102 protein-coding genes, 3 tRNA genes, 1 other RNA gene and 2 pseudogenes (1 of these 108 running past the window's edge) are annotated in these 115,343 nt (G+C 43.7%); 72 read left to right on the top strand and 36 right to left on the bottom strand.

The features are described from left to right. A protein-coding gene (locus JEZ96_RS16430; protein ID WP_011788025.1) for a hypothetical protein crosses the window boundary here: on the top strand, nt 1–116 show its end. Its footprint begins 226 nt before the window's first position; the window shows 116 of its 342 coding nt (coding positions 227–342); its start codon lies beyond the left edge, outside the window; it ends in the stop codon at nt 114–116. A gap of 103 nt (nt 117–219) precedes the next feature. Beyond that, nucleotides 220–876 carry a thiopurine S-methyltransferase gene (locus JEZ96_RS16425; RefSeq protein ID WP_011788026.1) on the top strand — a complete coding sequence of 219 codons (657 nt, stop codon included), beginning with the start codon at nt 220–222 and terminating at the stop codon, nt 874–876. A 254-nt stretch (nt 877–1,130) separates the two neighbouring features. Here JEZ96_RS16425 and JEZ96_RS16420 read toward each other — a convergent pair whose 3' ends face one another. Next, the gene (locus JEZ96_RS16420; RefSeq protein WP_011788027.1) at nt 1,131–1,322 is read right to left on the bottom strand and encodes a bacterioferritin-associated ferredoxin; all 192 of its coding nucleotides are present in this window, start codon (nt 1,320–1,322) and stop codon (nt 1,131–1,133) included. Between the two features lie 250 nt (nt 1,323–1,572). Between JEZ96_RS16420 and JEZ96_RS16415 the strand changes: the two genes are divergently transcribed. After that, nucleotides 1,573–3,147 (top strand): methyl-accepting chemotaxis protein, encoded by a 1,575-nt coding sequence (locus JEZ96_RS16415; RefSeq protein ID WP_025008627.1) that lies wholly within the window; start codon nt 1,573–1,575, stop codon nt 3,145–3,147. 396 nt (nt 3,148–3,543) lie between these two features. Continuing rightward, nucleotides 3,544–3,879 carry a DUF3392 domain-containing protein gene (locus JEZ96_RS16410; protein WP_011788029.1) on the top strand — a complete coding sequence of 112 codons (336 nt, stop codon included), beginning with the start codon at nt 3,544–3,546 and terminating at the stop codon, nt 3,877–3,879. A gap of 15 nt (nt 3,880–3,894) precedes the next feature. On the opposite strand, the gene JEZ96_RS16405 is transcribed toward JEZ96_RS16410, so the two are convergent. The 5 genes and pseudogenes from JEZ96_RS16405 to rsgA all read right to left on the bottom strand — a co-directional run bounded on the left by JEZ96_RS16405 (nt 3,895) and on the right by rsgA (nt 10,811). Beyond that, nucleotides 3,895–4,617, bottom strand: a complete 723-nt coding sequence (locus JEZ96_RS16405; RefSeq protein WP_115017073.1) for a glycerophosphodiester phosphodiesterase — start codon at nt 4,615–4,617, stop codon at nt 3,895–3,897. Nucleotides 4,618–4,631: 14 nt separating this feature from the next. Continuing rightward, nucleotides 4,632–7,839 (bottom strand): annotated as a pseudogene (locus JEZ96_RS16400) (mechanosensitive ion channel domain-containing protein). A 69-nt stretch (nt 7,840–7,908) separates the two neighbouring features. Further along, the gene (locus tag JEZ96_RS16395) at nt 7,909–8,793 is read right to left on the bottom strand and encodes a DMT family transporter (protein WP_014611362.1); all 885 of its coding nucleotides are present in this window, start codon (nt 8,791–8,793) and stop codon (nt 7,909–7,911) included. A gap of 15 nt (nt 8,794–8,808) precedes the next feature. Beyond that, nucleotides 8,809–9,678 carry an archaetidylserine decarboxylase gene (asd, locus tag JEZ96_RS16390; protein WP_011788033.1) on the bottom strand — a complete coding sequence of 290 codons (870 nt, stop codon included), beginning with the start codon at nt 9,676–9,678 and terminating at the stop codon, nt 8,809–8,811. A 68-nt stretch (nt 9,679–9,746) separates the two neighbouring features. Then, nucleotides 9,747–10,811 carry a small ribosomal subunit biogenesis GTPase RsgA gene (gene rsgA, locus JEZ96_RS16385; RefSeq protein WP_011788034.1) on the bottom strand — a complete coding sequence of 355 codons (1,065 nt, stop codon included), beginning with the start codon at nt 10,809–10,811 and terminating at the stop codon, nt 9,747–9,749. Nucleotides 10,812–10,923: 112 nt separating this feature from the next. Between rsgA and orn the strand changes: the two genes are divergently transcribed. From orn to JEZ96_RS16265, 24 genes are all read left to right on the top strand, one after another. Further along, a complete protein-coding gene (gene orn / locus JEZ96_RS16380; protein ID WP_011788035.1) occupies nt 10,924–11,469 on the top strand; it encodes an oligoribonuclease in 546 nt (181 codons plus the stop codon). Nucleotides 11,470–11,658: 189 nt separating this feature from the next. Continuing rightward, nucleotides 11,659–11,734: transfer RNA gene (locus tag JEZ96_RS16375), tRNA-Gly, on the top strand. A gap of 121 nt (nt 11,735–11,855) precedes the next feature. Then, nucleotides 11,856–11,931, top strand: a tRNA-Gly gene (locus tag JEZ96_RS16370). Between the two features lie 42 nt (nt 11,932–11,973). Next, nucleotides 11,974–12,049: transfer RNA gene (locus JEZ96_RS16365), tRNA-Gly, on the top strand. A 510-nt stretch (nt 12,050–12,559) separates the two neighbouring features. Further along, nucleotides 12,560–13,015: a ferritin family protein gene (locus JEZ96_RS16360; RefSeq protein ID WP_011788036.1), complete on the top strand. Its 456-nt coding sequence runs from the start codon at nt 12,560–12,562 to the stop codon at nt 13,013–13,015. Nucleotides 13,016–13,308: 293 nt separating this feature from the next. Next, nucleotides 13,309–14,808 carry an NAD(P)H-hydrate dehydratase gene (locus tag JEZ96_RS16355; RefSeq protein ID WP_198779820.1) on the top strand — a complete coding sequence of 500 codons (1,500 nt, stop codon included), beginning with the start codon at nt 13,309–13,311 and terminating at the stop codon, nt 14,806–14,808. Between the two features lie 88 nt (nt 14,809–14,896). Next, nucleotides 14,897–15,355: a tRNA (adenosine(37)-N6)-threonylcarbamoyltransferase complex ATPase subunit type 1 TsaE gene (gene tsaE, locus JEZ96_RS16350; RefSeq protein ID WP_025007508.1), complete on the top strand. Its 459-nt coding sequence runs from the start codon at nt 14,897–14,899 to the stop codon at nt 15,353–15,355. Between the two features lie 8 nt (nt 15,356–15,363). Next, nucleotides 15,364–16,794: an N-acetylmuramoyl-L-alanine amidase gene (locus JEZ96_RS16345; RefSeq protein WP_011788039.1), complete on the top strand. Its 1,431-nt coding sequence runs from the start codon at nt 15,364–15,366 to the stop codon at nt 16,792–16,794. Between the two features lies 1 nt (nt 16,795). After that, entirely contained in the window at nt 16,796–18,721 is a 1,926-nt protein-coding gene (gene mutL / locus JEZ96_RS16340; protein WP_375154830.1) for a DNA mismatch repair endonuclease MutL, read from the top strand. 3 nt (nt 18,722–18,724) lie between these two features. Then, the gene (gene miaA / locus JEZ96_RS16335) at nt 18,725–19,651 is read left to right on the top strand and encodes a tRNA (adenosine(37)-N6)-dimethylallyltransferase MiaA (protein ID WP_082785955.1); all 927 of its coding nucleotides are present in this window, start codon (nt 18,725–18,727) and stop codon (nt 19,649–19,651) included. Nucleotides 19,652–19,741: 90 nt separating this feature from the next. Continuing rightward, nucleotides 19,742–20,014, top strand: a complete 273-nt coding sequence (gene hfq, locus JEZ96_RS16330) for an RNA chaperone Hfq (RefSeq protein ID WP_011788042.1) — start codon at nt 19,742–19,744, stop codon at nt 20,012–20,014. A 23-nt stretch (nt 20,015–20,037) separates the two neighbouring features. Beyond that, complete coding sequence (gene hflX, locus JEZ96_RS16325) at nt 20,038–21,345, top strand: ribosome rescue GTPase HflX (RefSeq protein WP_128090238.1); 1,308 nt, start codon at nt 20,038–20,040, stop codon at nt 21,343–21,345. A gap of 36 nt (nt 21,346–21,381) precedes the next feature. After that, nucleotides 21,382–22,524 (top strand): FtsH protease activity modulator HflK, encoded by a 1,143-nt coding sequence (gene hflK / locus JEZ96_RS16320; RefSeq protein WP_014611356.1) that lies wholly within the window; start codon nt 21,382–21,384, stop codon nt 22,522–22,524. 3 nt (nt 22,525–22,527) lie between these two features. After that, a complete protein-coding gene (hflC, locus tag JEZ96_RS16315; RefSeq protein WP_011788045.1) occupies nt 22,528–23,421 on the top strand; it encodes a protease modulator HflC in 894 nt (297 codons plus the stop codon). Between the two features lie 363 nt (nt 23,422–23,784). Next, complete coding sequence (petA, locus tag JEZ96_RS16310) at nt 23,785–24,375, top strand: ubiquinol-cytochrome c reductase iron-sulfur subunit (RefSeq protein ID WP_011788046.1); 591 nt, start codon at nt 23,785–23,787, stop codon at nt 24,373–24,375. Beyond that, complete coding sequence (locus tag JEZ96_RS16305) at nt 24,375–25,589, top strand: cytochrome b (protein WP_011788047.1); 1,215 nt, start codon at nt 24,375–24,377, stop codon at nt 25,587–25,589. Before petA ends, JEZ96_RS16305 begins: the two co-directional genes overlap by 1 nt. Continuing rightward, nucleotides 25,589–26,287 carry a cytochrome c1 gene (locus JEZ96_RS16300; RefSeq protein ID WP_011788048.1) on the top strand — a complete coding sequence of 233 codons (699 nt, stop codon included), beginning with the start codon at nt 25,589–25,591 and terminating at the stop codon, nt 26,285–26,287. Before JEZ96_RS16305 ends, JEZ96_RS16300 begins: the two co-directional genes overlap by 1 nt. 96 nt (nt 26,288–26,383) lie before the next feature. Continuing rightward, nucleotides 26,384–27,013, top strand: a complete 630-nt coding sequence (sspA, locus tag JEZ96_RS16295; RefSeq protein ID WP_011788049.1) for a stringent starvation protein SspA — start codon at nt 26,384–26,386, stop codon at nt 27,011–27,013. Next, nucleotides 27,013–27,450, top strand: coding sequence for a ClpXP protease specificity-enhancing factor (locus JEZ96_RS16290; protein WP_011788050.1), 438 nt, complete (start codon nt 27,013–27,015; stop codon nt 27,448–27,450). The genes sspA and JEZ96_RS16290 overlap by 1 nt, the downstream gene beginning before the upstream one ends. 222 nt (nt 27,451–27,672) lie before the next feature. Then, nucleotides 27,673–28,209 (top strand): imm11 family protein, encoded by a 537-nt coding sequence (locus tag JEZ96_RS16285; RefSeq protein WP_025007511.1) that lies wholly within the window; start codon nt 27,673–27,675, stop codon nt 28,207–28,209. Nucleotides 28,210–28,581: 372 nt separating this feature from the next. Next, nucleotides 28,582–28,983, top strand: a complete 402-nt coding sequence (locus JEZ96_RS19565) for a hypothetical protein (RefSeq protein ID WP_229781387.1) — start codon at nt 28,582–28,584, stop codon at nt 28,981–28,983. A gap of 360 nt (nt 28,984–29,343) precedes the next feature. After that, nucleotides 29,344–32,178 (top strand): M16 family metallopeptidase, encoded by a 2,835-nt coding sequence (locus JEZ96_RS16275; RefSeq protein ID WP_128090239.1) that lies wholly within the window; start codon nt 29,344–29,346, stop codon nt 32,176–32,178. A 239-nt stretch (nt 32,179–32,417) separates the two neighbouring features. Continuing rightward, a complete protein-coding gene (locus JEZ96_RS16270) occupies nt 32,418–32,888 on the top strand; it encodes a LysR substrate-binding domain-containing protein (RefSeq protein WP_306303467.1) in 471 nt (156 codons plus the stop codon). A gap of 24 nt (nt 32,889–32,912) precedes the next feature. After that, nucleotides 32,913–33,611 (top strand): GNAT family N-acetyltransferase, encoded by a 699-nt coding sequence (locus JEZ96_RS16265; RefSeq protein ID WP_011788062.1) that lies wholly within the window; start codon nt 32,913–32,915, stop codon nt 33,609–33,611. A 126-nt stretch (nt 33,612–33,737) separates the two neighbouring features. Here JEZ96_RS16265 and JEZ96_RS16260 read toward each other — a convergent pair whose 3' ends face one another. Beyond that, nucleotides 33,738–36,440: a DEAD/DEAH box helicase gene (locus JEZ96_RS16260; RefSeq protein WP_061783130.1), complete on the bottom strand. Its 2,703-nt coding sequence runs from the start codon at nt 36,438–36,440 to the stop codon at nt 33,738–33,740. Nucleotides 36,441–36,812: 372 nt separating this feature from the next. On the opposite strand from JEZ96_RS16260, the gene JEZ96_RS16255 reads away from it, so the two are divergent. Then, nucleotides 36,813–38,183 carry a hypothetical protein gene (locus tag JEZ96_RS16255; RefSeq protein ID WP_025007515.1) on the top strand — a complete coding sequence of 457 codons (1,371 nt, stop codon included), beginning with the start codon at nt 36,813–36,815 and terminating at the stop codon, nt 38,181–38,183. An 82-nt stretch (nt 38,184–38,265) separates the two neighbouring features. On the opposite strand, the gene JEZ96_RS16250 is transcribed toward JEZ96_RS16255, so the two are convergent. After that, a complete protein-coding gene (locus JEZ96_RS16250; RefSeq protein ID WP_128090240.1) occupies nt 38,266–39,681 on the bottom strand; it encodes a LysM peptidoglycan-binding domain-containing protein in 1,416 nt (471 codons plus the stop codon). 186 nt (nt 39,682–39,867) lie between these two features. Here JEZ96_RS16250 and JEZ96_RS16245 point away from each other — a divergent pair, with 186 nt between their 5' ends. The 6 genes from JEZ96_RS16245 (at nt 39,868) to JEZ96_RS16220 (ending at nt 49,746) form a co-directional block, all read left to right on the top strand. After that, nucleotides 39,868–41,208: a leucine-rich repeat-containing protein kinase family protein gene (locus JEZ96_RS16245; protein WP_025007517.1), complete on the top strand. Its 1,341-nt coding sequence runs from the start codon at nt 39,868–39,870 to the stop codon at nt 41,206–41,208. Nucleotides 41,209–41,501: 293 nt separating this feature from the next. Beyond that, nucleotides 41,502–42,668 carry an efflux RND transporter periplasmic adaptor subunit gene (locus tag JEZ96_RS16240; RefSeq protein ID WP_011919973.1) on the top strand — a complete coding sequence of 389 codons (1,167 nt, stop codon included), beginning with the start codon at nt 41,502–41,504 and terminating at the stop codon, nt 42,666–42,668. Continuing rightward, a complete protein-coding gene (locus JEZ96_RS16235) occupies nt 42,668–45,766 on the top strand; it encodes an efflux RND transporter permease subunit (RefSeq protein WP_061783129.1) in 3,099 nt (1,032 codons plus the stop codon). The genes JEZ96_RS16240 and JEZ96_RS16235 overlap by 1 nt, the downstream gene beginning before the upstream one ends. A 213-nt stretch (nt 45,767–45,979) precedes the next feature. Beyond that, nucleotides 45,980–47,791, top strand: coding sequence for a sel1 repeat family protein (locus JEZ96_RS16230; RefSeq protein WP_198779819.1), 1,812 nt, complete (start codon nt 45,980–45,982; stop codon nt 47,789–47,791). A 210-nt stretch (nt 47,792–48,001) separates the two neighbouring features. After that, on the top strand, nt 48,002–49,003 hold the full coding sequence (locus JEZ96_RS16225; RefSeq protein ID WP_011788070.1) for an NAD(P)H-quinone oxidoreductase: 1,002 nt from the start codon (nt 48,002–48,004) through the stop codon (nt 49,001–49,003). 338 nt (nt 49,004–49,341) lie between these two features. Then, nucleotides 49,342–49,746, top strand: coding sequence for a hypothetical protein (locus tag JEZ96_RS16220; protein ID WP_011788071.1), 405 nt, complete (start codon nt 49,342–49,344; stop codon nt 49,744–49,746). Nucleotides 49,747–49,862: 116 nt separating this feature from the next. Here JEZ96_RS16220 and JEZ96_RS16215 read toward each other — a convergent pair whose 3' ends face one another. From JEZ96_RS16215 to cutA, 5 genes are all read right to left on the bottom strand, one after another. Beyond that, nucleotides 49,863–50,897: an aldose epimerase family protein gene (locus JEZ96_RS16215; RefSeq protein WP_025007518.1), complete on the bottom strand. Its 1,035-nt coding sequence runs from the start codon at nt 50,895–50,897 to the stop codon at nt 49,863–49,865. A gap of 28 nt (nt 50,898–50,925) precedes the next feature. Further along, nucleotides 50,926–52,071 (bottom strand): galactokinase, encoded by a 1,146-nt coding sequence (gene galK / locus JEZ96_RS16210; RefSeq protein ID WP_011919968.1) that lies wholly within the window; start codon nt 52,069–52,071, stop codon nt 50,926–50,928. Nucleotides 52,072–52,319: 248 nt separating this feature from the next. After that, nucleotides 52,320–53,963 (bottom strand): cation:proton antiporter family protein, encoded by a 1,644-nt coding sequence (locus tag JEZ96_RS16205; protein WP_011788074.1) that lies wholly within the window; start codon nt 53,961–53,963, stop codon nt 52,320–52,322. Between the two features lie 193 nt (nt 53,964–54,156). Further along, the gene (locus JEZ96_RS16200) at nt 54,157–55,971 is read right to left on the bottom strand and encodes a protein-disulfide reductase DsbD (protein WP_025007519.1); all 1,815 of its coding nucleotides are present in this window, start codon (nt 55,969–55,971) and stop codon (nt 54,157–54,159) included. After that, nucleotides 55,968–56,291: a divalent-cation tolerance protein CutA gene (gene cutA, locus JEZ96_RS16195; protein WP_011788076.1), complete on the bottom strand. Its 324-nt coding sequence runs from the start codon at nt 56,289–56,291 to the stop codon at nt 55,968–55,970. The genes JEZ96_RS16200 and cutA overlap by 4 nt, the downstream gene beginning before the upstream one ends. A gap of 252 nt (nt 56,292–56,543) precedes the next feature. Between cutA and JEZ96_RS16190 the strand changes: the two genes are divergently transcribed. Further along, on the top strand, nt 56,544–57,137 hold the full coding sequence (locus tag JEZ96_RS16190) for an FxsA family protein (protein WP_128090241.1): 594 nt from the start codon (nt 56,544–56,546) through the stop codon (nt 57,135–57,137). On the opposite strand, the gene JEZ96_RS16185 is transcribed toward JEZ96_RS16190, so the two are convergent. The 3 genes from JEZ96_RS16185 to JEZ96_RS16175 form a co-directional block, all read right to left on the bottom strand. Continuing rightward, nucleotides 57,134–58,360, bottom strand: coding sequence for a GGDEF domain-containing protein (locus JEZ96_RS16185; RefSeq protein WP_332874915.1), 1,227 nt, complete (start codon nt 58,358–58,360; stop codon nt 57,134–57,136). The genes JEZ96_RS16190 and JEZ96_RS16185 overlap by 4 nt on opposite strands. A 191-nt stretch (nt 58,361–58,551) precedes the next feature. Beyond that, nucleotides 58,552–58,803, bottom strand: coding sequence for a DUF2999 family protein (locus tag JEZ96_RS16180; protein WP_014611337.1), 252 nt, complete (start codon nt 58,801–58,803; stop codon nt 58,552–58,554). 165 nt (nt 58,804–58,968) lie between these two features. Next, nucleotides 58,969–59,511: a hydrolase gene (locus JEZ96_RS16175; RefSeq protein ID WP_011919962.1), complete on the bottom strand. Its 543-nt coding sequence runs from the start codon at nt 59,509–59,511 to the stop codon at nt 58,969–58,971. 296 nt (nt 59,512–59,807) lie between these two features. Here JEZ96_RS16175 and JEZ96_RS16170 point away from each other — a divergent pair, with 296 nt between their 5' ends. The 5 genes from JEZ96_RS16170 (at nt 59,808) to aroG (ending at nt 64,595) form a co-directional block, all read left to right on the top strand. Then, a complete protein-coding gene (locus tag JEZ96_RS16170) occupies nt 59,808–60,146 on the top strand; it encodes a P-II family nitrogen regulator (RefSeq protein ID WP_011788081.1) in 339 nt (112 codons plus the stop codon). A gap of 10 nt (nt 60,147–60,156) precedes the next feature. After that, complete coding sequence (locus tag JEZ96_RS16165; RefSeq protein ID WP_011788082.1) at nt 60,157–61,407, top strand: ammonium transporter; 1,251 nt, start codon at nt 60,157–60,159, stop codon at nt 61,405–61,407. A 154-nt stretch (nt 61,408–61,561) separates the two neighbouring features. Next, on the top strand, nt 61,562–61,900 hold the full coding sequence (locus JEZ96_RS16160; RefSeq protein ID WP_128090242.1) for a hypothetical protein: 339 nt from the start codon (nt 61,562–61,564) through the stop codon (nt 61,898–61,900). Between the two features lie 162 nt (nt 61,901–62,062). Further along, on the top strand, nt 62,063–63,250 hold the full coding sequence (locus JEZ96_RS16155; protein ID WP_061783125.1) for a tetratricopeptide repeat protein: 1,188 nt from the start codon (nt 62,063–62,065) through the stop codon (nt 63,248–63,250). A 289-nt stretch (nt 63,251–63,539) separates the two neighbouring features. Next, nucleotides 63,540–64,595 (top strand): 3-deoxy-7-phosphoheptulonate synthase AroG, encoded by a 1,056-nt coding sequence (gene aroG / locus JEZ96_RS16150; protein ID WP_061783124.1) that lies wholly within the window; start codon nt 63,540–63,542, stop codon nt 64,593–64,595. 47 nt (nt 64,596–64,642) lie between these two features. On the opposite strand, the gene JEZ96_RS16145 is transcribed toward aroG, so the two are convergent. Beyond that, nucleotides 64,643–64,822 carry a hypothetical protein gene (locus JEZ96_RS16145; RefSeq protein ID WP_011788085.1) on the bottom strand — a complete coding sequence of 60 codons (180 nt, stop codon included), beginning with the start codon at nt 64,820–64,822 and terminating at the stop codon, nt 64,643–64,645. A gap of 446 nt (nt 64,823–65,268) precedes the next feature. Between JEZ96_RS16145 and JEZ96_RS16140 the strand changes: the two genes are divergently transcribed. Then, on the top strand, nt 65,269–67,065 hold the full coding sequence (locus JEZ96_RS16140) for an ABCB family ABC transporter ATP-binding protein/permease (protein ID WP_014611335.1): 1,797 nt from the start codon (nt 65,269–65,271) through the stop codon (nt 67,063–67,065). A gap of 79 nt (nt 67,066–67,144) precedes the next feature. After that, the gene (locus JEZ96_RS16135) at nt 67,145–67,402 is read left to right on the top strand and encodes a hypothetical protein (RefSeq protein WP_011788087.1); all 258 of its coding nucleotides are present in this window, start codon (nt 67,145–67,147) and stop codon (nt 67,400–67,402) included. Nucleotides 67,403–67,445: 43 nt separating this feature from the next. Here JEZ96_RS16135 and JEZ96_RS19560 read toward each other — a convergent pair whose 3' ends face one another. The 3 genes from JEZ96_RS19560 to JEZ96_RS16125 form a co-directional block, all read right to left on the bottom strand. Further along, nucleotides 67,446–67,655, bottom strand: a complete 210-nt coding sequence (locus tag JEZ96_RS19560) for a hypothetical protein (RefSeq protein ID WP_011788088.1) — start codon at nt 67,653–67,655, stop codon at nt 67,446–67,448. 149 nt (nt 67,656–67,804) lie between these two features. Beyond that, entirely contained in the window at nt 67,805–69,295 is a 1,491-nt protein-coding gene (locus JEZ96_RS16130) for an FMN-binding glutamate synthase family protein (RefSeq protein WP_128090243.1), read from the bottom strand. 11 nt (nt 69,296–69,306) lie between these two features. After that, nucleotides 69,307–69,912, bottom strand: a complete 606-nt coding sequence (locus tag JEZ96_RS16125; protein ID WP_025007522.1) for a histidine phosphatase family protein — start codon at nt 69,910–69,912, stop codon at nt 69,307–69,309. 195 nt (nt 69,913–70,107) lie between these two features. Here JEZ96_RS16125 and JEZ96_RS16120 point away from each other — a divergent pair, with 195 nt between their 5' ends. From JEZ96_RS16120 to JEZ96_RS16110, 3 genes are all read left to right on the top strand, one after another. Further along, a complete protein-coding gene (locus tag JEZ96_RS16120; protein WP_014611332.1) occupies nt 70,108–70,713 on the top strand; it encodes a DUF5610 domain-containing protein in 606 nt (201 codons plus the stop codon). Nucleotides 70,714–70,882: 169 nt separating this feature from the next. Continuing rightward, on the top strand, nt 70,883–71,632 hold the full coding sequence (locus JEZ96_RS16115) for a ferredoxin--NADP reductase (protein ID WP_025007523.1): 750 nt from the start codon (nt 70,883–70,885) through the stop codon (nt 71,630–71,632). Between the two features lie 99 nt (nt 71,633–71,731). Next, a complete protein-coding gene (locus JEZ96_RS16110; RefSeq protein ID WP_025007524.1) occupies nt 71,732–72,328 on the top strand; it encodes a glutathione S-transferase N-terminal domain-containing protein in 597 nt (198 codons plus the stop codon). A gap of 11 nt (nt 72,329–72,339) precedes the next feature. Here JEZ96_RS16110 and JEZ96_RS16105 read toward each other — a convergent pair whose 3' ends face one another. Further along, complete coding sequence (locus JEZ96_RS16105) at nt 72,340–72,756, bottom strand: hypothetical protein (protein ID WP_011788094.1); 417 nt, start codon at nt 72,754–72,756, stop codon at nt 72,340–72,342. 215 nt (nt 72,757–72,971) lie between these two features. On the opposite strand from JEZ96_RS16105, the gene JEZ96_RS16100 reads away from it, so the two are divergent. From JEZ96_RS16100 to JEZ96_RS16080, 5 genes are all read left to right on the top strand, one after another. Beyond that, nucleotides 72,972–73,979, top strand: coding sequence for a Fe(3+) ABC transporter substrate-binding protein (locus JEZ96_RS16100; RefSeq protein ID WP_025007525.1), 1,008 nt, complete (start codon nt 72,972–72,974; stop codon nt 73,977–73,979). Between the two features lie 77 nt (nt 73,980–74,056). Further along, on the top strand, nt 74,057–75,691 hold the full coding sequence (locus tag JEZ96_RS16095) for an ABC transporter permease (protein WP_025007526.1): 1,635 nt from the start codon (nt 74,057–74,059) through the stop codon (nt 75,689–75,691). After that, nucleotides 75,688–76,737 carry an ABC transporter ATP-binding protein gene (locus JEZ96_RS16090; protein WP_014611328.1) on the top strand — a complete coding sequence of 350 codons (1,050 nt, stop codon included), beginning with the start codon at nt 75,688–75,690 and terminating at the stop codon, nt 76,735–76,737. Before JEZ96_RS16095 ends, JEZ96_RS16090 begins: the two co-directional genes overlap by 4 nt. Before the next feature lie 175 nt (nt 76,738–76,912). After that, nucleotides 76,913–78,625: a gamma-glutamyltransferase gene (gene ggt / locus JEZ96_RS16085; RefSeq protein WP_011788098.1), complete on the top strand. Its 1,713-nt coding sequence runs from the start codon at nt 76,913–76,915 to the stop codon at nt 78,623–78,625. A gap of 246 nt (nt 78,626–78,871) precedes the next feature. Next, nucleotides 78,872–79,807: a Dyp-type peroxidase gene (locus tag JEZ96_RS16080; protein ID WP_011788099.1), complete on the top strand. Its 936-nt coding sequence runs from the start codon at nt 78,872–78,874 to the stop codon at nt 79,805–79,807. A gap of 72 nt (nt 79,808–79,879) precedes the next feature. On the opposite strand, the gene JEZ96_RS16075 is transcribed toward JEZ96_RS16080, so the two are convergent. Next, the gene (locus JEZ96_RS16075; RefSeq protein WP_014611326.1) at nt 79,880–80,788 is read right to left on the bottom strand and encodes a LysR family transcriptional regulator; all 909 of its coding nucleotides are present in this window, start codon (nt 80,786–80,788) and stop codon (nt 79,880–79,882) included. A 106-nt stretch (nt 80,789–80,894) separates the two neighbouring features. Here JEZ96_RS16075 and JEZ96_RS16070 point away from each other — a divergent pair, with 106 nt between their 5' ends. Further along, on the top strand, nt 80,895–81,527 hold the full coding sequence (locus JEZ96_RS16070) for an NAD(P)-dependent oxidoreductase (RefSeq protein ID WP_128090244.1): 633 nt from the start codon (nt 80,895–80,897) through the stop codon (nt 81,525–81,527). A gap of 131 nt (nt 81,528–81,658) precedes the next feature. Here the strand turns inward: JEZ96_RS16070 and argR are convergent, their stop codons facing one another. Continuing rightward, nucleotides 81,659–82,129, bottom strand: a complete 471-nt coding sequence (gene argR / locus JEZ96_RS16065; RefSeq protein ID WP_011788102.1) for a transcriptional regulator ArgR — start codon at nt 82,127–82,129, stop codon at nt 81,659–81,661. Between the two features lie 283 nt (nt 82,130–82,412). On the opposite strand from argR, the gene mdh reads away from it, so the two are divergent. After that, nucleotides 82,413–83,348, top strand: a complete 936-nt coding sequence (gene mdh / locus JEZ96_RS16060; protein WP_011788103.1) for a malate dehydrogenase — start codon at nt 82,413–82,415, stop codon at nt 83,346–83,348. 91 nt (nt 83,349–83,439) lie between these two features. Here the strand turns inward: mdh and JEZ96_RS16055 are convergent, their stop codons facing one another. Beyond that, nucleotides 83,440–83,838 carry a thiol-disulfide oxidoreductase DCC family protein gene (locus JEZ96_RS16055; protein WP_014611324.1) on the bottom strand — a complete coding sequence of 133 codons (399 nt, stop codon included), beginning with the start codon at nt 83,836–83,838 and terminating at the stop codon, nt 83,440–83,442. 267 nt (nt 83,839–84,105) lie between these two features. Between JEZ96_RS16055 and folM the strand changes: the two genes are divergently transcribed. Further along, the gene (folM, locus tag JEZ96_RS16050) at nt 84,106–84,825 is read left to right on the top strand and encodes a dihydromonapterin reductase (RefSeq protein ID WP_011919955.1); all 720 of its coding nucleotides are present in this window, start codon (nt 84,106–84,108) and stop codon (nt 84,823–84,825) included. A gap of 94 nt (nt 84,826–84,919) precedes the next feature. On the opposite strand, the gene JEZ96_RS16045 is transcribed toward folM, so the two are convergent. The 3 genes from JEZ96_RS16045 to JEZ96_RS16035 all read right to left on the bottom strand — a co-directional run bounded on the left by JEZ96_RS16045 (nt 84,920) and on the right by JEZ96_RS16035 (nt 86,187). Further along, nucleotides 84,920–85,579, bottom strand: a complete 660-nt coding sequence (locus JEZ96_RS16045) for a 5-formyltetrahydrofolate cyclo-ligase (protein WP_025007527.1) — start codon at nt 85,577–85,579, stop codon at nt 84,920–84,922. Between the two features lie 9 nt (nt 85,580–85,588). Further along, nucleotides 85,589–85,769: non-coding RNA, 6S RNA (ssrS, locus tag JEZ96_RS16040), on the bottom strand. A gap of 115 nt (nt 85,770–85,884) precedes the next feature. Continuing rightward, entirely contained in the window at nt 85,885–86,187 is a 303-nt protein-coding gene (locus tag JEZ96_RS16035) for a cell division protein ZapA (RefSeq protein WP_011788107.1), read from the bottom strand. A gap of 227 nt (nt 86,188–86,414) precedes the next feature. Between JEZ96_RS16035 and JEZ96_RS16030 the strand changes: the two genes are divergently transcribed. From JEZ96_RS16030 to gcvP, 6 genes are all read left to right on the top strand, one after another. Continuing rightward, entirely contained in the window at nt 86,415–86,990 is a 576-nt protein-coding gene (locus tag JEZ96_RS16030; RefSeq protein ID WP_014611321.1) for a UPF0149 family protein, read from the top strand. Between the two features lie 123 nt (nt 86,991–87,113). Beyond that, the gene (gene ubiH, locus JEZ96_RS16025; RefSeq protein ID WP_025007528.1) at nt 87,114–88,352 is read left to right on the top strand and encodes a 2-octaprenyl-6-methoxyphenyl hydroxylase; all 1,239 of its coding nucleotides are present in this window, start codon (nt 87,114–87,116) and stop codon (nt 88,350–88,352) included. A 42-nt stretch (nt 88,353–88,394) separates the two neighbouring features. Beyond that, nucleotides 88,395–89,618 (top strand): FAD-dependent monooxygenase, encoded by a 1,224-nt coding sequence (locus tag JEZ96_RS16020; protein WP_025007529.1) that lies wholly within the window; start codon nt 88,395–88,397, stop codon nt 89,616–89,618. 254 nt (nt 89,619–89,872) lie between these two features. Continuing rightward, nucleotides 89,873–90,967: a glycine cleavage system aminomethyltransferase GcvT gene (gene gcvT, locus JEZ96_RS16015; protein WP_014611318.1), complete on the top strand. Its 1,095-nt coding sequence runs from the start codon at nt 89,873–89,875 to the stop codon at nt 90,965–90,967. A 25-nt stretch (nt 90,968–90,992) separates the two neighbouring features. Further along, nucleotides 90,993–91,382, top strand: a complete 390-nt coding sequence (gcvH, locus tag JEZ96_RS16010) for a glycine cleavage system protein GcvH (protein WP_011788112.1) — start codon at nt 90,993–90,995, stop codon at nt 91,380–91,382. Nucleotides 91,383–91,504: 122 nt separating this feature from the next. Beyond that, complete coding sequence (gene gcvP / locus JEZ96_RS16005) at nt 91,505–94,393, top strand: aminomethyl-transferring glycine dehydrogenase (RefSeq protein ID WP_061783121.1); 2,889 nt, start codon at nt 91,505–91,507, stop codon at nt 94,391–94,393. On the opposite strand, the gene JEZ96_RS16000 is transcribed toward gcvP, so the two are convergent. Together JEZ96_RS16000 and JEZ96_RS15995 are read right to left on the bottom strand one after the other, a co-directional pair. After that, nucleotides 94,394–94,615 carry a hypothetical protein gene (locus JEZ96_RS16000; protein WP_025007530.1) on the bottom strand — a complete coding sequence of 74 codons (222 nt, stop codon included), beginning with the start codon at nt 94,613–94,615 and terminating at the stop codon, nt 94,394–94,396. 193 nt (nt 94,616–94,808) lie between these two features. Further along, entirely contained in the window at nt 94,809–95,231 is a 423-nt protein-coding gene (locus JEZ96_RS15995) for an Imm26 family immunity protein (RefSeq protein ID WP_229781388.1), read from the bottom strand. A 749-nt stretch (nt 95,232–95,980) separates the two neighbouring features. Between JEZ96_RS15995 and JEZ96_RS15990 the strand changes: the two genes are divergently transcribed. Both JEZ96_RS15990 and JEZ96_RS15985 read left to right on the top strand, forming a co-directional pair. Continuing rightward, nucleotides 95,981–96,859 carry a hypothetical protein gene (locus JEZ96_RS15990; protein ID WP_025007532.1) on the top strand — a complete coding sequence of 293 codons (879 nt, stop codon included), beginning with the start codon at nt 95,981–95,983 and terminating at the stop codon, nt 96,857–96,859. 123 nt (nt 96,860–96,982) lie between these two features. Continuing rightward, nucleotides 96,983–98,038, top strand: a complete 1,056-nt coding sequence (locus JEZ96_RS15985; RefSeq protein WP_025007533.1) for an HNH endonuclease signature motif containing protein — start codon at nt 96,983–96,985, stop codon at nt 98,036–98,038. A 254-nt stretch (nt 98,039–98,292) separates the two neighbouring features. Here JEZ96_RS15985 and JEZ96_RS15980 read toward each other — a convergent pair whose 3' ends face one another. The 4 genes and pseudogenes from JEZ96_RS15980 to JEZ96_RS15960 all read right to left on the bottom strand — a co-directional run bounded on the left by JEZ96_RS15980 (nt 98,293) and on the right by JEZ96_RS15960 (nt 101,794). Further along, the gene (locus JEZ96_RS15980) at nt 98,293–99,663 is read right to left on the bottom strand and encodes a hypothetical protein (protein ID WP_061783120.1); all 1,371 of its coding nucleotides are present in this window, start codon (nt 99,661–99,663) and stop codon (nt 98,293–98,295) included. A 79-nt stretch (nt 99,664–99,742) separates the two neighbouring features. After that, nucleotides 99,743–100,066, bottom strand: a pseudogene (locus JEZ96_RS15975) (nuclease-related domain-containing protein); the annotation flags it as partial. Nucleotides 100,067–100,624: 558 nt separating this feature from the next. Continuing rightward, nucleotides 100,625–101,155 carry an SMI1/KNR4 family protein gene (locus JEZ96_RS15965; RefSeq protein WP_025007536.1) on the bottom strand — a complete coding sequence of 177 codons (531 nt, stop codon included), beginning with the start codon at nt 101,153–101,155 and terminating at the stop codon, nt 100,625–100,627. A gap of 393 nt (nt 101,156–101,548) precedes the next feature. Further along, the gene (locus JEZ96_RS15960) at nt 101,549–101,794 is read right to left on the bottom strand and encodes a DUF3297 family protein (protein WP_006080205.1); all 246 of its coding nucleotides are present in this window, start codon (nt 101,792–101,794) and stop codon (nt 101,549–101,551) included. Between the two features lie 264 nt (nt 101,795–102,058). Between JEZ96_RS15960 and JEZ96_RS15955 the strand changes: the two genes are divergently transcribed. Beyond that, entirely contained in the window at nt 102,059–102,469 is a 411-nt protein-coding gene (locus JEZ96_RS15955; RefSeq protein ID WP_025007537.1) for a ribosome recycling factor family protein, read from the top strand. Between the two features lie 53 nt (nt 102,470–102,522). On the opposite strand, the gene JEZ96_RS15950 is transcribed toward JEZ96_RS15955, so the two are convergent. Beyond that, entirely contained in the window at nt 102,523–104,187 is a 1,665-nt protein-coding gene (locus JEZ96_RS15950; protein WP_011788122.1) for a methyl-accepting chemotaxis protein, read from the bottom strand. A gap of 292 nt (nt 104,188–104,479) precedes the next feature. On the opposite strand from JEZ96_RS15950, the gene JEZ96_RS15945 reads away from it, so the two are divergent. From JEZ96_RS15945 to JEZ96_RS15915, 7 genes are all read left to right on the top strand, one after another. Next, nucleotides 104,480–106,666, top strand: coding sequence for an OsmC domain/YcaO domain-containing protein (locus tag JEZ96_RS15945; RefSeq protein WP_061783119.1), 2,187 nt, complete (start codon nt 104,480–104,482; stop codon nt 106,664–106,666). 230 nt (nt 106,667–106,896) lie between these two features. Further along, complete coding sequence (locus JEZ96_RS15940; RefSeq protein ID WP_229781389.1) at nt 106,897–107,352, top strand: hypothetical protein; 456 nt, start codon at nt 106,897–106,899, stop codon at nt 107,350–107,352. Nucleotides 107,353–107,372: 20 nt separating this feature from the next. Continuing rightward, the gene (locus tag JEZ96_RS15935) at nt 107,373–107,717 is read left to right on the top strand and encodes an HMA2 domain-containing protein (protein WP_011788125.1); all 345 of its coding nucleotides are present in this window, start codon (nt 107,373–107,375) and stop codon (nt 107,715–107,717) included. 36 nt (nt 107,718–107,753) lie between these two features. Continuing rightward, complete coding sequence (locus tag JEZ96_RS15930; RefSeq protein ID WP_025007539.1) at nt 107,754–108,002, top strand: hypothetical protein; 249 nt, start codon at nt 107,754–107,756, stop codon at nt 108,000–108,002. After that, the gene (locus tag JEZ96_RS15925; protein ID WP_011788127.1) at nt 107,983–108,261 is read left to right on the top strand and encodes a hypothetical protein; all 279 of its coding nucleotides are present in this window, start codon (nt 107,983–107,985) and stop codon (nt 108,259–108,261) included. The genes JEZ96_RS15930 and JEZ96_RS15925 overlap by 20 nt, the downstream gene beginning before the upstream one ends. Before the next feature lie 17 nt (nt 108,262–108,278). Then, nucleotides 108,279–108,617 (top strand): YtxH domain-containing protein, encoded by a 339-nt coding sequence (locus tag JEZ96_RS15920; protein WP_025007540.1) that lies wholly within the window; start codon nt 108,279–108,281, stop codon nt 108,615–108,617. Further along, nucleotides 108,604–110,709 carry a heavy metal translocating P-type ATPase gene (locus JEZ96_RS15915; protein ID WP_188959965.1) on the top strand — a complete coding sequence of 702 codons (2,106 nt, stop codon included), beginning with the start codon at nt 108,604–108,606 and terminating at the stop codon, nt 110,707–110,709. Before JEZ96_RS15920 ends, JEZ96_RS15915 begins: the two co-directional genes overlap by 14 nt. A gap of 365 nt (nt 110,710–111,074) precedes the next feature. Here the strand turns inward: JEZ96_RS15915 and JEZ96_RS15910 are convergent, their stop codons facing one another. Together JEZ96_RS15910 and JEZ96_RS15905 are read right to left on the bottom strand one after the other, a co-directional pair. Next, nucleotides 111,075–111,536 (bottom strand): TlpA family protein disulfide reductase, encoded by a 462-nt coding sequence (locus tag JEZ96_RS15910; protein ID WP_011788130.1) that lies wholly within the window; start codon nt 111,534–111,536, stop codon nt 111,075–111,077. Then, the gene (locus JEZ96_RS15905) at nt 111,536–113,698 is read right to left on the bottom strand and encodes a TonB-dependent receptor plug domain-containing protein (protein ID WP_011919942.1); all 2,163 of its coding nucleotides are present in this window, start codon (nt 113,696–113,698) and stop codon (nt 111,536–111,538) included. Before JEZ96_RS15905 ends, JEZ96_RS15910 begins: the two co-directional genes overlap by 1 nt. 152 nt (nt 113,699–113,850) lie before the next feature. Between JEZ96_RS15905 and JEZ96_RS15900 the strand changes: the two genes are divergently transcribed. Both JEZ96_RS15900 and lgt read left to right on the top strand, forming a co-directional pair. Further along, entirely contained in the window at nt 113,851–114,333 is a 483-nt protein-coding gene (locus JEZ96_RS15900; protein WP_011919941.1) for a cupin domain-containing protein, read from the top strand. Between the two features lie 162 nt (nt 114,334–114,495). Beyond that, nucleotides 114,496–115,275 (top strand): prolipoprotein diacylglyceryl transferase, encoded by a 780-nt coding sequence (gene lgt / locus JEZ96_RS15895; protein WP_011788133.1) that lies wholly within the window; start codon nt 114,496–114,498, stop codon nt 115,273–115,275. Nucleotides 115,276–115,343: the final 68 nt, after the last annotated feature.

Below are 115,343 nucleotides of genomic sequence, written 5' to 3'. Positions count from 1 at the left end.
TGATCGCTGTTGATTTTATTGATTCCTCATTGAGTCCACATCATCTATCTCGTCGTCAGTGTCAATGCGATAACTGTGTATGGCTTCGTAAGGTGCAAGAGGCGTTAGATCAGTAAGTTAGTTTTTACACAGCGAGGAAGAGTTGCTTACATTAGCGGTTTTGCATCTATTTGGAAATGCCATTAGAGTAGGGCTACTTTCGTTATTTGAGATATTCCTATGGAACCCGGTTTTTGGCATGAAAAGTGGTACAAGCAGCAGATAGGCTTTCATCAACAGGATATTAATCCCTTCCTCGTTCAGTATTGGCAACGGTTAGCATTGCCTGCCGGGGCTAAAGTGTTTGTGCCTTTGTGTGGTAAATCCTTAGATATGTGTTTCTTGGCAGAGCAGGGGCACCAAGTTATAGGATGTGAGTTGAATGAATTAGCGGTGCAGCAGTTCTTTAGCGATAACCAACTCGAGATGACACAAACTGTTGAGGGTGAGCATCAACACTATCAAACCGAGCAAGTCAGTTTGTATCAGGGTGATATTTTCACCTTACCTAAGCGCATTACCCAAGATGTGACGGCATTTTATGATCGTGCGGCGTTAATTGCTTGGCCCGAAGAGATGCGCGCACAGTATGCTAAGCAACTGGCCAATTTATTACCTAGCGGCAGCCTTGGTTTGCTTGTTACCCTAGATTATCCACAAGAAACCTTAAACGGCCCGCCATTTGCTGTGTCGCCCAATTGGATTGAAGCCCATTTAACCGATGATTTTGAGATCCAAGCACTCGCTTGCCAAGATGTATTAGCCGATAACCCTCGATTCGTTAAAAAAGAGGTTCCTTGGTTAAATGAAGCCGCCTATCTTTTGAAACGTAAATAGCACGATATTAGATTTTGAATACATCTCATTGAATAATAATGTTTTATTAATTAAAGCTTGAGTTTGATGAGGTGTTTTTGATTAAAAGTTAATGTGTTGATAGGCAGGTTTACAAATATTTTTATGGGGATAAGTCGCGCTAATGACAACCGTTTGGTCTGCGGATTGGTGAGATACAGTCGTAAGGCGTGTTGTGATTATAACGACTAATATTTAACGGTTTTTTTGCTATTTAAAACTTAACTTTAAATGACTTACGCCACTTCATAATATTTAGGTTCTAGCTCCAATTGATTTTGGATTATCTGTACGGCCATTCTTGCACATTTGCCACATTGATCTGCAACACCTAAACGCTTTTTCACATCGGCAAGGGAACTATCGCCCTGGCTTACCGCGTTTTTAATCTGCGTATCTGTGATGGCATGGCAAAGACAAACGTACATATATTAGTCTCCAAAATGAATTGGTCTAATTCTAAATGAAAACGCTTATCAAATGCAATACAGTATTAAAAAAGGATATAAGAGAGTGCTAGAAAGTTTAATGATTTGTTACTCTGCGCACATTTTTTAGGCTATTCTCTTGGCTCAGTGCCTAGAAATGGAGTGGCAATTTTAATTAAAGATAAGCAACTGCTCAGGGTGATGCCTCATGGATGACTAAAAATATTAATCGTTATTCCATAAGGTGATCATGAGAAAAAACTTACCAGTTACACAGCGTGAATATGACTATCCGGCAGATTGGATATTATTATCGACAACGGATACTCAGAGTCATATCACCTACGCGAATGCCTCATTTTGTAAGGTCTCCGGTTATGAGCTCGATGCCATGTTAGGCCAGACCCATAATATGGTTCGTCATCCGGATATGCCACCACAGGCATTTGAAGATCTGTGGAAAAAAATCAAAAAAGGGGAGCCATGGAAGGGCATCGTCAAAAACCGTTGTGCCAATGGCGATCATTATTGGGTGGATGCTTATGTCTCACCTATTTCCATTAATGGCCAAGTCGTTGAGTTTCAATCGGTACGTACTAAGCCTAGTCGCGAGCAAGTTAAGCGAGCAGAAGCTGCCTATAGTGAATTGAATAAAACAGGCAGTATCAAGGCATTAAAGCTTACCCTAAGTATGCCAACCAAGTTACTGCTGATCGCTTTAATTGCTTTGCTACCTGTTTTGTACCTAGCGATTAAAGTTGGATTGGTTGGATTTATTGCTTTTATCTTTAGCTTCATTGTATTGCTTGTGGGAGGGCATCTCGTGCTTGGTCGCTACTATGCCTTAGTTGAAAAAGCGAAGCGGATCTACGATAGCCCTCTGATGGCACATATTTATAGTGGTAACTGTGATGATCTTGGCGCGATAGATTTGGCCCTACAAATGCAGAGTTCGGAGCTTAAGTCGATTCTTGGCCGCGCATCAGACTCCTGCTATAACGTCGCTGAGCAGGCTAAAGTTTCGGCGGCTAAGGGGTTGGAAATACAGAGAACAAGTCAGTCTCAGCTTTCTGAAATAGAACAAGTTGCTACCGCCATGCAGCAAATGACTGCCACGTTAGGGGATATGTCATCCAATTGCGCCGATACCGCCAGTGCGTCTCAAATGGCATCGGCCGAAACCATTAATGGTGATAAAAGGGTTGCGAGTACGATTAGCTCTATTCAGGCTATGGCTGAGCAGTTACAGGAGACTGCTAAGGTGATTACTCAATTAGAAAGCCACAGTAAAGATATAGGTACTGTGCTTGACGTGATTCAGAGTATTGCGGGTCAAACTAATTTACTGGCGCTGAATGCGGCAATTGAAGCGGCTCGAGCCGGAGAGCAGGGGCGAGGATTTGCAGTGGTGGCCGATGAAGTGCGTGCATTAGCGCAACGTACCCATGATGCAACTAAAGAAATTCACAGCATGATTAGCTTATTGCAGCAAGGAACCAGTAAGGCCGTTGAGAGTATGCAGCATGGCTTAGTGGCGGCCTCACAATGTATTTCGACTGCCGATCTGGCGGGGGCAGCGCTACAAACGATTCGTGAAGCCATCGCGACTATTACCGATATGACTCACCACATTGCTAGTGCAGTGGAAGAACAATCGAGTGTGGCGAATGAAATGAACCGAAGTGTGGTGAATACGGCGCAGTTTACCCATTTAAGTCATCAGCTTGGCAGTGAAATGGTGAGTTTAAATGATGACGTTATTCAAGAAATGGATTCCCATTCGGTATTAGTTGGTCAATTCTTAAAGCGTAGTTTTAAGGTTTAATCGCTTTAATCAAATGCGGTAGCATAAAGGCAATAAGCGTGGCTATTGCCTTTTTTATTTTAATAGCTATTAAAAATCAATTGGTTGGTTATAGTGATCGTTCATCTGCTACTTGATGGTCACCACTATAGTTGTGACTGTGGGGTTTTAAGAGAGCGCCCGTTTAAGATCAGCTCATCCACTATGTAGGCTTGCAACATTGACAGAATTATCATTGAGTCAAACTAGATTGGGGGAATTTTGCCCCCAATTCATTGGCGATGGAGTGCATTTGCTTTGGAGAGTAAGAGTCACTTGTGCCTCACAGCATCTCCCTTTATGCTTGTTATTGTTATTTTTCAATACACTGTCTTAGCCAGTATTATGGTTTGAGAACAGCTTTCTAGGTTGAATATTATGTTTGAACAGTTAGTTGCCATTATCGCCCAATTGGGTAATATGCTTCGCCCTTGGGCATTTGATATTGCCACCGCTATGGTGGTGTGCCTGATTTTGGTGTTTTCCGCGGATGTAAACCGCATTTTAAGACGTCATCTCTTAGGATATTCTTTTGTACTGCGCACTTTCGTCTTTATCATTCTAAACGCTTTTGGTTATGGTCTTTTAATCATAAAAACAACACCTTGGGTAGCTAGGCATATTGTTGCCATGCCACCACATTGGATGTTTCTATTAATTGTTTCTATGTTTATTTTTATCGGCTATTGGGCTCAGCGAAACAACCAAGCTTGATCTTGTCACTGAAGCTTACTCAAAGTAGCCTTGGTAATTGAGCGAGGGTGTTTGAGTTAGGGCCTCCATAGCGCGATCGGGATAATTACTGAAAATACCATCAACTCCCATTTGCTTTAGAGCATGAATATCATCGCTATGGTCTACAGTATACACGTACACTTTTGCGCCCCTTTGGTGAGCATCGTCCACGAGTGCTTGGCTGATAAAACTGACATCTAAATGTAAAGAGTAAGCACGAAGTTGGCTCACTACTGTAGCCCCATCCAGTGGAATGCTGGCGAGTAGTGGGGCAACTAGAGCCTGAGGTAATGCGCGCTTAATGTCACTTAGATAGGGATGATTAAAGGAGGATATTAATAGCTGATCTTCAGTAAATCCTAGTTCACTCAACACTTTTGGGTATAAGTCGACTAAGGGCTGAACGGTATTTATCCCTTTTAATTCGATATTGACAGTGCAGCGTCCGGCAATCAGTTCCAGTATTTGCCACAATGTTGGTATGGGTTCGCCCTTTACGTTTATCCCAGCCAAATAATCTTTAGTCACAGTATGGATAACACCCGTACCCGAGCTTTTGTTATCTAGGCGTCTATCGTGAAAGACCACTAACTCGCCTTCAACATTATGTACATCTAATTCAATTGCTTTTGCACCTAGTTCTAGTGCTTTTGCCATTGCGGCTAAGGTGTTTTCGACCTGATAACCGCTAGCACCGCGGTGAGCAAAAATAAGCATTTTCTACTATCCTGTTAGCTTCTAATGATACCGACCTGATCCCGATTTTGACCATTTTTGATATGGATTTCCATCTGAGGGTAGGCGAGTTCTAAATTGTTTTCTTTCAGCTTTCTGGTAATTCGTTTATGCAAATCATGGCGTAGAGGCCAGCGAGACGACATTTCTTTAGCATAGGCGCGTACCTCGTAGTCTTGTGTATGTTTACCAAAGCCTGCGAACCAGACCTCAGGCTCTGGCGTTGGGAGTGCATCTTCACACTCCTGCACTGCTTGATAGAGGGTTGCTTCGACTTTTGCGGGATCAGAATCCCGTGCCACCGACACATAGACAATAACCCGAGTAATAGGATCTGATAATGACCAATTGATTAATTGCTCAGTAATAAATGCTTTGTTTGGAATGATAATTTCTTTTCTATCCCAATCGATAATCGTGGTCGCGCGGATTTGGATTTTACTGACGGTGCCCGTTAGCTCCCGGATAGTGACGGTATCGCCAATCCGTACAGGTTTTTCAAATAAAATAATCAAACCTGAAATAAAATTGGCAAAAATCTCTTGTAAACCAAAACCTAAACCAAGTGAGAGCGCCGCGATTAACCATTGCAGTTTGGACCATTCCATCCCTAGGTTTGAAAAGCCGATCAATAACCCTAAGAAGACCACTAAATAGCGGCTGACTGTGGTAATAGCAAAACCGGTGCCGGGTGAAAGCTCGAGCCGTTGGAGGATCATCAGTTCTAGCAAGCCGGGCAGATTTGTCGCGACCATTAATGAAAAGCCAACAACAATTAAACCAAACATGAGGGATTTCATTGTGATAGGTAGTTGTTGCTCTACCCCATTGACACTCGTGTTGGTTGTCCACAATGTTATGCCATCAAGGAAGGAGAATAATGCCGTATGGGTTTGAGTCCACAAGCCAATTAAACTGGCTAAAAAGGCCAATAAAAGTAATGAGCGAACAAGGCCTAATGATTGGCTCGAAATCGTTTCCAAGTCGACAACGGGTTCTTCATAGGTATCTTGGCCATCACTTGAGAGATGGTGTGTTTCGTGTTTTTCTCTTTGAGCTAATCGTTCTGCACGTTTAGCTTTTGCGCGATCAAACGCAATGCGTCGGCGCTCAATCAGCATCCAGCGTTTGATGAGTTGATATAAGAGTAAGAATCCCAAACCTAATACTAAGGAGAGTTGTAGTTGTAACAACATTTGAAACGCGGTGAAATAATAGCCTCTAAATGCAAGTCCAGCACTGAACAGAGGTACAACAATTAACAAAGCCCAAAGCATTTTTTGAAGGAGTTTTTTGTTTTTACCGTCCATCTTAGAATCGATATTTTGGCGATTTAACACAAAAATATCTTTATATAACAAGAATAAAATAATACAAAAAAGAATAAATGCCCCGCGCCCTATGCTATTACGAACCAAGGATGCATCGAGTACTTCAGTAAAACCCATTAAACCCAGTAGTGGGCTAGCCACTAATACAAAGTGCTTTAATCTAAATTGACCCGCTTGAATTAGTTTTGAAGGACGTCTGAAGTGACCGACAAGCACGCCTTTATCAAGAGCCAGTACAAAAATCAGACGATACAGTAGGTAAACTAATCCAATAACTAAAATTCCCATGCCAATGGCCTGCACGAAGTTGCGTTCGGACTGATAAAAAATCAATCCCGCAATCACAACGGGTAATGGCTTTATCAAGGCATAACAAACACTGCAAAGCAGGGCTTTTAGGGTATAAATAAACTTATCTTGCGTCACATTGCCAACATAGGTGGTGTAATGTGTTAGTAGCTGATTGAATTTAGGAGTAACCAGATCTTGGGTCATTAAACAAAGTATCAGCAATATAATCCACCAAGACCAATAATCATTTTGTTCTTGCCACGCTTTCGTGAGTTGTCCCCATTGCGCTGTTTGGGCTAACCAAATCGTGCTGCGTTGCACATCGGTAAACCATAGTTTATTGATGCTGGCAGCATTGGGAACCCAAAATAAGTGCTCATTTAGCGTATTTTTTAGGGTAAGATTTTGCTGGCTAAGTTGCTGATAATTAACTTTAAGTTTGCCAAGTTCACTTAAATATTGGTCATAGCTTTGCATTAACTGTGCAATAAGCGCTTGTTGGGAAGTTAACAGCTTAATTTGACTGTCATTATAGAGTCCTGATTGTCCTAACTCTTGGTCATTCAGGGCTTGTTGCTGCTCTAAATGGTATCTGTCTAAGCGCGCATCGGCGATTAAGGTTTGTAGCTTTTCATGGTTTGGAGGCTTAGGTAGCGATTGCAGCATTTGCAAAAAACGCTCCCCAAAAGCTGAGTTCATTTTGACCCAAGTAATTTGCTCTTGAATATTGGCGAGCTGCTTAGCTTGAGACTGATATTGGATCTCGGCTTGTTCTTGTTGCTCAACTACATTATTAATTTGTAAGGTTAATGTTTGTAATTTCTGACCGTAAATTTGATTGGTATCAGCAATGTTGCGTGTAACAGGATCTAACTCTTTGCTATCCGTATCGACTAGGTTTTTGGCAAGCGTTGCATCAGTTTGCTGCTGGCGCTGCTTATTAATTGCCTTATTGATTGTTTCAATGAGCACCTCTTGTTGGATTAATTGTTGGCGTACTAACTGTAATTTTAGTTGAGTTAATTCGATGCGCTTTTGACTACTCGCCAGCTCAGCCTCACTAGTTGCAAGGCTTTGCTCAAAGAAGAGTCGCTGGGTTTGTTGTAACTCGCCCGAAGGAGTATCTAAGGGGGCCAACTCCGTTTTTTTTATTCTGCACCACATTTTGTCTGGCAGTCGCGATCACCGAGGGTAAAAGATTGTGGCGTTGCAGCAATTCATTAACTTGGTTACCTAATGCAGCCTCGCTTTCTTTGAGCTCAGAAAGGTGTGAATAAGCGATTGATGCTTGCTGGCTAAGATCGGTGTTTTTTTTGAGTTTTAAGGGTTTTGAGGCTTCTTTTAACTTTTGGTTAATTTCTTTTTTATTATCTTCAAAGTCCAATTGTGCTTGTTGAAAACTGGCTGCATTGGCTGCCAGCTTATCTATGTTGTTCTTTAACTCTGTAATTTGCTCATCAATACCTGCGGTTTGCTGCTGATTTTTATTATTGAGTCCAAGACGTTTATCCAACTGTAGGGGAGAGTTGGCTTGGATAGAAAATGAGAGAAAAACAATAATGAACAATAAAATACGTGGCATATAGGCAGATATACTTAGGGACAAAAGACGCTCTCATCTTAGCCCAAAATAGGGCTAAATGGGTATGTTTCAGATCCTCTTTTTTCGTCTTAGTGATTGATGGGATTGATGGGTTTCAAAGATGGCGGTAGCGACTATGATAGTCCCCCCAAGAAGCGTATTAAGATTTAAGGTTTCACCTAAAATCATCAGTGCTAGCATTGCACCATAAAAAGGCTGTAAACACGAAACGAGGCCAACGGTTTTTGCGCTTAACTGCCTTAGGGCAGAAGTAAATAATGCATGTGGCGCAGCCGTAAATACGATGCCCAGTAAAATGATTAATTCCCATACATCCAATGTGATGCTATTCAGGGGCGTTTCATGCCAAGGCATAAGAAACACCGCCGCCACTAAGGTTTGGTAAAACATCGCATGCGGGCCGCTATATTGAGTAAAGTAGCGTTTCTGGAGCAGATTTCGTGCGGTAAATAACATGGCAGAGAGAATACCAATCGCGATACCTAAGGTTGTATCATTACTAAAATTTGCTTCAGGTATCAGTAAGATAACGCCAATAAAAACGAGGATCCCGCTTATCATATCGATTAACTTGATTTTATTACCAGTCAATAGCGGTTCAGCGATAACAGTCATTACTGGATAAGTGAAGAAGGCAATCATGCCAATAGCGACGGAGGAGAGTTGCATGGCGGCAAAGTAAGTCACCCAATGGAGGCTGACAATAATACCGAGTGCAATAGCAATCAGGTAATCGTGTTTGTGTTCTAAGCTGAGTGGTTTTCGGCTGAATTTAATCAATAAAGCCAAAATCAGTGCTGCGACGATACAACGCCAAAAGGTGATATCAAGGGCACTTAATGGAATTAATTTTGAAAACAAAGCTGTGCCACCAAACATCAGCACAGCTAAGTGTAATTCAATTAATCCCGAAGGTTTCGTTATTGACCCCAAGAACGGTTAGTCCGTTTACTTCGGATTATTAAGATTAGCAAAGGCTTGACCCATGCGTGTAACTGCTTCGGCTTCCACTCCTTCAGCGAAGGTATCGATAGCGTCTTTAGCAAATAACATGACGACAGTACTGCCTAACTTAAAGCGACCCATTTCATCGCCCTTGTCTAAGGTGATGGCATCAGGGCCAACCGTGGGATATTCCCAAGTAAAGACTTGCTTACCTGTCGGTGGCGTGATTGTGCCTGCCCAGACGGTTTCGATGCTGGCAACGATAGTGGCGCCGACTAATACCATGGCTAATGGGCCATGTTCGGTTTCAAAAATGGCGACCACACGTTCGTTACGGGCGAAAAGGCCGGGTACATGTCTTGCTGTTAGCGGATTAACCGAAAACAGCTCACCGGGAACGTAGGTCATTTTTGATAATGTACCTTTTATCGGCATGTGAATTCGGTGGTAGTCCTTCGGTGCTAAGTAGATTGTCGCAAAATCCCCGCCTTCAAAACGTTTGGCATCTTGAGCTTGATCGCCAAGTAAAGTGAGAGATGAGTAATGATGACCTTTTGCTTGGAAGATTCGACCTTCTTTTATTGGACCAAGTTGGCTAACGGCACCATCAACCGGATGCACCATAATATGCGTATGTTGATTTATCGGACGAATCCCCGGTTTTAATGCGCGGGTGAAAAAATCGTTAAAACTTTTATAGGCCTGTGGCTCGCTTTGTGCCGCTTCACTCATGTCGATTTTATATTGTTTGATAAACCATTTAATCGCCGCAGTTGTTAACGTGCCCGCTTCAGCCGCAGCCAGTTTACCCACTAGACGTGATAATAAATGTTTTGGCAGCATGTACTGCAGAGCAATTTTGACTTTATCCAATTTTAATTCCTTCTTCTTACTTTACTGCTCAAATTTTACTGAGACCGTTGTTATGTATCAATCAGTCGTTATTCATCGGTGGCCGCACGGAAATGCCGAGCATGGCGTTGCTCATCAAGGCTGGCGATAATCCGATGGTAATTGTTGAAGCGATCTTCGCTAATTTTACCTTCATCCACCGCAGTTTTTAATGCACAACCGGGATCATCACCATGTTTACAATCACGGAACTTACAGCCACCGAGAAACTCACGGAATTCAATAAAACACCAACCAACCCGTTGAGCAGGTAAGTGCCAAAGCGCAAATTCGCGTACACCGGGTGAGTCAATTAAATCGCCACCGCTGGCTAAATGTAGCAACTTAGCTGTGGTGGTGGTGTGTTGCCCTAGGCCTGAGTTATCTGACACATCACCCACTAATAAGTCTGCATCAGGTAGTAGCGCGTTGATTATCGAAGATTTCCCTACACCAGATTGTCCGGCAAATACACTGACCTTGTCTTTAAGTAAACCTTTGATGGTATCGATACCTTCACCTAACTTGCTACTGACTTTATACACAGGATAACCAATGTCCTGATAGCGTTTAAGTGCAGCTTCGATTACCGGTGCTTCTTGCGGATTTAATAGGTCAATTTTATTTAAAATAATGATAGGTGGAATATTGGTATCTTCGGCGGCGACTAAATAGCGGTCGATAATTTGGGTGGTAAAACTGGGTAACACTGAAGATACAATCAAGATTTGATCGATATTCGAAGCGATAATTTTTACGCCATCGTATAAATCGGGACGCGTAAGTGAAGATCGTCTCGGATGTACGGCTTCAACGATACCAGCAATGCCACTATTTGCTTGGCTCTCAATCGCTAAGCGTACGACGACCTTGTCACCAGTGACTAAGCTATTAATCGTACGGCGAATATTACATCGTACTATTTGGCCGTCTTCGGTTTCGATGTCGGCATGTTGGCCAAAACGGGAAATCACAGTGCCGCTCTGTTCGGCACCAAGTGAACTATCCTGTAGCTCTGGCGTATTTTTTTCACCGCTGTCACGATTGAGTCGTTTCTCGTGATTAGCGCGCATACGGCGTAATTGACCTTGGCTTAGGGGTTTCTTTTTACTCACTGATTCGTCTTCGTCAATTAGATTATTTTTTGTGTTGGAAAAAAGCAGTATGATACACGCTCTTGAATAAAAAAGCCTGAATTTAGGCTAACTGACATGATAAGGCTGATTTATGACGGCGAATGTAAATAATCTCATTTGGATCGATCTTGAAATGACGGGGCTAGAACCTGATGTCGACAGAATTATTGAAATTGCCACTTTAGTGACGGATCAAGAACTCAATATTATTGGTCAGGGCCCCGTAATTGCTATCCATCAGCCAGATGAAGTGCTGGCGGCAATGGATGATTGGAATCAAAAGCATCATGGTGAGTCTGGACTGATTGATCGCGTTCGAGCGAGCCAAGATAATGAAGCGCAAGCCGTGGCAAAGACCATTGCATTTTTAGAGCAATATGTGCCTAAGGGCGCTTCACCTATGTGTGGCAATAGCGTTGGTCAAGACCGACGTTTCCTCAATCGCTATATGCGCGAACTGGAGGATTATTTCCATTATCGCAATCTTGATGTGAGCACAGTAAAAGAACTGGTCAAGCGCTGGAGTCCAGAAATTATGGAGGGCTTTAAGAAGCAAAATACCCATCAAGCACTACAAGATATCCAAGAGTCGATTGCAGAATTACAGTATTACCGCAGCAAAGTATTTAAAATTTGACCGATTAGCAGATAAATCTGAAAGAAGGGGTTGCAGCCGCATGAATTTTTCATATAATGCGGCCTCGACTTTTTGATGCGAACGGATGTTCTAGTCATTTAGATTGAACGCGACATTAGCTCAGTTGATAAAGGTTGATAGGCGATACCTTTGTGAATGTTGAAGGCAAATGTAGCAGCGATGCAAAAGGCGACATTAGCTCAGTTGGTAGAGCGATACCTTGCCAAGGTATAGGTCATCGGTTCGAACCCGATATGTCGCTCCAAATTAAAATTTAGTGATTTACCAAATCATTAATACAGATTATGCGACATTAGCTCAGTTGATAAAGGTTGATAAGCGATACCTTTGTGAATGTTGAAGGCAAATGTGACAGCGATAATTATGCGACATTAGCTCAGTTGGTAGAGCGATACCTTGCCAAGGTATAGGTCATCGGTTCGAACCCGATATGTCGCTCCAAATTAAAACTTAGTGATTCACCAGATCATTAATACAGATTATGCGACATTAGCTCAGTTGGTAGAGCGATACCTTGCCAAGGTATAGGTCATCGGTTCGAACCCGATATGTCGCTCCAAATTCCAATCTCTAAATGTCAATCCAACATTAGCTCAGTTGCGCTCTTAATATGGCGGTACCTTCTTTTTTCCAAGGTATAGGTCATCGGTTCGAACCGCTCTTGATCAAAATCACGTCACTCCAATTTTTTTATCAAATCTTTTCATAAATATAATCAATCTACATTTTGTTGATGTACCTAATTTTGCGGTTCTTCAAGCTAGCACTCTATCAGTCACAGTGAGTAAGTTCGGGTTTTAGCAACAGTTTTAGTCTGTGATGGATGCAAGCGTTGGTGAGGCTGCGAGCAAACCTTTTCTTTTTAACTTGTTTTTTCATTTTATGGAAAATAAAACACAGAGTTTAATGCGTGATCTGCGCTGTGTTTCTTCAAGTTTTCCTAAATTAGATGTATTTTGGAAAGGCAAATTATGACCTTGTTCAAATAATCGTAATGCGTTTACTTACATAATGGTTCCAGACAAAGTTAATAGCGCCAAGTTGTTGGCCTGACAGTGGAGTGCTTTATATGCGTATTCAACAATTACGTGATCTACTTGAGTATGTGGCAAATTGCCGCTTAGATATGGCGCAACTCTATGGCCGTCTTATCAATCAAGCCGACTCGGCCCGAGTTAAAATGATGCTAGAGTATTTTGAGTCGCACCAAAAAACCATGGCTGAGAAACTGCGCGACTATATGGACGAAGCACCACATCGTATTCTTGATACTTGGTATAAAGACTTTACTTTTGAAGATTTTACTAAGCGTTGCCAAGATACTATGTTGCCTGCAAACATGAATGAAGACGATGTGCTCAATTTGCACTTAGATTTAGAAAATCGTCTGATAGGCTTGTTAGAAAAAACCGTTAACTCAACCACTGCGGAAGATGCGCGTAATGCGTTAGCCAATTTGATCCGCGTAGAAAAAACGCAACAGCAACGTCTAGTGCATAGCACCATTCGGATGGATGATATCTAGATCTCCTGCACGCCATTCTCTCAACAAAGCCAGCATAGTGCTGGCTTTGTTGTCTTTATATGCATCGCAAATTCGTGGATTGCGAGACTTTAAGCGCATTTTCGCGCATCAACTGATTTACGTCATGATTTTATAAAGCAAATTTTGCTACTTTCTTGGACTATTGGTTGATTTTAACTTCGACTTTCTCAACAGGGATATCAGATTGATAGGTTGCCATCATTTAAGAGCTTGGTGGCAAATTTACAGTGTCTCACCTTGAAATTCATTCTTAATAGCGCAGGAGATCCTCTATGGCACAAGATTTATCTAGACTACCCACAGCGCTTTATACCCAGCAACAAGTTAGGGAAGCTGAATTACTCGCTGTTTCACAGGGTGCAGCGACACTTTATGAGTTGGTTGAGAGGGCGGGATATGCGGCGTTTCAATATTTAGCAAAACATATTGCAACAGAGCATGGTACAGCATCAACTCCTCTGCTTATGCTTGTTGGCAGTGGTAACAATGGTGCTGATGCCTTAGTCTGTGCACGCCTCGCACTCGAAGCGGGTAATACTGTTTCTGTGATGCTGACTAAAACGACAGGTAGTGTGGAGTATGAGCGGGCACTCACAGCCTACGTTAACCAAGGTGGTTTAACTCAAGAAATCGATATTAATCTGATTTCACAAGCTGAAATCATCGTGGATGGTTTATTAGGTACGGGTGTGAAAGGTGAAGTGCGTGATGACACCGCTAAATTAATCAATGCTATTAATCAAAGTACAGCTTGGGTGCTTAGCCTCGATTTGCCTTCAGGAATTAATCCGGATACGGGTGCTGTGGCTAATGTTGCTGTAATGGCAGATGTTACCCTCTGTTTTGGGGGGATCAAGCAAGGTTTACTTACCAGTAAAGCACGGCATCATAGTGGACTTATCGAGTTTGCCGAATTAGGTTTAACCCCATTTTTTACCCAATCCAGCGCGCAACGTGTTGGGCGTGAAATCCTGAAGGATTACTTTGCGGCTCGGGCACGAGATAGTCATAAAGGTCAGTCAGGCAAGGTCACTGTTATTGGCGGTGACTTTGGTATGGCAGGTGCGATTCGTCTTGCGAGCGAGGCTTGTTTGCGTGCAGGAGCAGGACTTGTAACTGTAATTAGCCGTCCTGAACATCAACTCACTGTGAATGTTTCTCGCCCTGAATTGATGTTTTGGGGCTGCGATCTGGTTGATATGGAAGTCTATCTTCGCCTCGGTTGGGCGCAGGTCATAGTACTTGGGCCAGGCTTGGGTAAGCATGACTGGGGTTATAATTTGTTTAAGGCAGCAGGGTTGAGTGATAAACCCTGTGTACTAGATGCCGATGCGTTAAATCTTCTTAGCCATGAACCTCGTCGTCAAAGTAACTGGGTACTGACACCGCATCCCGGTGAAGCTGCTCGTTTACTTGGTTGCTCTGTCGCTGAAATCGAGCAGGATAGATTTGCTGCGGTGCTTGCAATGCAGCAAAAATATGGTGGAGTTGTGTTATTAAAAGGCGCAGGAACTGTGATTTATGATGGTAAAACCATGGTCGTTGCACCTGTGGGTAATCCCGGCCTTGCAAGTGGTGGGTGTGGGGATGTGTTATCTGGTATTATAGGCGCGCTCATGGCACAAGGTATGGATAATATGCAGGCAACAATTGTCGCCGTAGTTGTCCATGGTTGTGCTGCCGATCTTGCGGCTACACAGGGTGAGCGCGGTATGTTAGCAAGTGATTTAATGCCTTTTATTCGCCAATTAGTGAATAGTGATTTACTCTAGGCGATATGTGAGACTCAAGTGCTGAAGATGGTTGATTTTTGTGCTTGAGTTGCTTCCTCCATTACTAACAGCAGTGATATAAGCGGAAATGATAGAGTTAACCTTTTTCTTAAATAATGAAGACGACACTATTGCGGTAGGGCAGCAACTGGCTCGCTATATTAAAGCGCCGTTAACTCTTTATTTAACGGGTGATTTAGGCGCAGGAAAAACGACACTGAGTCGAGGGTTAATTCAAGGGCTTGGTCATCAAGGGGCGGTAAAAAGTCCTACATACACACTCGTTGAACCTTATGAACTTAACGGTGTCGAAATTTATCATTTTGATTTGTATCGCCTCAACGATCCTGAAGAACTCGAATTTATGGGGATCCGCGATTACTTTTCAGATAAGAGTCTTTGCATAGTGGAATGGCCCGATAAAGGGGAAGGTTTACTGCCAGATGCCGATATCCATTTGCATTTGAGTTATGTAAATTCGGGCCGTGAAATCCATATTCAAGCCCTGTCTAAATCAGGTGAAAAGTTATTAGCTGCGATAAAATAAAAACAACAATGACTAAAATTAATCACTATTTTCATCTTATTACTCTTTTTTTATGCACTTTTTTTACTGTATCTGCCCATGGGGCAAATCGATTAGAAGGTGTGCGTATTTGGGCTGCCCCTGAATCGACCCGTGTAGTGTTTGATCTCAGTGAAGCGCCGAACTATACCTATTTTTCAATAGAAGGGCCTAACCGTTTAGTGGTCGATCTTAAAAAGACTTCAACTAAACTCACCCTTAAAAATATCGACAATAACAGCAAGCTCGTTAAAGGGGTGCGCATTAGTCAATCTCCAACGAAGGGTGATTTGCGTTTGGTGATTGACCTTGTAAAGCCTCTTAATGCTAACTTGTTTTCACTTCCCGTTACGGCTCCCTATGGTAATCGTCTTGTAGTTGACCTTGAAGATAAAACGGTCACACTGGCACCACCTGCCGCCAGCTCAACTCCAGTTAAAAAGTCCGTTACTCAAAGTATGCAATCCTCCCGCGATATTGTAATTGCTATCGATGCTGGACATGGTGGTGACGACCCCGGCTCAATTGGTCCATCGGGCCTTTATGAGAAAAAAGTGGTATTCGAAATTTCTCGGCGCCTTGCGAGTAAAATTAACGACACCCCTGGAATGCGTGCCGTTATGATCCGCAGTGGCGACTACTTTGTTAATTTAAATAAGCGCTCTGAACTTGCCCGCAACAGTAAAGCTGATTTGCTGATTTCTATCCATGCGGATGCGTTTACTTCGCCCAATCCTCGCGGTGCGTCTGTGTGGGTATTGTCTATGCGTCGTGCAAACAGTGAAATTGGTCGCTGGTTGGAGCAAAAAGAAAAGCATTCTGAACTACTTGGCGGTGCGGGGGAAATTATCCAAAATACCGATAATGAACAATATCTTGCTATGACATTACTCGATATGTCGATGAACAGTTCTATGGCTATTGGTCATGCGGTTGCGGGGGATATTCTCAAGGATTTAGGCGCTGTGACGACGTTGCATAAAAGTCGGCCCGAATCAGCCAGTTTTGCAGTGCTAAAGTCACCGGATATCCCCTCAATTTTGGTTGAGACTGGCTTTATTTCTAATCCAAAGGAAGAGCGACTCTTATCCAGTCACCAACACCAAGAAAGTATTGCAACAGCTATTTATAAAGGGGTTAGCCGATATTTCCATAGCAATCCGCCGGCAGATACTCTGATAGCCAAACAAAATGGGGCAAGGCCGAGTCCTATATCTAGTTCTAAATCAGCATCTACAGGAATAAGTTCAAGGCCAAGTGTTAGATCTTCTGGTACGGTCAAACATAAAGTCAGCCGCGGTGAATCGCTTTCAGCCATTGCGCAGCGTTATCAAGTCCCAATGTCGAGTATTAAACGTGCGAATGGGATGAAAACCGATGTAGTGCAACTAGGGCAAACACTCGTTATTCCTGAGAGTTAGAATGGAAAAATCTATGGGTATTCAGATCTTACCGCCGCAATTAGCCAACCAGATCGCCGCGGGCGAAGTGGTTGAAAGGCCCGCCTCAGTGGTTAAAGAGTTGGTTGAAAATAGCCTTGATGCGGGTGCGACTCGAATTGATATTGAAATCGATAAAGGCGGCAGTAAGCTGATTAAAATTCGGGATAATGGCTCCGGAATTCCTAAGGAAGAACTGACCTTGGCCTTATCACGCCATGCGACGTCAAAGTTACATTCATTGGATGATCTTGAGGCCATACTCAGTTTTGGATTTTGCGGCGAAGCGCTCGCGAGTATAAGCTCGGTTTCACGTTTGACTTTAACCTCTCGCACTGCTGAACAAACCGAAGCATGGCAAGCCTATGCGGAAGGTGTTGATATGGCAGTTAAAATTATGCCAGCAGCACATCCCGTAGGCTCCACAATTGAAGCCGTTGATTTATTTTTTAATACCCCAGCAAGACGGCGCTTTTTAAAGAGTGATAAAACCGAATTTACTCACATTGACGAGTGGTTAAAGCGTATTGCTCTAGTGCGTGGCGATATCCATTTTACGCTGACGCATAATGGTAAACTTGTGCGTAATTACCGCCCAGCGGTAAATGAATCCCAATACTTACAGCGTTTAACGCAGGTGTCAGGGCGACAGTTTGCGGAACACGCTTTAAAAATTGAGTGCCAACACGATGATTTACGACTAAGCGGTTATTTGCAATCGCCTTGGTCGACCGTGTTAACGGACACTCACTATTTTTATGTAAATGGTCGTTTAATTCGCGACCGTTTAGTGAATCATGCAGTGCGCCAAGCTTTTGCACACAAAGCCGAAATTGAACAACCCGGTTATGTGTTGATGTTAGAAATTGATCCCCATCAGGTGGATGTGAATGTGCATCCCGCTAAGCATGAAGTTCGATTCCATCAGAGTCGTTATGTTCATGATTATATTTTACAAGCATTACAATCGGCCCTCGAAGAGGCGGGGGAACTCTGCCTTACGGACAATGGTAATTTAACCGAACCTGAAGCTGCATGTATGGATACACAGTGCGCTAAGGCGATTGAACCCTCAGGATTATTTGAACTTGCAAGTATCAGTGATCAAACTGACAAGATTGAACGTATTCGAGACGCAAGCCCTGTTACGGCTTCTCAGGAGCGATTCACTGAGTCTCCCCAAGCGCAAGCCGTGACATCAGTTCGTTCAGGTTTTGGCATCCAGAAAAATGCTTTTGGCAGTATGGCACAGCCAAGAGATAGCCATTACCGCAGTTTTTCAGGTGGTGAAGCTCGGCAGCGCGCTGAATTACCTTCAAAGTCGGCAATAGTGAGTTATGGTGCTTTATTGCAAACACCATCTTATAACGTAAAAGATAAAGATTATCAGCCAGTAGCCCCTATGCCACCTATTTTAGATGGCCAATATTGGGTCGTCGTCGAAGCAAATCATCTTCGTCTTTTACCCATAAAATCAGTCGCATTGGCAACTCGCGCCCAAGAAATAGAAGCTAAGCTGGCAACGGGTCTCATTGGTCAACCATTGTTGATGCCGGTATCAGTTGTAGCCGATCCAGACTGGCAATCATTGCTCGATGAAAATGAGCAATTAATACGTCAAATAGGCTTAGAACTTACAATTCGTTACCAGCAGTTGATAATTAAAAAAGTGCCCCCATATCTGAGGGAAAGCCAATTAGCGAAGCTGATACCAGAGTGGTTACAATCGCTGCGTTTTGAAACGCCATCGCCCAATGCATTGGCTAAGTGGTTGGCAAAACAAAGTTTAAGTGGATTTGTGTCGGCACCAGAAATCTGGGCGGCTTTTTCCTTGCTAACGGATGAAACAAGACAGCATATTGCTAATCAAGCGATATCCTTACCTTGGCAATCATGGCTAGAAGAGTAATAAGTGAATACAGAATTGCTGCCTAAAGTGTTATTTCTTATGGGGCCTACTGCCTCTGGAAAAACGGCTTTAGCACTAGAATTAGCCGAAAACCATAACTGCGAGATTATCTCAGTTGATTCTGCACTCATTTATCGCGGTATGGATATTGGTAGTGCAAAACCTTCTATAGAGGAGTTAGCGCGCGGGCCACATAGATTGATTGATATTCGCGATCCTAGCGAGAGCTATTCTGCCGCCGATTTTAGAGCAGATGCTTTAGCTGAAATTGAGCAAATTATTCGCATGGGGAAAACACCATTACTCGTTGGTGGAACCATGATGTATTTTAAGGCGCTATTAGAAGGGTTATCACCGCTTCCGAGTGCCGATGACGCCATTCGTGCCGACATTCAGGCGGAGGCTGATGCGAAAGGATGGGAAACCTTGCATGACCAATTACGGGATATTGATCCCGTGTCGGCGGAAAGAATTCATCCTAATGATCCACAAAGGCTTTCAAGAGCGCTGGAAGTCTATAGAATAAGCGGTAAGAGTTTAACTGAGCTTACACAGACTAAGTCTGCACCTTTAGCTTACGATGTGGTGCAATTTGCCATTGCACCGCGAGAGCGTAAAGTATTACATGACTTAATTGCGCAGCGTTTTCGCATAATGTTACAGCAAGGTTTTATTGGCGAAGTGACTCAACTTAAGGCAAGGGGAGACTTACATTTAGATTTGCCATCAATGCGTTGTGTTGGATATCGGCAATGTTGGCAACATCTCGATGGAGAATTCGACTATGATACTATGGTCGAAAAAGCAGTTGCAGCTACTAGGCAATTAGCGAAGCGTCAATTAACATGGTTACGTAGTTGGCCAGAGTTAAATTGGCTTGAAAGTGGTGCTGAGGGGAATTTAGTTACACTTATGCGTCATTGCCGCTAGCTTATTAGCCCTTGCTGTATAATACTAAAACTAAACAAAAAACTTCACTGATATAGATTTATTTTTATAAATTAAAAAGGAAATAATAAAATGGCTAAGGGGCAATCTTTACAAGACCCATTTTTGAACGCACTACGCCGCGAGCGCGTTCCTGTATCAATTTACTTAGTAAACGGCATTAAACTCCAAGGACAGGTAGAGTCGTTTGATCAATTTGTCATTCTGTTGAAAAACACAGTGAGCCAAATGGTATACAAGCACGCTATTTCTACGGTTGTTCCTGCTCGCCCATTCAATGTCACTGGTCACCAAAATGCCCAGGGTGGATATGGTCCGCAAGACGATGTGCCTAGTGGCGAATAAGCGTTATTTGAGGAGTTTGCTTCTTGTTTGATCGTTATGAGGCGGGAGAAACAGCGGTTCTTGTCCATATCGACTTTTCCGATGAGGAACGCCGAGAAGACTTAGTCGAACTGCAGCTATTAGTTGAATCAGCTGGAGCACGCTCTGTCGGGGTCATTACTGGAAGTCGACGCTCTCCAGATCGTAAGTTTTTTGTGGGATCTGGAAAAGCCGAAGAGTTAGCCGCACTTGTGGCTGCTACTGAGGCGAATGTGGTTATTTTCAATCACGCGTTGAGTCCAGCTCAAGAGCGTAATCTTGAGCAAGTATGTCAGTGTCGTGTACTCGATCGCACTACGCTTATTCTTGATATTTTTGCCCAGCGTGCACGAACCCACGAAGGTAAGTTGCAGGTGGAGCTAGCGCAATTGCGCCACATGTCAACTCGTCTGGTGCGAGGTTGGACTCACCTTGAGCGTCAAAAAGGCGGTATTGGTTTACGTGGTCCAGGGGAAACTCAACTCGAAACCGATAGACGCCTTCTTAGGGGCCGCATTAAAAATATCAATAAACGCTTAGAGCGGGTTGATAAACAGCGTGAGCAGAGCCGACGAGCACGTAAACGCAGTGAAATGCCAACGGTGTCATTAGTCGGCTATACAAATGCGGGTAAATCTACGTTATTTAATGCGCTAACTTCATCCGATGTTTATGCCGCAGATCAGCTATTTGCTACGCTCGATCCAACGCTTAGAAAGTTAGATTTACCCGATGGTGCCGTTATTTTAGCTGACACCGTTGGATTTATTCGCCATTTGCCACATGATCTCGTTGCCGCTTTTAAGGCGACATTGCAAGAGACACGTCAGGCCGAACTATTGCTGCATATCGTTGATTGTGCAGATGAAAATATGGCGGATAATTTTGAACAAGTGCAATCTGTCCTGAAAGACATCGAAGCCGATGAAGTTATGCAATTAATTGTGTGTAACAAAATCGATTTACTCGAAGATGTTACGCCTCGAATTGAGTATGATGATCAAGGCAAACCCATTCGAGTTTGGGTTTCAGTACAGAAGCGTTTGGGATTTGATTTGCTGTTGAAAGCGATTACCGAGCTTATCGGTGAGGTGATTAGGGAGCTTACACTTAGAATTCCGGCAACTGCTGGACATTATCTTGGCCAGTTTTATCGACTGGATGCGATACAGCAGAAAGAGTACGACGATCTGGGGAACTGTATTTTGTCTGTTCGTTTATCGGACGCCGATTGGCGCCGGTTAGCTAAACAGAGTCAGGGTGAGTTAGAAACCTTTATCTTCGATGCGTCGATAGAAAAGGCTGTTTGTTAATAATCTAATTTATTTCATCCACTTATGGAGTGCTAAATGGCTTGGAATGAGCCCGGTAACAAGGGTAATGATCCTTGGGGAAATAAAGGTGGTAACGACAAAGGACCACCGGACCTTGATGAGGTTTTTCGTAATCTTTCAAAGCGCTTTGGCGGCAAAGGGACTGGTTCAGGCCAATCTTTTAGTTCGCTAAGCTTAATCATCATACTTGCCATTGCTTTAGCTGTTTGGGGACTCTCGGGTTTTTATACAATTAAAGAGGCCGAGCGTGGTGTGGCATTGCGCTTTGGTAAACACATTGGTGAGATTGGGCCAGGACTTCACTGGAAAGCGACTTTTATTGATGAAATTTATCCCGTCGACATTCAATCGGTTCGCTCTATTCCTGCGTCTGGTAGTATGCTGACGTCCGATGAAAACGTCGTGAAGGTAGAACTCGATGTACAGTATCGAATTTTAGATGCTTATTCATACCTGTTCAGTGCTGTCGATGCGAACGCCAGCTTACGTGAAGCAACAGATAGCGCCCTGCGTTATGTGATTGGTCACAATAAGATGGATGATATTTTAACGACGGGTCGTGATGCTATTCGCCGCGATACGTGGAAAGAATTAGAACGTATCCTTGAACCATACAAATTGGGTCTCTCGGTTGTGGATGTTAACTTCTTACCGGCACGTCCACCTGAAGAAGTGAAAGATGCTTTCGATGATGCGATTTCTGCCCAGGAAGATGAACAGCGTTTTATTCGTGAAGCTGAAGCTTATGCCCGTGAGATTGAACCTAAAGCGCGTGGTGAAGTTGAGCGCATGGCACAACAAGCTAATGCTTATAAAGAACGTGAAATCTTAGAGGCTCGCGGTAAAGTGGCTCGTTTCGAGTTGTTGTTACCTGAGTATCAAGCATCGCCAGAGGTAACCCGTAAGCGTTTGTATCTTGATACAATGCAACAAGTGATGACAGATACAAACAAAGTACTTATTGATGCTAAGAACAATGGTAACTTGATGTACTTGCCGTTAGATAAGTTAATGAAAGAGAAGCCTGCGACACCTGAACTTGAGCCTAAACCTCAGCAGAATGTCAATTCTTCATCTGTATCAACGACTCGCATTAGTAGTGAGCCTTTGAGTGGACGTCCGTCCCGCGATGATCGTACTCGCCAAGGGAGGGATTAATTCATGGGTAGATTAGGTATTATTCTTATCGCCATCGTTTTAGGTGTTGTCCTATCTTCTGTGATGGTTGTGAGTGAAGGTGAGCGAGCTATCGTCGCACGTTTCGGCGAAATCGTGAAAGATAACGTTGATGGCAAACCTATGACTCGCGTTTTCGGTCCTGGATTACACTTTAAAGTGCCAGTGATTGATAAAGTTAAGTTACTTGATGCTCGTATTCAGACATTGGACGGTGCTGCGGATCGTTTCGTTACCTCAGAGAAGAAAGATCTGATGGTGGATTCCTACGTTAAATGGCGCATTTATGATTTCGAAAAATACTACCTGTCCACAAATGGTGGTATTAAAGCGAATGCAGAATCGCTATTACAACGTAAGATAAACAACGATTTACGTACTGAGTTTGGTCGCCGCACTATCAGAGAAATTGTTTCAGGTAAGCGCGATGAATTGCAGAACGATGCGCTCGCAAATGCATCTGAAAGTGCAAAAGACTTAGGTATTCAGGTTGTTGACGTACGTGTAAAGCAAATCAATTTACCTGCGAACGTCAGTAACAGTATCTATCAACGTATGCGTGCCGAACGTCAGGCTGTGGCAAAAGAGCATAGAGCACAGGGTAAAGAGCAATCTGAAATTATCCGTGCGACTATTGACGCTAATGTCACCGTTAAGATTGCTGAAGCTGAACGTAAAGCACTCACTATTCGTGGTGAAGGGGATGCATTAGCCGCAAAGATTTATGCTGATGCTTACAACAAAGATCCTGAATTTTTTGGTTTTATGCGTAGTTTAGAGGCTTATCGTGCAAGTTTCTCTGGTAATTCAGATATCATGGTCTTAGAGCCTGATAGTGAGTTCTTCAAATATATGAAGAGTACATCACCTAAGAAGTAATACGATATAAAGCTCATTTTAATAGGCCCTGTTTTGCAGGGCCTATTTTTTATCTCAAGTTGATAGAGTTAAAATCGGGGAATTAATGCATATTAGTAAAGTATGCTTTATGCCGATCTCAATCCTTTCATGTTCCAAATACCATTCATGTGGATAGAAATAGGTTAATAGTTGTGCTTTTTTTGAACTTTTTTTAAAAAACACGCAATCTCCCTAACTTACTTGCGTCTTTTCACTATGATCTGCTTCTAATTTTTAGCTATAATGAGCCCCGCTTCAAACTTCGATTTTTGCCCATGGTGATGACCCGGGCGGAAAGTCTTTGAAAAACAAAAATTCCAACACCCTCTGGGAGATAAGTGGATGAGCAATGCGCCAGTCGATACCGGACGTCGCAGATTCCTGACAGCCGCAACCGCCGTAGTAGGTGGTGCTGGTGCCGTCGCTGTAGCGGTTCCTTTCATCAAGTCATGGAATCCGAGTGCCAAAGCGAAAGCTGCAGGTGCACCGGTCGAAGTAAATATCAGTAAAGTAGAGCCAGGTCAGCTGATCCGTGTTGAATGGCGTGGAAAACCTGTATGGGTTGTCCGTCGTACAGACGATGTGATCAACGCCCTACCAAAACACGATAATAAGTTAAGAGACCCTGCTTCTGTAGAAATGCAGCAGCCTGATTATGCAACGAATCCTCTGCGTTCAATTAAGCCAGAGTTCTTTATTGCTGTCGGTATTTGTACACACTTAGGATGTTCACCTACTTACTTACCTGATTCATTTGGTGAGCAAGTTGAAGGTGTGACTTCTGGTTTCTTCTGTCCATGTCATGGCTCTAAGTTCGATATGGCTGGTCGCGTTTTCCAAGGCGTACCAGCTCCATTGAACCTAGTTGTCCCTCCACATCAATACGTTGATGATGGCACCGTGATTATCGGTGTAGATAAAGGAGTGGCGTAATGGTTAAGAATCTAATTAATTGGATTGATGCACGTATTCCAATGACGGCAACTTATAACCGTCATGTGGGTCAGTATGCTACACCAACAAACTTCAACTTTTGGTATTTTTTCGGTTCGTTAGCAATGTTGGTATTGGTTAACCAATTACTGACAGGTATCTGGCTAACCATGAATTACGTACCCACAGCAGAAGGCGCATTTGCTTCTGTTGAATACATCATGCGTGATGTTGAGTACGGTTGGTTGCTGCGTTATATGCATTCAACGGGTGCATCAGCCTTCTTCGTTGTGATCTATCTACATATGTTCCGTGGTTTAATTTACGGTTCATATCAGAAGCCTAGAGAACTACTGTGGCTGTTCGGTATGTTAATTTTCCTCGTGTTGATGGCCGAAGCCTTTATGGGTTATTTGCTACCATGGGGTCAAATGTCATATTGGGGCGCGCAGGTAATTATCTCTCTGTTCGGTGCAATCCCTGTTATTGGCGATGACTTAACCCTGTGGATCCGTGGTGACTACGTGATCTCTGGCGCGACACTGAACCGTTTCTTTGCGCTGCACGTTATCGCGCTGCCATTAGTGTTAGTCGTATTAGTGTTCTTACACTTAATTGCACTGCACGAAGTAGGGTCAAACAACCCTGACGGTATTGAAATCAAGAAGAACAAAGACGAGAACGGTTGGCCAGTCGATGGCATCCCATTCCACCCATACTACACAGTTAAAGACATTATGGGTGTTGCGGGCTTCCTGATTGTGTTCTGTTATGTGTTGTTCTTTATGCCTGAAGGTGGTGGTTACTTCCTTGAAAAGCCAAACTTTGAAGCGGCAAACTCAATGAAGACACCTGAGCACATTGCGCCAGTGTGGTACTTCACTCCTTTCTACGCCATTTTACGTGCAGTACCCGACAAACTGGGTGGTGTAGTGATGATGGGGCTATCGATTGCTGTGTTGTTCGTATTGCCTTGGCTAGATCGTTGTAAGGTGAAGTCAGTGCGCTACCGTAGTACGCTGCACAAGTTGAACATTGCACAATTTGCAATTTCTTTCATTGTGTTAGGTTACTTAGGTGTTGTTCCTGCTACACCAATCCTAACGATTGTTGCGCAAATATTTACTGTTACTTATTTTGGTTTCTTCTTGGCGCTGTGGTTATACAGCAAGAACGAAAAAACTAAACCTGTTCCAGCGAGGTTGACACACTAATGAAAAAATTATTGATTGCATTAGTTACCTTGTTGCCGACGCTGGCGATGGCCGCGAGCGGACATAATGTACATTTAGAAGACGCAAAAGTTGATTTACATGATAAAGCTTCCCTAGAGCGTGGTGTGGATCTTTTCCAACACTACTGTTCAGGTTGCCATAGCACTCAATATCAGCGTTATGAGCGTGTAGCGAATGATATTGGTATCTCTGCTGATGATATGCGTAACAAGTATATGTTTACCGATGCTAAAATTGGTGAGCTGATGCAAAGCGCTATTCCTGCTAAAGATGCGGCTAAATGGTTTGGTGCTACTCCACCTGATTTAACCTTAGTTGCTCGTGTTCGTGGTGAAGATTGGGTGTATTCATACTTAAAGGGTTTTTATAAAGATCCTAGTCGCCCATTTGGTGTGAATAACACTGTATTTCCATCTGTCGGTATGCCACATGTGCTCGAAGAGCTGCAAGGCACGCCTGTTAAGCAAGAAGATGGCAGTATTGTGGTGACTGGCGGTAAATTAAACGCAGAAGAGTATGACCAAGCGGTGCGTGATATCACGGGCTTCTTAGTCTATTCGGCTGAACCTGTTAGACTAGAGCGTGAAGCGATGGGATGGTGGGTACTCGGATTCCTATTTATATTCTTTATTGTGGCCTACCTCTTGAAGAAAGAGTATTGGAAAGATGTACACTAGGCACCAATAACGGGTAAAATGTAATATCCGCATAGTGTAAACGGGGGGCTTTGCCCCTCGTTTACTTTTGTTTTATTTCGATTCTGGAGGGTATCAATGGCTGTTGCTGCCAACAAACGCTCTATCATGACACTGTTTTCAGGTGCTGATGATCTGTATAGCCATCAAGTACGTATCGTGTTAGCTGAGAAAGGGGTTACTGTTGATGTTTTGCAGGTCGACCCTAATGAAATGCCTGAGGATTTGCTTGAAGTCAATCCTTATAATTCAGTGCCCACTTTGGTAGACCGTGAACTCGTTTTATACGAATCACGCATTATCATGGAATATTTGGATGAGCGTTTCCCTCATCCCCCTTTGATGCCAGTCTATCCGGTATCACGTGGCCAAAGCCGCTTGATGATGCATCGCATAGACACTGACTGGTATGCGCTGGTTGATCGCATTCGCAAAGGTGATCGTGCTGAAGCCGCTCGTAAAGAGTTGACTGAAAGTTTGGTTGCTATTGCTCCTGTGTTTGGCGAAGTGCCCTATTTCATGAGTGAAGAATTTGGTTTAGCGGATTGCTATCTCGGCCCACTATTATGGCGTTTGCCAGTATTAGGCATCGAGTTAGACAGCCGCGTAGCGAAAGACATCAAAGCTTACATGACACGTATTTTTGAACGTGAGTCGTTTAAAGCTTCTTTGACTGAAGCTGAACGCGAAATGCGTATGGGCATGTAATGAAATCTTTGACTCCAAATCGTCCTTATTTACTTAGGGCTTACTACGATTGGTTGATGGATAACCAATTAACGCCTCACGTTGTGGTTGATGCCTTTGTTAAAGGCACCCAAGTACCACAGCAGTATGTGAAGGATGGCCAGATAGTGTTAAACATTGCTGCTGGCGCTGTGGGCAATTTGCAAATTAGCAATGAGTTTGTGGAGTTCAATGCGCGTTTTGGTGGCGTACCTCAACAGGTATTGCTGCCAATGGCGTCGATTATTGCTATTTATGCCCGAGAAAATGGTGCTGGTACTGTTTTCGATGTTGAAGATGCATATCTGATGGAGGATGAAGCCGAATCAGTTTTATCTGTTGTTGATGTAACGGATAAACCAAAGGATCCGACAGATCAGCCTCCTAAGCGTCGCAGTCACTTAACTGTTGTAAAGTAGTTAATTCGCTGTCATGTATTGCTAAGATTAAAACTAAGCCAGTCATATGACTGGCTTTTTTGTACCCTTACTAAACTTTAATATGTTTGGTTAATGTTCAGAAAAGCGCGTATAGCTATTTTAATGGCTAACATAATTATATAATATATTGATTTATTTAAATTAGTAACAGTCTGTTTACTAGGGTTACTCATAAATAGGTAAATATATAAAGAGGAATATATGTTTTTTAAAATGCAGGAGTTTTATTATAAAGATATTTATTTCTGTTACTCGGATAAAAATGCTATTTCTTATGTTGATGCATTAAAATCGACTTCAAGCAAAATAGATAACATGTATTATGATGTAGACTGTCTGGATGATATCGTTAACCAATATGATATTTTACCTACCTTAGGCTTACCTCTCGTTAGTCAGCGATTTTTTGATTTATTTAAAGATAAATTGGGTAAGGAAATTAATTTAATCCCTGCGGTTATTATGGATAGCGAGGGCAGGGTAAATAGTCATTTTTATGCCTTACAGGTTCTAACCTGTTATGAATGTGTCGATTTTGTCAGATCCCACATTTCCTACAAAAATTATGGTAATCGACTGTGGATGACAATAAAAAATCTCATTATTGATATGAATAAGGTCGGAAGTGCTTCAATTTTTTCGTTAAAAGAAAAACATGGGTATATTATTGTGAACAATGCAGTTAAAGAACAATGCGAAAAACTTAAAGGGTTTGAATTTAAATATATTAGTGAGTGATTTATCATTTTAGTTGATGACGTTCAATATTCTATCTCGGGGGCTAGTTTATCTTTGCTCATCATGTTGAAGTGCTTAAGTGGTGTAGTTGAGCGATTCGTTCATATCAAAATGTGATATTGACCTACTAAAGTTGATTGCCATAAATAAAGAAGTTCTCACAATGGGAATGGCTACTATCCCATCGCTACATGTGTCTATTGGAGAAGCACTGTTGTCATCATTTTCTTGGGTTCTTTCTCTCACTATCATCTTGGTTTTGTCTTTCTATTTGGCAAAGTTAACGCGCACATACAAAGCAAAGGTGAAGTCATTTCAGGCTGAACTTATTCAGGCTAATAAAACAATACAATCACTTATACAACAACGTGAATGTGTTATTGGCAGTTATCCGCTAAGCTCTATCCCTATGATAGCGATATTCAATATAACCTTGGCGTGTATTACCTCAATACCGAGCGCGACTTAGACAAAGCCCGCTACTACTTTAGCCAATGCAGTTGGCAAGAAAGCGAATGTGCCAGCGTGTTATCGCATCCCTTGTTAATTGGCCGCAGCGCCGAACAAGCACATTGGCAAACATTGCGCCAAGGGAGCGCGGTCGAGCAGCGTCATCGGTTAGAAGACAGGGCCAAGCACTTGTTGCCCGTACCTGTGTATTTTGACGATGAAACAGCAGAGATTATGCTGCAAGTGCAATTGAGCGATAAAGGGTTACAGAGCATTACCGCCACGACCCAAAGCCGAGATCTGTTGGAAAAAGCCTGCACTTGATTAAATCGCCTGATTTGGGTGGATACTTTTTCGGGGGCGAATGCGCAAACTTATATGAAGCTAAACCGTAGCGCGTTAATGTTACCCTTGGAGTGGCAATATCAAGGGGTGAGCTATCGTCTTGATGAATCATATGATCGGTGGCGTTGCTCAGTTAGTCAGCTTTCCTTCCTTACGCATTATTTTTCAGCATATTCTGACTATATTTCAAGGCGATAAACTATTTTTGGTACGGCATAAGGTATTGATTTTGTGACTTAAAGTGCTTTAAGTACTATAGTGAAAGCTTATTTTATCTGAAACATAGGTGAGCGCTTCCTAGGTTTCTTGTTTGATTTTGGGGGAAAAGTGCGAATTTTAATGAACAATTTCAAGGTAATTCGTTTTGTACGTCAGTGGTTACTGCTGGCGCTTTTGAGTATGGCGTTGCCACTGCAGGCGAGCGAAGATCCGCTGTGGATGGGGACTGCTGATTTACCTATGAGCGGACGCATCCATACTGGTGAACTTACTAATGGCACGCGTTATTTATTGGTGAGCAATAAGACGCCGGAGCAGGCGGTCATAGTGCGGATGCGGGTGGATGTGGGCTCTTTGGTGGAATCAGATACCGAGCAAGGGTTAGTTCACTTTCTTGAACATATGGCCTTTAATGGCTCGACGGGGTTGGCCGCGGGGGAGATGATCCCTACTTTGCAGCGCCTTGGCCTGAGTTTTGGCGCCGATACCAATGCCGTGACAGAGTTTCAGCAGACGGTCTATCAATTTAACTTGCCGAGTAATAGCCAAGATAAAGTCGATACCGCTTTGTTTTTAATGCGAGAAATTGCCAGTAATCTATTACTCGATCCTGCGCTAATTGAACGTGAAAAAGCGGTGGTGTTGTCTGAGCTGCGTGAACGTAGCGGTGCGGATCTTGAGAATTACCGTCATCAATTACAGTTTTTAATGCCAAACACATTGTTGTCAAAGCGCTTCCCCGTGGGTGAGGCGAACAGTATCAGTAATGCCAATCGCGAGACGTTGCTGTCTTTATATCAGCGTTTTTATACGCCCTCACGCACCACTTTAATTGTGGTGGGTGATATCGAGGTAGCCGCGGTAGAACAAAAGATAAAAAAACAGTTTGCCAGTTGGAAAGCCGCGCCTTTGGCCGCTAAAACCAAGGAACAAGCTATTGGTACTGTCGCAGAGCGCCAAAGTGTCGATGCGGCGGCATTTTTTGATCCAAGTCTGTCAACGTCAGTTTCCCTTGGCATGCTAAAACCCATCTCAGCGATTACCGATAGCCCTGCTGTGCGGGAGCAGGAAATGTTGCTCGAGCTTGCCCACGGCATCTTGTATCGTCGTATGGAGTCGCAATTACTGCATAGCCAAGGTTTATATGGTGTAAACCTGCAGGTTGGGCCGCAGTTTGATATTGCCTATGGCACACAAATGAGCCTAGGTACGCAGGAAAATAACTGGCAAGAGGGAATCGCACTCTTGGAGAAAACCCTGCGTCAAGCAAAAGAGTTTGGTTTTAGCCAGCAGGAAATTGACCAGCAAATCAAACGTATGCATAAGGGATATCAGCTAAGTGTCGCGGGTAGCAGTACCATTCACAGTGTGAATATTGCCGAGAGTCTAGTGTATTCGGTGGCAGGCAATCGCGTCCCTGTCGAACCCGATTGGCAGCTCGCATTTTTTGAAAAAATAATGCCAACAGTGACACCGCAAAAGCTAAGCCAAGTGTTTAATCAAACATGGAACGCCACGCCGTATTTGTATCTGACGAGCAATAAGCCCATTGAAAATGCTGAAAAACAGCTTATCGCCAGCTACGAGAAAAGCCGTAAACAAGCGGTGAGCGCACCAGCAATCAAGGCGATTGATGAGTTTGCTTATACTCAGTTTGGCGAGCAAGGCAAGTTAGTTGCCGACAGTCGCGATAAGGAAACGGGGATTCGCCAACTGCAATTTGCCAATGGCGTGCGCCTTAATCTTAAGCCTACCAACTTTAACAAAGGCACCACATTGGTCAGCCTAAACATTGGCTTTGGTGAAGTGCCATTCCCTGAGTTGGATGGTTTGTCTTATCTGTTTAACAGTGCGTTTGTGCAGGGTAGGCTCAAGGCCCATGATTATGACAGTCTGCAGGATATTTTTGCTGGGCAAGATATTTCCATCAACTTAGGCCTGCGTGAGCAAAGTTTTGGCGGCGAGATTAGCACTAATGCCGCAGAGCTACGCACGCAGTTTGGCTTAATGACGGCTTATTTAATTGAGCCAGGTATGGATAAGCAGGCTGAGCAATTGTTTCGTGAACAAGTGATTGCCGAGCAACAAAGTATTCATAGCAACCCACAATCTGAGTTTTCTAATCAGTTTGCCCGTATCTCTCATAATGGTGATAAACGCTATGGTTATGGTGAGCCTGAAGAAATTCTCAAACGTCACTTTGGAGAATTAGCGCCGAGTTTCCATTCGGCCGTCGAGCAAGGGGCGATTGAACTCGCTATTGTGGGCGATTTTGACGAAGCGAGTGCCATTGCTGCTGTGGCCGAAACGCTTGGCGCCATTAAGCGTAGCCCTATTGCAAATGGTCAGACGATACTACCTGTGTTTCCACAAGTGCCCGTTCAGAAAACATTAACCCATTATGGTCAACTGGATATGGCGGCACTTGCCATGGTTTGGCCTACAACGGATATGACTCACTTGAGTCAACATGTGGGATTGGGTCTGCTGGAGCAAGTGCTAAGCATTCTATTAACGGAAAACGTGAGGGAGAAAGCGGGCGCGAGTTATTCGCCATCGGCCTTTTCTTACAACGATTTCAATGCCAGCGGTTATGGTTACTTAGGTTTGTTTAGCGTGACGACTCAAGCTATGTTGCCAACGGTTGCCGAGTATTTCACCGCCGCAGTTAAGCAAGTTAAAGCGCCTTCGGGGATCAGTGAGGACTTACTTAATCGAGCCCGCCAACCAGTACTTGAGTGGATGCAAGCTGCGCCGCAAACCAATGGTTTTTGGTTAGATCTCACCTCAACCGCCCAGAGTCATCCCGGTCGTTTTACTGCCTTTAAACAAAGGCAAGCGTTAGCGCAGCAGATGACAGTTGCAGAACTTAATAAATTGGCGCAGCAATATCTGCAAGACGATAGCAATTTAATGATCCAAGTCCTTCCTGCATCGGCAGAACCTCAGCAATGAGTGTTGGGCTCATAGAATAGTAGACTGATCATTCACCGACATATCCCCTGTGGTAGCAAACCGCAGGGAATATTTTTCTACCCCTTTCCTCTTTCTGTTCTGTTACCAACTTTTCTTCCACGTTCGTGGTGTTAGGTCGTCAATGGAAATACCTGTTGTCGAAAATGCCACTCACAGATCTGTGCGAGTGAAACTAGGCTAGGCGCAACTTATGTGTGAGATGGCTAATGGGGTGAGGTATATGTTTCGATATCTATTGTGCAGTTTTATTTACCGATCTTCCTCAGGTGTATTTACGCCGCGATCATCCTGCCTTGCAGGAAGAGTGGAATATAGACACCTTTCTTAAACATCCGCATATCAACATCTTGTGGGAAAAAAGCGAAACTTGGGCCTTGGATGATGTGCTTATTGAGCTTGGGTTAACTCGTAATATTGTGCTGACCTTGGCCAGTTTTGAGCAGTCACTGTTTGTCGCGGCAGAGCCTCACCACAACATGATGGCAATTGCGCCACAATATTGCGAACAATATGCTCGCCAATTACACCCTGACTTAGTCAGTCGCCCCATCCCGTTAAGCGACGAATATCTTGATAAACTCGCCATTCCTTTTACCTTGATTTGGCATAAGAGAAACAGCCACAACCCCAAAATCACTTGGTTGCGAAACAGGATAAAAGCGATTTATCAGCCGCGTGCGTGTGATTAAGACGTTAAGCTTCACAGAGGATATATGTTAGAACTGTTGACTCCTTTAAAGAAGACTGTAAATCAGTCTGCAAAAGATGACCTAGAGTACTGGCTAAGTTCCATGCCTGACAGGGCTGCTTGGTATGTTATTTCGGATTATTGTTTCGGGGACAAAACTAAGCAAAATGACACAGTGTCATTTACAGTTCTATTAAACTGCGATGTGGTTATAGTTATTATTGAGTTTGGTGGTAGTGTTTCCCGTCCCTTAGGCGTTTTGTGCTTTGAGGTAAAAATGGAATATTTAGAAGTCGAATCAACAGAAATCCCTATCCAGCTTTTGCTTGAAGCAGATCCCTCGGAGCAAAGCATTCGCTCATATCTAAGTGATTCGTGGTGCTACGTAGCGAAGAATAATGGACAGATTGTCGGTGCTTGTATTGCCAAATTAATCTGTGCTAGCACAGCAGAGATATTTAACATTGCAGTCTATCCTGACCATCAGCAGCAAGGTATTGGTTCTGGTTTAATAAAGCTTGCTTTGAACGAGTTAGCTAACAAAAAAATACATAGAGTGGAGTTGGGTACAGGCACGTTCGGTTATCAACTGACATATTATCAGCGCATAGGTTTTCGAGTTGACTCTGTTGTGAAAGAGCATTTCTTAGCAAATTATCCGGAACCCATTTTTGAAAACGGTATACAGCACAAAGATATGCTAAGGTTGTACATCGAATTTTAACCACGTAGATAAACGACTTTAAAAGGGACTGCCCACGAGTGGCCTTTTCAGTCCCATTGAGCCGCGATGTGCTTAAGGCTGTTGGATTGAGTTTAGTTGTTGCGTTGTCTGCTCCTTAGGCGGGTGTTATTCCAATTGCTGGCAAATATGTTGGATACAAAGTTCTCGCTGTTGGCACCATAGCCCATAACTGACGGGGATAAGTTTAATCCCTGCGCGCTGTAAGAGTTTATACAGTTCAATATCGAAAAAGTCCGCCCAAGGTCCTGGGTAACCGATTAAATCTATTGCTAAATATTGGTTACCATAGCGACATAAAATATCCAGTTCTAGCCCCGCCATATGATAGGCGCGCCAGACAGTTATGCCTTTTTCTTCAATCGCGAGTGCCACAGACTGGCCGAAGGTATCGAGGGAATCGACATAATTATGTGCCGCTTGAAATTGGCCCGCCGATGCTAAGTAAGTTGCCAGTAAATTATTTTTGGGGAGCTCATGCGCTTGTACCGATAAAAATAGCCACTGCATTTGTTTAGCGCGGGTGATCGCGACATTGAACATATCTTCGCGATTTAAATACACGGCGGCGCGGCTGTCGTTGGCCGTAATGCTAAACGACAGCAGCATAATATCGCGTTCCTCACCTTGAAATCCAAAGGGTGTGGCAATCCGTAATTGGTGACGCTCGAGTTGTTGTGCGCTAAAGCGCGCGAGGATTTGCTGGGATAAATACTCCGTCTGATTGCGAAAACAGGAGAGTACACCAATGCTGGAAGGCACTAATACATTTTCTTGTTCATCAATCAGTTGAGCTAACTTTTGAATTAATGCCTCCGCTTCTATGGCGTTAATTCCCTTACTATCACGGCTGCCAGTCACATGGACTCGGTGTAAGTGCCCAGAGCTTGTGCAAGGTCTGTGCTGCATAATCTTCAGCATGCCTTGATAAAACTGCTGATTACTAAATTGGATCAGCTCAGGTTTACTCCGAAAATGCTCATTTAAAAATACCACTTGGGATTGGCTCGCAAGGGATTGTGATACTAAGTCGAGCATACTGGCATCACGGTAGCTCATTAGGCCGCGGCAATCCGCAGCAAGTCCGAGTTGGGTCTGGATTTGGGTTTGTTTTGCGCGGGACAAAAACGAGAAATGGCGCAGCTGTTTGCTATCGCCCACCACCAGTGCCGCTTTTGCCCGCTGCAAGGCCGGTAAACAGGCGGCAATATTGGCTTGGGTGGCTTCATCAATAATCACTAGATCAAACATTTGCTGCTCCATGGGCAGCACTTTATGCAAGCTGGCAAGGCTAGATAACCAAATGGGAAAGGTTTGCTTTAAGGCATCAAAATCCGTTTTGTAGAAACCGTCGAGTTGCTTAGCGGACTGGCGGGCGCGTAACGCACTGGCAAAACTCACCAGTGTACTGCGCTTATGTTTGAGTAATTGGTTTAATCGATAGTGAGTTGCCAATTGTAAGTATTTGAGGCTTAAGTCTTCTTTTTGGGCGATGAGGGCGGTTAATTTATCGAGTTCATTCCATTGCTGGGCAAACCTTTTTATACCTGCACGGTAAGCCCAGTTGTAAAATCCTAAGCGCCAGCGCGATTGTCCTTGTTGTAAGGTCGCCAGTTTTTGGCCGCGACGTATGGCGTGGCGGCAATGACGTATAAAGCCCGCTTCCATCTTGACTTGCTGACGAGTCACAGTGTTAAGTTGCTGTTTTGCACTTAATAGCAACCTATCCGAGACGGCTTCATCTGACGCAGGGTGCTGACCATGGAGCATTTCATCAATCTGGTTTTTAAGGACTTTTATAAACTGCGGCGAGCCTGCTCGAATAAGGCTGCTCCCTAGCTGGAATTGTTGCTGTAACTTATCGGCAATCACATCAACAGCAACATCGGTATGCGCGACGATGAGGACAGATTTGCTTCTTAATACCTGCTCTGCTGCCACTGTGGCTATGGTGTAACTCTTACCTGTTCCCGGTGGGCCTGAGATCTGCCCCAAAGTATGATTGGCCGCAATCTTTAAGGCCTGAATTTGCACGCGGCTTAACAGCCCAGGAAGATAAGCCTCTTGCGTGTCTACACTGGCGCTTATTGATGTTGTTTGTTGTGTTTCTGCGAATAGCGCTTTAAGCGGTGCTGATGGTTCAGCCGCTGTCATTAGTTTGTCCAGTTCGTGCAAAATGCCCCGACTCGCGATCGAACGTTCTGCCAAAATGATTTGGCTTCGACTAACAAGAAACTGCCCACGTTTACGGCATAGCAGAGCAAATTCAGCCTCATCGATCAGCTTGGGAAAATGCAATAAGTGACTGGTATCAACATCGGCTTGGCCCGCCCGCAGCCAAGCTATCCAGCCACTGACATCCGTTGGATTATCGCGTAACTCTTGGCTTAGGCTATGTCCTTCAACGACTAATTTTTCTAATAGAGCTTCATTGATAGTGAATGGTCCGCTGCCAGATAAGGTGTTATTGCTCTCTAGATAAATATTATCGCCATCAGCTTGTAGTTGGCATTCCCTATACAATAGCGGTGTCACTACTTTTCGTTTTTCACCATTGAGTTCGACTGTGCCACAAAAAAACAAACAGCAATGTAATAACACGCGTTCACGTAAATACAAGGCACTGCGGGCCAATAATGCAGAAGCTGGCGAAAATGGCAGGGGTAAACGAGGAAGAAAGCCACTGCTTAACTCGTCTGCTTTTTCGAGTAATAACCATTCTTTTTCTGCAAGTTTATGGGTCGACCAGAGGTTTATTTCAGCACTATCATGCTGAAAACATTGTTTGTAGTAGTTTAAAATTCCTTGCAACTGCTATTCATCCTAGAAACGTCATTGGCGATGTGAGGGTAACCTAATCCAATAGGGCGGACAAGTTGTGTACTGTCTTGGGATGATTTAGCCGTAGAGAGCGTAGGTTCCTCTGCGAACTGTTAAAAAATGCCCGCACTCACCTGCACAGAGGGGGCTTTACTTGTGAACAAAAGTATCCGCTCACGCATTTGTATCAATTTAACCCTCATAAAGTGTGGTTTGTATCACTATTTTCATTGTTATTGAAATGTTTGTTAAGTGTTTGAGTTTGTGAAAAAATTGTTCTTATTTTTATGTCTATCAGCCATTGTTGTGGCGCTATATCTGCGTAGACTAAACCTGATTTTTCGTCAGTCTATGAGGGATATAATGATAAAAAGTAAATTAAAGGAATGGGTTGCTGTTACCGTGGCGTGTTTAGCCGTTACGGCTTGTGGATCAGATGATAAGGATGAAGGGAGTTCTGAACAAAACACCACTTATGTGCAATTCTACAATGCTTCTGCTAGAAGCACCGCAACGGCGCTCAAAGTTGCCGACAAAACCTATGAAAGTGTGATCTATGGTGATGCGATGCCCCGTTTTACGTCGATAGTTGGAGTATCTGCAATTGAGGTGATGGGGAAAGACGCCTCCAATAAAGAGATTTCTATTTACAAAGAGAATATTGAATTAAAAGCGGCAACGGATCACTTCTTTGTATTACATGGTGATTTTGCCGAACCTAAATTACTTAATATCAACTATTCTCGCACTGAACTCGATAAGCTCAACGAAGTGGCTGAAAACAGTAAAATGCAGCTCTTGATTGCCAATACCGCTGTACATGCCCAAGCCTTTGACGCCTATGTTGCTAAGTCGACCCAAACCTTTGCCGATGCCGTGATGTTAGGTAGTGTGGCTTATGGTGAAGTGTCGCAGCCGCAAATGATGGATACAGGTGAATATAAGGTTTATCTCACACCCACGGGAACAACCAATGTTGCTTATACAACGGCTAACATTAAATTCAGTTCAAAGGTGCCCTATAAGTTGATTATCCGCGAAGGTTTTGGTGCTTCGGATGCCAAAATCACCTTAGACAGTGTCGATTCAACTACCAATGTTCGCAACCATGTGGCATTAGAAGCGAGTGTCGATTATCGCGTCTTTAACGGTTTAGGCTCGAACATTATTGATGTGAAAGTCGCCAGCAGTAAGCAAGAAACCCTGTTTAGCGAAGTGCCATCTTTTGGGGTGACTAGCTATCAAGGTGCTGAGTTTAATGATTTTGGTGTGAGTGTGTTCGACCACGGTACGCAAACTAAATTACTCGATAATGTGCTTATCACCCTTAACCAAGATGACATTAAAACCATCTTCATCTATGAGCAAACGAATGAGCAGGGCAGCCAAGTGAAGGCGATAGAGATGAAGCAAACTCAGACGCCAAGTCCCTATAGCGTTAAGTTCGATATTGTGAGTTTTGCCGATAAAAGCAATCTAACCGTGTATTTTTTAAAGGCGAATGACACGATTGAAACGGCTGCAAATAAGATCACTGCGGTCAATCCAGCGAGCCCTCAGTCATTGACTGTGCCTGCTGGCGAGTATTCCATTAAGGTCATCGCCGTGGAAAACGGTACTAAAACCGTTGTCTATGCATCCGACTTAATGGATTTCAGCAATGAAGACAATGTGACTATGGTGCTGAATAAAGATCCTTCTACCAGCTTTGGTTATAACCTCATTAAGCTGTAATTACTCACATAAGGTTATTAAGCAAATAAAAAAAGCGCTATCTAGGTCCTAGGTAGCGCTCTTTATGAATCCAGTGTTTATATTACTCGGATAGCTTTAGCTCTTGGCCGGGTTTAATAATGCTCTTAGCATTTAGCTGGTTCCACTTCATTAAATCAGCCAGTTTGACTTTATGTTTACGGGCGATTTTATCCAGTGAGTCACCGGATTTTACCTTATAAGTAGCCGCTTTTGTTTCCGTCGTTTTAGCTTTTGTTTCAGTGACCTTGGCGCTAGATTTACTGCTTGTTTTAGGCGTTGCTGGGGCAACTTTAGTCTCTTTATCATTAGCCGCCAAAGGGGTTAATAGCGTGAGTTCTTGGCCTACTTTGATCCTATCTGATGTGAGGTTATTCGCCTGTTTTAACTCACTCACTGAGATATCAAACTTAGCCGCTATAGCACCTAGACTATCACCCGATTTGACGATGTAACTTTGGCTGTCATATCTTTTTTGGGCATAGAGTTTATCTTGATTTTCCTGATAGGCACCAATGTTTTCAATGGGAAGGGCTATTTGGTATTTGCCTTTACTGGGGATCACATTTTGACGGTAACCAGGGTTATAGGTTTTAAACTCTGCTTTAGTGAGTCCCGCCGCATTGGCAATGTGGCCAATTTCAACGCCATTAGGTGCGGGGAGTCGCTCAAGGAAAGGGCGATTGGCAATGGGAGACACTTTTAAGTTGTAATGGCTAGGCTTGCGAATAATTTGAATAAAAGCGAGCCACTTAGGGACTGTTTGTACTTGTCTTGCAGGGATATTAAGTGACCAAAAATCGGTTGGCTTTCCCTTTGCTTTGTTTCTTTCTATTGCGGATTTTATAACCAATTCACCACTGTTATAGCCCGCTACAGCGTTGATCCAGTCATTGCCTAGGGTATCGTATAAGTGCTGTAAGTAGTCGAGAACGGCATCAGTTGAGGCCAGCGCATCTTTACGACCATCATAAGCGGAATTAATGGTCAGGCCAAAATTGCGACCAGTTGCAGGAATCATCTGCCATAAACCCGCCGGACCATTGGCTTGCGCTAGTGGGTTATAACCGCTTTCAACAATAGGTAATAAGGCTAATTCAAGCGGCATATTACGGGCTTCTAGTTGACTGACGATGTAATACAAAAAAGGCTCTGCACGGTCACCAACTTGATTCATAAATCTTTGTTTATCAGCAAAAAATTTACGTTGTTTACGTACTTCTGCTTCATCGTGTACGTCAATAGTGCGCGCATGTTGAATTTTTTCCCATACGTCGCTGTATTGTTCTTCAACGGGTTCAGGTGTATCGCTGGTCTCTTGTGCTGAATAGTCACTTTTACCTATTTCTTCAGGCGTAGTGGCAGTGAATTCTGTTGGCGCATTATCCGCCGAGGTGGCTACGCAGCCACTGAGATGAGCCGTTAGCATGGCTAGCATAAGCACTGCAAAAGCGTGCATTTGGCGAAAATTTTTCCGCATGATAGTCCTGTTATTAGGTGACTTAGCTTTCAATATTTGTGCACATGCTAATCTGTTTTTGTGTTTCTGGATAGTTCTGTGCGTTTTTTGTACAGATGGAGTCGAGTTTGGTTTGTGGGTTAGCTTTTAGATTTTTCAATAAATGCGGTAACATAAGCGCGATTTTTCACTGATTTAGGTAGTCATGTGCAGACGTTAGCGCAGTTAAGAGCAGGGCAATTACAAGGGATCACGCGTTTACAGTTGGTTGAAGATTTAACTGAGTTTCCGCAGGAGATTTTTGACTTAGCCGATACACTCGAAATCCTCGATTTATCGAATAATCAATTAAGTGCGCTGCCTCAAGATTTGTATCGTTTATCCAAACTGAAGATATTGTTTGCTTCCAATAATCGGTTTGAGCATTTACCCGAGGCTTTAGGACGTTGTCCAAGGTTAGAGATGATTGGTTTTAAGGCGAACCGCATCAAGACAGTGCCTGAGGCATCTTTACCATTACAAACTCGCTGGCTTATCTTAACCGATAATCAGATCGAAACCCTGCCTTCGGCAATGGGAGATTTACAGCGTCTGCAAAAATTAGCCTTGGCGGGCAATTGTTTAACGGCTTTGCCCGAGTCGATGGCTAATTGCCGTAACTTAGAGTTAGTGCGTCTTTCGGCCAATCAACTGCAGGCGCTACCTGCTTGGTTACTGAGCTTACCTAAGCTGACTTGGCTCGCCTTTGCGGGTAATCCTTTTAGCCATACTTTGGTCGATCCCCACGCCGATGTCACGACAGTTGCTAATGTTACCCTCGATGAACTAAAGCTGACTGATAAGCTAGGAGAAGGTGCTTCTGGTGTGATTTACCATGGTCAATGGTTGACTCAATCTATGATTGAAGCGACGGGCTCGGCGCATGTTGCTGTCAAACTGTTTAAGGGCGAAGTGACAAGCGATGGTTATCCCGCAGATGAGTTAGATTGTTGCCTCACCACGGGAGCTCATCCTTGCCTTATCAAGGTGGTAGCGCACATTAGCCAAAAAGATCAATTGGGCTTAGTGATGGCGCTTATTCCCGAAGAATTTCGTAATTTAGGGTTACCGCCAAACTTAGACACTTGTACCCGCGATACCTTTACCGCGGATAGCCAATTTAGCCTTACCGATATTATAAAAATTGCATATCAGTTATCTGATGTTATGGAACATATGCATGCTAAGCAGGTAAGCCATGGCGATATATATGCCCATAATATTGTGATTAATAAAGAGATGAAGTTACTTTTTGGGGATTTTGGTGCAGCGTCTAATTTACGACAGTTAACCGATGTTGAACGCTTGGCGATGGAGAAAATTGAAATACGTGCATTAGGCTGTTTAATCGAAGATCTGTTGGCCTATGCCGATGCTCATGTCAATCCAGCAGATTATGCGCAGTTAACGGCAATTAAAGAGAGGTGTATGGTCGCTGATTTAGGGCTGCGTCCGAGTTTTAGTGCGGTAAAACATACACTTTTAAATGTAATACCTAGGGGGTGCTGACGCTTAGGAGCTCAGTATAAATAGTGTGATTTTACATCTGTTGCAGTTTTAATGGTTTTTTTAGGTTTTTGTGTGTTTCGCTTTTTAATTGTTAGTTCTTTAGTTAAGTAGCTGTTTTGTTTGACTCTGTGTTTCGTTTTTTACTAGCGTAAATCTGGATAATGCCTTTAGGCTATGTGCCGCACGATGGCGAAAGCGTATAGATGCCGTGCGGTTAACGATCTTAGGCTCAATCCGGTTTGTTGTCGGATAGGATGTCCGCTAAATGGTAAAAACGATAGGTTTTACACATTATGTTTAAACAAAAAATGAATCAACAAGCGCGTATTTCTCCTCTTTTTTCTGCAAAAAATAATATACATATTTATTCAAAGGCGCTGTTTTTTGCGTTTTTATCATTATTGCTCATCTGTATATTTGCCATCAATTTACCCTCAGCTACTGCCGCAGAGGATAAAAATGAGGCTATTCCCGTCACAGTGGAGGCCGTAAAAGCTGCGACTTTTGCCGATGTAGTGAAAGAAGTGGGCAAAATTAACGCTATTGACTCGGCGATACTCAATTTCAACGCGAGCGAAAAAATCAGTGCTATTCATTTTAGCAATGGTGACAAGGTGACTAAAGGACAGGTCATAGCCGAGTTGGATAACACTAAGGCTAAAGCGGATTTAGATAAGGCCAAAAGTGCCTTAGCGCTTGCCAAAACCAAACTTGAACGGGTTGAAGATTTGCTGATCAAAGAACCTTTTGCTTTGGCGAAGCAGGATGTGGATGAGCTCAGGGAAAACGTCAATCTTGCTGATGCGGATTTTCGCCAAAAGCAAGCGATCATGAATGACTACTTAATCAAGGCGCCCTTTGATGGGCAGTTAACCAGTTTTAGCCAGTCAATTGGTAGCCAAATTGGCGCGGGAACTGCCCTTGTCACGCTCTACAGCTTACATCCTGTTGAAGTGCGTTATGCCATCAGTCAAAACGATTTCGGTAAAGCGAAAAAGGGACAAGAGGTGGATGTCACCGTTGAGGCCTATGGAACACAGATTTTTAATGGGGTAGTGAATTATGTGGCTCCTGCAATTGATGAAAGTGCTGGGCGTGTCGAAATCCATGCAACGATTGATAACGCAGAGTTTAAGCTTGCGCCCGGCATGTTTGCCAATATTAAGCAGTATTATAGTCAAGGCACTCAACGCCTATTAGTGCCACAAAATTCAATTATTGCGAATAATGAAGAACGTTTTGTCTGGTTAGTAAGGGGAGATTCAGCAATAAAACAATCGGTTAAGTTAGCTCATAACACTAATGACGGTTATGCCATAGTGACTCAAGGCTTAATTGAAGGTGACTTAGTGGTTAAAACCGGTATGCAAAATCTTAAGTCCGATAGCACGATTAAGATTGTTCAAGATAAACAAACCTTGCCGAATACAGCGACTTCTGGCGCAGTGGAGATTAAGTAATGCGGTTGCCTGAGGTTTGTATTCGTCACCCAATATTTGCTTCTGTACTCAGTATTATGGCTGTTCTACTGGGGTTAATTGCCTTTCACAAACTCGATATTCAATATTTCCCTGAGCACACGACTCACTCGGCATCGGTAAATGCATCGATTGCAGGGGCTAGCGCCGATTTTATGTCGAGCAATGTCGCCGATAAGTTGGTTGCTGCCGCATCTGGATTAGATAAAGTCGATACCATGTCGACCGACTGTAGTGAGGGCCGCTGCTCGTTAACGATTAAATTTAAAGATGATACTACCGATATTGAATACACCAACTTAATGAATAAGTTGCGTAGTAGCGTTGAAGGGATTAACGATTTCCCCCAGAGCATGATAGATAAGCCCACAGTGACAGACGATACTTCGGCTACCGATTCTGCCAGTAATATCATCACCTTTGTGAATACTGGAGGTATGGAAAAACAGGCGATGTACGACTACATCAGCCAGCAATTAGTGCCGCAGCTCAAACAAGTTCAAGGCGTTGGCGCTGTGTGGGGGCCCTATGGAGGATCACAAAAAGCAGTGAGAGTCTGGCTTAATCCTGAGCAAATGAAGGCACTCAACATTAAGGCCGCCGATGTGGTGGGCACGTTAGGCTCCTACAATGCCAGTTTTACCTCGGGTGCCATTAAAGGGAAGTCGCGGGATTTCTCGATTAACCCTTTGAATCAAGTTGAGACGCTAGAAGATGTGAAGGATCTGGTGATCAAGGTTAGCGACGGCAAGATCATCCGCGTATCCGATGTTGCTGAGGTGGTGATGGGCGAGGAGAGTTTATCGCCGAGTCTGTTGTCGATTGGTGGACATAGTGCAATGTCATTGCAGATTTTGCCGCTGAGCAACGCTAATCCCGTGACTGTGGCTTCGAACATTAAAACCGAAATTGCACGTATGCAGAAACATTTACCCCAAGGCTTAGAAATGAACTTGGCCTACAATCAAGCGGATTTTATTGAAGCCGCTATCGATGAAGGCTTTGCTGCGTTGATTGAAGCGGTGATCTTGGTCTCGCTGATTGTGGTGCTGTTTTTAGGGAGCTTACGGGCGGCATCGATCCCGATTATTACCATTCCCGTGTGCGTAATTGGGGTGTTTGCGGTGATGTCGGCCCTCGGTTTTAGTATCAATGTATTGACGATTCTGGCAATTATTTTGGCTATTGGCCTTGTTGTGGACGATGCCATTGTGGTCGTCGAAAACTGTTATCGCCATATCGAAAATGGTGAAACCCCCTTTAATGCCGCAATTAATGGGTGTCAGGAGATCATCTTCCCAATCATTGCCATGACCTTAACGCTCGCCGCGGTTTATTTGCCGATTGGATTAATGTCTGGCTTAACCGCCGATCTGTTTAGGCAATTCTCCTTCACCTTAGCTGCAGCTGTGATTATCTCCGGCATGGTGGCGTTGACCTTATCGCCGATGATGAGTGCTTATCTTATCAATACCACTGAGCAGCAGCCTAAATGGTTTAGCCGAGTCGAAGGTGCGCTGCAGCAGTTAAATCATTTGTATATCAATGAACTCAGTAAATGGTTTACCCGTAAGCGCCAAATGCTCGGAATGGCCTTGGTGCTTATGGGTCTTGCGGGCATCGCCTATTGGCAGTTGCCTAAGATACTCTTACCCGTAGAGGATTCAGGCTTTATCGATGTGGCGGCTAATGGCCCTACGGGCGTGGGGCGGCAGTATCATTTGGACCATAATAGCGAGCTTAATGGTGTGATTGACGGCCATCCTGCGGTGGGGGCGAATCTGTCCTATATCGAGGGTGAGCCCGTCAATCATGTGCTGCTTAAACCTTGGGGGGAGCGTCGTGAGGGGATAGATGAAGTGATCGCTGATTTGATCGCTAAATCGAAGGAAAGTGTTTCTGCCTATAATATGTCCTTCAGCATCCGCTCGGCGGATAACCTAAATATTGCTACCAATGTACGCTTGGAACTCACGACCTTAGACCGTAACAAGGATAAGTTGAGTGAGACGGCTGCCAAGGTGCAAAAGCTTATGGAGGATTACCCGGGTTTAACGAATGTGGGTAACTCAGTACTAAGGGATCAACTGCGCTACGATCTATCTATCGATCGTAATGCCATTATCCTCTCTGGGGTGAGCTATGGCGATGTAACGAATGCACTCTCGACATTTTTAGGCTCAGTAAAAGCGGCGGATTTACACGCTACCGATGGGTTTACCTATCCCATTCAAGTGCAAGTTAATTTAGATAAGCTCAGTGATTTTAGGGTAATGGATAAACTCTATGTCACCTCTGAATCAGGTCAGGCTCTGCCACTGTCACAGTTTGTGTCGATTAATCAGACCACCGCAGAATCTAATATAAAGACCTTTATGGGCCTCGATAGCGCGGAGTTGACGGCGGATATTATGCCCGGTTATTCCACCGATGAAATCAAAGCCTACTTAGACGAACAGCTACCAACCCTGCTCACCGATGCTCAGGGCTTTAAATACAATGGTTTAATAAAGGAACTGATGGATTCACAGGCGGGTACTCAGTCGTTATTTTTGTTGGCACTGGTGTTTATCTATCTGATTTTGGCTGCGCAGTTTGAAAGTTTTGTCGATCCCTTAATCATTCTGCTCACGGTTCCCTTATGTATTGTTGGCGCGCTGTTGACCTTGACCTTGTTTGGTCAGAGTCTAAATATCTACTCACAAATTGGGTTACTAACTCTAGTTGGGCTAGTGACTAAGCACGGTATCTTGCTAGTGGAATTTGCCAACAAGCAGCAACTTCAAGGCTTGAGCGCGATTGAGGCGGCGCTGAGCAGTGCCAAGTCGCGTTTAAGGCCGATTCTTATGACCTCACTCACCATGATTTTAAGTGCTATTCCTTTAGCGCTGGCCTCGGGCCCGGGCTCGTTAGGGTTAGCCAATATAGGCTTGGTCTTAGTGGGTGGTTTATTAGCAGGCACTTTCTTCTCATTATTTGTGGTGCCTGTGGCCTATGTCGCTATGGCCGAGTTAAAGGCAAGGGATGTATACCCAAGTTACCTGAAGATGCAGGATTCAGCGGCTGATTTTAATGATTAAGTAACGCACTTTAGGCAATGCCATTTATTGCTCCTGCATAAATGGCATTCACGCCTTCCATGGCGATTGCGGTTATTTTCTAGACTGCGCTCGGCGTGATTGCAGTTGGGGTATTCGCTGACCAGTTTTGAATTGAGTCGGCAATTGTGTAGACTCCGCTAGGTTTATGGCGTGAATAGCGTAAAGACTCATCAGCAATGGAAGACTGGTATTATGGGTGTCAGATTAGTACTTAGATTAGTAACGAGATTGACTCCACTAGGCTTAGGCTTGACTGTGCTTGGGTGCGCCTTAGTGGGGAGCTTTTATTCCCCTCAGTCCTTTGCCTCTTTTTGGGATTTATTTACCAATAAGCGAGGAGTGAGTCAGGCAAGTGTCCCCAAGGACAGCCCTCGTATTGAGCTCGTTGGCACGCTTCCCGCTGATACTGAGCTAGAGCTTACCGGTTTTTATTATTCATCAATTTGCACCGAAAAAGAGATGTATTTCCCCAGTGGTGATATCGCTAATCCCCAGTGGCGCACCAAAGGTACGACTTCTCAATTGCGGCAAGTGGTCACCAGTTTGCACAGTGCCAGTCATTTTACTCAATCTATTGCGTTGCAGGGCGGAGGGTCATGTGAGTGGCAGCTGACTAACATTAAATTGAATATGTCACTTCTGCCCAGTCATCGCCTGTGGCAGGAAGCGCAATCCTTGAAAAAGCAGTATTTAGCTGAGTTACCTGTCGCCAAGGTGAAAGATGAAGCCCTTGAAAAAGATGCTTTTAAGCAGTCTTTTGACTTGATACCCACCTTAAAGGAAGCTGATGCGGCCAGCGTTGATAGCAATGACGCCACTATCTCCTTTTCACCAATTTATTATCCTATTTACAGTTATGCCCCCGAGGATAAGCAGCCCTTTGATGTTGGGCTGAAAAGCAGTTTGCAGCGCGAGGTTTCTGACCGATGGAGTTTACAACACTCGAGGCGTATCCGTTTAACCGATGAACGGGTAACACGGGTGAATTTTACCCCTCAGATTGCTGAAGATTATGCTGTGAATATCCATATCTTGGACAGAAAAGCCAAGGTAAGTTATCCCGATGGCACCGAGTTTACCTACATCAAGGCCGATTTACGGCTTTATCCTTACGATTCTGCAAAATCCCGCTTCAACAGCTTACAGCGCAGTGCGCGTCTTGAAGATAAAAGACAGTTAGCCAAGATTTACGATTCAGGCATTGAGCATGTGTTTGAAGGGGATAAAGCCAAGGCTGAAGTCTTGTATCGCGAGTTGGGTGAGGCAGGGGATATGGAATCAATCAACTGGCTTAGAGAACGGGCTCGTTGGGGCTACATTAAAGATGGCCAGTACTGGTTAGAGCGCGCTGCCAAGCTTGGCGATATTCAAGCTCAACTGGAGTTAATTAATCAACCCTTATCCGTCATTCCTCTGGGTAAAGTGAATACTGGCCAAGCAAAAATCCGTGAGCAGCAAGCATGGCAAGCGTTAACTGAACTGACTAAGCAGGGAATACCTCAAGCCGTCAGCACGATGGCGTATTATCAAGTGTTTTCTTGCTCGCCCTATTTTGATACCACCGCAGCGCTGGATAATTATCGTAAAAGTGTTAAAGCGCAACCTGATTTAGCCCAGGGCGCTGCTGAAACCTATTATTACTTTAAAGAGGATTTTAAACAGGCCGAGGAGTTTTGGGATATTGCCGCTGAGCAGGATCTATATAGTGCTGCTGAATTTGCCAATATTTTAATGACAGATAAATATAAAAATGTGGCTAAAGCACGATATTTATTAGAGAAAGTCGCTAATTACGGCGCTGAACAAGGTCTTCAAAATAACATTATGGGTACGGCGTATTTTCAATTGGCGACCTTACTTGAGAATGCAGATAGTGGGGATAAAGATCTTGGTCGTGCGCTCGCTCTTTACCAGATGAGTATTGATCTTGCTGCAGGTTTTTCAAATGATTATGAAACTCAAGCTAAGGCGAGAGTGCAAGCACTACAAAATTTATCGAGATAGCGAATAAAAGTGGTAATCGGGTTTGAAATTGCGCTAGCTTAGCCCCAATAACTTCCAGTCAGGTCTTTTGTATCGAATAAATATTGTTCCTCTCATTACGCGTTAATTCCTGCCGTTTTCACGCGGTAATTGACGAGTTTTGTGCAATGTCTTAGTTAACTATTCGCATATAAAAGAGTTAAGCCGTTACCTTCGCTAAAGGAATATTCTATGTCAGCTTTACCTAATGATTATGTCCATATCCATATTGAACAAGCTGGTGCACCTGAGGTGATGCAGCTCGCTCGCTCCCCTTTACCTATCCCTTCGGCAGGACAAGTGCTTATTCGTGTGCATGCGGCAGGGGTGAATGGGCCTGATATCAAGCAAAGAGTCGGTATATATCCGCCTCCGCCAGGGGCATCGCCCATTATAGGGCTTGAGGTTGCAGGGGAGATTTGCGCTCTGGGTGACGGCGTAAACCAATGGCAAATCGGCGATAAGGTATGCGCCTTAGTTCCGGGCGGTGGTTATGGTGAGTATGCGCTGACCTATGCTGCCCATTGTTTACCAATACCAACTGATTTTAGTTATGTTCAGGCTGCTGCATTACCAGAAACCTTGTTCACCGTATGGGGCAATTTGTTTATGCGTGCGGGGCTAAAAGCAGGTGAAACTGTGCTCATCCATGGCGGTTCTGGCGGTATCGGTAGCACAGCCATTCAGCTTGCAAGTGCGTTAGGAGCCAAAGTGATTGCTACCACAGGCAAGGATGAAAAGCGCGACTACTGCTTGGGTCTAGGTGCCCATGAGGTGATTAACTATCAAAGCCAAAACTTTGTTGAAGCCGTGATGGCATTCACGCAAGACAAAGGGGTAAATGTGGTATTTGATATTGCGGGTGGTGACTTTATCAACTTGAATTTACAAGCTCTTGCAATGGATGGGCGAATGGTGTCAGTGGCCATGCAGCGTGGCCCTAAAGCCGAGGTTGAACTCTTTCGCTTAATGGCAAAGCGCATCGTTTGGACAGGTTCCACCTTAAGACCGCAGAGTGTGGAGTCTAAAGCCGCAATCGCCAATGAATTGCAAACAACCGTATGGCCGCTTTTGGATAGTCATAAAATAGTGCCTAATATTTTTGCAACTTTTCCGTTGAATGAGGCTCCTAAAGCGCATGCTTTGATGGAGTCTGGCGAGCATAGGGGAAAAGTGGTTCTCACATTGGTTTGATTAAAACGGCAAGTGAGCGATTAGGATGAATTTTACAGTAAAGCTGTCCTAGTCAGTCTTTTGATGGATTAAAGGGCTGAATAAAAACTGGCAGCGATGGTTTTTTCGACTAAAGTCGTTAGTGCCGCAACTTTTTGGGGACTTTGGCTGAAATTAATGCGTAATAAGTGAAAATTTCATGGTATGAGGCATTGATTATCGGAAATATTCTGTAAAAATACCCACTTGAAAACGTCAGAGACAATCCGGCGCTATTTGTGGATCAAAGCAAGCGACACTTCGCTTATTCAGACTAAAAAACTCATGGTGTATGTGTTGATTTAAGGGTATTGGCATATATGTATAACACAGCAAAGAAACAAGTTTGGTATGGTGAGCTGAGAACATCGAAAGGCAATGCGATTGTCGTCCATGACAACCAACTGCCAGACGCCTCTCCTGGACGAATCTACCTATACAATACAGAGCGTGACGCCATTGTTGAGTACGTGGAAGATATTGTTAAAGTGAACCTATATGACTTAGATGAGGCTGCGTTAAAAGCTGCTGAGGCTAAGTTTGGTGGAGCATGGAAAGCGGCTAGATCTCAATTTATGAGCAAACATCAAGCTCGTATTGATCTTAATAATGTCAAAGAGACCGCTCCTGTACGTAAGGCGAAGCCTGAAGTTGAGCCTGAAATTGAAACCGATGCTATCGGTGCAGATTTTGATGATGACTGGGGCGATGATTTTGATGATTAACACAGTGTTGGCCTAGAGCCAAATGCTGTAAGGAATAAAATAGCCATTATTTTATTCCTTATCCCTACCTTTTATATTTTTTCCAATCTGCTTTTCTAAATCCACAATCTTTATTATTAGGCATAAGTATCAAACTGATAGCGACTAATATGGTGGTAAATTTCCCCCGGTACTAACCAGACATTATCACCATATAAATGGGGTTGGTTTGGTGAGTCAGGCGGCATTTGAGGTTCTATACATACGCCATGGTGTTGATTGAAAACCTGTTGATGACGGCCTAACGTCCCTTTTAAAAAATTGGAACAGTAAAGTTGGACACTCGGTTGATTGGTAAATACTGTCATAGCGCGGCCGCTCACGGGGCTGCTTAAACAACCAAAGCGTGCAAGGGAACCTTCGGAATTATTCATCAAATAACAGTGATCGTAGCCATGGGTACTAGCGAGTTCGGCTGAATGCAGTTTATCACCGAGACGTACGGCTTGACGTAAGTCGAAGATAGAGTTTTCAACGCTCGCGATTCCAGTAGGAATGCTGACACCATTTATGGTCAGATAACGCTCGGCATCCACTTGCATAAAGTGGTTGTGGTTAGTATCCGAGCCATCAAGATTGAAGTAACTGTGTTGAGTCAAACTAACGGGGCAAGGCTTATCTACAGAGGCTAACATTTCGACATAGAGGTTATTAGCTGCTAAGCGATAGTCTAATTGCACAGTACAATTACCAGGAAACCCCATGTCACCATCGGGGCTAACTAGTGTTAAGCGTACTCCATCGGGGAGTGTACCTAATTGCCAGACTTTGCGATTAAAACCTTCACGTCCTCCGTGTAAACAGTTCGTCGCTTGATTGATATCCAGTTGATAATTTTGCCCTCGATAGTGCATTTTGCCATTAGCAATGCGATTAGCAAAACGGCCTGTAATGGCACCAAGATGGGCATTTTGGGTGAGGTAATCTTCGACGCTATCGCAACCAAGTACAATATTGCCACGTTCCCCATGTTTATCGGGTGTCCAAAGTGAGCGAATAATACCGCCTAAGCTGATAACTTCTAATGCAAGAGTTCCATTGTCTATCCGTACTCGTTCGATTTCGCCACCGCGGGGATCCGTCCAAGGTTCTAATACACTGAAACGTACCATTTCGCTTCCTTCTGTATTTTGTTAGCAACTAGTTATCGATACGACCCGCTCCAGCACTTGCAGAACATAAATAGACTGTGGCATCGATCCCTGTTTTCTCGAAAAAATCATGCTCTACAGCCGCAACGACCTCATCGGTAAGTTCATGATCCACTAAAGCCACGACACAACCATCTGTCATACGTATGCCGCCACGTACTCCTATCACTTGGCCAACAATGTCAACTAAGGTGTCAAATTCGGGCAAGGTCACTTCAAAATCATCCCTGAGTGAGGCATGGGATTGCGCCATTAACTGGCTAAATTTAGTGATATTATTTTGTTCGAGAGCACGCGCAGCACTCTGAGTGCGTTTATTCTCGGTCACTACATGTTTGGCGCGGCGATATAGAGTGTCAGTTAATTTATCTTTAGCACTTTCTAACTGACGTAAATCCAAGTGGCGCAATGCATCTAAACCAAAATATTCAGCAGCTTGGGCACACTCATCGCGGCGTTGTTGATTGGTGGCCGCTAAACGCTGTTTTTCAATATGAGCATCTATGATGATAAGGCTTAAATTTTCGGGGATCGAAATGGCTTCACTGTCGAGATCCAAACAGTCGATCAGTAAAGCGTGGTCCTGCTCACCCATGGCACTGATCATATGGTCCATAATGCTGCAGGCCGATTTAACATATCTATGCTCACCACGCTGGGCTAATTGCGCGACTGCCATGGGGGATAAGTGTAGTTGGCTGCTATCACTGATTGCGGTGCCAAAAGCAACCACAAGCGCCCCTGAAGAAGATAAACCAGCAGCTAAAGGAACATCACCCACTATGGCTAAATCCAGTCCTTTTGCTAATAGGCCTGTGTGAGCCATGGCCGCTGTGAGTCCTTTTAGATAATTCACCCAGCCATCAGCCGGATCAATATGCCCCTCTTGGCCGAAGGTCCACTCTTTGAGTTGTCCAGGAAAGGCATCGGTAACGGCGCGAAACTTGGTATCTTCACGACGCTTAACCGCAATAACGGTATGAAAATTAATGGCTGCTGGTAATACAAAACCATCGTTGTAATCAGTATATTCGCCGATCAAATTGACTCGGCCTGGGGCTTGATATAAATCATCGGCTTTAGTGCCAAAGGTTTGGACAAATAACTTAGTGGCGCGCTGCGCAGGGTTTGACATGCTGTGAAAACTTCCAAAAAAGCTGAGCTAATTTCGTTCTTGTCTTCGATTTATATCACGACTGAGTCGGCTATGTAACTGAGATTTTGTATCGTTATTGCGATGGAGAGAAAAGAGAAAATCGATAGTCTTCTTGAGTACAAGTTAATCATCTTATATAAGTGATGTAGCCATTTGATTTGTAAAGAATAGTAAATTACAAGTGCGATAGGCTCAGTGGTATTCCTCTGAGCCTATCTAATGCTTTGTTAACTCACATTGTTTAATGTACTTGGCTTTAATGCTTCTTGCTCTTCGAGTGTTGTTTTATCAGAGGCTTGCAGTAATTCATGGATAACATGGTCGACAAAACCTGCACCAGCGGCTTCGTACAAGTTATAAACACTGTGCACACCGGATGCCCTTAGTGCATCGGCATCATCACTGTACTGAACTATCGCACTGATTTTGCCTTGATAATCGAGTTTTTTGAGTTGTTCAACTGCAAACATATTTCCTGCATGGTGTGGCATGGCGAGCAGTACGAGTTCGAGATTGGGTGCATGGTCGAGTTTTTCCCAAAAGTCGGTATCTGATGCATCGCCCTTGACCACATTGCGGCCGTTGGCTCTGTGTAAATCCACCAATTCTTGCTTATGTTCGATACCAAGGATTTCACCCTCAAATTTGTTACGTAGCTCATCGTAGGCACCGCTACCAATACGACCCATTCCTAGAATTAAGAAACGGGGATTGCCAATGGCGATTGGTCTATCTTCTGGGTGTAATGGCTGTTTTTCAAATCTAACCAACCGCTGTTGGAATCTCTGATAGATATTGCCGACAGTCGCATTGAGTGGAGCTGCGAGTAAGAAACTAAAACTTAAAGCCACTGCAATAATGACTAACCACTGCGAAGGTAACCAGCCTTTGCTGGTGGCCACCGCGGCGACAATTAAGCCGAACTCACTGAAATTACCTAGATTAAAGGAGCCTAACATTGAGGTACGCGAGCGTAGCTTAAAGCGGGTAAGAATATAGACAAATAATAGAATTTTTAACGGGACTAATAGTACTAAAAGGGCGGCGAGCACGATATCGGATACCGAAGGTAAGCCATTGAGCCCAATGGTTAAGAAGAAGGCGACAAGAAAAAGTTCTTTAAAATAGAATAAGGATTTTGCGAGTTCAGAGGATTTTTTATGCCCAGCGAGTAGGATCCCGATAATTAAGGCGCCTAAGTCAGGTTTTAAGCCCACGACTTCAAATAACCAAGCACCGACCACAAGTGCCATCACCAGTCCGAAAAGCACTAATAGTTCACCGTGTCCTACACGATCAAAGGCTTTGTAAATAAGCGGCTTAGCCAGCGGTAATAAGAGTAATGCAAAAGCCCAGACCGAAGGTACATCTCCCTTGGAAATGGTTAAAAACAGTACGGCGAAAATATCCTGCATAATCAGGATACCAATGGCAACACGACCATAGAGAGATTGTATATCCCCCTTATCCTCCAATACTTTTACGGCAAATACGGTGCTTGAAAAACTTAAGGCAAAAGCAAGTAGGGTAAGTTGCTCAATATTAAGGCTAGTCAGTTGACTTAAGCCGATAAGGCCTAAGATTTTAAGAATGGGCACAAATATTAGCATTGATAGTATTAAGTGTATGCTCGAACCCGCCCAAACCTCAGCTTTGAATAGACTCCGAATATCCAGTTTTAAGCCAATAGCAAAGAGCAATAGGGTAACCCCGAGGTTTGCGAGTTCTTGCAGTAGTGGCAGACTTTCTTTTTCTATGCCTAAAACAAACAGGACAAAGCCCGCCACTAAATAGCCGATGAGAGGTGGGAGTCCTATCCTGCTGACGAGCATGCCGCAGACGAGTGTGATGACAAGGATAGCCGGTTCCATAATGCTCCAATTTAAAAAGTCCACAATAAGAATGAATTGTATAAGAAATCGATGACAGAGCGATAAAAAAGCGGACTTTTAATTAAAAAAGTCCGCTTTTCTTTGTGGTTGTGTCAAAGCAGTGTTTAAACCCAAACTACCATAATTTTATCTTGGGGCTTTGCTTAACATTATGTTCTATAAGGTGTTACATTTATTTTACTAGGTGATCTAAATGGGCCGCAAAGTCTTTAGGCCCCATAAAGCCTGTCACGCGTAAATCTTCCCTTTGCGCGCCCTGCTCGTTAAACATCAACAGAGTTGGTAAACCGAGCACATTGTATTTTTCTAAAAGAGCGACATCCACAGCATCCGTTTTAGTCACATCGGCTTGCAATAACACTATTTTATTCATGCGATTTAAGACTTCTGCATCCTTAAAGGTTATGGCTTCAAATTCTTTACAGGCAACGCACCAATCAGCATAAAGATCTAACATCACAGGTTTGCCTTCGGCCACTGCCGCCGTGATTTCGCGATCTAGATCTTCTACTGACTTAATGCGTTTGAAGCCATGGGATTCTTCGGACGTCACCGCGACGCCCACAGGATGATGGCTAAAACCAAAATGCCTCATTACTGATTGAAAACCATAGGAGAAGCTAGCGAGGAGAGTCAGCATTAACAGTATTGAACGGACAGTCTGTTTCCAGTTAAAGGTGCTCAGTTTGTTTTGGTGCATCAAGTAGCCAGTGAAACTAATGCCCCAAAGTGACCAAAGCACATCGGAAATGACGCCAGTCCAAATACGGCCAAGCATCACAATGGACACTGCTATGAGAAGGAAACCAAACACGGTTTTAATGATATTCATCCATGCTCCAGCGCGCGGCAGCAATTTACCGCCAGAGGTGCCAATGATCAATAAAGGCACGCCCATTCCCATGCTGAGTACGTAAAGCGCTAAGAAGCCTTGGAGTAAATCACCCGTTTGCGCCACATAGACTAATGCACCCGACAGTGGAGCCGTTGTACAAGGAGATGCCACTAGACCCGAAATCACTCCCATCAAAAATACGCCAACTAAGTTGCCACCCTTTTGACTGTTTGATACCGAGTTCATTTTTTCCTGCCAGCGTGATGGCAGTTTTAAATCATAAAGGCCAAACATCGATAAGCTAAGAACAAAGAACAGGATAGCCAATACAACTAACACAGCAGGATGTTGGAGTGCGGCCTGATACTTCATCCCGGCTGAAGCGACAACTAAGCCCAGAAGTGAGTAAGTAATTGCCATACCTTGTACATAGGCCATGGACAAGGTAAAAGCTTTTGCCGTTGAGAGTTTTTGTCCTTGGCCGACAATAATGCCAGACAAAATGGGGTACATAGGAAAGACGCAGGGCGTCAGTGCTAAACCAATACCTAAGCCAAAAAAGATCACTAAGGTCCAAATTAAGCTGTCGTTGGATAGCATTTGGCTTAGGGTGTCTTGTTGAGTGATAGGTTGGGTGGTTTTATCTGGACTGACTGCTTGAGTCTTTGTCGCGTCACCATTGGCTAGAATACCGTCGTTGGCAGCTACGGCTTTAAGGGACACTTCGCGCTTTGTGGGCGGATAACATAGTTTGCCTTCGGCACATCCCATAAAGGTAACAGTGAGTGTACTATTTTCATCGGCTTGCTTTAGGCCAACAGGAATATCTACATAGGTGTAATAGACTTCTTGTTCGCCAAAATATTCATCGGTATGGGGTTTACCCTGGGGTAAGGCGATGGTGCCTAATTCGGCACCATTGACGGAGAATACCAGTTTATCGCGGTACATATAGTAACCGTCGGCGATAACCCAATTGAGTTTGACTTGATTCCCTTCCTGCTTGTAATCGAAAACAAATGCCTTATCGACGGGCATTAGTTCTGGTTCACTTTTTAAAAAACCAAAGGTGTTTGCTAAAACGCCCTCGCTATAGGTTAGCGGAGCGAGGAGCAATAAAGAGGTGAAGATAAGGCTAAGTAGTTTTTTCATGGCTGCGTGTTATCTTTTATCCAATCTAAGTAAGCTGGTAGCCCGTGAGTCACAGGTACGGCAATTATTTCAGGTACTTGGTAAGGGTGGAGTGTTAGCACAAGTTGTTCTAACTCGGCATAACGATTTTGTAAACATTTAATGTGTAAGCTAATTTCTTGCTCTTCACAGATTTTCCCCTCCCACGAATATATAGAACGAATTGGCGCCGATATATGCACACACGCGGCAATACGCGACTCGATTAAGGCGCATGCTAAGGTGTTGGCCAGTGACTCATCTGGGCAGGTAGTGCTCACCACTAAATATTGATCTTGCATGGTATGGGGTATCGTCCCTTAACAATCTTAAACTTCACTTAAGCCCGTTGGGGTAAGCTACTTTACGTGTTTTCATGGTCTCATACATTAACGCGTTAACAAAAGGGTGAGCTAAATTACATTCCGATGTGGACTATGCTCGTATTGATGACTTGATTTAAGACCGGACAACCCCCATTTAGTTTACAGTGATAGTGAGATAAAAACGGATAATCGGATAAAAACGGATAGTGAGATAAAACTGAGGTCGGTATGTTATTCATTCTATTTTTACTTTTTGTGCTGATCCCTGTGGTTGAGCTATCGGTGCTAATGCGTGTTGGTGAAGTGTTAGGAACGTGGACCACCATTGGCTTAGTTCTCTTTACCGCGATACTTGGGGTATCACTGGTGCGCAGCCAAGGGATCAGTACTTTAATGCAAGTGCAACAAAAGCTCACAAGGGGCGAAGCACCTGGGCAAGAAATTGTCGAAGGCATGATGCTAGCGATGGCGGGTGTGTTGTTGGTTATACCCGGATTTGTAACGGATTTTATTGGCTTATTGCTTTTAACGCCGTTAACTCGTCGCCCTATTGCTGCTTTGGTCTTTAAACGTATGCAGTTACGCGTGGTTGCGGGATTGCATGGTGGAATGAAGGGCGGTTTTGGTGAAGGGCCATTTAGTCAGCATACACAAGACCCGGGATCTAACCCATTTGGACACTCGCCTTTTGAACAGGATAAACCCGCTCAGGGAAATACCTACGAGGGCGATTTTGAGCATAAAGAGGATCCTCTCGAGCCAAAGCCAATGATCCACCAAGTTTCAGATAAAGACATAGATCCAAAGGATCCTAAGATTTAGCTGTCAGCTTTGTCTTTCGCGGTGATAATACAGTTACGGCCAGCGCGCTTAGCGGCAAATAGCGCATCGTCAGCAGCCCGTAAACATCGTTGATAGTCTGGATGCCCATCATACATTGCTAAACCAATACTGACTGTAATTTGTAGTTGTTGATTGTGTGGCAGTAAAAAGGTTTCACGCTCAACTTTGCGTCGGATATTTTCAGCCGAGAGAGCCGCTTCTCTGGCGTTTATATCGACTAACAACATTAGAAATTCCTCTCCACCGAGGCGAAATAAATAATCTCCACCTCGACCTGTATTACTCAGTAATGCCGCCAGATGTTGCAATACAAGGTCACCGCCTTCATGTCCATAGGAATCATTTACGGTTTTAAAATGGTCAATATCAATAGCAAGTATCGCAAATTGACTTTTATTACGCCGACTATAGCTGACTTCTTTCGTCATCACTGCGGGGAGAAATTTTCTGTTTAACAACCGCGTAAGAACATCACGACCAGATTCAACCTCTCGATTTTGCTCAAATAAAAGATCAAGATAGTAACGGATAGATTTAGATTGCTCGCGCAATTCACGAAGGCATTGGAGCTTTTTGGTATCGGCTTGTAAGGAGGGTAATGCTAAAAGAGGTAGCAACACATTATCAATATGGTTAATACCGTCATTAATCAGTGTTATCTCCTCCGCGCCCGCAAAAGCGTGCTCTGCTTTATGGCGAAACCATAAACCAAACTCAGAAGAATATAATGGCTGAAGTAGCGCTGCATCAACACCACTTGCGCAATCAAACATGACTTTGTTTTCCCAATCTAGGAACGCGGCACGTTGTTTATCTTTTTCATGGGCAATATTTTGTGCAATAGCATGTAAGCGATAGGCTTCCTCTGAGCGGGAATTTCGCTCATGTGAGTTAGAATACGCTTGGCTCATTATCTCCATTGCCAAATCAATCAAGATACTTGTATGGGATGCAAGTGCGTGACTGGTTAACTGGGTGATTCTTGTTTTTAGGTAGCGAGCGCCATTGAGTACTAAGTGTACTGGTACACCAATTCGGGCGTGAATTTCACCAATTTTTATCTGTTGTGCAACGAGTGCTTGAATATGCTCGGTCGTCTGACTTTGAAACATATCCGTCAACCATTGTTGCATTGATGCTTTTAAGCGTTTTTGTACTAAATCATTAGACAAGAATTCAGATGCTGAACTGTCTTGCATCATCGCTTGATAAAAAGTATCGCTAAGGGCATGTTGATTTTGATGAATAAGGTGCTCTAGTTGCCCTGCATCAGATCTGGAGAGGTTGTTGACTAGGGCAAGCCATTCAGCAGTATATTTTCGGTGCCGATAGTTGGCATGAGCATAATCCTTACTTCACTTGTTCTTGCGGTGTTGTATTTAAAGGTAGAGGGTTATTGCTGAAATTGCGCCTTTGCAGCTTCCACTTTGGCGAAGTCTAAACCGAGCTCCAGTACTGCCTCTTTGATCAACGCAGGCTTTTGCATTACCAGCGCCATAAGCTGCTGTAATTTTTCAGGTGGGATCCCCAACTGACCAATCGTTGCCATGGCAGCAAACGGATTTTCTGTTAAGGTTTGGAATAGCTCATTAATTTTGGCGTCGCTGATATTGTGCTCTTTTAAAATGGCAATAATGGGATTCATTGTATTACCTTGCTGATGTCAATACGAAATAGGCTCTGATGTTATCACAAACTGCTTGGTGAGTGTGAAGGGAGGGCGAGGGGATAACATACAGTAAATATAGATGAAGGAAAGTGACCTATAAAATCCTGCAAATTATCCCATGTTAATAAATGGTCCAGTAGGTTATTTAATCAGCTTTAATAGTGCCTTAAAGCGTTCACCTTGGGCTTGGTGTTGTAACTCAAATAGCAATGATTCCACATTGGTGAGTAGCGCGCCTTTATTCGTCATCATTTGTATACCGAGTTGCTTGTTAGTCTCACTTCGTGATGAGACAGCATCTGCGACTAAGTGCACCAAATATTGGTTCGCTAGTAAATCACAGCAGGTTTGATAAACACACACATGGGTTTCTATCCCTGCCAAGATGATTTGTTTACGTTCAGTTTGAATTAACGCTTGCTTAAATTCATCACAGCGCCAACCGCTAAAATGTGCTTTGGCGATAGGCATGTTGGTTTTTTCAAGCAATGTTTGTAATTCTGGGCTAGTTGCGCCGAGTTTATCAGGGAGTTGCTCTAGCCATAAAATGGGGATTTCAAACAACTGCGCGCCTTGAATTAAGGTTTGGAGTTGCTGGTGGAGTTGTTCACTACCTTGCATAATCTGAGCGAGTTTTCCCTGCACATCCACGATGACAAGCACACATTCTTCGGGTTTTAACATTGTGCCTTCCTTTTGCATTTTAGTTTATGACGGCGTTTTTTTTCATATCACGCTGTATCAGTAAACCCTAATTCCCCACGGTTACCAATAGGCATAAGGTCGAATAGTTCTGCACTTAAACAGATCACTAAAAGAGTGCGTTGCTAAGTGTTATGCACAAATGTGGTGCATTTTTAAGCGCAACATAAGGTCTGTTTGTATTAAATATATTATAAATCAATATATTAAATTATTGGCCTGATGATTGAATTACCTTTGATACAAGTTAATAACAATCGTGTTTTTTGGAGGTCAGGATGAAACTAGTCAGCGCTATCATCAAGCCATTTAAGTTGGATGATGTTCGTGAAGCTATCGCCGCAATTGGTATTGAAGGTATGACGGTGACCGAAGTTAAAGGTTTTGGCCGTCAGAAAGGGCACACAGAGTTGTACCGTGGTGCTGAATATCAAGTAGATTTTTTGCCGAAAGTAAAATTAGAAATTGCCACAAAGGCTGAAAATCTCGACATGCTGATAGAGGCTATTACCACAGCAGCTCATACGGGAAAAATTGGCGACGGTAAAATTTTCGTCGTTGACTTAGAACATGCTATCCGTATCCGTACGGGTGAACTCGACTCTGAAGCGCTATAAGGGGCTGATAATGGAAGAATTAACAAAATTAGGCGTTACAGTCACAGAACTGCGCTTTGCACTTGATACCTTTTACTTTTTAATCTCAGGTGCTTTGGTCATGTGGATGGCTGCGGGGTTTGCCATGCTAGAAGCGGGCTTAGTACGCTCAAAAAATACTACTGAAATTTTAACTAAAAACGTGGTTCTTTATGCAATTGCCTGTGTGATGTACCTCTTAGTCGGCTACAACATTATGTATGTCGATAATACCGAGGGCGGTTGGATACCCTCCATCGGCACTTTAATCGGTTCACAATCTGCTGATGCAAGCCATGCGTTAGAGTCTGACTTTTTCTTCCAAGTGGTGTTTGTGGCTACGGCGATGTCAATCGTTTCAGGTGCAGTGGCTGAACGCATGAAGTTATGGGCGTTTCTTTGTTTCGCCATCGTCATGACTGGGGTGATTTATCCTATTGAAGGGTATTGGACATGGGGCCAAGGATTTATTGCCAAACTCGGTTTTGTTGATTTTGCAGGTAGTGGCATAGTGCATATGACTGGCGCTGCAGCTGCAATTGCTGGGGTGCTCTTACTCGGCGCTCGTAAAGGCAAATACGGCCCTAATGGTCAAGTCAATCCCATTCCTGGTTCTAACTTACCCATGGCAACCTTAGGTATGTTTATTCTGTGGATGGGGTGGTTTGGGTTTAATGGTGGCTCTCAACTTATGGTGTCTGATGCTGAAAACGCAAGTTCAGTGGCAAAAGTGTTTATGAATACCAATACTGCCGCGGCATTTGGCGCTATTTCTGCCCTTATTGTATGTAAAATGATTTGGGGGAAAGCAGACTTAACAATGATTTTAAACGGTATTCTAGCGGGTTTAGTCGCAATCACTGCCGATCCTTTATCTCCTTCATTTTTAATGGCGGGCGTCATTGGCTTGGTTGCTGGTGGTGTAGTGGTGTTCTCCATTGTCGGATTAGATCGCGTTAAGATTGATGATCCTGTCGGGGCTATTTCAGTTCATGGTGTGGCAGGTTTTCTTGGTCTGATGTGCGTACCTTTATCGAATGCTGATGCAACCATTACGGCACAGCTAACTGGTGCTGCGATTATCTTTGCTTGGGTATTTTGTTCCTCATTTGTCGTATGGTCTATTATCAAAATGACTATGGGTATTCGAGTTTCTGAGGAGGAAGAATATAACGGTATGGATGCTTCCGATTGCGGTATCGACGCTTATCCTGAGTTTGTGACAGTAAAAAATGCCAGCTAAAAACTCACTGATATGACTTGATGCCATAACAGGATCAGGGGATAGTAAAGCAGAGCTTAGTGCTCTGCTTTTTTATGGGGTTATTTCAGTGGATCTTGCGCTCTAGCATGTAGAATTGAAGAAAAGCATCTTGTTGCAAATTAAGGAGTGACCGATGAACTTGATTGCAAATACTGTGCGGCGTTCTGGCTTACTAAGTCTTATCGCCATTAATATATTGTTGGCTATGCCTGTAGTGGCTGGGGAAGTGGCTGTTACCCGTTCGAGTGAGCCTTTCGACGCTTTTGCTGTCCGCGATCAAGTGCTTAAAGACTTTGAGTGGCAAGAATCGCTTCGTCGACAGGAGCAGATCCAAATTTTACAGGCTCTGCCTATTGGCTGTGTGTTGATGACAAAACCCTATCGCCATTTTTCCTGTGGTGAGAGTACATATCGACCCTATCAGTATCAGCAAAGGGAATTATATATAAAAGTTGATCCCCCTAGAGGATAAGGGTTTTAACTTCACCATGCTAAAAATGGTTATCTTTCACAATGAATTAGGGGAGTATTCTTATTTAGGGCTTGAGCCGAATTCATTTTTTGTAACCATTTTATAACGTTTTTCTGCCATTTGTTATAAGCTCAAATAAGCGCTAATGGTGTGGGAGGACGTATGTCGAAACTATTCCGAGCTGTCTATTTAACTGCTTTTTTAGGCGTTGCACTTGTCCAATTATGTGCCTGTACGACTGTGACTACGCCTAAGACGGATGAGGTAGAGTCTTTGTTTGCAGACTCACTCTTTACCCCTGTGACTGACATTCCCTCAATTAAGGATATTTTCTATTTACCCCCTGAAGTCGTCAGTGATATTAAACGTACCTATGATAGAAATGCTTTATCTTTAAATAGTGCTATTGCTGCAAACGAATGGTTAGTAAGGTACATCAGTGCAAATCAAACTGGGGCTGAGAGCAATTTTCGTTATCAAGATAACTTGACGCAAGTGGCATATGAAACTTATCTCCAAAGGGCCGGTAATTGTATGTCACTTGTTGTCATGACCTCTGCCTTAGCGGATATTTTGAATATTGAAACCGAATTTCAAGATATCGCCATTGAGCCTATGTGGGATAAGCAGGGGGATTTCTATTTAATTAATGGTCACGTTAATTTACGTTTGTTGCCCTCTGGTACTAGGCATACGGTTTATATGTCATCCCATGCCATTCTCGTTGATTTTATGCCGGAGCGTGCCCTACGAGGCTATGCCAAGACACAAATCAGTCGGCAAACATTGATCACTATGTTTTACAATAACATGGCTGCGGAATCTCTAGTCAATGGTAACTTAGATCGTGCCTATGCCTTGGTAAAAGCAGGTGTAAAGGCGGGGCAGTTTATTCCGGCGCTCAATACCTTAGCCGTTATTTATCGCCATAAAGGGGATGAGAAGCGTGCAGAGCAGGTATATCGGTACGCGTTAAGGTTCGATGCGCAAAATATGACAACACTCTATAATCTAGCGGTGATTTTAGGGGATCAAGGTCGATTAGATGAATGGGCTAAGATCCATAAAGTGCTCGAACTTTCCCGTATCCGTAATCCCTATTATTACTATGATATGGCACAACAAGCATTTGATGAAAAACAATATAACCAAGCATTGAGCTGGTATCAAAGGGCGCTTGAGCGGGCCGATTATCGCCATGAGTTTTTCTTCGGTATCTCGCAAACCTATTGGGCTTTAGGGGATAAAAAACGTGCTCAGCTCAATATGGAAAGAGCCATGGTACTCAGCCGTAGTGCTACTGAAAGATATCGTTATCAAGCTAAACTTGAAGCAATGAAACATCATTAACGGCCGACCTAAATAGCTGCGGAGGATAGTTGATACCTAAGCCCATCTCAAATGCAGATCCACGGCTGTATTCGATTTTACTAAGAATGACTGTGATTTCTGCTGCATATTTGAATTTATAGTTTTTAAAAATATATTAAAACAATAAGTTATATTTGATTTTTTGAAATAGAAACAACTTGGTTGCATTAGCGCTTCAGACTGGATAAATTGAACTCAGTATTGCCGTTGAGATCCCGTATTGCAGCGATAGAAATAGCCTAAGACACCAGAGTTGGAGCAGTAAATTATGCATTACCAAAACGATGACGTTCGCATTAAAGAAATCAAAGAATTACTTCCTCCCATTGCGATTCTTGAACGATTTCCTGCTTCCGAAAAAGCCTCTGCCACTGTATTTAATGCCCGTCAAAGTATTCACCATATTTTAGCGAAAAATGATGATCGCCTTTTAGTGGTAATCGGCCCTTGCTCTATCCATGATCCTAAAGCCGCATTGGAATATGGTCAGCGTCTTGTTTCTCTGCGCGAGCATTATAAAGATCAACTTGAGATTGTGATGCGAGTGTATTTTGAAAAGCCAAGAACGACTGTGGGTTGGAAGGGGTTGATCAACGATCCTTATATGGATAACAGTTTTAAACTGAATGATGGACTGCGTACCGCCCGAAAATTATTAGTGGATTTAAATGATAGTGGTATGCCAACGGCGGGAGAGTTCCTTGATATGATCACGCCACAATATATGGCCGACTTAATGTGTTGGGGAGCCATTGGTGCGCGTACAACTGAGTCACAGGTACATCGAGAGTTGGCATCGGGGCTTTCGTGTCCTGTCGGGTTTAAAAATGGCACTGATGGTACGATTAAAGTCGCTATTGATGCGATTGGTGCTGCAAATGCACCACACCATTTTCTTTCTGTCACCAAGTTTGGTCATTCTGCGATTGTGTCAACTAAGGGGAATCCCGATTGCCATATTATTTTGCGTGGTGGACGCGAACCTAACTACAGTGCGCCCCATGTCGCACAGATAAGTGAGCAGCTACAAAAAGCCAAATTACCCGATAATGTGATGATCGACTTTAGTCATGCTAATAGTAGTAAACAGTATCAGCGCCAAATGGTAGTCGCTCAAGATGTGGCTGACCAAGTTGCCGCAGGCAATAAAGCTATTTTTGGCGTTATGGTCGAGAGTCATTTAGTGGAAGGGCGTCAGGATCTCGTTGATGGGCAAGATTTATGCTACGGCCAAAGCATTACCGATGCCTGTATTGGTTGGGATGACACTGAGCGTTTGTTGGCTGTATTAGCCCAAAGTGTGATTGAGCGTCGCAAGGCCTAAAAGTCGGTCAGTAAGCAAAATAAAGGCGCTTTTCAGCGCCTTTATTTTTATGATTTATTGCTTATTTCGGCTAAATATTCGTTTGCTTTGGCTAAGCTACCAAAGGCGGCAATCAGGTTGTTTCGACCTTTGTCCTGAATTTCTGGATTGCCTGATTCTATCATCATCCACACCCAAGTTTGGATCAGTGGTAATGGCGGGTATTGAACTTTAGCGGAATCCAACATAAAGCTTCCTTTGATCTTGATTTAATTGAGTTATCTTAATATTACCGCCAGATATAAGTCAGTTGCGCTTATACCGCTCTATCTAGCGTCTTGAGATTAGCAAATTTTGTGGCTTTTCATCACCAACCCCAATGGCATTTTGGGTAAATCTTGAAAAATAATCAACACTATAAATCTCACTAATAACGCTTATTTTAGGGGGTTGTATATCGATAAGTTTATTGTTTGTGAGTTAAATGTGTTCATGGGTGCTGTTGATATATTTTTACATGGTATGTCTCTTATAAGTCGTAGGAATGACATTACGATTAACGAGTCTATCAGCCCCAATTCTGATTGTCTGTCAGATAAATCTGATTGATTTTGTTCAAGCTTTGTCGGTTTGATTTCACCCAATGTTGATATCTGCTGTTACAATTGGCCTAACTCATTTAAGGTTAAGTCATATGCGTCCAACATCATATTTTGAAGGTCCAATAGATAAGCTAAACTGGCATGTCCTCAAGTTACTTTGGCCCTATTTGCTTGAATATAAAGGTCGTATTACCTTGGCTATGTCTTGTCTTGTCGTCGCAAAACTGGCCAGTGTCGCATTACCATTTATCCTTAAACAGTTAGTCGATACTTTAGATGACGATAAAACAATACAGGCATTAAGTGTTCCTGTTGGCCTAGTGCTTGCTTACGGTGCGGTGCGTTTATTGACTGTTATTACTGGGGAAATACGCGATACGCTATTTGGTCGAGTCACTGAACGAGCTATCCGACGTTTGGGGTTAGCGGTATTTGATCATTTGCATCGGCTAGATTTAGATTTTCACTTAGAGCGAAGAACGGGGGGCTTATCACGGGATATTGAGCGCGGCACGAGTGGTGTGAGTTTTTTAATGCGCTTTATGGTATTCAATATCGTGCCAACCTTACTCGAAATTGCCATGGTGATTGGTATTTTCTTCTTTAATTACGGTGTCGCCTTTGCATCAATTACTTTTTTCTCTGTACTGGCTTATATCCTTTTTTCCGTTATTGCGACTGAATGGCGCACGGAATATGTGCGTGATGCAGCGAAAGCTGATTCGCTATCCAACACAAGGGCTATAGACAGTTTACTGAACTACGAAACTGTAAAGTACTTCAATAATGAGAAATATGAGTCTGAGCGATATGATCAAGCTCTGGACCAATGGGAAGTGGCGAAGCGAAAAAACCGTTTATCGCTCTTTGCCCTAAATGGAGGGCAGGCTTTAATTATTGCATTAGCGATGACGGCCATGATGGCGCTAGCGGCTTATCGTGTCACCTATGGCGAAATGACATTGGGTGATTTTGTATTAATTAACGCGTTTATGATGCAACTCTTTATGCCATTAAATTTTCTCGGTTTTGTTTATCGTGAAATCCGGGGTGCCTTAGCTAATATTGAACGTATGTTTAGCCTGCTTGATAAATATCCTAAGATCATCGACTCACCAAATGCCCTCGATTTTCAGCCATCAAAAGGTGAGCTTTGTTTTGAGAACGTCAACTTTAGCTATGATGATAGACCTATTCTGCGGGATGTGAGTTTTAAGGTCGCTGCGGGTAAAAAAGTTGCGGTTGTTGGTGATAGTGGAGCAGGTAAATCGACACTGATTAAACTCCTTTTTCGTTTCTATGATGTAGATCAAGGCGCGATTAAGATCGATGGTCAAGATATTCGTCATTTGACTCAAGATGCACTACGGCGTGCGATCGCGATTGTACCGCAGGACACTGTACTTTTTAACGATTCCTTAGTTGAGAATATTCGTTATGGTCGCCCTGGCGCGAGTGATGATGAAGTCCGAAATGCCATTAAACTCGCACACTTAGAACAGTTTATCGCTTCACTTTCCCAAGGTTGGGATACTAAAGTGGGTGAACGCGGCTTAAAGTTATCTGGCGGAGAAAAGCAACGAGTCGCTATCGCCAGAGCCATTCTTAAGGGATCGCCGGTGCTAGTGTTTGATGAGGCAACCTCATCACTGGACAGTCGTTCTGAGCAGGCTATTTTATCGGCGCTACGTGAGGTGGCTAAAGGGCATACTAGCTTAGTGGTTGCCCATAGACTTTCGACAATTGTGGATGCCGATCAAATTGTTGTATTGAGCCAAGGTAAGATAGTTGAGCAAGGTAATCATGCTTCTTTGCTGGATATGGGAGGGTTATACGCGAAATTGTGGCGAATACAAAATGAGCAATCACAAGCCCCTGTGGATGTTTAATTGCACAATACAGTTCAGTCTTTATTCAGCTTCAGATCTCTATACTCAAGAGCCATCAATCAATCGGTAGAGGTGTGGCATGGAGAATATTTCACTTAGAGTCAATATTGAAGGCAAAGAAGAGAAAGTCGCCACTGATTGGTTTGCAATTATGGCGACCTTAAAAAAACGTGGTGTGGATTATGATTCACTACAACGTATTCATGCAGAACTCAGTGCAGGGCTAAAAGTCACGACAAGACGTCTTACGCTGGCCAAAATGAATGAAGAAATACCTCTCGTCGGCGTGATCCGAGATATGAACATCTCTCATAGAGAATCAATAGGGATGCATTAGATATCGCTGTTGATACAACTGCAGGGGAAGATAGGGAAACGATTTACAACATTCCCTTCAGTTTTCCCCCTTTCCAGCCTTCGCATAACAAATTTAATTTAGTTGTCGATTCATCTATAAGGGTGAGTCTAATAATCTGCCCTTCACGAAAACACACAAGCTCGCCTTCGATTTCGGTCAAGCGATTACAGCTCTTACAGCTCGTGCTTACAGTTTTACTGGCGGGCAGTTGGCTTCCAAAGCTTGATTTCAAAGTGTTTCCTCAATTGTGTGATGCCGATTTAGCATTTTAATTATGCCATACCTCACGGATCTTACCCCTTTTGTGATACGCATTCAAATATACTCCACTTACCTAGTGTAGTCGAAAGTTGTATAAGCATGAAATTTTGGCGACTTTTCTTACTGATCCATGTGGGAATAGTATTTATCAAGGGAAACAGACAGACCACTGTCTAGCACTATCCTAACGTGGGAAGGTTTAAGCTGCCTTGGTTCTTTCACGCCGCAGGAGTGAGCAATCAAACCAAGGTCGTGATGTAGGTTGCGGTTATAGTTGGCGACACGCGTAGATTTATCCCTTGGGTTTAGGCCTTGTTGTAGCTTTTTATTGTGAGTCGTTATTCCTGTTGGACAGGTATCTTTGTTACATTGTAAAGCTTGAATGCATCCAAGGGCGAACATATTACCGCGAGCAGAGGCAATAAAATCGGCACCTAGTGCTAATGCCCAAGCGACTTTTGACGGCACGATCAATTTACCGGATGCGATAATTTTTACTCGTTTCCGCAAACCCCGTTGGATCAAAATATCAACTAATATCGGCAAACTTTCTTTAAGCGGTAAACCTACATAGTCCATCAAAGACTGTGGTGCTGCACCAGTTCCCCCGTCAGCACTGTCTAAGGTAAAAAAATCAGGGGCGGAATCTTCACCTCGGCGCTCAATTTCATTACAAAAGTCTTCCAGCCATTGAACATCACCGAGTACGGCTTTAATTCCTGTGGGTTTACCTGTTACCTCACGCACTCTGGCGATCATGTCCAAAATATCGCCCACGGATTTAAATTCGATATGACCATTGGGGCTAATGGAATCCAATCCTTGAGGAATACCGCGAATATGGGCAATTTCTTCGGTGACTTTTATGCCCGGCAGTATGCCGCCTTTACCAGGCTTTGCTCCTTGGCTCATTTTGATTTCAAACATTTTAACTTCTGGATGGGCGGCAATGGATTTGAGTTTTGCATCGTCTAAGTGACCATGTTCATTACGTACGCCATATTTTGCTGTACCGATTTGAAAAACAAGATCACAGCCACCCTTTAGGTGATAGGGACTTAGACCACCTTCACCGGTGTTTAACCAACAACCCGCGAGTGCAGCTCCGTGTGATAGTGCGGTAATTGCGGGTCGTGAGAGGGCATCATAACTCATCGCTGAAATATGGCAAATGGCTTGAGTGGTATATGGTTCTCTGCAGTGAGGGCCGATAGTGACAGGGTAAATTGGCGTGATATCTTCATCTTGGGTAGGGAAGGCTGTGTTCATAAACATAATTGTGCCAGCATTATCCAAGGGGCGAGTCGAACCAAAGGCAATTGTTCTATCCACATTCTTCGCGGCGCGGTATACCCAGCTTCGTTCAGCACGGTTAAAAGGCAGTTCTTCTCTATCTTGGGCAAAGAAGTATTGTCTAAAAAATTCTCCTTGCTTTTCAAATAAGTATCTAAAACGGCCTATCACGGGATAGTTGTGTCTGATGGCTTGTTTTGTTTGCATCTTATCGATGATATACATGTAGAAAAGGGCAAGTACACCGAATCCTATTAGGATTAAAAATAATCCAGAAAACAGATCTAGCCCCCACATAAACCAATGTTGTTCACTCATTTTGTGATCCTTTATTCTTGTCCATAACGTGTCGCAATTAGACTTGCAGCTTGACTATCACCGATGGAAAGCAAAAAAAGTTGGCTGTAATCATCTTCATTGATGGCGTTGATCTCGGGTCCACCCAATGCCTTGATAATAAGAGGGATAGTATTGGAGTGCCCGACAATTAATGAATTCCCCTTTACCGCATAGACTTGTTCAACGATTTGTTGAATATGCTCTTCGATAGGTTTTTGAGCAGGCACTATAGTTACGGGTAAATGACGTACTTTACTCATGGGAGACAGCGTTTGTTGCGTGCGTTGATACTGCGTGGCAATAAGTTGAAATAGTGGTGTACGATTTAAGGCAGTAATAAGGGCTACGGCTCGCATTTCTCCTTGAGGAGATAACTGGGGATCATCAATCTGCAGGTTAATCTTTTCAGCATGTCTTACTAGGACGATCAATCTCGTATCTGCTACGGCTTGATTTATGGAAGACGCAGCAAAGCAGAGCAATAACAAAAAACCAGTTAATAGCTTAATGGGTGACAGATAAGGGATGAAACGACGATTTGTCAAACTCACTACTACTTGAAAATTAAACTGATTGATGTCATGACATGCTGCCATTGCATTACATCCTTTTTATCGATTTAGATAAGCATTTTAGTGATTGGTTGAATAGGTACTTTTAAAAATAACCACCAATTTATATTGGTTTTATCATAGCGTTACGGCTTGATAATAGTGTAATTTTAAAAATTACTAAAGTTGTTCAAATTTTGGTCGATAATTAGGTCGACCCGAATTGAATGGATAGCTACCATGGAAATCAATAAATCCGCTCCGACTCAGCAGAGCACATCTTTGCCCCATAAAAATGTCCCTAAAGATAACGAGGCGAGTGAATCTAAAGCGGCAACAGCCCCCTCTAAGCTCACGGCACAACAGACAAGTAAGAATCTGATGAATCAGGCCATTTTATCCGCACAGCAGGATGTGAATATCAAGGCTGGTGATAAGTCTATGGTCTTACTCTATCGCGCAGCAATCGAGGCGATAAACAAAGAGTTAGCACCGAGCATGGGTGAGAATGCCATTCAAACGGCTTATGACAATGGCGTTGACACTTCGCCAGAGGCGACGGCCGATCGCATTGTTAGCTTTGCAACGCAGTTTTTTAGTATCCACCAGCAGCAGAACTCAAGAATGAGTTTCGATGAACAGCTCGATAGTTTTATGACCATTATTGGTGGCGCTATAGATAGTGGTTTTAAGGATGCAAGAGAGATTTTATCAGGTCTTAAAGTGCTGCAAGGCGATATTGCTGATGGCGTTGATAAAACTTATTCTCTGGTACAAGAGGGTTTACAAGCTTTTAGAGATAGCTTTAATAAGAAAAACGATAACAGTCAGACTGCTGCCACATAATGCCAATAGCTTTTGCATTTAACTTACCCTAAACCCCTTTATTACAAGGGATTTTTTATTAACAGCGAATCATAGTGTTGTTTAAATCTCCCTATTCCTGAAATTCGCATCTTGAGGTAACTTGGGTATATGCTAGAGATCTGTTCAAGATTTTACTTGAGGATGGCTTATGTGGATTAGAGGAAGAATTATTGAACGTATTGATTGGAATGATAAATTATTCTCACTGCGCATTGCTGCAGCACTGACACCATTTATTCCCGGTCAGTTTATTAAACTTAGCCAAGTACAAGACGAAAAACGTGTCGCTAGAGCATACTCGCTCGTAAACTCGCCCGATAAACCCTATGCAGAAGTACTTGCGGTCGCGGTAGAAGAAGGACAGTTATCGCCTCAATTACAACACTTAACCATAGGCGATGAGATTGATATTAGCTCGACAGCAACGGGTTTTATGACCTTAGATGAAATTCCTAAGGGGGAGGGTCAAGGAAAGCATTTATGGTTTTTAGCGACAGGAACTGCGGTTGGCCCATTTCTTTCGATGTTGGATACCGCGGAACCTTGGCAGCGTTTTGAAAAGATTGTGCTTGTGTACGGGGTGAGAGAGGCAAAAGATTTAGCGTATCTTGACAAATTACGCAGCTATGAACAGCAGTATCCAAACCAATTTATTCTGTGCTTATGCGTGACTCGCGAAGCTGTGGATGGTGCATTGCAATGTCGCATTCCAGAAGGTTTAGCTTCAGGAGAAATAGAGCATCAAGTAGGGTTAACCTTGAGTATGAACGATTCTCAGGTGATGATCTGTGGTAATCCTGGCATGATTAGCGGTGCTCAGTCTGTTCTACTTGATAAAGGTCTTACTAAGAATTTACGCCGTGCGCCTGGACAAATTACCGTTGAAAAATACTGGTAATGTCGCTATTCACAAGCGGCCTCAACATACTAATTTAACTAGTATTAAAAGTGTTTTTTTAAGGTAAATGATGATTCCAACAAGAGAAGGATATTTTTGATGAAGTTGCTGTGCTCTCTGGCATCCCCCTATGCCCGCTGCGTTAGAACGCTAATTCGTTATTTAAATATTAAGGATATTGAAGAAGTTACTGTAAACCCCTTTGAGAATACCGCTGAGTTGCTTGATGCCAATCCACTAGGCCAAATCCCGTGTCTTATCACGAATGATGGTATACCTCTGTATGATAGCGAAGTGATTATGCGTTATTTGGATGCTGAACTTGGCGAACAACATATGTTTGGTGTGCCCAATAGTCATTGGGTATTGCAGTGCCAGTTCTCTATGATAAAAGGATTGATCGATAGCGCGGTAAAATTACGTCAAGAGCAAATGCGTGAAGATGAAGGTTTGAGATCAGTCTTTTGGACATCGCGATTTGAACAGGCGTTGCTCCGCGGTTTAATGCAGATGGAGCATCAAAGTGTAATCACCCAAGCTACAGTGCAAGCGCCACAGTTAGCCTTAATTTGCCTACTTGATTATATGGACTTTAGACATCCAGAGCTTGATTGGCGAAAAGTTGCACCCGCTACGGCACTTTGGTTTAGTGACATGCGAGATTTACCTGCATTCGTTGAAACTCGTCCTCACTAGTTTGAAAAGGCTTAGCAATCAGTTACGCGCCTTCCCCTTGGATTGTCACGGCGATTTTGCTCACCAAAAGCGCCGTATAACTCCCGAGTGACACCGTAATCCACTCGACGATCATGGCCAACTTGACGCCTATCTTGATGGTGTTGATAACGACACTGACAACTTGCTTGGGTGCATTCTTCCATCGGCAGTTCAGGGGCTTCTTTGGATAAAAAACGTTTTCCTGATAGCGCATTCACTTTTTCACAACCACTGCCATTGCTTACTATGCTAACACTATGAAAACGGTGCTCTTGGATTATAGGTACTTTTTCTGCCGTATAAGATGTCGTTTTACTGCGGTATTTTCGCTGTTTTTTACGGCTCTTGAGTGTGCTTAATCCAAATAACATCAGTGTTGCTACGACTAGCAGGAGTATGGTCAACATATTTGTTCCCCATGGATTTTGACAAATTAAGGTTCAGTTTAGTTTGATTTGAGATAATCGCCAGTTTTAAGGTTAAATCTATTAAAAACAAAAAGTTAAACTTGCTATTGCTCTGTGGTTGACTATCTATTACTCTGGAATAAGTGATAACTATTATCATTAAAGTGCATAAAAATACTGGCGAGTGATATCACAATATTGGGGAGAAATAGATAATGAAATTGGTAACTTATGCTGCGTTAGTTGGGTTAATTTCCGTTGGGCAATCAGCGTTTGCGGATGAAAAACTAACGGTTTACTCTTATCGCCAAGCATTTTTAGTGGAGCCAATCCTTGCGCGTTTTACTGAGGAAACTGGCATTGGCGTGAATGTCGTATTTGCGAAAGATGGTATTGCAGAGCGCATTGCCCGTGAAGGCCGCTTATCTCCTGCTGATTTAGTATTGACCTCTGATTTTTCTCGCCTAGTTGAATTAGTCGAAAAAGATCTCACTTCTCCCGTTAAAACGCCCACACTCGAAAGCAATATCCCCGCACAATATCGTGATCCAGATGGTCAATGGTATGCTTTGACTATGCGAGTCAGAAACCTATACACAGCAAAGGATCGTGCTGGTCCGCAGCAATTAACCTATGAGGAACTTGCCGACCCTAAGTACAAAGGAAAAATTTGTACTCGAAGCGGTAAACATCCATATAACATTGCGTTAGTGGCATCAATGATTGCGCATCATGGTGAGGCTGAAGCAAAAACTTGGCTGCAAGGTGTGAAAACTAATTTAGCACGTAAGCCACAGGGTAACGATAGAGGCCAAATTGCCGCTGTTAAAGAGGGATTGTGTGATGTTGCGATAGGCAATAGCTATTACTATGGCAATATGTTGCAGGATCCTGAGCAAAAAACTGTAGCGGAAGCTGTCGTGATTAATTTTCCAAACCAAGCCAATCGCGGCGCCCATGTGAATGTTTCAGGTATGGTATTAACACGCCATGCGCCTAATAAAGAAAACGCGATTAAATTAATGGAGTTTTTATCGGCCGATATCGCGCAAAAAGCCTATGCTGATGTAAACATGGAATATCCAGTCAAAGCCAATGTAGCACCATCGCCGCTTGTGGCTTCTTGGGGAGAGTTTAAGGTTGATCAACTGCCTATTTTCAAACTTGCTGAATATCATCAAGCCGCGGTGAAGTTGTTAGATGAAGTACAGTTTGATTTGTAGTTGCTTGTTATTAAAAGCATTGCATTAATATTAAAGCCAGCGCCATTTATTGGCGCTGTGACTTTTTAAGGATTGACATGATTTTAGGATTAGCCAGAAGCTGGTCGCTTGCTGGTTATGCCGTGGCAGCATTACTCGTATTGCCTCTTTTTGCCTTAATATTTCAAGCATTTCAGCCCGATGAGGCAGTGTTTGACCACTTAATGGCAACTGTGTTACCCACTTATATCATCAACAGCTTATTACTGATTTTTTGGGTGAGTGTGGGTGCGCTTTTACTCGCTTTACCCTGCGCTTGGTTGGTGGCTCGCTGCGAATTTATTGGAAGGCGTTATTTGCAGTGGGCGCTGTTACTGCCTTTGGCTATGCCTGCCTATATTGTTGCTTATGTATATACCGATTTACTCGACTATGCAGGGCCTGTTCAGCGAGGGCTGCGCTTACTCTTTGATTGGCGTTCATCTCAAGAATACTTTTTTCCTGATATTCGTTCCTTAGGCGGTGCGGCTTGTATGCTGTCGCTCGTACTTTTTCCTTATATTTATCTTTTAGCGCGCACCGCTTTTATGGAGCAGTCCCTAAGCTTAGCCCATGCCTCTCGTATTATGGGCTGTTCTTCATGGCAGAGCTTTTGGCGCCTCTCTTTGCCAATGGCAAGACCCGCAATCGCCGTGGGAGTGGCTTTGGTCGCGATGGAAACCGCGGCAGATTTTGCGACTGTAAGCTATTTTGCTGTGCCCACTTTAACTACTGCGGTATACGATACATGGCTCGGCTACGGTAATCTGACTGCTGCGGCGAAATTGTCAGCCATTATTTTACTGGTGATCTTTATGCTCATTGGATTCGAGCGATTTGCGCGCCGTAAACAGCAGCTATTTCAAAAACAGTCACGTATTCAGACTACTGATTTATATCGACTTACCACTAAACAAACTGTGTATGCACTCATTTTTTGTGGAACAGTACTCTTACTATCGTTCTTATTACCTTTTGGGATTTTAGTATCCTATGCTATTGGTTATTTTGAAAAAAGTTGGGATTCAAGTTTTTGGCAATTGAGTCTTAATAGCCTTAGTCTTGCGTTAGTCACCAGCATACTCTGTTGTTTGATAGCTTTGTTCTTGATGTTTGTGCGTCGTATCAGCCCAAGGCGCAGTGATACATTACCTTCACGTTTAGCATCAACAGGCTATGCTTTGCCCGGTACTGTGTTAGCTATCGGTGTATTAGTGCCGTTAACTTTGCTCGATTTTGGAATTAACGATCTGGCTGACTATATCGGTGTCAAAGGTCCTGGACTCCTACTCACGGGCAGTGTAGTGGCTTTGGTTTTTGCTTTTTGCGTGCGCTTTATTGCCATCGCAATCGGGAGCATTGAAAGTAGCTACAAGCGCATCTCACCATCATTAGATATGGTGAGTTTAACAATGGGACAGAGTCCAATAAGACTACTCAGTCGAGTACATTTACCCTTGCTCTCAAAGGGGATTTTTGCCGCAGCGTTGTTGGTTTTTATCGAAAGCATGAAGGAACTGCCAGCCGCTTTGCTGCTAAGGCCGATTGGGTTTGAAAATCTTGCAACTCATGTCTTTCAGTTTGTGTCCGATGAAAAACTGGAACATGGCGCTCTAGCTGCTATTGTGATTGTCATCGTGGGCTTAGTGCCTCTCATTTATTTAAATCGTTCTTTGGAGCAACACAGCGGATGACTCGTACGCTCACCCTTCACCAAGTTCATAGTGATTATCAGGGCCAGCAAGTGCTCAAAGGCTTAAGTTTAGATCTTGCTCAAGGAGAAATTCTTGCACTGTTAGGGCCTAGTGGCTGTGGAAAAACGACTTTGCTAAGGGCTGTCGCTGGATTGCAGGCGATCAGTCAAGGCGAGATTTTGATTAATGGCAAGCTCGTGAGTGGTCAAAAGACATTTGTGCCTAGTGAGCAACGTGGCATTGGTATGATTTTCCAAGACTATGCACTTTTCCCGCATTTGACCGTAGCAGAAAATATCTTATTCGGTGTACCTAAGTTATCAGGGGCTCAGCGTCAATCACGTTTAGATGATATGTTAAGCCTTGTTAAACTTGACGGTTTAGCAAAACGCTATCCGCATGAATTATCGGGTGGTCAGCAGCAGCGAGTTTCGATTGCTCGTGCGCTGGCCTATGAGCCGCAGTTATTGCTGCTTGATGAACCCTTTTCCAATATCGACGCTCAAGTGCGCTACGAGATGATGGCTGAAATTCGCAGCATCTTAAAACAACGTAATGTCAGTGCGGTATTTGTTACTCACAGTAAGGATGAGGCGTTTGTGTTTGCTGATACTTTAGCCATATTTAATCAAGGGGTTATCGTGCAATATGGCAGTGCTGAGGCTGTGTATGCCACGCCAAATAGCCGCTATGTGGCAGACTTTTTGGGAAGTGGCAATTATTTACCTGCTTCAGTAGTCGATGGGCACAGAGTTACAACACCAATAGGGCATTTAACCAGTCTTACACCTTTACCATTTCCGAATGAGTATCGTGGACAGATCTTCTTGAGACCGCAGCAATTGACATTATCAGCAGATGAACAGGGTGTTGGCACTATTACGGAGCGACGTTTCTTAGGCACTTTTTGCCATTATTGGGTGAAGGTTGAAGAAGCCTCCCATGCCTATTATGTGGAGGTTCGTAGCCAAATGATGCAACTTACCATTGGGCAAAAAGTAGGATTGACGACAGAACCGCATTCATTAGTGCTATTCGAATCTTAAGCATATTTAAAATGTGGGTACCCAATTTAAGCAATGAGTATTTATTGGATGCTGATACCACATAGCCAATGAAAGTAAGACATTTTTGCTTACGTTTAACTTGGGTCTACGCAGTATTGGATGATGATATTTTCAACCATCCTTGTTACTTTAAACCTCCGGTTTCGGAGGATTTATGCTAAAAAAAATAAATTTAATTTGTACCCTCGTTATTGTAACAACTGCGATATTGTCTTCAGGAGTGATGGCCATGGATAGGATCACAGGTAAAGCTTTTGCAACTCGTTCTGAAGTGTATGCAACCCAAGGGATGGCGGCGACAAGCCAACCCTTAGCGACACAGGTTGCGATCGATATTCTTAAACAAGGCGGTAGTGCTGTTGATGCGGCTATTGCCGCCAATGCGATGCTAGGGTTAGTTGAACCGACAGGTTCAGGTGTAGGTGGTGATTTATTTGCAATTGTGTGGAGTGCGAAAGATAAACGTCTCTATGGTCTTAATGCCTCTGGTCGCAGCCCCAAATCCTTAACGCTAGAGAAGCTAAAATCCCTCGGATTAGATTACTTGCCTCCTTTGGGGCCGCTACCCGTATCCGTTCCCGGCGCGGTGGATGGATGGTTCGAACTGCACGATAAGTTCGGCAAGTTACCAATGGCCGATAACTTAGCGCCAGCGATTCGTTATGCCCGCGAAGGTTTCCCTGTCTCCGAGTTGATTGCCTATTACCTTGAGGGCAGCGGTAAAAAGCTCGCTCAATTCCCCGGTTTTAAAGAAACCTATATGCCAAATGGCAAAATGCCAGCCGTAGGGGAAATCTTTAAAAATCCTGCGCTTGCTAATACTTATGAAAAAATTGCCAAGGATGGGCGCGATGCTTTTTATAAAGGGGATATCGCCAAAAGTATAGATAAGTATATGAAATCTCAAGGTGGCTATTTAAGTTATGATGATTTAGCGAGTCATACGAGTGAATGGGTTGATCCAGTTTCGGTCAATTACCGAGGTTACGATGTGTGGGAATTGCCGCCCAATGGACAGGGTATTGCTGCGCTGCAAATCCTTAAAACGATGGAGCCCTTTAATGTTGCTGCTATGGGCTTTAATAGTCCTGAATACGTACATTTATTTGTTGAGGCTAAAAAACTCGCCTTTGCCGACAGGGCGAAGTTTTATGCAGATATGGCTTTTAACAAAGTCCCCGTTACAGAGCTTATCTCACAGAAATATAACTATGATCGCGCTAAGTTAATTAATCCTAATAAAGCCGCTAAAAGCGTTGATGCTGGAAATCCAGCATTACAACATGGTGATACGGTTTATCTAACTACCGCCGACAAAGATGGCAATATGGTGTCACTCATTCAGAGTAATTACCGTGGTATGGGCTCTGGGATGACACCACCAGATCTTGGTTTTGTATTGCAGGATCGTGGGCAAATGTTTGATTTAACAGAGGGGCGTTTTAATTCATACGCCCCTGGTAAGAGGCCATTCCAAACCATTATTCCCGCTTTTGTGACTAAAGATGGGAAGCCTTGGCTGAGTTTTGGTGTGATGGGCGGCGCAACCCAGCCACAAATGCATGCTCAAATATTAGTCAATCTCATTGATTTTAAAATGAACTTGCAAGAAGCGGGCGATGCTCCCAGAATTTTACATTCTGGCTCCACTGAGCCAACGGGTGAAGTCATGCATGATGGTGGTTATGTCAGTCTGGAATCAGGTTTCCCGGTAGAAACCCGCCGTGAGTTAATTAAGAAAGGCCATGTGTTGCGTGATAGTCTTGGTGATTTTGGCGGCTATCAAGCCATTGGATTTAATGCCGAAACGGGTGTATATCGTGCGGCATCTGAGAGTCGCAAGGATGGTCACGCCGCAGGCTATTAACACTAATATAAATGCTAAGGTAAACTCAACACTGAGTGAACCTGACTTCATTGATTCGATTAAACTGATTGGCGAGACTTTAATGGTCTCGTCAATTTTTATGTTTAAGGGTCTTGGGGGATAATGCTCCGCTATTGGCATTATCATAAACAGATCAGAGCAAACTGTGCGTTACTTAATGTCATTTTTGGGTAAAGTTGCGGATAATATTGCCGAAAATGAATTTATAAAAAGGGTCATAACCAGATGGATATCCAAAATATGCCACGTGAACAGTTGGGTGTGTGTGCAGAGGGGAACTTACATAGTATTTATTTGATGTTTACTGCGAATGATAATGTTGAGTCTCAATTACGTCCCTGTATTGCCAACGTCGCGCAGTATATTTATGAGCTGACAGATCAGTATTCCGATAGTGCATTCAATGGCTTTGTGGCTATTGGCGCTAACTATTGGGATAGCCTATATCCAGATTCGCGTCCAGCAATGCTCAAACCTTTTCCTGCGATGCAAGTTGGAAGCCGTGAAGCGCCTGCAATCGAATACGATTTATTCGTGCATATTCGCTGTGACCGTTACGATATTTTGCATTTGGTTGCCAACGAAATTAGTCAAATGTTTGAAGATTTAGTGGAATTAGTCGAAGAAGAACGCGGTTTTAGATTTATGGATAGCCGCGATTTGACAGGGTTTGTTGACGGTACTGAAAATCCCAAAGGTCGTCACCGTCAGGAAGTGGCACTTGTAGGAGATGAAGATCTTGAGTTTAAGGGCGGCAGCTATATTCATGTGCAAAAATATGCCCATAATCTGAGTAAATGGAATCGATTACCTGTTAAAAAACAAGAAGATATTATCGGGCGTACTAAGCAAGATAATATTGAATATGAATCGGAAGACAAGCCGCTAACGAGTCATATCAAACGTGTGAATCTTAAATATAACGATGGTCAGTCCATGGAAATTCTGCGTCAAAGCATGCCTTATGGTTCGCTCAAGCAGCAAGGTTTAATGTTTATTTCTAACTGCCGTACACCGAATCATTTTGAACAAATGCTGCATAGCATGATGTTTGGTGATGGTGAGGGAAACCACGATCACTTAATGCACTTTACTAAGGCGATGACAGGCTCGTCTTTCTTCGCGCCCGCATTAGACTTTATGCTGCAGTTTGACGAATAAGCCTTCTCACGCGATTTAAGCAAATACGAATAAAACGCACTGATGCTCAAGCATTAAGTGCGTTTTTTGTGTTTAAATCAGATGGGCGGGTGTCCATTTCTTGATATCGAGTTGCCACTGCTGAGCGGTGAAATCGATAAACGCTCTGACTAACATCTGCTGATAACTTCGGGATAAATAGACGGCCCACAGGGTTTGGCCAGGAGCCGTAAAGTCGGGTAAAACTTCCTGAAGTTGGCCACTGGCAAGGTACTGATTGGCCAAGTCACAGGGAAGGCGTACAATGCCGTGCCCCCTCAGTGCTGCGCTAACCAATACCCCCATATCGTTGGCTTTGAGGTTACCAGTGACTTTGATGACTTCACTTTGTTTTTCTTTTAGAAAATGCCAACTGTGCTGCGCCGTGTGGACAAGGCAATTATGTGCTAGTAAATCAATTGGTTCGTTTAAGGGGCTTGTATTAGCAAGATAAGTTGGTGCAGCGCAAACCACTGCATCTATCATCATTAAACGCCGCGCAATCAAATTCTCATCGGGCTGTTCGGTGTATCGCAGTGCCACATCAACCCGTTCATCGACCAATTGGGCAAAACTGTCTGACATGGCCAGTTGGATATTGACCTTAGGGTGTAGTTTGATAAAGCGATCGACAACATCAAACAGACTGTGCTGCCCCAGCCCTATGGGGGTTGCGATTCTGATGCTTCCAACAAGTTCAGTATTATGACTATGTGCACGGCTCTCCATCGCGGCAACTTCACTGAGCAAGCGCTGGCAATACTGCAAGGTCTCTTCACCCTGTAGCGTTAGGCTTACGCTACGGGTCGTTCGGTGTAATAAGCGTAAATTGAGCCATTGCTCAATTTCTTGAATATGGCGCGAAACCTGTAGTCGACTTAGGTCGAGGTGTTGGGCGGCCTTAGTAAAGCTTCCACAGTTTGCCACCTCGACAAAACTGCGTATTGCGGCAATCTTATCCATATTAGTATCCCAATCTGAAACAATCTTGCTCATTTATCGATATTTATCACGTGAAATATCCCAAGTAAACTGAATCCAATGTAAACCATCTGAATAAGGTAACAAAATGAAAATCGCAATTTTAGGTGCAACAGGTTGGATTGGTGGTGCAATTTTAAAAGAAGCACTAAGCCGAGGGCATGAAGTCACCGCACTGGTTCGTGATCCAAGCAAATTACCAACAACGAATGCGGCAGTGCGTACCGTGGATTTAAATCAGCCACTTGTTGCTGATAGCTTTACCAATCAGGATGTCGTGATCGCCGCGATCGGTGGCCGTACCGCACAAAACCACGAAATAGTGGCGGGAACAGCCACTCATTTATTAGCAATATTGCCTAAGGCCAAAGTGCCGCGTTTATTGTGGGTGGGTGGTGCAGGGAGTTTAGAAGTCGCACCGGGTGTAACTTTAGTATCAACCCCTGATTTTCCCGAAGCTTACAAGAGCGAAGCATTAGCGGCGGTTGAAGCATTAAAGGTGTTTAGAGAAGCCAATACAACGGTCAATTGGACATTTGTTAGCCCCGCCGCTGAGATTTACCCAGGAGAGAGTGAGGGCCCCTATCGTGTTGGTGGCGACAGTTTTTTTACCGATGCCAATGGTCAAAGCCGTATTTCGGTCACTGATTACGCCAAAGCCATGGTAGATGAGGCTGAAAAGGGCACTCACCCAAACCAACGCATCAGTGTGGCTTATTGATATGACGATGGTGAGTTAGATACTGTGCTGGAATGTGTAACGTAATAGGGACAGTAGACATATAACTGCACCGTTATGTACTTAAAAATGCACAGGTAAAATAAAACAGGTCAGCGAACTGACCTGTTTTTTTATTCTGCATAATTGAATAAAGATTTGATCGTTTCTAAGGTATCGGCGATATCTTGGATACTCGATGGACAAATAAAGATAGTGTCATCACCAGCAATCGTCCCCAAAATCCCTTCAGGTTTACCGATTGAGTCCAATAAACGAGCAATTAACTGTGCAGCACCCGGACTGGTACGTACAACTATCATAGCTTGGTTGTGGTCAACATCGAGTACCAAATTCTTTAAGGGGCTGCCCGCAGTGGGGACACCTAACTCGGCTGGTAAGCAATACACCATTTCTTGCTTAGCGTTACGAGTCCGCACAGCACCGAACTTGCTGAGCATCCGCGATACTTTTGATTGGTTGATGTTGCCAAAGCCTTCTGCTTGCAAGGCGGCGACGATTTCACTTTGAGAGCCAAAGCGCTCTTCTTTTAAAATCGACTTAAAAATTCTAACAAGGTCATCCTGATTCTTGGTCGTTTGCATAATGTTATTATTCGTTATTCAAAAAAACAGGCCCATTTTGAATATTTTTAGAAAAATTGTCAACAAATAACCAGATTGGTTGAATAAAAATTCACTTGTTAAGTGGGGTTATGCTTATGTTTCGCACTTTAATGCATAGAATAGAGTGATTGTTCTACTTTATTCCGTAATTCTTTTCTCCCACGACTAAGGGATAATTGAAATTGTTGTGACATTCCAGTAATGTGACGCCAACGGAAACTAGATCCATGTCACACATATCCGAGAAATAACGGAGATAACTATGAAAGTTGCTGTACTTGGTGCTGCTGGTGGTATCGGCCAGGCTCTTGCCCTACTGTTAAAAACTCAATTGCCTGCGGGTTCTAAACTGTCTCTATACGATATCGCACCGGTGACTCCGGGTGTTGCGGTTGACTTGAGCCATATTCCAACTGCGGTTGAGATCAAAGGTTTTGCTGGTGAAGATCCAACGCCTGCCCTCGTGGGCGCTGACGTTGTACTCATTTCTGCAGGTGTTGCACGTAAGCCTGGTATGGATCGTTCAGATCTGTTCAATATCAACGCGGGCATTGTTCGCAATCTGATTGAAAAAGTGGCTGCGACTTGTCCAAAAGCACTTGTGGGTATCATTACTAACCCTGTGAATACGACAGTTGCTATCGCTGCTGAAGTGATGAAAAAAGCAGGTGTTTACGATAAGAACCGTCTATTCGGTGTGACCACTCTGGACGTTATCCGTTCTGAAACTTTCATCGCTGAATTAAAAGGCTTAAACGTTGCTGATGTTAAAATCAACGTGATCGGCGGCCACAGCGGTGTGACTATTCTGCCATTACTGTCTCAAGTTGAAGGCGTGACTTTCTCCGATGAAGAAGTCGCTTCTTTAACTAAACGCATTCAAAACGCGGGTACTGAAGTGGTTGAAGCTAAAGCCGGTGGCGGAAGCGCGACTCTGTCTATGGGCCAAGCGGCTTGCCGTTTCGGTATGTCTCTGGTTCGTGGTCTGCAAGGCGAAGCGAATGTCGTTGAATGTGCCTACGTTGATGGTGGCAGCGAACACGCTGAATTCTTCGCACAACCTGTTCTATTAGGCAAAAACGGTATCGAAAAAGTACTGCCTTACGGTGAAGTGAGTGCATTTGAAGCTAACGCCCGTGATTCTATGTTAGATACGCTGAAAGGCGATATCAAACTAGGCGTTGATTTTGTTAAATAATCTTTTTAGATTGTGACGAATGAATAACGGAGCCATTGCGCTCCGTTTTTTTATGCCTACGTTTTACACTTTCTCAAGCTAATTCAGTCGATCAGCGGCGCTTAGTGGGAATTTGGCAGTTATCATCGCAGCGGGCTTTGCCCGTCAGTAAATAGGAGATGCGGTATCTGTGCTTTGCGAATCTGAGGTAGCACCAATCAGCAATGGGTTTGATCACAGGCAAACGTAATAGCTGGATCCAAGCGCGTGTGCCTGTGAGCGCCCACGCTTTACAAGTGACATCTAACCCGAGTAACACTTCGCCCGTTGCTGTTTCGCCATGGAGAATGGTATTAGCAAAGTCTTTATCGATATGGCTGAAACGCTCGCTAAAGTCGGGTGCATTTAAATCCTCTAGCGCAATTAAGTTCTTGGGATCGCGTGCTTTCAGTTGACGCATTTCGGCGCTACATAATGGACAATTACCATCGTAAAAAATCCGCAGTTCCATTGGGTTTACCTCTGATGACGTGATCACAATACTTGGTCTAAGTTCTCGGCTTGAGAACTTAAGGCTCAGTTTTCTTCTACCCTATACGCAGCATAAAGGGTTTTAGATCGAAGCGATTGTAGAACAGATCAGCATCTCATTTGGCTTTTTGTTAGGTTAAATTCAAATGATTGCAGTAACATCTTGGTTATTCATCAGTTTAACTTGATTGCTGATTTTTAAGTGAACAAGGTAAAGCCTGACAAATAACGACTCAAAAGGATAAGTATGACATCTCCCATCATCATCACAGGCGTGGGTAAGCGTATCGGATACGCCTTAGCCAAACATCTTCTTGCCCAAGGTCATAGTGTGATTGGCACCTATCGTAGCCATTATCCGAGTATTGATAAGCTGCGGGTTTTGGGCGCGACTTTAATTCAATGTGACTTTTACGACAATGTTCAGGTACAAGGCTTAATTGATCAATTGGGCCAGTATCCAAAGATCCGCGCCATTATCCATAACGCCTCGGATTGGTTGGCGGATAGCAGTCAAACCTTTACTGCCAGTGAAGTGATACAGCGGATGATGCAGGTGCACGTAAGCGTACCTTATCAATTGAATTTGGCGTTAGCATCGCAGTTGCAAGCGGGAGCAGAAGAGGAGATTGGTGCCAGCGATATCATCCATATCACCGACTATGTGGCCGAAAAGGGCAGTGCTAAACATATCGCTTATGCCGCCAGTAAAGCGGCGCTACATAATTTAACTTTGTCCTTTGCGGCTAAATTCGCCCCCGAAGTGAAAGTCAATTCGATTGCACCAGCGATGATCCTATTTAATCAAGGCGATGATGAAGCCTATCAGCAAAAAACCTTAGCTAAAGCACTGCTGCCAAAAGAGGCGGGGAATGAAGAGATTATCGACTTAGTGGAATATCTGCTAAATAGCCGCTATGTCACGGGGCGCAGCCATCATGTCGATGGTGGTCGGCATTTAAGGTAAAGAAAAATCTAGATTTTAGGCCCTAGGCCCTAGAATCTAATTACCTAGCACCTAGCACCTAGCACCTAGCACCTAGCACCTAGCACCTTCTTTTTTAAAACGTCAGCACGCGACTTGGGGTGATGATAATAGGTAAAGGTACATCCCAATGCTCGCAGGGCAAACTCGCAACTTGCTGACAATCATGGGCGTAACCCATAGGCAAAGGTTTACCTTTAAGCTGCCAGTTTGCCAGCGTCCTATCGTAATAGCCGCCGCCCATGCCCATACGATTTCCCATTAAATCAAAAGCCACTAAGGGCGTGATAACCACATCTAGCGCTGTCACGGGGATAATGGCGCGCACATCTAACTTAGGTTCTAAGATGCCGAATTGATTGGGTTGCATCAGGGTATCTGCGGTGTAATGCAAGAATAACAATTGTCCGGCATTAAAGGGATGCAGCCTTGGGAGATAGGTGTTTATGCCCAATTGCCATAGTGCATGGATCAACGGTGGTGTAGCAAGTTCGCCATCGTGAGTTAAATACAAGGCCACATGCTGTGCTTTTTTAGCCTGCAATTCATCGAGCATTTTCTGGCTGGCACAGAGGCTTGCTTGGTTTTGCTCTGTTGCGGACAGGGCATTACGGGCTGCTCGGATAGTTTTGCGTAACTGATTGCGGCTTGCTTTTAAATGGATTGCAGCATCATCGGCAAGGTGTGCCGTTTTGTTTTGGACGCTGAAATAAGAAAGTTTGGCTGATGTAGACATAGAATTAAGATGCTCCCCAGAATGCCGCTACCGGTGTAGCCCTTGAACCGTAGGTTCAAGGCGGGTAAATGATTACTTCCTAAGGCTTCTCGGTACGAGCCGAGCATGCTCAATGTCAGTAAAGCATTCACCCTGAGATCAAAATTATCGGCACAGGGACATTACCAGTTGGCCTGCACCCCAGGGAGCAAAAACGGTATCGAATCGTTAAACATTGCCCTAAGAGTATAGGTCAGTTTAACTATTCACTGTACAACTCTTGTCTGAAATTGAGTGGCTAAATAACCAAGTTGCACAGTTTAAATCTATTTAGTTGAACGCTCAACTAAGGCATTCTCGAGGGTTGACTGCAACAGACTAATGCGGTCATCCATTTGTTTCATATAATCTTTATTTTTTTGCTTTTCTTGGAACAACTCGTGTCCAATATTCAGCGCCGCCATAATAGCAATTTCTTCACGGCTTAAACTATTAGTGCGATTTTTCAGAGAGGTAAGCTGTTGCTCAACCCCAGTTGCCACTATACGCAAGGCATCCTCTTGCCCTTTAGGACAAGCGATAGAGTAGGTGCGCCCAAGCAGGGTGATTTCAACTGCACTATTACTCATGTTGCGGATGATCCTTTTATTGGCATCGATAGGCCGGACTATATAGGGCTGATCTTAAAAGTGCAAGGTAAGCTGCAAATGGATTGTGTATTCACCGTTGTGTTTGCTGCTTGTGTGAGCAGTTGCCAAAAATCTACTGGTGATTTTGGCATAAACAGGATTCAGTATTGGTTCAAGTCTTTATCTCTGCTAGCATTGCTGCTGGAAAATTCTTATTGGAATCTGATATGGCTACCCCTCCTTCGTTACGCATTGAGAGCTTAAAAATAGCCTTAGATGCGGCTGAAATTGGTCAGCATCCCGTGGAAGTTCACGGTGCCCTCGTGGGTTTAATCTGCGGTGGCGTAGAGCAAACCGGCGATATGTGGATTAAGCCCTTATTCGACTTGATGAACGATGGTCAACCACTGCCTGCGCAGTTACATCAATTAGTGTGTGAGTTATTCCAAGATTCGGTTGCGCGTTTAGTGGACTTTGAATTTGGTTTTACTCCTTTACTACCCGAAGAGGAAGAGCCGCTCAGTAAACGTGTAGAGGCGCTGTCCCTTTGGGCACAAAGTTTCTTAACGGGTATTGCTATTATTCAGCCAAAACTCAATCAGGCCTCAGTTGAAGTGCGTGAAGTGATTAAGGATTTAGCCGAAATAGCCCAAGTAGAATTTGATGTCGTTGATGATGAAGAGTCTGAAACTGCCTATATCGAGTTGCTGGAGTTTGTGCGAATCGCCGCCATTATGTGTTATTCGGAATTCGGCCCAGAGATCCCGCACGGTGAGGATGACGACACCGCTGTTGTTCACTAATGCCTGACGAGTGAACTAATTTGATGTAAAAAGGTTGATACGCTTCCCCAACATTTGCAGATTCAGCCTTTTAGTACATGGTTCTACTTTTTAGGATCATGCCATAGCTTGAATGAGATCCCCATGACGGTAACGAATCACATGGATACTTCAGTTCAAAACGTCGACATCGCGATTGTAGGCGGTGCCATGGCGGGGGCAATCTTGGCGTTGGCACTCGCGCGCCTTTCCCACACAACAGCCCCACTTTCTGTTGCCTTAGTTGAGGCACACCTTCCCGATAAGCAACACCCCGGATTCGATGCCCGCTCTATTGCCATTGCCCATGGTTCTGTCTTTGAATTATCCCGCTTAGGTTTATGGCAAAAGCTCGCCCATTTGGGCACGGCGATTGAAAATATCCATGTGTCGGATCGCGGCCATTTTGGTATGACAGAGTTAAATGCGGCACAGTTTCATTTAGATGCCCTAGGCCAAGTAGTCGAGCTTGAACGTGTCGGCCAAGTGCTGTTTAACGAGTTACATAAGAGCGAGGTTAAACTTTACTGCCCCGCTAAGCTTGACCAAGTAGAAGCCGCAGTCGAAGGTCACACCTTAGTGCTTGATACGGGCGAGCGCATTCACGCCAAACTTGTGGTCGCCGCCGATGGTTTACAATCTAAAGTGCGCAGCAGTTTTAATCTGCCCATTACCCAAGTGGCGTTCGAGCAAACTGCGATTATTGCCAATATTCAAACCGCTGATTTGCCAACCAATAGGCCTCAAAAACATTGGGCCTACGAGCGTTTTACCGAGACAGGTCCCTTAGCACTGCTACCTATGGGCGATAGCCAAGGCCAACCGCGTTTATCCCTCGTATGGGCCCTCGATAATGCGCGGGCTAAGCAGATGCAAACCGTGCCTAAGGCCGAATTTTTAGCGGCGCTGCAACAGGCCTTTGGTTATCGTGCGGGCACGTTTATCGATGTTAGCGCGCGCCATGCGTATCCGCTTAATTTGTCTTATATGCCAAGGCCAATCCACCATAGATGTGTGTTTATCGGCAATGCGGCGCAGACGCTGCATCCGATTGCAGGGCAAGGCTTTAACTTAGGGCTAAGGGATGTAGTCAGCTTGCTTGAGGTAGTCAAATCGGCGCTAGCACAGGGGGAGGATATCGGCTCTGCCGCTGTGACCCATGCGTACCTTCATGCCCGCGAGGACGACAGAAATACCACTATCCGTAATATCGAATTTTTAGTTCGTGGCTTCTCCAACCAATACTGGCCCTTGGCCCTTGGGCGTAATTTAGGATTACGGCTCTTGTCTTGGTTTCCGCCACTCAAAACCCCCGTCGCTCAAAAAGCGATGGGTTGGAAATAACACAGCAATTTACTGGTATCGCAACGCGAAAAGGATGTACCCATGTTAAGTTCACAAGCCTATGACATTGCCATTGTGGGTGGCGGCATGGTGGGACTCGCCACCGCGATTGGATTGGCGCAGGCCGATTTAAATGTCGTCGTTATTGATGCGGGCCATACACAGGCCGTTGTCGGCGAACCGCGTTTGCGGGTGAGTGCCATCAATAAGGCGAGTCAACGCTTATTGGAACACTTAGGTGCGTGGACATACTTAGATACAAACCGTGCCACGCCTTATCAAAAAATGGCGGTGTGGGATAAAGACGGTTTTGGCAAAATTGCCTTCGATGCCAGTAGTATCAGTGAGCCTAGCCTCGGCGCGATTATCGAAAACGACGCCATTAGCTTTGCCCTCGCCAAACGTGCCAGTGAGTTTGACAATATTACCCATATCCAAAACCACCGCCTCGAGCGCATTGCCTTTGGTGATCGTGAGGCTTGGTTGACCTTAGCCGATAGCGCCGATTCTGAAATCGAAAGTGTTAGTGCAGCCTTGGTGATCGCCGCCGATGGCGCCAACTCTTGGGTACGTGAGCAGTGCAAGATCCCATTGACGTTTTGGGATTATGGTCATCACGCGATTGTTGCAACTATCCGTACGGAATTACCGCACCTTGCCACCGCCCGCCAAGTGTTTTTACAGGACGGCCCTTTGGCATTTTTACCTTTGTATGAAGACAATCTCTGCTCCATCGTCTGGTCGGTACCGCCCGAGCGCGCCACTGAATTACTGGCGATGGACAAAGTGCAATTTGAGCGTAGCTTAACCGCCGCCTTCGATGGCCGCCTCGGGATTTGCAAGCTTGAAAGTGAGCGCCAAGCCTTCCCATTGCGAATGCGCTACGCCCGCCATTTTGCCCGTCACCGCCTGTTATTAGCAGGCGATGCGGCTCATACGATTCATCCGCTGGCTGGCCAAGGGGTTAACCTCGGCTTTTTAGATGCGGCGAGTATTATCGAAGTGGTCAGTGAGCTACATACAGCAGGTAAGGATATTGGGGACTATGCACACTTGCGTGCGTTAGAGCGTTGGCGCAAGGCCGATGCGATGGAGATGATTGCGGCGATGGAAGGCTTTAAACGCCTATTCGAAGGTTCAAATCCGGTCAAAAAGGCCATTCGCGATTTGGGATTAAACCTAGTTGATAATGTCGCTGGGCTGAAAACAGTGTTCATGCAACAGGCCATGGGCAATAAGTCGTCGCTGCCTAAGTTATGTCGTTAGCCTCGGTTGCGCTAATGTGATCAGAATTGCTGACAATATCAGCAATTTGGCTGCAAGCTGCGCAAATCTGGTCTTTGCATGTAAAAAAATTACATGTTGAAGATGAGAAAATCTAATGACATTGGCTTCGGATTAGAAAAATATCCTGTATACAAATTTGTGACGCAAGGTATAATTTCGCCGCATTTTAGACCCTAGTATCTACACCCTACACTAGGCAGAGACCTGAAAAAGGCCGCACAAAAGGGATAACAATGGCTAATAAAACTATTCTGTTTAACAAGCACTTAGAATCAAACGCTAAGATGGTCGACTTCCACGGTTGGGATATGCCCCTCAACTATGGTTCCCAAATCGAAGAACACCACGCAGTACGCCAAGATGCAGGTATGTTCGACGTTTCCCACATGACTGTGGTTGATGTAACCGGAACCGACGCGTGTGCATTCCTGCGTAAGTTGCTCGCAAACGATGTGGCTAGACTTAAAGTGCCAGGTAAAGCCTTATACAGTGGCATGTTAGATGAAAATGCCGGCATCATCGACGACCTTATTACGTACTACCTCACCGACACTTTCTACCGCGTTGTCGTCAACAGCGCGACCCGCGAAAAAGATTTAGCGTGGATCGCCAAGCAATCCCAAGGTTTTGATATCACTGTGACTGAGCGCCCTGAACTGGCGATGATCGCTGTTCAAGGCCCGAATGCAAAAGCCAAAGCCGCCGCCGTATTCAGCGCAGACCAAAACGCCGCCATCGAAGGTATGAAGCCATTCTTCGGTAAGCAAGCTGGCTCACTATTTATTGCGACCACAGGTTACACAGGTGAAGCGGGCTACGAGATTATCGTCCCAGAAGATGAAGCCCAAGCCTTGTGGCAAGCATTGTTGGATCAAGGGGTTAAACCTTGTGGTTTAGGCGCTCGCGATACATTACGTCTCGAAGCCGGTATGAACCTCTACGGCCTAGATATGGACGAAACCATCAACCCATTGGCCGCCAACATGGGCTGGACCATCGCATGGGAACCAACCGACCGTGACTTTATCGGCCGCAAGGCGCTTGAAGCCCTGCGCGATGCCGGAACCGACAAATTAGTCGGTCTAGTGATGGAAGAAAAGGGCGTGTTACGCCATGATATGCCAGTATTTTTCACCGATGCAGCGGGTGTTGAGCACCAAGGCGTGATCACCAGCGGGACTTTCTCGCCAACATTGGGCTATTCTATTGCGATGGCGCGTGTTCCTAACCAGATTGGGGATACGGCAGAAGTCGAAATGCGTAAAAAACGTGTGGCTGTTAGAGTTGTGGCGCCAAACTTTGTGCGCAACGGTAAACAAGCATTTTAAAAAAACGGAACAAGGACCAAGAACAATGAGCAATATTCCGACAGAACTGAAATACGCCTCTTCACACGAATGGATCCGCAAGGAAGAAGACGGTAGCTACACAGTTGGTATCACTGAGCACGCCCAAGAGCTGTTAGGTGATATGGTTTTCGTTGAACTCCCAGAAGTGGGCGACACTGTGACGGCGGGTGATGACTGTGCCGTAGCTGAATCAGTAAAAGCGGCGTCTGACATTTATGCCCCCATTTCTGGCGAAGTGATTGCCGTGAACGAAGCGCTGGAAGATTCTCCAGAACTCGTTAACAGCGACGCTTACGGCGAAGGCTGGTTCTTCCGCGTAATGCCTTCTGATGAAACAGAAGTTGACGCACTGCTCGATGCAGAAGGTTACCAAGCTGTTATCGACGAAGAATAATCGTCGATGCTAACGAAGCCCTTAGGGGCTTCGTTTGTTTTAGCACAAGTTTGACATAACAATAGCCCGTTAATCAGTACCCTACAGTCCTGAGTTACGGCAAATCTGGAACAAGGTTTAACATGACCAAGCAAACCCTCACTCAGTTAGAACAGCATGATTTATTCCTACGTCGTCATATCGGCCCTGATAGCAGTCAACAGCAAGCCATGCTGAACTATGTTGGTGCCGAGTCACTGGATGATTTGACCGCGCAAATCGTGCCTGAGTCGATCCGTTTAAGCCAAGAGTTGAGCATTGGTGATTCCTGCGGCGAAGCCGAAGGTATTGCTTACATTCGTGGTTTAGCGAAACAAAATCAAGTCTTCAAAAGCTACATTGGTATGGGTTACTACGGTACCCAAGTCCCGAATTTGATTTTGCGTAACGTCTTAGAAAATCCAGGTTGGTACACGGCTTACACGCCCTATCAGCCAGAGATCGCCCAAGGCCGTTTAGAAGCCATTCTAAACTTCCAACAAGTGTCGATGGATTTAACCGGATTAGATTTGGCTTCAGCGTCACTGCTTGACGAAGCAACTGCTGCGGCCGAAGCGATGGCGCTGGCCAAGCGAGTTTCTAAAGCGAAAAAAGCCAATATCTTCTTCGTTGCCGATGATGTGTTCCCGCAAACCTTAGACGTAGTAAAAACCCGCGCTGAGTGTTTTGGTTTTGAAGTGGTGGTAGGCCCTGCATCTGAGGCCGTTAACCATGAGCTGTTTGGTGCCTTGTTCCAATATACTAACCGTTTCGGTCAAATCACTGACTTCACTGAATTATTCGCCGAATTGCGCGCCAAGAATGTGATTGTAACTGTGGCTGCTGACATCATGTCGTTAGTGTTACTGAAATCACCGGGCGCTATGGGCGCCGATGTGGTATTCGGTAGTGCGCAGCGTTTTGGCGTGCCAATGGGCTTTGGTGGTCCACACGCTGCCTTCTTCGTGGCCCGTGACGAACATAAACGCTCTATGCCTGGCCGTATCATTGGTGTGTCAAAAGACGCCCGTGGTAACCGTGCACTGCGTATGGCGATGCAAACTCGCGAGCAACATATCCGCCGCGAAAAAGCCAACTCAAATATTTGTACTGCACAAATTCTGTTAGCGAACATGGCGTCTTTCTACGCCGTATTCCACGGCCCTGATGGCCTGAAAACTATCGCTTCACGTATTCACCGTTTCGCCGATATTTTAGCGGCCGGTTTACAAGCGAAGGGTGTGAGCTTAGTCAACAGCACTTGGTTCGATACCCTCAGCATCAAAGGCTTAGATGTTGCTGCCGTGAATGCGCGCGCACTGGCCGCTGAAATGAACCTACGTTTTGATGCCGATGGCACTGTGGGCGTGAGCTTAGATGAAACGACACTGCGCACCGATATCGACGCCCTGTTCGATGTAATTTTAGGTGCCGGCCATGGTTTAGATGTTGCCGCGTTAGACGCGCAAATCGTCGCCCAAGGTAGCCAATCGATTCCTGCTGCACTCGTGCGCCAAGATGCGATTTTAAGCCACCCAACCTTTAATCGCTACCAAAGCGAAACCGAGATGATGCGTTATATCAAGCGTCTCGAAAGTAAAGACTTAGCACTGAACTACTCGATGATTTCATTGGGCTCATGCACCATGAAGTTAAACGCAGCGGTTGAAATGATCCCCGTAAGCTGGCCAGAATTTGCCAACATGCACCCCTTCTGCCCACTGGATCAAGCCAAAGGTTACACTCAACTGATCGAAGAACTGTCTTCATGGCTGGTGAATGTAACGGGTTACGATGCCGTGTGTATCCAACCTAACTCTGGCGCTCAAGGTGAATACGCTGGCTTGTTAGCTATCAAGAAATACCATGAGTCACGTGGCGATGCGCACAGAAACATCTGTTTAATCCCGCAATCTGCCCACGGTACTAACCCTGCATCGGCGCAATTAGCCGGTATGCAAGTGGTGGTGACGGCGTGCGATAAGCAAGGTAACGTCGATTTAGAAGATCTGAAGACGAAAGCTGCCGAAGTGGCTGAAAACCTGTCTTGCATCATGATCACTTACCCATCGACCCACGGTGTGTATGAAGAGTCTATCCGCGAAATCTGCAATATAGTGCATCAGCACGGTGGTCAAGTGTACTTAGACGGCGCCAATATGAACGCACAGGTCGGCTTAACCTCTCCAGGCTTTATCGGTGCCGACGTATCACACCTTAACCTGCACAAAACCTTCGCTATTCCACACGGCGGCGGTGGTCCAGGTATGGGCCCAATCGGCGTGAAATCACACTTAGCGCCGTTTGTAGCCGGTCACGTTGTAGTTAAACCGGGCCGCGAAAGCGATAACAACGGTGCAGTATCAGCCGCACCTTACGGTAGCGCTGGCATTCTGCCAATTAGCTGGATGTACATTAAGCTGCTCGGTTCAAACGGTCTTAAAAAATCGACCCAAACCGCGCTGTTAAATGCTAACTATGTGATGAAAAAGCTGTCAGAACACTACCCAGTACTGTTCCGTGGCCGTAACGATCGCGTCGCGCACGAATGTATTATCGACCTGCGTCCAATCAAAGAAGCCTCTGGCGTGACCGAAATGGATATCGCTAAGCGTCTGAACGACTACGGTTTCCACGCGCCAACCATGAGCTTCCCAGTTGCGGGAACCCTGATGATTGAGCCGACGGAATCTGAGTCTAAGGTGGAACTCGATCGTTTCATCGACGCTATGGTGTCAATCCGCGCCGAAATTGCCAAAGTGGAATCGGGCGAATGGCCAGCGGACAACAACCCGCTGCACAACGCACCGCACACTATGGCTGATATTATGGATCCAGAGTTCGATACGCGTCCATACAGCCGCGAAGTGGCCGTGTTCCCAAGTGCCGCAGTACGCACTAACAAGTTCTGGCCAACCGTGAATCGTATTGATGATGTTTACGGCGACCGTAATTTGATGTGTAGTTGTGCACCATTATCAGACTACGAATAATTAATAATGGCTACTTGGCCTAGATAATTCGGCGTTGAATGAGGCTTTCGCATAGCTCGAAATAGAGAGTTTGACACCAGTCAACTCCGTGGCGAAAAGCATCGGCTTCCTTGCCTTATCGTCGGCAGTAACGCCATTATTATTCTTCGGCTTCAGCGAATTTGAAGCATAAAAAAGCGACCGAAAGGTCGCTTTTTTATTGCCTGCTGCAGGATTCTGCATGCTCTTGACGCTCTTGTATGAGCTACACCTGTGACACGCCGCCTAAGATTTAAATATTAGCGTCTTTGTAGGCTCCCATGTGTTAGAAGGTCACTGGTGCAACAATGCCTGTTCTGGTGTAACGGTTTAGTACAGAGTTATGCTTGTTCTGACATTCCCCAAATACGAGACGCTGGCTGATAAAACGGAGGTGTTACAGGTTTGCCAATAAGCTATTAACAAGCTCGAAACCATACACCTCCATTGAGGTATAGTTATTATACTCAGAGACAGGGATTCGTTTAATTTCTTCCTCTCCCTTATATAGCCCTCCTGAGTAATTAAAGATCCTTAACTCGTCTTTATCTTCGGTCAGGTCTGCATGTCCAATTATCTCCCAAGAACCATTTTTTACATTTTGATTCCCAGTAAATATAACTTTCATCTCTTTCCCCATATCCATGATAGGAAGAGGGCGAAGTACGTCATCACTTTTAAAAACTTTATTATCCTGTAGAAATAGGACGCAGAAACCTATGACTTGCTTAAACTTCCCTTTTGGGGCAAAAACAATTTGGCAGATGGCAAATTTACCCTCTGTAGGAATAATAAAAATATCACCTTCTTGATATCTCATTTTCACAATCTTTTACCTCTTAGAATAGAAAGAGCATCATCCAGTATCTTATCACCTCAATCACAACTTTCTACTTTAGAAGGGTTAAATTTTGCCGTCCACCTTTAATGATTTGAATTTTATTTCTGCTGAGTTTAGTGCTGCGAAATAGCTTTATCATGGCTTTTGGCAAAGGCATTTCCCAATTGCCTGCCGCAGGCTCTCGCACTGTTACACCAGTGACTCGCTGTAAATACATCCCTGTAAGCTCTACTAAAACATCCATGTTTTAGAAGGTCACTGGTGCAACAATGCTGTGTTGGGTGCCACCTTCGAGAGTCGTGCAGTGCCTGTTTTAGGGAAGCAGCAAGCTACGATAAAGCTTTCAATACGCCTAGAATTAGCTTCGCCAGCAACGCAATTATGAACATGTAAAAGCGAACCCTTAGCGGTTCGCTTTTTTATTGCCTGCCGTAGGCTTTTGCATTCTCTTATATAAGTTACACCAGTGACACGCCGCCCATGATGTAAACATTAGTCATCCTGTAGGCTCTACTAAAACATCCATGTTTTAGAAGGTCACTGGTGCAACAATGCTGTATTTGGTGTAACCATTGAATGATGAGTAATGCTTGTCCTGTTGTTCGGTAGCAAGTTTATCCTGATATATTTATCATGAGTTAGTTGAACAAAAATTATTAATGGTACATAGTATTTACTATTATTTGGCCAAATATATTGACCATCCTTATAACTATATGGATTGCTTTATGTATGAAGAACAAAAGGTGCATTCTCAACTACTTCAAGATGCATTCAATCAATATCTCATACACTTTTATGAATCATCATTGACTCCTACTGAAAATCTATTGGACTATGATTTTGATTTCTTAGTAAATAATATGAAAAGGTTTGATTTTTCTATGGTCGAAAACCATCTGCAGGAATTAACGAATCTTATTAATCGTTGGCATGCATCTCTTTGGCGATGGAATGCTTTGGAATTAGTTTTAAATAACTATGAAGAAATGGATGCATGGGAAATTAGAAGCGAATTTCTTGATTACATAGCATATGAATGTTTACTTATGCCTGCTTCAATTCGTGATGTATTCACTTCTGTAGCAACAGCGTCGTTTCATCAAATACGATTGAAAAGTGAGATAAAATACAAGGATCGCCTAGAGGGAGAGCCAAATACTTCGGAGGGAAAGTTTAAATATTTGAATCGAGTACAGAAGGAGAGTCGTCTACAGAAAATGGTAAGCGTATGGGAAAATTCAAGTGATTTTTTAATGAGATTGCGTGAAGTAAACTCGGCAGATTATGTTAATAAAACTTCAAATTATAGAAATTTAAGTGCTCATTCAATTTCACCATGTTTTGAATTTGGACACACGCACCTGTGGTCGCGTAGTTTAGTTCAGAAACAAATTCTCAAAGAAAATGACGATGGCAGTTATGATTTTGTAGATGTTCCAGGAGAGTTGGATGTTAGTTATGGGTTTGGTGGAATAGCTCCATTAAATTTAAAGAGTGTACTTGCAGCTAATTTAGTTGAGTTCGATAAAGCTAGACGTTGTTATACAGAGTATAGGAAACTTTTAGAATCAGCTGTGAAAGGTATTGAGTCATTAAAATTTTGAATTTTCAATAATTTTTTAGTAAGCATAATTTAAACTTGACTAAGTTGTACCTAGAAAAACTTTGATTATGCTTAATTATTATTTTAGTTTGGTTCTCCTTTTAAAGAATACATAAGGATTGTGATGAAAGAGAATGATATGTTCAAGTTGCCACTAAAACATTTTTTTAAGCCTTCATTGGTTGTAGCTAAAGAGAATATTGTAAATATTCACTTTCAGGAGCTTTTAAAAATTCTACGTATTAGTGAGAAAGCAAAAAATAATGAGAATCTCCAAGATGGCCTAAAGTTTCTATTGGTTGCATTGAAAAAAAGTAAGTTTGGAAATTCGCTTAGTGTGTACTCCCTTTCTAAAGGTGTCAAAACCATTGGATTTGGATATGCTCCATATAAAACATTATTTCAAATCCGTATCAAAGAAAAAAGTTACAGTTTTCGCTTGAATGGAAAAGATATAGAGCACGAGGAAAAATGGAATAAAATAGCTGAAGAGCATCATTTTGACATATTGTTTCAGTCAAGTATTCCTCTTGTTGATTTGTCTAGAGGTAATAAAGATACTCAAAAAATGTTGACGAAATATTTAACGCTGGTTGAAAAACTTGATTTTGCAGAATCATTTCTAGAAAACAATTCATTGTCAATAAAACAAAATAAAACACAAGATGAAGACGATCATGAGGATGAAGATGATTATGAGCAAGATGATGCGGTTCAGGTACTGAGGTCGCAGCAAAGGAGTCCAAAACTTCAAAAGCAATTACGGAATAAGGCAATTAAAAAATTTGATGGGAAATGCGTGATAACCAACTGCCCTATTGCTCAATGTCTTGAGGCTGCTCATATTTATGATTATGCACTAGTTTTAAAAGATGCAAATGAAGAGTCACAAGTATCTAAAATACCAAAGGAAGCTTATGATAAACACAATGTATTACTATTAAGTCGTGATTTTCATGCATTATTTGATATTCAGCGTCCTTTAATTCATTTGATTCCAATCAGAAAAGGTTCAACTAAAGTAAGAGTATTATTTGATGTGAAGAAAGGAGATAGAGCGAAATTTATGACAATTGGTATCACAGAAGAAATGCTAAAAGGAGTTGAAATTGATCTCCAATCCGAAAAATCTATTGAGTATGTAATAAGGCGAAATTCATTTTTAGCTAATAAAAAATAAGTTGTATTTTTATTGTTGACCTTTTGTTAATGACTTCATGTTTAATTTTATTGAAAAACTTAGCTTTCAAATCATGATTTTTATTTGCTAATTGTCTGTCGTAGGGATTTCACTGTTTACATGCTGAGCCTACTCATTGTAGGCTCTTCTAAAACATCCATGTTTTAGAAGGTCACTCAGACAATAATGCTATATTGGGAGTGATCGTTAAAATTGTTATTTTAATTTGTTTTTAAATTTTTCTCTGTTTTTTATTATTCATCACTTCCATTTTTTTGAATTGGAGTAACTTTTGATGAAATTGAATCTTTAATTGAAATAGTACGCTTTAAGTTAACTTTATCGGCAAACTTCCCTGCCTCATTAGCAAGAGCAGGAACAGATTTAATTGCTTGCTTAAAAATTTCTGAGTCAGTGAACTCATGCCAAGGACTGCTGTAGTCTCTTGTCGATAATAATCTTAATGGCATTTCATCAAATCGATCTAATGTTGAATTGAATAGTCTCTTTTCAGTTTCTTCATCAAATTTACCTGCAAACTTTTTAAATCCGGTAAAGGATTTTGCTACGGTTGCTTTATATGCATAATCTTCTGAAAGCTTAAATCTTTGGTTAATTTGTTGTGTTGATATCCATGCTAACCATAGTGGGCCACCAATTGAAATAATAGCCATTATGGTATGCAAAATTGCTTGTCCAGAAGTGATATCTTTATTTAACACTTCAGTCAAAGCATCAACCCTTTCAGAACCGATTAAATATGCTGAAATCAGTGCAACCAATAAGCCTACAATCCAGACCCAAATTGACAATTTTAATTGATTTGCTTTTTGATCAAAACCTGCCGCTAATCCTTGAGTTGTAGTTATTTGCAAAGCATCATCGCATTGTGCAACTAACGCATCAGCAGAAGTTTTTAAATTATTTATTTCATTTATGGTTACATTGCACTCATCATTATTTACTTTTATTTCTGACTTTAAAATGGCAGAATCTTCTTTTATTTTGCTAATTTCTTTTTTAGTCTGCTCAAATTCTTTCTTTGCCATCTTTAGTAAATTGCTTAATTCTTGTTTAGCATCTCTTAAATCCTCGAGATCTGTTGGAAGTGATTCAGCTGCTTCATGAGCATCATTTATTATTTTTATCTTTTCTTGTATATCTTGACTTTCAATGTTTAATCTTTCAATCCTTGATTTTGTTGCTCTTAGAGTTCTAGTTAGATTTTTTGGATATAATTTTTCAGATTCAATATTCTCAAACGAAAAAAGTTCACAGTAAATCTCAGACTCTACAGTGCAAAGTGTCATTAATATTGATGGGACAAAGTAAATCAGATGGTTGGCATTGTTAGTAAAATAGTTTTTAGCCGCACTGTTTAGCCTATTAATATTGCTAATATGATCGTTGACTACTATTGAAAACCCATCAGGCACAGTCTCTGATGAGTAATTATGTAGCATGTTTATCAAGTTTTGGATAAAATTTTCAATATCTTTCTTGCTAAGATAGACTTGATTCCAACCGTGTTGCTGGTCAAAGGTATTTTGATTAAAGGTTGCCGCTATTATTGTAGCTTGTAGAGTCTCTAAAGAATCAATCAATAAGCTTATGTCTTTGTTCATAACATTATAACTTCCTAAGTTAAATATAGTTATTTATATTCTATTTCCCATTAAAGTTGAGCTACATCTCGTATACCTATCATTTCCCCACTTCGCTTTTGCTTAGACATCTTTGGGCGACTTGGTAGATGATGGAGTCGACTTGTTGTTGGGTAAGTGCTTGGGTTTTAAGTGTTGGTATAGTGCCGACTAATTGTTTGTGGTTAACGATCGGGAACGGTGGTTTCGATTGACTTGTGACATACCAGCCGGGGAATACGAGTACTGGGGTTGAGGATACTGGTGTTCCTGTGGCCTTGGTTAACCATTGGCTGACCCGTTCTCTTAACAAGAGTGCTTGGCGCTGCGCTTGTTCTATGGAGTTGGTTTCTGTCCACGAGGGGAAGTTTAATCGCCCGTGTTTGTTCTGCGCGCACATCACTCCAATAGTGACAAACATGCTGGAGAGGATGATCACTACCGATAAAAGATTGCTAGTAAAATCTGCCATTTACATCCTTGAAATCAAAAGGTTTAGCATTAATTCCATTACTTACACAGGCTTCTCCTGTGCTGATTTAGCTGGGTGACAGAGGTGGCTGTTAAGAGGGGTGAGGCAGATAACTTATTTGTTTCTTCATCCCTAAATAGCGTGCTCGATATTGGTGTTCGAGTGTGGCTCTATGTTTTCCCTCAGTGGCCACACTTTAACCTGCACGATACGGTTTAATCAATGCGTTTTGTCACAAAAGCTTATTTTAAATAACAACTTGTGATCATTTGGCGGAAGATAAATATAAGGTTGAAACTTCGGTGTTAGGTAGGCAAATAAAAACGGCCGATCAGATTGGCCGTTGTTATGCTCCCGCTCTTTGCGCTAAAGCTTAACGATAAAACGCTTCAACTGTGCCTTTTACTGCGAGTAGCAGTGGTTGGCCGAGACAGTCCAATGATTTATTGCGGATGACCATTTATTTTTTGTTTAAATTTTTTCAAAGGCAATATTTTTAGGAGGGAAACTATTAGGTAATGATCCTGATCTGATTTTTCTTAACAATAAACCAGACAATAGAGAGGTTATATTTTCATCAAAATATTCTACATCTGGCGATCTAGATGCGATTATTGCTGTGCCCCATGTATCACTGTCTTTTAGATCGGAAACAACCCAAAATATGTAATCACCATTATCCGTTACGCCTATTGGTAAAAGGCCATTAATTTTTGGATAGAGGTTATATTTAAAATACTCTGGGTCTTCATTATTAAGGTAATTGAAATCCTCAATAATTGTTTTCTTCTGCTCAAAAAAATCAAGATCATAATTTTTAGTAAATGGATTGAATATCGCAATAAAATCGGCAATTCTTCCTGTGCCATAATGATTAATAAACGCAATGTAATCACTGGGAAAACTAAGATCTTCATCTATAGAAGGCCAAACGTTACCAATCCCAGAGTCATTAGGGAAGTTAGGGGGAGTTAAAATGCTATTTAATACAGATAGGGTCATGATCTACATTCCACGAGGATTAAGAAGAGTAATGTTTTCAAAGAAACCACCACTACCTTGAGCATTCACTGTTATACCTGCCGGTATTCTGGAAGGACCTTTATATATTGGAGTTACCGAGACATCAACTATTTCTCCTCTTTCTAACGCTTTTATCTAGCCAATCCCCAAATAAACTTGATGATATTCAAATAAGTAGACATGCATACTGCTGTTTGATTTAATCCATTTCGCCAAAAACCGACTGGATAGCTGTTCCGAATGGTAGTTAACTGCACTCGTGCAGTTTCAGCAAGTAGTATTGAATTAGTATCATTTGCTGCTGGGCAAACAAAAACGGCCAATCTAATTGGCCGTTTTTATGATCCCGCTATTGCGCTAAGGCTTAACGGCTTAACGATAAAACGCTTCAACAGTGCCTTTTACTGTGAGCAAAAGAGGTTGGCCGCGACGGTCTAAGGATTTGCTTGGCACTTTTACCCAACCTTCACTGATGCAATATTCTTCGACATCAAAACGCTCTTTGCCGTTGAGCTTGATACCGATATCGTGCTCGAAAATTTCTGCCACATGGTGTGGGCTGCGTGGGTTAACGGAAAGGCGATCCGGTAAAGCTGGTAATGATGTTGTGTCGGTCATGGTCGTGATCTGTCATTGTCTATAGTGAAAAAGCGTGCGCTATTGTAGGCAATCCCAGCGCAACGCTCAAGACTTTAACTGTGACTGATTGCGCAGCATGGGATAAGTATGGGCGGCATTTGTTAGAGAACCTTATTATCCTGATAGGATACAGTGCTACACTTTCGCGCTAGGTATTTTATGGCGCTTGAATGTTAAGTCGAGCCGACCTTACCCAATTGCCATGAAAGTATTCGATAAACCAACAGTTATTCATCACGCGTTATGAACGACGACATTACTATCTTACTGCCCTCGCTTATTCATCGAATTGGGCGCGAGGCGGTTAAACAAGCTCAAGCGATTGCAACTCAGTATGATTGCGAGCTTAAGCGTGTGCGGCGTTCGAGGAATTGGTGCATTGTTGGCGCAGCGATCAAGATCCAATCCTGCACTGCCCATTTACAAGCCGAGCAGCGACTGATGGCTGATGGTGCGTTTCGTTATCTTATTCAAAAGCTTGAGTCAGCTTTGCTACAGTATGCAGACAAACTTGAACCATTAGACGCTAAGCTGATTCGGCTTATCACAGACAATCCTGCTATTACCTTAGGTGAGTTGATGCAATTGACTCAATGCACTGTCACAGAGGCCAGATTGGCACGTTTTCAAGCTGACTCTTCGCATTTTAAGTAAACCAATGGGTTGCTACTTTTCATTCTGATTTCGCAACCCATTGCGACATAGCTTTAAATTTTAAACTGACCGACGAGCTTACCTAAGTTTGTTCCTTCCTGTGATACGGTTTGGCTCACTCTGGCGGCATCTTCGCTAGAGTGGAGTAGCTCATTCACAATCTCTTGGATGGCGTACACATTACGGTTAATTTCTTCGGTGACAGAGCTTTGCTCCGTTGCTGCGGTGGCAATTTGGGTACTCATATCGTTGATTGCTGTGACTGCCGATGTGACTGAGCCAAGGCTTTCAGAGATAGCGCGAGAAGAGTCTACCGAGCGCACGCAGCTTTGCTGACTTTCTTCCATTGTTTTTACGGCCTGTGCGACAAGTTTGTGCAGTTCAGAGAGCATTTCATTGATTTCTAATGTGCTTGATTGGGTGCGGCTCGCTAAGTTACGCACTTCATCGGCCACCACGGCAAAACCTCGACCTTGCTCACCCGCGCGGGCCGCTTCGATAGCAGCATTTAATGCCAATAGGTTTGTTTGCTCAGCAATACCACCGATCACTGACAGCACGTTGTTGATTTTTTTAGACTGTTCGCTTAAGGATTGAATACTACCCGCGGCATTATTGATTTGCTCCATCAAGCCTGCAATTTCCTCTAATGAGGCATCGACACAACGCTGAGCGTTGGCGACATCACCTGTTGCGGCTTGGGTTGCTTCCGCCACTTGGGTGGTATTTTGTGCCACTTCGCTTGCTGTGGATGACATTTCAGTAATGGCCGTTACCACTTGGTCTGTTTCATTGTTATGGCTGATAAGCTGGCTCGACATGGCTTTGGTTTGGTCATGAATCGCATTCGCTGCCGATTTAACTTTGGCCGTTGCACTGGCGACATCGCCTATGATGGTTTGAAGTTTATCGACAAACAGGTTAAACGATTGACCGAGTTTGGCGATTTCATCTTCCCCTTTGACGGTAAGGCGCTTGGTTAAATCGCCTTCGCCTTTGGCTATATCGTTTAGGTTATCGGCCATATTTTTAATCGGTGTGACCATACGATGGGTTGTGATCATGATGATAAAAGCGGTGATGCCAGCAAGGACAAGCGCAATCAACAGAATTGCAAATGATTTACTCATCATTTGCTCCGTTGCGGTGGCGCGATAATCCTCAACGACCGCGTCGATATCATCAATATAGGCTCCAGTACCTAACATCCAGTCAGTGCCTGGGATCATCATGGAGTAACCGAGTTTTTCTATTTGCTCCTTGGTGTTAGGTTTTTCAAAATAAAAGGAGAAGTTGCCATCGCCATTTTTAGCGGCATCGAGTAAACCGACAATAATTTTTGTGCCGCGAGGATCTGTCATATCGATTTTATTTTGCCCTTCGAGGTTGGGCATCACGGCGTGGAAGAGGTTCTTGCCTTGGGAATCATAGATAAAAAAGTAGCCTGCACTACCAAAACGAATATCACGCAGTGCTTGGTTTACGTTGCCATTTTCCTTTAACGACAGTTGGTATTGTATTATCCCGGCGGCAATTTCGGTTGCTTCTTTGATTTGTGCTTTACGCTCGCCAATCAGTTTCGTTCTAAAGATAGTGACTTCATCGGCGAGGGCGTCTTGCTCGACATAGTAAGTGACAGTCATTAGGACACATAAAGTAAAGAGCAGGGGGAACAGCGATAATAATAGTAGTTTATTACGTAGACTAAAATGAGGCATATCTGAATACTCCAAGATGAACATCGCTTTTACTGCGGGGAGTATAGCTAATATTCTCTCTTTCTTAGTGCTGAGGTTAACAAAATTGTCATACTCCGACTAAAAGCCTGCTTTTAGCTTACCTTGATGACAGGTTTACCCCTGTAAATCCCTCGTCGAATTTGTTTAACATAATTAACCCAAGACTAATGGGCGAAAAACACCGATAATTCACCCCTAATGACTCATTACCGATGAAGCGTCTTGGTTAATGGCTGCTACAGACTCACATATTTAGTGGAAATCATATTCAATGGAAATCAAAGTTAATTTTCTCGACAATCTTAGACTTGAAGCCAAGTTTGATGATTTTACCGTGACCGCCGATCAGCCGATCCGCTACAAAGGTGATGGTTCTGCCCCTAGTCCGTTTGATTATTTTTTAGCGTCATCAGCCCTGTGTGCGGCCTATTTCGTGAAGGTATATTGCAAAGCCCGTGATATTCCAACGGATAATATTCGCCTGTCGCAAAATAATATTGTTGATCCTGAAGATCGCTATAACCAGATTTTCCAAATTCAGGTTGAGCTACCCGAAGATATTTCCGATAAAGATCGCGAAGGTATTTTGCGCTCGATTGACCGTTGTACCGTTAAAAAAGTGGTACAAACGGGGCCAGAATTTAAGATTGAAACCGTTGAAAACCTCGATGCCGATGCAAACGCTATGCTGATGGGGCATCCAGAGGGTGAGAGCAGCACTTATATCTTGGGTAAAGATTTACCGCTGGAGCAGACCATTGCCAATATGACGGCGATGCTCGCCGATCTAGGCATGAAGATTGAAATCTCATCCTGGCGCAATATTGTGCCGAACGTGTGGTCACTGCATATCCGCGACGCAGCCTCGCCAATGTGTTTTACCAATGGCAAAGGCGCAACCAAAGAAAGCGCGCTGTGCTCGGCACTCGGTGAGTTTATTGAGCGGTTAAACAATAACTTTTTCTATAACGATCAGTTCTTTGGCGTTGAGATCGCCAATAGCGAATTTGTGCATTACCCCAATGAAAAGTGGTTTGCATTAGAAGAAGACGATTCGCTGCCAGCGGGTATTTTGGATGACTATTGTTTAGAGATTTATAACCCAGATGAGGAGCTTTGCGGCTCGCACTTGATTGACACCAATTCGGGCAATATTAAGCGCGGTATCTGTGCGATTCCTTATACCCGTAAATCCGACGGTGAAACGGTTTACTTCCCGTCAAACCTGATTGAAAACCTCTTCTTAAGCAATGGTATGAGCGCGGGGAATAACCTTAACGAAGCCCATGTGCAGTGTTTATCAGAAATTTTTGAACGTGCCGTTAAACGCCAAATCATTGAGCAAGAAATTGTCTTGCCCGATGTGCCTATGTCTGTGCTGGAAAAATACCCTAGCATTTTGGCTGGCATTAACGGTTTAGAAGAACAAGGTTTCCCCGTGGTGGTAAAAGATGCCTCACTCGGCGGCCAGTTCCCGGTAATGTGTGTCACTTTGATGAATCCGAAAACCGGTGGTGTATTTGCCTCTTTCGGCGCGCACCCAAGCTTTGAAGTGGCGTTAGAGCGCAGCCTAACGGAATTGCTGCAAGGTCGCAGTTTTGAAGGGTTAAACGATGTGCCAAAACCCACTTTTAACAGTATGGCGGTGACTGAGCCTGAAAACTTTGTTGAGCACTTTATCGACTCAACGGGCGTGATTTCATGGCGCTTTTTTAGCAGCAAGCATGACTATGAGTTCTGCGAATGGGATTTCTCCGGCACTAACGAAGAAGAAGCGGAACGCTTATTCGGCATCTTAGAAGACCTAGGGAAAGAGGTGTATATTGCTGAGTTTACCGATTTAGGCGCCTCGGCCTGTCGTATTCTTGTGCCTGATTATTCTGAGATTTATCCTGTTGATGACTTGATTTGGGACAACACCAACAAGGCGTTGGCGTACCGTGAAGATATCTTAAATCTGCATTCATTAAGCACTAAACAACTGGCTAATTTGGTTAACCGTTTAGAAGAAAGCCAACTCGATAACTACACGGATATTCGTACCCTGATCGGCATTGTATTTGATGAAAATACCGTGTGGGGTAAGTTGACAATTATCGAGCTGAAAATATTGATTTATTTGGCACTCGGTGAGCATGAAGAGGCCCTTGAGTTGGTCGGTGAGTTCCTGCAATTTAACGATAACACGGTTAAACGTGGTTTGTTCTACCAAGCGATGAATGCCGTGCTGGAAGTGACCTTAGATGAAGACCTCGAACTCGAAGACTTTATCCATAATTTCACCCGTATGTTTGGTGAGGAAGTGATGAATGAGGTGGTTGGCAGTGTCACGGGTAAAGTGCGCTTTAGCGGACTAACCAAGACCAGTATGCAACTTGAGGGTATTGAGCCGCATTTAAGGCTTATTGAAAGCTATAAAAAACTGCATCAAGCCCGTAAAGCTAAAATGGTTAATTAACCTGATTTATTGATTGATAACTCAGTATCTAAAGCGAACTCTAGGGTTCGCTTTTTTTATGGCTTCACCTTAAAGAATTTGAATTCCCGCATTAGGCTTCAGGCCCACTTAAAATAAATGTTCCATATTTATGACTTACATCAATGTTGTGATGTAACAGGCTATTGCCCACAAATATTGGGCTGCTTTATTCTGTTCGATATGGATTTTATCTAGGTTGGGATACCAACATGATAGTGTCATCAGTGAATGGCCGTTTGCGTCTTAGAATGCCCGCCGAAAAGTTAACCTGCTTAAGCCTGTTGCAACAGCAACTCGAAGCGTTGCCCGAAACACTGGCGGTTCGGGTTAATTGGTCTGCGCGCAGTCTTATTCTCACCTATCAGCCGTCATATCCTAAGGCTGAAATGGAACAAAAACTAACGCAGTTGATAGAGAATTTCGTGGGGCAGGTTGAGGCGCCCATCGCATTAGATGTAAACCAGCATCAAATTTCACGTCCTAGAAAACATGCTCGGCGTCGAGATATTAATCGAGTCGCCAAAACCGCCGCCATTATTAGCCTGCCATTATCCATTGGGCTTGTGTATTCCGGATTTAAACGCTGGCATGCCATTACGGGATGGTGTTTTGTTGCCGCGGCGGCAACCCATGTATTCATTCACCGTAAGAATACTTTTCGTTAGTCACCCATTGATGATATTGCATGAATAAACTTGAAAAATTGCGAGAGCTGACTGAACACATTCTCGTTGCTCACCATGTACCGGGCAGGATCCGATTCAAACTAAAAAGCCATCTTCCCGATAATTTGAATTTAAAGGGGTTTAAGCACACACAACAGTTACTTCGATTTATGGAGTCAATACCTGGGGTTAAGTCGATACGCCCTAATATGTTAGCCCGTTCGTGTGTTGTGGAGTATGACACTAAAGTGCTCAGTGCATCATTGTGGGAATCGTTGTTGAAAGCGGAAGATAAACCCAATGTCATCGCTTTGTTAGATGAAGTAGAACAGCATTTTCAGTGGTTTAAGATGCAAAATACCTAACACTCATTCCGTTGCTTTTGTTCAAAGGAGAGATAAATGAATCCAATATTAACCTTATTACTCGGTGCTGCTACTGGCGCGACCTTGGTTAAACTGGCGCAAAAAAGTAATAGTAAAGCTTATGTTAAGCGAGCGCAGAAGAAACTTTATGAGTCAACGGCGTCGAGCCTCGAATCATTAGAGCAAACATCGGCTAAATTGCGACATAAACTCGAAGCAACTGATAACGCAGAAGAGGTGAAATCTCAAACTGAGGAGTCAGGAGATGACACTAAAAACCAATGAGTTAAGTAATTTTTTTATTCGTGGAGCCGTGGCCGCAGCATTACTCACTGCGCTGCAACAGACGGATGGCGCTAAAAAGAAAAAGTCCAAGCCTAAAGCAAAAAAAGTGCTGAAACGTGCCTTACAGGGTGGTGTCGCGACTGCGGTGGGCATGGGGGTCGCGAATGCGGTAGAAGTGAAAGAGTATGAGCAGGCGCTGTTATTGCTATTGGGTGGTGGCGCAGGTATCGCAAGTATTGAATTACTCATCAAGGATTAATAACGAGGTATCGAACCATGGGCAAAAAGAAAAACAAACAGTTAAAAAAGCAACTTCAAGGAAGTATCCCAGCGGGTATGACAGTTGAAGAGTTACTTGCAAGTGCCGCAGGCGGCAAAAAAAGCAAGGGGCTACTCGGTGCGATACAAAACAATACCAGTAATCAGTTTTTACTTGGTGCATTACTTGGCGCAACGGCTGCTTATGTGTTGAGCAACGATGAGATGCGCGAGAAAATTGTTCGTTCAGCCGTAAAACTGTATACCGATATTGCTGGCGGGATGGAAGAGCTTAAAGAACAGGTTGCAGATATCCAAGCTGAAATGGCAGTCCAGACTGGTGATGATGAACAATAATGCCGCAGTATTTAAAGCATTAGCTTTAGTCCACCATTGTACTAATCGGGTTCGATGGCGTTATTCTTTAGCAACGAATAGCCAAGAGCTCAAAGGCTTAGCATTGGCCATTGAGAATCTCGATGAGGTGTATTCTGCGAGGTTTAATCCCAAAGCTCGTTCCTTAATTGTTAGCTATAACGCGTCTAAAATATCGATTGAGAAATTAGCCAGCCGAGTGCTACAGGTTAAGCCTGTCATTTTGGTTGCGGGTGATGGCCAAAATAAAGAGAGCCACCCCGCCCCCCAAAGACTGTTGCTGAATCTTGCGACATTAATCAGTGTGAATTTTTTACCTATATCGATGCGCTTGCCCGTCTCTCTATTGTCGGCATTGTCTGTGCTAAGGCATGGTGCTGAGGATGTTGTGAGTAAAGGGTTAACTTCTCATGCGCTAGAAGCCTTGGCCGTGACTATCTCCCTTGGCAGTGGTGATTATATTGCTGCTAATACCACAGCCTTTATGTTGGAGTTAGGCGAATACCTCGAAGACTCTATCGCTCGTCGATCTGACGATATGCTGAAAACCTTGTTGCAGCCCTCGGATAAATTTGTATGGGTTGAACGCAGTGGTGTAGAAATCCAAGTGGCAACCAATGAAGTGGTTGTCGGCGATACCGTGATCGTGGGTGCAGGTGCTGTGCTGCCTGTAGACGGTACTGTGCTTGGGGGAGAGGCTTATGTTAATGAAGCCTCAATGACAGGCGAAAGTATGGCAACCCGGAAAAAACGGGGTGATACCGTATTGTCGGGTACGGTTGTGGAAGATGGCAGATTGAGGATCTACGCAGAGCATGTCGGTGTGGGAACCGCGGCGGCGCGTATTGCGGATTATGTCGAACAATCGCTCACAGCCAAAAGTGACGTCCAACTTCAGGCTTCATCATTAGCCGATAAATTGGTGCCCCGAGTACTCACATTAGCAGGTGCCACTTATTTAGTTTCTGGTAACTGGCAGCGCAGTGCCGCTGTTTTACAAGCCGATTATTCCTGCGCATTAAAGCTCGCTACACCAGTGGCATTTAAATCGGCCATGTATCGTGCAGGTAAAAACGGGATTTTAATCAAAGGGGCTACAGCGTTAGAACGACTCGCTCAGGCAGACACTTTTATTTTTGATAAAACGGGTACGCTTACTAAAGGTAATCTTGATGTGACCGACTCAGTGGCGTTTGATAGTACCTATTCTGCGAATGATTTGATCTGGCTGGCAGCCTCAGTAGAGGAGCACTATTTTCACCCGTTGGCCATGGCGGTAGTGGAGGCTTCACAAAGCATTGATGGTCGACATTTTGATCACTCTGAAGTGGAGTTTATCGTTTCCCACGGTGTGGCGAGTGAAATTGATGGGAAACGTATTGTTGTCGGCTCTCGGCATTTTATTGAAGAAGATGAGTGTATTGATGTAACACCTTATCTTACTGAAATTGAAAGATTATACAGTGAAGGTAAAACCTTACTTTATATTGGATTTGGTGGTGTACTAATCGGTGTTTTAGCACTTAGGGATGCCATTCGTGATGAAAGCGCAGCAACCATACATCGCTTAAAGCAATTAGGGGTAAAACGAATACTGTTACTTACTGGCGATCAGCAGGAGCGTGCTTTGGAGCTTGCCAAAGATCTTGGTATCGATGAAGTGTATGCAGAGCTATTGCCAGAAGATAAAGCCGAGATCATTGAGCGACTGAGTCAAGCGGGGTGCAATATTGCCTTTGTGGGGGATGGTATTAATGATGCGCCTGCGTTAGCGGGGGCTCATGTTGGTATTGCTATGCAAAAAGGAGCTGATATTGCGCGTTTATCCGCAGATATTGCGCTCTTGCAGGATGACATTACCCGAGTGGCCGATGCGAAGGAATTAGCGAATTTATCTATGGCACTTATCCATGATAACTACCAGTTAACACTGAGGGCGAACACAGGAATACTAGGCGCTGCTGCCGTTGGTTTACTCAGTCCTGTAGCGGCATCTATATTACACAATGGCACGACTATTGGTATTTTGCTCAAGGCCTTACGGGGAAATCGCCGCATAATTAGGGCGTGTTGACGTTTCAGGGTTATTTTTGCAGCGAGTTGGCTGGCTTTTATGCAAGGTAAAGCCCGTGCGGTGTAGTTATTCTACATAAACGGGCGATAACGCAGCAGAAACGCAAGCCAAACGCTGCCCGAAGGGTTAGTCTGGCAAGCTCTTGCTCTTTGTCACTCGTCATTTGAGTAGAATAACTACACGTCACTCCTCGTTTCGCGATCACGAGCTTGCCAGAACGAACAAAATTTAATCTCGAAACGTCAACACGCCCTAATACGGCCTAATATCATCTACGGCCTAATATCATCGTTAGAAAGCAAGTTGATCGCGTTTTAGCCGTAAAAGCAAATACCCCTACAGGTGTTAGCTTTTACGGCTTTATATTATACAGCGGGACAGAGTTGTGCTTTTAGCTCATCTTCACTGGTAAAACCGCGATATCCCTTCACTAACTCTCCCTTTGCATTTAAGAGCAGTAGGATCGGGGTTGCGGGTATGCCGCCCATTTCTTTGAGTAACTCTGGCGGTGCGCGGTAGGCTTCAAAGGGAAAATTAAGCCGAAATAGTGCACGCTTTAGCGTTAAATGATCGCCATTCACCCCCAGTGCAACAGGGTGAATAGGCTGACCACAATCTTGCTGTAGTTTTTTGAGTACTACGGATTGTTTGATACACCAAGGGCATTCAGGCTCAAAAAACATGATTGCCGTAGGCTGGCCCTCAAGATGGGAAAGGTGAGTGAGTTTTTGGTCACGCAGAGATTGAAACTGATAGTCGCGGGTAAGCTGCGCCGCCTGTAGAGGCGCGGCGCAGCAAACTAGCACTAATATGATTTGACGTAACATTAGAAGGCTAACTTCATGCCGGCGTAAATCTCTCTGCCACGCAGCGGTCCGTAGATATATCCCACGTCAAAGGCACCTTCAGCATCGTAAAAAAGCGGTGTTTCTTCATCACCCGCTTGGGTGTAATCAAATAAATTGCTGACACCACTGTAAAGGGACAGATATTCATTTAACTGATAGCTAACACGTAAGTCTACTGTGAGGTAAGACGGTGCATCCGTGGTCTTTTTAGAGTCAGGATCGACTTGACCATTGGCATCTAAACGGTTGTAACCTTCATAACCATATTTGGATAAATCACGACTGCCCACCCAAACAACATTAGCGAAGAATTCCCAATCGTTGACATCCCAGTCGAAGGTGAGCGTAAGCCTTTCCTCTATTGGTGCAATTGCATAGGATGATTTGAATACCGAATCGTAATCAAAATGCTCAGCCGTTAGGCTTAATGTCATGTCATCGGTCAATCGGTAACCTAATGCAATATCGCTGGTTATCACCGTCGCTTTTTCATCGAGCTGAGTGAGTAATGGAATACCAAGGTCATTGGTGGTTAATGCGGCAAGATGCTCCACCTCTGTCCATGCGATAGAGGCGGTAGAGGTGAGTTTTTCACCTTCATAACTTAATGCATAGCTGGCTGAGTTTGAGCGTTCTAACTCGTCGATATCAATGTCAAAACCCAGTGAACCGTCTAATATGCCGTGGTCGGTTTCAAAGAAGGAGAGTGGGGCACGATAGCCTCGTCCTGCTGAGACCCGAGAGGTCCATTCATCATTGTGACGTAGGCGTACATCCAGTCGTGGGGACAGAATGGATTCATCGAGTTCAGTACCCGGTTTGTTAGGATCGGTAAAATCGGCGGTGATAGTGTCGTAACGCAGTGCCATGGCAATTTCGAGTGCTTCAGTTGCTTGCCATGTATCCTGTATATAAACCCCTTTCACATCATAATCAAAGGAGTCAGAAGCATAATTGGGGTTGGCGCTGCCTGCGCGGGAGTGGGAGCGCATTTCTTCGGTGCGTAAATCTGCGCCAAAGGTCAGTAGTTGGTTTTCTGTCAGTAGGTAATTAAAACGCGCATCGAAGAACCACATTTTGTCTTCGGCGGTATAATCAAAACCTTCATAGAATGAGTCTTGCTTATGTTCGGCATAGCTTGCGGCTAAATGCATATTCCAGTCATCGCTGAATTCTTTAAGCCAAGCTAATGAAGCCTCATTGCGCTCTGTTTTGATCCATTCAGTGGTTTCCCATGCTTTACCTGTAAATGGTTTGCGAACATCCCCATCTTCAAACAGTTGTTGTGGTTCACTAAATTGATCGTCAAAACCGGATAATACATTGCCAATGCTTGAGGCTGTGCCATCGGCAAAGGTGCTCCCTAACATAGGCCCACCAAAAATTTCTGATTGAATATTGGCAATACGTAACACGAGATTGTCTGTGTCTGTGACGTCCTGTGACACTCTGGCGGTTAGGCTGCGGTTTTCTTGCTGCGGCGCTTCGTTGACCTTGTTATGATCGGCGTCAAACTGATCTCTATCATCGTATTGGGCAACTAAAGTCGCACGGGTACGGCCATCTTCACTCACTCCCTTACCTAGGAAGCCCATTTTCCGATAACCATTTTCACCCGCAGATACATCGAGTTCGGCACCATTTTCTGTGGGTTCGTAGCTGATAATATTGATCGTGCCACCAATCGCTTCGGGAGCAATTAATGACGCGCCCGCCCCACGGGCAACTTCAATACGTTCTATCCCTGTGGTAGGGATAGCATCTACGGCATAGTAGCCCGAGATCATGGTATGTACAGGTAAGCCATCGACTAAAATCGTGGTTTGCTCGCCTTTCATACCGTTCAGCATAATGCGTTTAACACCACACATTGAGCATTCGTTAGAAACCTTTACTCCCGGCGAGTTATCAATCGCTTCTGATAAATTAACGGCATTTTTGTTTTCAATCGTGGTGGCGTTAATCACCTCGGTTTTCATTATGGTATTGGCTAATGTTCCTGCTTGTTCTAGCCGCTGCCTAACTCCGATAACACTCATACGTTCAATATTTGCTGTTTCAGCGCTATCAACTTCTTCAGCGACCACCAGTTGTGGGCTGAGTAAAATGGCTAAGATTGTGGCCAGATAAGTAGGTTTCACTCTCGTTTCTCCGTAAAATAGAAAGTGGCGCCATAGTATGCGAATGAGAATGGTTATTATTTGATGTGGATCGTGTTTTTAACATCTTTTTAAAACACGTATAAACGAGATGATAAAAATTTGATTAGGATCTTTTTTCAGAGGTATTGAGTATGCAGACCGCAGATGAATTTATTGAACATTTAGCACTAGAGCAGCACATTGAAGGTGGATATTACCGCTCATCCTACCGTTCTGATATGCCGTTTGATGACAATCGTGCACTATGGAGCAGCATTTATTTTCTACTGCGAACGGGGGAAGTGTCGCATTTTCATCGCCTCACGGCTGACGAGATGTGGTATTTCCATGCGGGGCAATCATTGACGATTTATATGATTTCTCCCGATGGCGAATTAACGACCGCGCAATTAGGGCTCGATTTAGCGGCGGGTGAGCGCCCACAGTTTTTAGTGCCCAAGGGCTGTATTTTTGGTTCAGCCATGAATCAAGCGGGATTTTCACTGGTGGGTTGTATGGTGTCCCCTGGGTTTACCTTCGAAGATTTCGAGTTATTTAGCCAAGAAACATTGTTAGCGCAATATCCGCAGCATAGAGATATTATTCTGCGACTTAGTAGAAGTGAGCACTGTTAAAGTTTAATTGTTAACATGACCTAGGTTGTTGGGCATAAAACAACCTTATTGTGCTGGATATTCCAATAATGGCGTAATAGGACTTGTCTATTAGTGTTTAACCACGTAAAACAAGTTTTTTTAGCCTACCTCGATGTAGCAAGTGTGATGGAGTAATTGAATTTGGAACACTTAGTGTGGGGGCCAGATCCTGTATTAATCTCGTTTATGGGAGTCAAAATACATTGGTATGGTGTCTTGTTTGCTGTGGCGATCACTGCGGGTTTTCAGGTGATGAAGCGCATGTATATCAAGGAACATCTCGATCTCGAATCCCTTGATAATCTGCTGATTTATTGTGTGGTTGGTATTGTTGTTGGCGCGCGCTTAGCCCATTGTATTTTTTACGATCCCGCATACTACTTCTCCCATCCATTGAAGATTTTGGCGATTTGGGAAGGTGGGCTTGCCAGCCATGGTGGGGGACTCGGGGCAATATTGGCCTTATATTATTACCAACGTAAGGTGAAGCTGCCCTTCCTCTTTTTATTGGATAGGCTGGCGATTGCGACTGCCATTTTTGGCTTTTTTGTGCGGATGGCGAACTTTGCCAACTCAGAAATTTTAGGTGAACCCACGACTCTGCCTTGGGCCATTATTTTTAACCGTGTTGACATGTTGCCAAGGCATCCGGCGCAGCTCTATGAGGCTTTTGCTTATTTAGCTATCTTTATTGGTTTGTATGCTTTGTATCAATATACGCAGATTAAACAAAGGCATGGGGCAATCTTTGGCTTATTTTTGGTTTTGGTATTTAGTGCAAGAATAGGCATAGAGTCGATTAAAGTGAGCCAAGCGGCTTACACAGAAACACTGCTCAGTGCGGGACAACTGCTTAGCTTACCTTTTTTAGCTGTGGGTATCGTCTTGCTGCTATTGGCGTATCGAAAGCCGCGGACATAAGTCCTAATATCATTGGGATAAGAATAAGGCTTTCTATTTGAATAGGAAGCCTTTTTTATTTATACCAA

The organism is Shewanella putrefaciens (assembly GCF_016406325.1).
Lineage (GTDB): Bacteria > Pseudomonadota > Gammaproteobacteria > Enterobacterales > Shewanellaceae > Shewanella > Shewanella putrefaciens.
The sequence above is the reverse complement of the archived record's forward strand: the minus strand, read 5'-3'. Positions and strand labels throughout refer to the sequence as shown.

What these genes read in the sequence shown, in the direction of transcription:
- JEZ96_RS16425 (WP_011788026.1), top strand. Translation starts at nt 220, where the DNA reads ATGGAACCCGGTTTTTGGCATGAAAAGTGGTACAAGCAGCAGATAGGC.
- JEZ96_RS16420 (WP_011788027.1), bottom strand. Translation starts at nt 1,322, where the DNA reads ATGTACGTTTGTCTTTGCCATGCCATCACAGATACGCAGATTAAAAAC.
- JEZ96_RS16415 (WP_025008627.1), top strand. Translation starts at nt 1,573, where the DNA reads ATGAGAAAAAACTTACCAGTTACACAGCGTGAATATGACTATCCGGCA.
- JEZ96_RS16410 (WP_011788029.1), top strand. Translation starts at nt 3,544, where the DNA reads ATGTTTGAACAGTTAGTTGCCATTATCGCCCAATTGGGTAATATGCTT.
- JEZ96_RS16405 (WP_115017073.1), bottom strand. Translation starts at nt 4,617, where the DNA reads ATGCTTATTTTTGCTCACCGCGGTGCTAGCGGTTATCAGGTCGAAAAC.
- orn (WP_011788035.1), top strand. Translation starts at nt 10,924, where the DNA reads ATGACGGCGAATGTAAATAATCTCATTTGGATCGATCTTGAAATGACG.
- JEZ96_RS16360 (WP_011788036.1), top strand. Translation starts at nt 12,560, where the DNA reads ATGCGTATTCAACAATTACGTGATCTACTTGAGTATGTGGCAAATTGC.
- JEZ96_RS16355 (WP_198779820.1), top strand. Translation starts at nt 13,309, where the DNA reads ATGGCACAAGATTTATCTAGACTACCCACAGCGCTTTATACCCAGCAA.
- tsaE (WP_025007508.1), top strand. Translation starts at nt 14,897, where the DNA reads ATGATAGAGTTAACCTTTTTCTTAAATAATGAAGACGACACTATTGCG.
- JEZ96_RS16345 (WP_011788039.1), top strand. Translation starts at nt 15,364, where the DNA reads ATGACTAAAATTAATCACTATTTTCATCTTATTACTCTTTTTTTATGC.
- mutL (WP_375154830.1), top strand. Translation starts at nt 16,796, where the DNA reads ATGGAAAAATCTATGGGTATTCAGATCTTACCGCCGCAATTAGCCAAC.
- hfq (WP_011788042.1), top strand. Translation starts at nt 19,742, where the DNA reads ATGGCTAAGGGGCAATCTTTACAAGACCCATTTTTGAACGCACTACGC.
- hflK (WP_014611356.1), top strand. Translation starts at nt 21,382, where the DNA reads ATGGCTTGGAATGAGCCCGGTAACAAGGGTAATGATCCTTGGGGAAAT.
- hflC (WP_011788045.1), top strand. Translation starts at nt 22,528, where the DNA reads ATGGGTAGATTAGGTATTATTCTTATCGCCATCGTTTTAGGTGTTGTC.
- petA (WP_011788046.1), top strand. Translation starts at nt 23,785, where the DNA reads ATGAGCAATGCGCCAGTCGATACCGGACGTCGCAGATTCCTGACAGCC.
- JEZ96_RS16305 (WP_011788047.1), top strand. Translation starts at nt 24,375, where the DNA reads ATGGTTAAGAATCTAATTAATTGGATTGATGCACGTATTCCAATGACG.
- JEZ96_RS16300 (WP_011788048.1), top strand. Translation starts at nt 25,589, where the DNA reads ATGAAAAAATTATTGATTGCATTAGTTACCTTGTTGCCGACGCTGGCG.
- sspA (WP_011788049.1), top strand. Translation starts at nt 26,384, where the DNA reads ATGGCTGTTGCTGCCAACAAACGCTCTATCATGACACTGTTTTCAGGT.
- JEZ96_RS16290 (WP_011788050.1), top strand. Translation starts at nt 27,013, where the DNA reads ATGAAATCTTTGACTCCAAATCGTCCTTATTTACTTAGGGCTTACTAC.
- JEZ96_RS16285 (WP_025007511.1), top strand. Translation starts at nt 27,673, where the DNA reads ATGTTTTTTAAAATGCAGGAGTTTTATTATAAAGATATTTATTTCTGT.
- JEZ96_RS19565 (WP_229781387.1), top strand. Translation starts at nt 28,582, where the DNA reads ATGTGTTATTGGCAGTTATCCGCTAAGCTCTATCCCTATGATAGCGAT.
- JEZ96_RS16275 (WP_128090239.1), top strand. Translation starts at nt 29,344, where the DNA reads ATGAACAATTTCAAGGTAATTCGTTTTGTACGTCAGTGGTTACTGCTG.
- JEZ96_RS16265 (WP_011788062.1), top strand. Translation starts at nt 32,913, where the DNA reads ATGTTAGAACTGTTGACTCCTTTAAAGAAGACTGTAAATCAGTCTGCA.
- JEZ96_RS16255 (WP_025007515.1), top strand. Translation starts at nt 36,813, where the DNA reads ATGATAAAAAGTAAATTAAAGGAATGGGTTGCTGTTACCGTGGCGTGT.
- JEZ96_RS16250 (WP_128090240.1), bottom strand. Translation starts at nt 39,681, where the DNA reads ATGCGGAAAAATTTTCGCCAAATGCACGCTTTTGCAGTGCTTATGCTA.
- JEZ96_RS16240 (WP_011919973.1), top strand. Translation starts at nt 41,502, where the DNA reads ATGTTTAAACAAAAAATGAATCAACAAGCGCGTATTTCTCCTCTTTTT.
- JEZ96_RS16235 (WP_061783129.1), top strand. Translation starts at nt 42,668, where the DNA reads ATGCGGTTGCCTGAGGTTTGTATTCGTCACCCAATATTTGCTTCTGTA.
- JEZ96_RS16230 (WP_198779819.1), top strand. Translation starts at nt 45,980, where the DNA reads ATGGGTGTCAGATTAGTACTTAGATTAGTAACGAGATTGACTCCACTA.
- JEZ96_RS16225 (WP_011788070.1), top strand. Translation starts at nt 48,002, where the DNA reads ATGTCAGCTTTACCTAATGATTATGTCCATATCCATATTGAACAAGCT.
- JEZ96_RS16220 (WP_011788071.1), top strand. Translation starts at nt 49,342, where the DNA reads ATGTATAACACAGCAAAGAAACAAGTTTGGTATGGTGAGCTGAGAACA.
- JEZ96_RS16215 (WP_025007518.1), bottom strand. Translation starts at nt 50,897, where the DNA reads ATGGTACGTTTCAGTGTATTAGAACCTTGGACGGATCCCCGCGGTGGC.
- galK (WP_011919968.1), bottom strand. Translation starts at nt 52,071, where the DNA reads ATGTCAAACCCTGCGCAGCGCGCCACTAAGTTATTTGTCCAAACCTTT.
- JEZ96_RS16205 (WP_011788074.1), bottom strand. Translation starts at nt 53,963, where the DNA reads ATGGAACCGGCTATCCTTGTCATCACACTCGTCTGCGGCATGCTCGTC.
- JEZ96_RS16200 (WP_025007519.1), bottom strand. Translation starts at nt 55,971, where the DNA reads ATGAAAAAACTACTTAGCCTTATCTTCACCTCTTTATTGCTCCTCGCT.
- cutA (WP_011788076.1), bottom strand. Translation starts at nt 56,291, where the DNA reads ATGCAAGATCAATATTTAGTGGTGAGCACTACCTGCCCAGATGAGTCA.
- JEZ96_RS16190 (WP_128090241.1), top strand. Translation starts at nt 56,544, where the DNA reads ATGTTATTCATTCTATTTTTACTTTTTGTGCTGATCCCTGTGGTTGAG.
- JEZ96_RS16185 (WP_332874915.1), bottom strand. Translation starts at nt 58,360, where the DNA reads ATGATGCAAGACAGTTCAGCATCTGAATTCTTGTCTAATGATTTAGTA.
- JEZ96_RS16180 (WP_014611337.1), bottom strand. Translation starts at nt 58,803, where the DNA reads ATGAATCCCATTATTGCCATTTTAAAAGAGCACAATATCAGCGACGCC.
- JEZ96_RS16175 (WP_011919962.1), bottom strand. Translation starts at nt 59,511, where the DNA reads ATGTTAAAACCCGAAGAATGTGTGCTTGTCATCGTGGATGTGCAGGGA.
- JEZ96_RS16170 (WP_011788081.1), top strand. Translation starts at nt 59,808, where the DNA reads ATGAAACTAGTCAGCGCTATCATCAAGCCATTTAAGTTGGATGATGTT.
- JEZ96_RS16165 (WP_011788082.1), top strand. Translation starts at nt 60,157, where the DNA reads ATGGAAGAATTAACAAAATTAGGCGTTACAGTCACAGAACTGCGCTTT.
- JEZ96_RS16160 (WP_128090242.1), top strand. Translation starts at nt 61,562, where the DNA reads ATGAACTTGATTGCAAATACTGTGCGGCGTTCTGGCTTACTAAGTCTT.
- JEZ96_RS16155 (WP_061783125.1), top strand. Translation starts at nt 62,063, where the DNA reads ATGTCGAAACTATTCCGAGCTGTCTATTTAACTGCTTTTTTAGGCGTT.
- aroG (WP_061783124.1), top strand. Translation starts at nt 63,540, where the DNA reads ATGCATTACCAAAACGATGACGTTCGCATTAAAGAAATCAAAGAATTA.
- JEZ96_RS16145 (WP_011788085.1), bottom strand. Translation starts at nt 64,822, where the DNA reads ATGTTGGATTCCGCTAAAGTTCAATACCCGCCATTACCACTGATCCAA.
- JEZ96_RS16140 (WP_014611335.1), top strand. Translation starts at nt 65,269, where the DNA reads ATGCGTCCAACATCATATTTTGAAGGTCCAATAGATAAGCTAAACTGG.
- JEZ96_RS16135 (WP_011788087.1), top strand. Translation starts at nt 67,145, where the DNA reads ATGGAGAATATTTCACTTAGAGTCAATATTGAAGGCAAAGAAGAGAAA.
- JEZ96_RS16130 (WP_128090243.1), bottom strand. Translation starts at nt 69,295, where the DNA reads ATGAGTGAACAACATTGGTTTATGTGGGGGCTAGATCTGTTTTCTGGA.
- JEZ96_RS16125 (WP_025007522.1), bottom strand. Translation starts at nt 69,912, where the DNA reads ATGGCAGCATGTCATGACATCAATCAGTTTAATTTTCAAGTAGTAGTG.
- JEZ96_RS16120 (WP_014611332.1), top strand. Translation starts at nt 70,108, where the DNA reads ATGGAAATCAATAAATCCGCTCCGACTCAGCAGAGCACATCTTTGCCC.
- JEZ96_RS16115 (WP_025007523.1), top strand. Translation starts at nt 70,883, where the DNA reads ATGTGGATTAGAGGAAGAATTATTGAACGTATTGATTGGAATGATAAA.
- JEZ96_RS16110 (WP_025007524.1), top strand. Translation starts at nt 71,732, where the DNA reads ATGAAGTTGCTGTGCTCTCTGGCATCCCCCTATGCCCGCTGCGTTAGA.
- JEZ96_RS16105 (WP_011788094.1), bottom strand. Translation starts at nt 72,756, where the DNA reads ATGTTGACCATACTCCTGCTAGTCGTAGCAACACTGATGTTATTTGGA.
- JEZ96_RS16100 (WP_025007525.1), top strand. Translation starts at nt 72,972, where the DNA reads ATGAAATTGGTAACTTATGCTGCGTTAGTTGGGTTAATTTCCGTTGGG.
- JEZ96_RS16095 (WP_025007526.1), top strand. Translation starts at nt 74,057, where the DNA reads ATGATTTTAGGATTAGCCAGAAGCTGGTCGCTTGCTGGTTATGCCGTG.
- JEZ96_RS16090 (WP_014611328.1), top strand. Translation starts at nt 75,688, where the DNA reads ATGACTCGTACGCTCACCCTTCACCAAGTTCATAGTGATTATCAGGGC.
- ggt (WP_011788098.1), top strand. Translation starts at nt 76,913, where the DNA reads ATGCTAAAAAAAATAAATTTAATTTGTACCCTCGTTATTGTAACAACT.
- JEZ96_RS16080 (WP_011788099.1), top strand. Translation starts at nt 78,872, where the DNA reads ATGGATATCCAAAATATGCCACGTGAACAGTTGGGTGTGTGTGCAGAG.
- JEZ96_RS16075 (WP_014611326.1), bottom strand. Translation starts at nt 80,788, where the DNA reads ATGGATAAGATTGCCGCAATACGCAGTTTTGTCGAGGTGGCAAACTGT.
- JEZ96_RS16070 (WP_128090244.1), top strand. Translation starts at nt 80,895, where the DNA reads ATGAAAATCGCAATTTTAGGTGCAACAGGTTGGATTGGTGGTGCAATT.
- argR (WP_011788102.1), bottom strand. Translation starts at nt 82,129, where the DNA reads ATGCAAACGACCAAGAATCAGGATGACCTTGTTAGAATTTTTAAGTCG.
- mdh (WP_011788103.1), top strand. Translation starts at nt 82,413, where the DNA reads ATGAAAGTTGCTGTACTTGGTGCTGCTGGTGGTATCGGCCAGGCTCTT.
- JEZ96_RS16055 (WP_014611324.1), bottom strand. Translation starts at nt 83,838, where the DNA reads ATGGAACTGCGGATTTTTTACGATGGTAATTGTCCATTATGTAGCGCC.
- folM (WP_011919955.1), top strand. Translation starts at nt 84,106, where the DNA reads ATGACATCTCCCATCATCATCACAGGCGTGGGTAAGCGTATCGGATAC.
- JEZ96_RS16045 (WP_025007527.1), bottom strand. Translation starts at nt 85,579, where the DNA reads ATGTCTACATCAGCCAAACTTTCTTATTTCAGCGTCCAAAACAAAACG.
- JEZ96_RS16035 (WP_011788107.1), bottom strand. Translation starts at nt 86,187, where the DNA reads ATGAGTAATAGTGCAGTTGAAATCACCCTGCTTGGGCGCACCTACTCT.
- JEZ96_RS16030 (WP_014611321.1), top strand. Translation starts at nt 86,415, where the DNA reads ATGGCTACCCCTCCTTCGTTACGCATTGAGAGCTTAAAAATAGCCTTA.
- ubiH (WP_025007528.1), top strand. Translation starts at nt 87,114, where the DNA reads ATGACGGTAACGAATCACATGGATACTTCAGTTCAAAACGTCGACATC.
- JEZ96_RS16020 (WP_025007529.1), top strand. Translation starts at nt 88,395, where the DNA reads ATGTTAAGTTCACAAGCCTATGACATTGCCATTGTGGGTGGCGGCATG.
- gcvT (WP_014611318.1), top strand. Translation starts at nt 89,873, where the DNA reads ATGGCTAATAAAACTATTCTGTTTAACAAGCACTTAGAATCAAACGCT.
- gcvH (WP_011788112.1), top strand. Translation starts at nt 90,993, where the DNA reads ATGAGCAATATTCCGACAGAACTGAAATACGCCTCTTCACACGAATGG.
- gcvP (WP_061783121.1), top strand. Translation starts at nt 91,505, where the DNA reads ATGACCAAGCAAACCCTCACTCAGTTAGAACAGCATGATTTATTCCTA.
- JEZ96_RS16000 (WP_025007530.1), bottom strand. Translation starts at nt 94,615, where the DNA reads ATGCAGAATCCTGCAGCAGGCAATAAAAAAGCGACCTTTCGGTCGCTT.
- JEZ96_RS15995 (WP_229781388.1), bottom strand. Translation starts at nt 95,231, where the DNA reads ATGAGATATCAAGAAGGTGATATTTTTATTATTCCTACAGAGGGTAAA.
- JEZ96_RS15990 (WP_025007532.1), top strand. Translation starts at nt 95,981, where the DNA reads ATGTATGAAGAACAAAAGGTGCATTCTCAACTACTTCAAGATGCATTC.
- JEZ96_RS15985 (WP_025007533.1), top strand. Translation starts at nt 96,983, where the DNA reads ATGAAAGAGAATGATATGTTCAAGTTGCCACTAAAACATTTTTTTAAG.
- JEZ96_RS15980 (WP_061783120.1), bottom strand. Translation starts at nt 99,663, where the DNA reads ATGAACAAAGACATAAGCTTATTGATTGATTCTTTAGAGACTCTACAA.
- JEZ96_RS15965 (WP_025007536.1), bottom strand. Translation starts at nt 101,155, where the DNA reads ATGACCCTATCTGTATTAAATAGCATTTTAACTCCCCCTAACTTCCCT.
- JEZ96_RS15960 (WP_006080205.1), bottom strand. Translation starts at nt 101,794, where the DNA reads ATGACCGACACAACATCATTACCAGCTTTACCGGATCGCCTTTCCGTT.
- JEZ96_RS15955 (WP_025007537.1), top strand. Translation starts at nt 102,059, where the DNA reads ATGAACGACGACATTACTATCTTACTGCCCTCGCTTATTCATCGAATT.
- JEZ96_RS15950 (WP_011788122.1), bottom strand. Translation starts at nt 104,187, where the DNA reads ATGCCTCATTTTAGTCTACGTAATAAACTACTATTATTATCGCTGTTC.
- JEZ96_RS15945 (WP_061783119.1), top strand. Translation starts at nt 104,480, where the DNA reads ATGGAAATCAAAGTTAATTTTCTCGACAATCTTAGACTTGAAGCCAAG.
- JEZ96_RS15940 (WP_229781389.1), top strand. Translation starts at nt 106,897, where the DNA reads ATGATAGTGTCATCAGTGAATGGCCGTTTGCGTCTTAGAATGCCCGCC.
- JEZ96_RS15935 (WP_011788125.1), top strand. Translation starts at nt 107,373, where the DNA reads ATGAATAAACTTGAAAAATTGCGAGAGCTGACTGAACACATTCTCGTT.
- JEZ96_RS15930 (WP_025007539.1), top strand. Translation starts at nt 107,754, where the DNA reads ATGAATCCAATATTAACCTTATTACTCGGTGCTGCTACTGGCGCGACC.
- JEZ96_RS15925 (WP_011788127.1), top strand. Translation starts at nt 107,983, where the DNA reads ATGACACTAAAAACCAATGAGTTAAGTAATTTTTTTATTCGTGGAGCC.
- JEZ96_RS15920 (WP_025007540.1), top strand. Translation starts at nt 108,279, where the DNA reads ATGGGCAAAAAGAAAAACAAACAGTTAAAAAAGCAACTTCAAGGAAGT.
- JEZ96_RS15915 (WP_188959965.1), top strand. Translation starts at nt 108,604, where the DNA reads ATGATGAACAATAATGCCGCAGTATTTAAAGCATTAGCTTTAGTCCAC.
- JEZ96_RS15910 (WP_011788130.1), bottom strand. Translation starts at nt 111,536, where the DNA reads ATGTTACGTCAAATCATATTAGTGCTAGTTTGCTGCGCCGCGCCTCTA.
- JEZ96_RS15900 (WP_011919941.1), top strand. Translation starts at nt 113,851, where the DNA reads ATGCAGACCGCAGATGAATTTATTGAACATTTAGCACTAGAGCAGCAC.